Consider the following 115,343-nt stretch of genomic DNA (forward strand, 5'->3'; position numbering starts at 1 on the left):
CGTACCTCGCTGTTCAGGATGACGGATGTTGGAAGATACATTGCTCGCCACAACCCTAGGTATTGGATCTGCTCCAAGAGAGGGTCATTCCAGCGAGTCTAGACGAGACTAGGAATCTGATTACAGCTCGCTAGGAAATGACGATAACTTTCGCACTTCAAAGCACTCGGTGGGTAGCTCCTGAATCACGTTCGTCCCTCGCTGTTCAGGATGATGGATGTTGGAAGATACATCGCTCGCCACAAAACCGATATTTGAGCAGCTCCAAGATAGGGTCATTCCAGCGAGTCTAGACGAGACTAGGAATCTGATTACAGCTCGCTAGGAAATGACGATAACTTTCGCACTTCAAAGCACTCGGTGGGTAGCTCCTGAATCACCTCGTCCCTCGTTGTTCAGGATGACGGATATTGGAAGATATATTGCTCGCCACAACCCTAGTTATTAGAGCAGTTTCAAGATAGCGTCATTCCAGCGAGTTTAAACGAGACTAGGAATCTGATAACAGCTCGCTGGTAAATGACGAGAACTTTCGCACTTCAAAGCACGTGATTAGTAGATTCTGAATCACTTCGTCCCTCGCTGTTCAGGATGACGGATGTTGGAAGATACGTTACTCACATACCCAACTATTTGGCTTGTATTCAAATTTTGGTCATTCCAGCGAGTCTAGACGAGACTAGGAATCTACTAACAACTCACTGGAAAATGGCGATAACCTTAGAACTTTACAGCACTCGGTGAGTAGATCCTGAACCACGCTCGTTCCTCAATGTTCAGGATGACCGTTTTAAATAAAAATGCCGATCACAGTAAAGTGAGCGGCATACATTTCCCGTTTCCAGCCTCGGCCAGGTTTAATTCAACTCTACGTTCTTAATCTCAGGATGCTTTAGCAACATCACACGAATCCAGTGATGCACCACCCACATCACCATCGCGGTGAGCAGAACCGCAACGAAAATCGAGCTGAAACGGTACAAGATCGAAAAGAACGCGTCTTTTTGTTCTGGCACCAATGAGGTCGTCAGCGGAACCGATAGGGCAGACATGGCAGAAAACGCGATAGCCGCTTTAATTTGCCCCTTGGTGAGCCACAAGCAGAATGGCCCCATTGCAATGGTAAAGGCGAGCCAAAAGAGTAGCCCATGCCCATACCAACTGCCCAATATCAGCTGAACAGCCATCCCTGCGATGCAGCCTAGTGCGGTGCCGATGATGCGAATTTTTGCCATGGCGAGCGAGCCCGCTAAAGTCATTGGGGTTAGGATGATCAAAATGGAAGCTTGTGCGGATAACGAGTCATATAAGTCCGCTACTTGGAATACGATAAACGCCGCCATCGCCACTACCCAACCCATGGCAACTTGGCTGATGTAGTCAATATCGCTTTTTACGGGGGTCGATATCTCAATGTGTTCGGCGGAGGACTTTGGCTCAGGGAACAACCAATACGCGAATGCGCAAACAAAAATATTGCTGAACGCCATCACCCACATGTTGACATTGAACTCTTCAATATCCATGAAGTTATAGCTGGCAAAATTCAACACAATTGAACCCACTAACAGCCCCATGTAACCAAATAAATAGGTTTTCTGGTTCATCATTGCAATACACTTGAACAGCATCATGATTCCGACGGCTACGGTCATTAATGTTGGATGAAACTGCAAGTATTCCAGCAAAAATGTGGCTTGTATGGTTGTCCACACCGCAGAGAAAAACACGATCAATAAAGCCGAAAGATTAAAGTTGTCCATTCTGCCCAATATAAACAGCGGCATCATGATGGCAAAAAATCCGTAAGACCAACCGAAGATCATGCTTAGCGCGAGCCCTAAAGAGCAGCCGAACCAAATTCGTAAGGTTTTCATTGTCGCCGCCTAGTAAATGAAGTGGAACCAGCTTGCGAGGTGAATCTGTGCTTGCGCCATCAACTGCCAGAAAATGCTGTTGTCTGGGTACAAAACAATGGTAGCGCGAGAGCCGACAAACAGTGCTGGTGGTAACTCATCGCTGCTGGTTAGGTTCACTCGTGTACGCTGCGCATCACGTACCCAGCGGTTGTTCACTTCCACTTTGGTTAGTGCGCCATTAGGCGTTTGTTGTGCGGCTGCTACACCGTAATCGCGGCTAGCTAAATCAAAGTCGTACACCGAACCTGGGTTGGCATCAAATGTGACCAAGGCGTGGAAAGTCTTGTCTACGTTCGCGACGGATTTTTCACGAAAATCAGCGGCTACCCAGAGTGATCCTGTTGGTACAAACGTCAGCAATGGCATGTTGGTGTTTGCCATCGTGCCAACTTCTAGTTGCAGGTTGGTCACGACACCATCACTGGGAGCGAGTACCGCGGTATTTGCCAAATCAAGTTGCGCCTTTTCGATGCCGTTTTTGGCAATTCGAACGGCGGTGCTTTGACCTTTTTGGTCGCCTAATTGCGCCTCAATGACTTTTAAGTTTTGTCGTTCCGCTTTAAGCGCTGCACGTGATACCTGATTTTGGGCAAAGGCATTATCGAGTGTCGATTGAGAGATGACTTTCTGCTTCGATAACGTCAGTAAGCGGTTGTATTCGCGGTGTGCATTATCAAATGTTGCTTGTGCGCGGGCAATATTGGCAAGAGCGGCTTCGCGTTGAGAATACAGCGTTGCTTCTTTTTCATAAGCGGATTGCAGAGACAGCTCCGCCTGTTCAAGCGCTATCTTGTATTTACGATCATCAATCGTAAACAACACATCGCCTTTTTGAACGGACTGGTTATTCTCGATGAGAACGTCGGTCACTTTACCAGATACCTCGGGCGCGACTTGGACAACGTATCCTTGCACTCGTCCTTCGGTCGTTAAGGGTGCGTGGCGGTCAGCAATGATAATGTACAAAAATAGTACGATGAACAGGACAATCAAAGTTCGCATCCAGTGTTTGAGTTTTTGGTCAGCCGTCATTACAAGTTCCGTTAAACATATTGGATAGCAGATTATAGAGAAGTCACTCACAATTCAGTAGAATGATAATACGAACATAAATGACCTAAAAATAGGACAATGAACGTTAGTTTTGATGATATTTACCTATTCACTCAGACGGTGGTTCACGGCGGTATAAGTGCAGCGGCAGAGGCGAATCAACTACAACGCTCAAAAGTGAGTCGTCGCCTGCAAGAATTAGAGAAATCACTCGGGGTACAGCTTTTGATTCGCACAACACGCAGCATTGAGTTGACGGAGCACGGGAAACGCTTGTTTGAGTTGGTGGGGCAGCCTATTGACCATATTCAGCAAGGTTTAAATGCCATGCATGAATATCAACAAGAGCTGACGGGCAAGGTGCGTTTAGCCATTCCTTCCGCATTGATGAGCTCTGCCGCGTTTAACGCGATCATCACCGAGTACACAACGCGGTATCCGGATATTTCGGTCGAGGTTGAAAACCATCAAGAGAGTGTCGATCTCAAGCGTCAATCGTTTGATTTGCAGCTTCTTCCGAGCGTGGTCAAAGTCACCGATGACAGCTATGTGCAGTTCAGTCTTTTGCCTTATCGTAGTCACTTTGTTGCGTCAAAAGCCTATCTAGAATCGCATCCGCCAGTAAAAACGGTGGAAGATCTTAAGCAGCATCGCCTTTTAACTAATCGTTACAATGCTGATTTGCTCGATTCAGATCTGCATGTGGCGTTGCGCTCGGACGACCTCAACTTGCTGCGCTCGATGGCGATAGCAGGAAACGGCATCGCGTTTATTCCACAAATTCATTCCAAGCCTGCATTGCGAGATGGTTTGTTGGTCGAGGTGCTGCCTCAATTTGCGCATCCGAAGCAGCATCTTACTCTGATTTATCCCTCGGCCTTATTTCTGCCCAATAAAGTCAAAGCCTTGATTGAACTAATTCGAGAGAAATTTAAATAGTCAGTTCAAACCACTCTTACCTAAGGGCAAATGTGTGAGCGAAGGTCATCTTTCTAGGTTTTATTGCTCTAACATGAAAGGGTTCTGATACATTAACTGTTGCTCAACTTGTTGAGTATGGTTTGTGGTCGCACAAGATAGGAGATGGAAATGTTATCGAAAGGAAACACGGGCCTGATTGTGGTGGATGTTCAGGGCAAACTCGCTACATTAATGCATGAAAGCGACGCACTGATTGAAAATATCACGAAACTGGTAAAGGGCGCCAAAGCACTAGATTTGCCTATTCTGTGGCTAGAACAGAATCCAGAAAGGTTGGGCCCAACCGCGGAGCCGATTCGTGAAGTGCTTGAAAGCACGCATTTACCTATTACCAAGTACACGTTTGATGGTTGCAAAGAGGCGACGTTTAAGGTCGCGGTGGAGAACGCGAAAGTTGATACCTGGTTGGTTTGCGGTATTGAATCCCACATTTGCGTCTATCAAACCGCGGTTTCTCTGCGCCAGTCCGGTTATCGCGTTGAATTAGTCACGGATTGTGTCTCTTCCCGAACCGCTGCCAATAAAGCGCTCGCTCTTGCGAAGTTAACCGCTAACGGTGTGGTGCTCACTGGGTTAGAAATGTGTTTGTATGAAATGGTCGAAGATTGCCGAGCACCTGAATTCAAAGAAATTCTGGCGCTCATCAAATAGTGGAATCACTGTAATCAGCAACAACTTTATTTGAACACGCTATTCAAATTCTCGTTGATATCTTGGCAACATCGACTCGTTGCCAAGTAACCCGCCTTGGTGAATATAAATCACCGTTTTATCTGTGTTCTCTTCCAACCAAGGGGTGAGGCATTGCCACATATACGGGTCGTATAACAGGTCAAATTCGAGGTCGGTTTGCTCAAAGAGTGCTTTCCATGTGATGTAATCTTCTTCGTACAAGCGACCAAAATGGTGTTTGTTGCGCACGGTTAAAATGGTTGGGTGGCTGTTTTCACCGAGCTGGTTGAACTGCTCAGTTAAGTAATCTGCATCGCCTACGCAAGGGCAAGTTAGCACTTCTATGCCGTGTGGGCTTAAATGTTTATGAAGATATAAAGCCGTCGTGCCAGTACCTGATGGCAGGGCGACCGTAAACTGCTCTTTACCTCTCAATCGCGTCCAATCAAGAATTTCTCGTGCTAACTGTTTGATGCCAGCTTCAGCGAGGTGGGAACGTCCACCCTCTGGAATCAGCAATGTCGACTCATCTACTCTTCGTACCTGGTGGATGTATTCACTAGGGTGAAGTTCGCTACCGATGTCTTGCATGGCGGTGATTTTCATACCCAAATCGAGAGCGCCGCGATAGTTTCCGATGGGGGAGCTTTTTAGCCAAGGTGGAATGTGATGAACATAAAACTCAAATGCCCAACCTTTAATCTGGGCGAGAGCCGCTAGCGAGTACATGGCATTAGATTGAGCGGAGCCAAAGCTTATTAACGTGGTGATGTCGGGATTTTGCTCTTCCATTAACGTCATAAACTTACGTGCTTTGTTCCCAGAAAAGTGGGAGTGGAGCATGTCGTCACGTTTAAGGAAAAATTTGTGCCCATTAAAGCTATGTTGGGTGATAGGACTTTCTGAGAGTTTCATGTCGATGCTGACGGAATAAACCGTGTCACCTTTGCCATTTTAAAAGGGCGCGTAGTGTAACGCCATTAAACCCAGATAAAAAGTCTGGGTTTCAGGTCTTCCATTTCGGTTATTCCTGATGTTCTGTTGCGAGGTTAATTTTTGCCTCACAACCACCTTCTGGATGTGTACCAATCTTAAATTGCCAGCCATAGCGTTGGCACAAATCGTCCACAATCATCAAACCTAATCCGTGCCCATCAGAATGTGGAATGGTTGAAAAGCCTTCACCTTCATCGCGCACCGAAATGGTGTTTTCATCCATATTGATATGAATTGATCCCGAAGGTGTTGCGGCGATGCCGTTGCGAATCAGGTTGCCAAGAATAATGGTCAACACGGCATTGGTCGCGCGCGTTCTAGGGTTGCCGTCTATCTGTACATCAAAGCTAAGTGCTTTCTCGTCCGCCTGAGCTTGGCTTTGGAAGATGATTTGGTTGAGTTCTTCTTCGGTGATGCTGCGCACTGGTGAATCATCTGCATTACGCTCGTAACGCACTAAGCCGAGTAGGGCATCCACCATGGTCGACATCTGCTGCGTTGCATCCTGAATTCGGTTCACTTGGCGGGTTTGGAAATCCGTGTTCGCACTTCTCGCCAGTAAGCTGCTTGAGCCTTTCATCACGGTTAACGGTGTACGCAGTTCATGACTCGCGTATCGTGCAAAGGCTTGCTCGCGCTTGATAACTTGGTTGATTTTGTGGCGGTACTCATTCAACTCATCCGCAAGAGTTTGGAACTCTTTGGCCGAACCCTCTGGCACACTAAAAGTTTGCGTGGCATCGCCTTGGTGATGATCGAGTTGAGTTTTGAGCGCATTGACGGGTTCAATCAAGCGCTGTGATAAACGCAGCAGCAGACTACCAAACAGAAACACCAGCACGGCGACAATGGACAGCACCATAGCGACGACAAGAATGAATTCCTCTGAGGTGATCTCGATTTCATCAATCAAGGAAACCAGAATCACAGGATGTTCAACGCCTTTGTAGGTGTAAGTGCTCATGTAAACCATGCGCGAGTATTCACCGTCTTCTACTTCATCAAGAAAGTGCTTTTGACCAATCAGGTATTTTTGGTAGCGCTCGGCAACCAATGAGATGTCGTTGTAAGCGGTGGTGAGCAGGTCAAGCTGAATACTGCCTTGCTCTGGATGAGACTGGAAATGTTCAATCGCTTCTTTTTTATCGACCATAATACGACGCTCGCCCACGCGGTCTTCAGACCAAAGCAGGGAGCCAGTAATCAACAAAAAGCAGAAGATGCCAATCACGACCGACACAAAAGAGAAAAACAGAGCGAGTCGCCCTGTCATACTTTGTGTGCTTTGCGTGCTAGCAAGTAAGCGATTGATCATGCACCAGTCTCCAAGCGGAAGCCAACTTTCGGTACGGTGATAAGCACATGCTGTTCAAATGGCTTATCAAGTTGGTTGCGAAGTTGGTAAATGTGGCTGCGCAGAACGTCGTTGTTCGGCTCGTTCTCTTGCCAAAGTTGGAAGGCGATTTCTTCACGTGTTACTACGTCTGGCGCGCTTTTCACAAGCATTTCCAGAATGGTGTAAGTGGTGGGGTTTAGCGCCAGCAGTTTATCTTGGCGGTAAGCTTTACGCGTTTTTTGATCGATAGAGACTTCGCCGTATTCCAACTTACTCGATGCGACAGTGCCACGGTAACGGCGGATCAGTGCCATCATACGCGCTTCTAGAATATCCAGATCGAAAGGTTTGGTCAGATAGTCATCCGCACCGTGTTGGAAGCCTTTGAGCATATCGTCACGGCTATCGAGTGCAGTCAGCATAAGTACCGGTGTGTTGTTGCCCGCGTCGCGAAGTTTATTACACATGGTCAGGCCATCCATGCGTGGCAGCATGAGATCGAGCAAGATGATGTCGAAGGTGTTTTCCATCGCCAGTTTCAGGCCGAGCTCGCCGTTGTCTGCATAATCGAGTTCCATACCTGCACACTCAAAATAATCGAACAGCATGCCTGCGATTTCTCGATTATCTTCGACTAAAAGTACGCGTTTCATGTATTTCTCTCCAAGTGGGCAGGTGTTCGAAAATAAGACTTCGTCTTAACCGAACATTATTCACTAAGAACGTGAAAAAGATGTCAACAACATCTCTTTCACATTGATGTTTGTAGACTGGATTCATTCATCGGATTTAGTGGAAGAGTAGCATGTCAACCTTCAACATTCACGCTGCAACCTTTTCAAAGGTGAGCCAACACACTGAGCCTAAAACAGTTTTGTCTGTTGTGGTGCCATTCTTTAACGAGCAAGAAGTCTTGCCTGAATTTCATCGTCGTTTAGCCGCCGTTTTGGATGAAATGCCAGAACGCTGCGAAATCGTCTATGTCGACGACGGTAGCAAAGACGACAGCCTCATGATCGCGCAAAACTTTTCTCAATCTTCTAGCGACGTTCGTTGTATTGCACTAAGCCGTAACTTCGGCAAAGAGTCTGCCATGAGTGCGGGCCTGGAACACTGTCAAGGTGAAGCGGTGATCGTGATTGATGCTGACTTGCAAGACCCGCCTGAGTTGATCCCGCAAATGGTATCAAAATGGCGTGAAGGGTATGACGTGGTGAACATGCAGCGCAGTGAACGCCACGGTGAAACCTGGTTCAAACGCTTCTCGGCCGCTTGCTTTTACAAAGTGCTGAATAGCATGGCGAAATTAGAGGTGCCAGAGAACGTGGGCGATTTCCGTCTACTGAGCGCAAAAGTGGTTAAACACATCAATTCGCTACCAGAGCGTAACCGATACATGAAAGGCATTTTCTCTTGGCCGGGTTTCAAGCAAGTGACGGTTCAGTTTGAGCGTGACGCTCGTTTCTGTGGTGAAACCAAATGGAACTACCTCAAGCTGATTGGCCTTGCAATGGACGGCATTACCTCGTTTTCCATTCGTCCTTTGCGCTTAGCGACACTTGCCGGTGCGTTAGTGGCGTTCAGTGCCTTTATCTATGGCGCATTCATTGTGATGAAAACCGTTGTGTTTGGTGAGCCCGTCACTGGCTACCCATCCATGATGGTCGTCCAACTTGCCTTGGGCGGTGTGCAACTGCTGTCGATTGGCCTTTTGGGTGAATACATTGGCCGCATTTTTGTCGAGACCAAGCAACGTCCTCTATATCTTGTTCAGTCTGTTTACGAGCAGCCTGCAAAACATCAATCCATCCAAACCATGAAGTTTAAATTGGGAGAAACCGCGTAATCATGAGTATTAATAAAACCCATCTGTGGTTGTTGTTGGCGTTTGCTCTTTTACTCCGTCTTATTTCACTTGCCGCTTACCCTTTGATGGACACCACCGAAGCCCGCTACGGCGAAATGGCGCGCTTAATGGTGGAAACCGGCAATTGGCTTACCCCACAGTTTGATTACGGCGTGCCTTTCTGGGGGAAGCCACCCCTGTTCACGTGGATGAGTGCTTACGGCATTGAGCTGTTTGGATTGAATGAATTTGCAGTGCGCGCGCCTCATTGGTTAGCGGGTGTTGCGACGATTGTTTTTGTTGCTTTCATGGCGCATCGCGCTGGCTTTAATGCAGTCATCGCAGCGTTGGTACTGGCGACCTGTGGCATCTTTTCAATTGCGGCGGGTGCGGTGATGACAGACATGGCACTGACGTTGGCAATGACGATGGCGATGGTCGGCTTTTACTACTGCTGGCTTGGCAAAGACAAACACAGCCGATTGTGGGGTTACCTCGGTTTCTTTGGCTTGGCTTGCGGACTGTTAGCGAAAGGTCCAGTGGCGATCGTGATCATGGGCATCGCAGTATTTCCTTGGCTTGTGATTCAGCATGGCTTCTTTGGTGCCTTCAAAGCCTTGTGGCAGCGTTTTCCAATTGTGTCGGGGTTGGCGCTCATGCTGGCGATTGCTCTACCTTGGTACATCATGGCTGAAATGGCGACGCCTGGATTTATTGATTACTTCATTGTTGGCGAGCACTTTAAGCGTTTTGTTGTCAGCGGTTGGGAAGGGGATCTGTATGGTTCTGCTCATGATCAACCACGTGGGATGATCTGGGTATTCTGGCTACAGTCGGCTGCGCCTTGGTCAATTGTATTGCCTATCTTGGCGTGGAAACGTCGTAAGGTACTCAAAGCCATTGAAACCGATCATCAAGGTTTGTTTAGCTTCCTGATGTGTTGGCTGATTTCTCCAATGATCTTGTTCACCATGGCTGGGAATATTTTGCCTGCTTACGTGCTACCGGGTGTGCCTGCGTTGGGTATCTTGATTGCAATGCTGGTGGATAAACACGATTTCAAATGGTTGACCGGAACGGCAGCGGTGTTGCCAGCCCTGCTTATGATTGCTATGTTGGTTTTGAATATGGGCAAAGCAGATAGCCGCAGCGACCGCATAATCTTCGCGCAAATTAATGACAACGCTCCGGTCTTTTATATTGGTAAGCGCCCGTTCTCAGGCCAGTTCTATAGTCATGGTCAGGCGAAAAAGCTTGAAGATAAGAATGACTTAAACAATCTGAAGAAATTCCACCTGATTGGTAAATCGCAGCAAGTGGATAGCATGATTCATGAAAATGCGTTGAGTTGTACCAACGAGTTCACAGCAAAATCGAAACGCTCACTCTACACCTGTGTGGTTGGATAGCGGAATGCGCAAATTACCAAAGTTTGCTTCGTCAGAAAGGTTTGCTTCGTTAACAAGGTTTGCTCTAGTAGGTGGTGTCGGCTTTATGGTCGACACCCTTATCTTTTCTGTGTTGTTGCATTGGTTTGGTCTGGAGCTGATGCTGGCTCGTGGGATAGCATTTTTGTTCGCAGCTACCACGACTTGGCTTGGCAATCGCTGGCTGACTTTCTATCAAGCAGAAAAAACCAACCCTTTCGCTCAATGGCAAAAATTTATGGCGAGTGCCTTTATCAGTGCTTTGCCTAACTTTATTGTGTTCAAAGGCGTAACGCTCGCGCTAGGAACGCAAGGGGTGATGGTCTATTTGGCTTTGATCTTAGGCATATTGGCAGGCATGGTGAGTAACTATTTACTCAGTGCAAAATGGGTGTTTAGTTGAGGATAGAAAGGTTCGGGCTTACTATCCTATCCTCGAGTTAAAAATTCGTTATTTGAACCAATTTTTCTTTTTGTACATCAGAGTAAACCTAAAGCTTTTCATGGGGGATGTAAAAAGGTAAATAAGCCAAGGTTTATACCTTGGCTGCCGTTAGTTCAGATTTTGATTGTTCGATTTCAGATTCCGTTTGCCACTTGCCGTTGTAAAGGTATTCACGCTCAGGAAGTGGGGCATTTGACGCCCTTAAATCAAATACCTCTTCGGTTTGATATTCTCTACTACAAACTGGAATACTAAAGAGCCTTGATTCTGGCTTTGCTTCAAACAGCTTTTTATGATCATCGACCTCTTTACAATCCAGTTTGTAGACCTCTGACAGTTGCGTGACCATGGATTCTAAATCCGCTTCAGTTTTAAAGAAAACATAACAATCTGATCTATCTTGTGAGCGAAAGATAGTCTTATGAGCAGTATCTCGATATCTGCATATGTCATGCTTAAAATAGAACTGGATCACTTTCCTTTTTTTATTGTAGTCCGCAAACAGCCAATCCTCACGCTCTCCGATTCTCACTTCTGTTGGTTCATCTGGTTGGCGTTTAAGCATTTTAAAGGAGACTAATATAAAAGCACCTGCACCTGCTAACGCCATCGGGCCAACCATCGCTACCATCACCACACATACCACTGCACCTATCCAGCCAACGGCTTGCATGGCGGTATTCACCCACTTAGGCATGTTGCGACGTTTCTTCATCACAAAGCCTTTGTCAGAAAAAATATAGTCATAGCGATAGTCGAGGCCAATCGTAAGGTAAAAGGCTCCAGACACCATCACCGATAAAATAAAAGAAAAAATAGTTACGTCAACCGTGTCACTCGTATGTATAAACAAAGTTAATAGGAATGGGGCGATCACAAATGGAAACGCAAAAAGTTTAAAGTAATAGCGAAATGGTTCCTCTACATCATACTTATGCCATGTTCTGACGTTATCGCCTGCGAGTATTTCTTGCTCTTGTGCCTCTTGATAAACTGCCAACTCTTCTGGGGTGATGTAAAATGGTGAATATGCCAAGGGTTACTCCTTGGTTGTATTCAGTTCTGCTTTGCGCTGGTCGATTTCCGCTTCGCTTAGCCATAAGTCACCACGCAAGTATTTTAGTTCGGGTAATGTGGCATTCTTATTTCTCAGGCTATCTACTTCGCTTAGTAGATATTTAGTTCCTCTTACTGGAATATCTTGAAGTTTTTCGTACATTAGGCCTGTATTGAAAAGCTGTTTAATGTTGTTTTCTTCAGAGCATTCGATGTTCCACTTGTTAACTAACAACTTCAACAAGTAATCCACTTCTGATTCAGTTTTGCAAAATATATAACTTCGACCACGAGTTTGGTTTCGACTGACTTCTTTATGCTCAATGTCAAAGAAATAGCAGTCGTCAAATTTGTGATAAATCACAATGAGTTTTCGCTGTTTGTTGTATTGAGCAAACAATGAATCTTTGCGAAGCCCCACTCGTACCTCAGTTTCTTCTTCAGGTTGGCGCTTCAGCATGCGAAATGAAACTAAAATAAATCCACCAGCACCGACTAGAGCCATTGGTCCTACTGCGATTACCATAAATACGCAGACTACTGCTCCAAACCAACCCATCACTTGCGCTGCTGAGTTCACCCAAGTAGGGAGATCACGTCTCTTTCTCAAGACCATGCCTTGCTCGGATATGGTGTAGTCATAACGATTGTCTAAACCAAATGTAAGATAAGAAACACCGGACATGATTATCGTTAAGCCTGATAATATGTAGGTCAAGAGCATCTGACTACTATCGTGCAGAAAGTAGGTAAGGAAAAATAATGGGCTGACTGCGGCTATAGCAATCGATAGGTATAAGTATCGAAAAGGCTCTTCAATATCGTGCTTGTGCCAGGTTGTGAGGTTCATCCCCTTTAGAATTTCTTGCTCTTGTTCTTCTTGATAAGCCGAAAGCTCGTCTGGCGTGATGTAAAAAGGTAAATAAGCCAAGGGTTACTCCTTGGCTGTCGTTAGTTCAGGTTTTGATTGTTCGATTTCAGATTCCGTTTGCCACTTGCCGTTGTAAATACGTCGCCATTCAGGAAGTGGGGCGTTTTTAGCTCTCAGGTCAAAGGTATCGGCTACCGGAAATTCAAGGCTGCGAGAAGGGATATCTTCAATTCGAGGTTCAGGTCTTCCTTCAAAAAACGCTTTATGGTCTGGAAAATCAATACATTCAATGTCGTATTTGTTTGAAAGGGTCTCTAGCATTGCATCTAGGTCTTGAACAGTCCTAAAGAATATGTAGCTATAACCACGAGTTTGAGCTCTGAAGATGGTATGCTTCTCTAGGCTCCATTTAGAACACTCGTCATACTTGTGGTAGAAGCGAATCACTTTACGCTTTTTGTTGTAGTAGGCGAACAGCCAATCTTCTGTCTCTGCTACTCGAACTTCCGTAGGTTCGTCAGGCTGACGATTTAGCATACGAAATGAAACCAGTATAAACCCTCCAGCACCGACAAGAACCATGGGCCCAGCAATACCTACCATTACTACACAAACTATAGCACCAACCCAGCCCATGACCTGCGTTGCTGAGTTTACCCAATTAGGTAAATCACGTCGCTTTTTTATAACTAACCCGCGATCGGACAAGGTGTAATCATAACGATTGTCCAACCCAAATGTCAGATAAGATACACCAGACATGATTATCGTCAGACCCGATAAAATGTAAGTTAAGATCATGTCGCTGTTGTCATGTAGGAAATAGGTAAGGAAAAATAATGGACTGACAGCGGCTATAGCAATCGATAGGTATAAGTATCGAAAAGGCTCTTCAATATCGTGCTTGTGCCAGATTGTTAGATTCATCCCCTTTAGAATTTGTTGCTCTTGTTCTTCTTGGTAGGACGAAAATTCTTCTGGCGTGATGTAAAAAGGTAAATAAGCCAAGGGTTACTCCTTGGTTGTTGTTAGTTCAGATTTAGATTTTTCAATCTCAGATTCCATTTGCCACTTGCCGTTGTAAAGGTATTCACGTTCTGGGAGCGGGGCTTTTGAAGCTCTTAAATCAAATACCTCATCGGTTTGATATTCTTTATAACAAACTGGCGTGCCAAACAGTCTAGCCTCTGGCTTAGCTTCAAATAGCTTTTTGTGGTCGGCGACTTCCGTACAGTCAAGCTTATATTCTGTAGCTAGTTGATTGACCATAGACTCTAAGTCAGACAAGGTTTTGAAAAATACGTAATAGTGGAATCGGTTGTGTAAGCGTGAAATCTTAGTATGTTCTATATTAATATATTCGCATGTGTCATGCTTAAAAAAGAACTTAATTACTTTTCTTTTCTTATTGTAATCAGCAAAGAGCCAGTCTTCACGTTCTCCGACCCTCACTTCTGTTGGTTCATCTGGTTGGCGTTTAAGCATTTTAAAGGAGACTAATATAAAAGCACCAGCGCCTGCTAACGCCATCGGGCCAACCATCGCTACCATCACCACACACACCACTGCACCTATCCAGCCAACGGCTTGCGTGGCGGTATTCACCCACTTAGGCATGTTGCGACGTTTCTTCATCACAAAGCCTTTGTCAGAAAAAATATAGTCATAGCGATAGTCGAGGCCAATCGTAAGGTAAAAGGCTCCAGATACCATCACCGACAAAATAAAAGAAAAAATAGTTACGTCAACCGTGTCACTCGTGTGTATAAACAAAGTTAATAGGAATGGAGCGATCACAAATGGAAGCGCAAAAAGTTTAAAGTAATAGCGAAATGGTTCCTCTACATCATACTTATGCCATGTTCTGACGTTGTCGCCTGCGAGTATTTCTTGCTCTTGTGCCTCTTGATAAACTGCCAACTCTTCTGGGGTGACGTAAAATGGTGAATATGCCAAGGGTTACTCCAGAGCTGTAGTTAGTTTAGACTTTGATTGTTCGATTTCAGACTCGGTTTGCCACTTACCGTTGTATATACGTTGCCATTCAGGAAGCGGGGCGTTTTGAGCTCTCAGGTCAAAGGTATCGACTACTGGAAATTCAAGGCAGCGAGAAGGGATATCTTCAATTCGAGGTTCAGGTCTTCCTTCAAAAAACGCTTTATGGTCAGGAAAATCAATACATTCAATACCGTACTTGTTTGAAAGGGTTTCTAGCATCGCATCTAAGTCTTGAACAGTCCTAAAGAATATGTAGCTATCACCACGAGTTTGAGCTCTGAAGACGGTGTGTTTCTCTAGGTTCCATTTAGAACACTCGTCATACTTGTGGTAGAAGCGAATCACTTTACGCTTTTTATTGTAGTAGGCGAACTGCCAATCCTCACGCTCACCGACTTTAATTTCGGCTACTTCGTCTGGTTGACGTTTAAGCATTTTAAAGGAAACCAATATAAAGGCCCCAGCGCCAGCTAAAGCCATTGGACCAACAAGAATTACCATTAATATACATGTGCTAGCGCCCACCCAGCCTGTTACTTGACTCGCATTGTTCATCCATTTTGGAATGGTACTACTAGACTTTGCAACAAGTCCTTTTTCTGAAAAAACATAATGGTACTGCTGTAAAAGCCCCCATCTCATTAGGAAATAAAAAAGTGCCACGCAAAATGAAAGTACACATGCTAAGAAAATGGTGTCATCGTTTTGGTCAAAGTTTGCTAAGGCAAAAAATATCGCAATACAGACAAACAAGGTTACGAGAGTAAAATAGAGGTGAATGTATCGAGAAGGCATCTCGACGTTTACAACACTCCAACGTAAAACATTGCTACCCGAGCTGATTCTTTGCTCTTGAGCCTCTTGATAAACCGCCAATTCTTTTGGGGTGATGTAAAAAGGTGAATAAGCCAATGTTTATACCTTGGCTGCTGTTGGTTCAGATTTTGATTGTTCGATTTCAGACTCGGTTTGCCACTTGCCGTTGTAAAGGTATTCACGCTCAGGAAGTGGGGCATTTGACGCCCTTAAATCAAATACCTCTTCGGTTTGATATTCTCTACTACAAACTGGAATACTAAAGAGCCTTGATTCTGGCTTCGATTCAAACAGCTTTTTGTGGTCATCTACCTCTGTACAATCCAGCTTATATTCAGTAGCTAACTGATTTACCATCGATTCTAAGTCCGTTTCAGTTTTGAAAAATACGTAGCAATCAGATCTGCTATGTGAACGGACAATAGTGTTGTGTTCCATATCGATATATTCACACTTATCCTGCTTAAAGTAGAACTGGATCACTTTGCGCTTTTTGTTGTAGTCGGCAAACAACCAATCTTCACGCTCTCCAATTCTCACTTCTGTTGGTTCATCGGGCTTGCGTTTTAACATACCAAATGAGAATAAAATAAGAGCGCCCGATCCAGCTAACGCCATCGGGCCAACTACCGCTACCATCAAAACGCAAACTACCGCACCGATCCAGCCAACGGCTTGTGTGGCGGTATTCGCCCACTTAGGCATGTTGCGACGCTTCTTCATCACAAAGCCTTTGTCAGAAAAGATATAGTCATAGCGATAGTCGAGGCCAATCGTAAGATAAAAGATCCCGGCCATCATTACTGACAAGATAAGGCCAAAAAAGGTCACGACAAGCGTATCACTTGAGTGTGTCAAAAATACAATTACAAATAAGAAGCTCATAAATGGCAAAGCCGTTAACTTGTAATGGTAGCGAAATGGCTCTTCTACATCATACTTATGCCATGTTGTTAAATTGTCCCCTTTGAGAATCTCTTGCTCTTGTGCTTCTTGATAAACCGCCAATTCTTCTGGGGTGATATAAAACGGTGAATATGCCAAGGGTTACTCCTGAAAACCTAGTGTGCCAACAGCGGGGGTGAGTGTTTTTTTAATTATGTCTTGTTTGATATTGTCTGAAATAATGCCATAAGTTGCACTCTGTTTTATGCCGTTTTGGAACCAATACTCACGCTTAGCAGGGGCATCATCTTCCACATCGTAAGCTACTTGCATTGTAAGGTAATGATCTGCTTCTTCAATTGGCAAGGTTACTTTGTACACCAGTGATTCTTTGCTCGCTTGATCTTGAGTTTGTAGCGTGACTAAATCTGCGTTTTGATGCCACGAGCCTGACATCAAATCATCTTCTGTTGCCTTGCTGTTAGTTCTCAACGTAATACCATTCGTTGCAGCACGCCTTGGCAGTTGAATATGCACTTCCAAACCGATTAACACACGATGTGTGTAACTTGGGTAAGCTTGTACTTTTTCAATAGGTTGATGGTATACCGTAGGCTGTTGAATAATAGATTGTAAGTCAAACAGCGCTTGCTGAACCAATGCTGAATTATGCTTCTCTCTTTCGGGTAAGCTCGAAGATTGGCTCCACTGAGTGCGAGTCGGGTGATAACCCCAAGGCAGTTTATCTAACCATTTTTGGAAATCATCTTGTTTCAGCTTATTCAACTTATAATTGATGGCTAGGTATGCAATCGTGAGAATAACCAGGCCGGCCGTTATAAGCCCGCCAAAGGATAAGTTTAATGCAAATTGTCCAGTTAACCCTCCGTATACTTGGAATATACCGACAGCTGACATTGCTGTTAATACTAGGGAATTTGCTACATGCAGATATTTTTCTTGACTATAAACTTTGTCAGCACTCTGCCAAGAACGGTAAGCCTCAATACCCGAAGCTAACGCACCTAAAGCCCCTGTGATTGCTAGCCATTTATTGAATACCTTTAGGTCATCAAGGTTTAAGTTTTTAAAGGTATCTTCGTTTCTATTCACTAACTTTTTTAAGACATTATATGAATGTGACCTTAACCTAGGTTCACCCTTCACTTTCTCCCATAACTTACCTGTACGAACACCTGTCCAAGCGTTGACTGTGTAAAATAACTTTTGGTGGATATCCAAAAATTCATCTGAGGACATTAACCCCGTGTCTTGAATACTGCTCATGGCATCACCAAGCGCGATGCAGTTAAATATTAATGCCAGAAAGCCTAGACCACCGGCATTCTCGAACAGTTTATTCAAATCATCGAGTTTATTCATAGCGATCCGCGTTCTAAGCTCGACGGTTCTTTGCGTTAGATCATCAGGTAACTCAATGTACTGCGGGTACTCCAATGTAGCTACAGCGAGAGCCTTCTTAATAGTCTTTCTATTTTCTAAAGCTGTTGTGTATTTAGAGTCAGCTTTGCGGTTATTTTTCTGGAAGTCAGCAATGATGGCATTGTTTTTTTCGAGCTTAATCAGATAATCATTTACGCGTGTTTTCCATTTTTTAAAATCGTGAGCGTAACCTTCTTTTATTGTTACGGGCATATTGTGTGCCATATGTTCTGCAATAACGGCAAATAAATAATAGCTATGACGGTTCAGAGGTTTAGCGAAAACAGGCATCAGCGAAATTGATACTTGTGAGGTCATGCTAACACCAAACTCCACAACGCCTTTTGCAAGCGCACCTATTGCAGATTTAAAAATAATATCCAGCTCTTGGAAACCTTTGGCGATATCTTTGAGAAAAGCTGTTTCCGCAGTGTTTGGGTTGGAAACAAAGTCCATGATCTTAGAGTACATATTCACGCGGTTGCTGGTATCAGATATCTGGTCCATCAACTGATTATCAGGATCAGGATTTTCTGAGACGATCGACTGTTCATCAAGCGCCTCTGTAATATTCTTCTCCATCACTTTAAATAAACTACGACTAAACCCAGAGGCATAGAGTGCGAGTAAACTGGTTGGTTTCTCCCATTGGCTTTCTGCCCATTGGCGGTCTTCTTCTTGCATCACCAAAGTAAATGACTCAACCGCTTGCTTGTGCAGTTGATACAAGCTGTACTGTGTGTCTTCGCTGTATAGGTCGAAGGTTCTTTCAAGATGATGCGGCGTTAAGGACTCCATTACTGCGATAAAGTCGCGTTTGACCGAAACCACTAGGGTTAGCATGTTTTCTTTTTGTTCTGACAGCTCTTGCATCTCGCTCAGCATTTGCTTCCAGTTGAGCTGCTGACGCCAGCGTTCAGTCGCTATCCATTGTTCGTATTTACCAAAACGGCTCGCAGAAATTCGATATTTGTCCTGTATCGCTTTAGCAATGTCACTTTGGGTATGTTGGTGTGATTCAATCGCTCCAGCGGAAAATTTAGCAGGATAGCCGGACTGAACTGAGCTTTTGTTCTGCTCTGCCAAATCAAGTTGGTGAGAGGAGTCATAATAGTCAGCCATGTCGGTATAAAACGACAGCTCTTCGCCGTTACGCTTAACGCTAGCTGGCATGTCTATCTCGTCACTTGCACCAAACATACACAGTTGCATGGCGGTCTGCATCAAGTTCCACTGGTTTGAAAACTGGTCAGTGAAAAGGCGGTAAGGGCTTGCGGCACCAACAAAATGCAGTGACATATCTTGAATGTCTGCGGCGTAATCTTTTATCGCGACGAAGTAGCCTGATTCTTCTTCTGGAATCGCAGAGGTTAAATCGCTTTCGACTGCGACAGGTTTAAAAACAGAACCATCTTCATCTGCTTTGGTGGCGATGCCAGAATCCGCAAAGCGACCATCATCGACGGCAGAAGATTCAATATCAGCGACTTGGGTTAACTTATCTATTGGTGCAATGTTGTGCTGATTCTCGTTTGAGGACAGAACAATGGTTTGCATGCGATCGATATGATTACTCGGATTGTTAAGTACGCGCATGAACGTGTGCCATGTCCAGCGGTGCTCAGAGAAGCAAATCGATAGTACGCTTCCGTTGACGTAAGTAAGGAAGGCCTTTGCATCTTGTGGTGTCCCACGCTGCTCTGATTTTGGGCTTTCTGATTCTCCCAACTTATAGAGCGTGAATTGCGTTCCTTTGATTTCGTATTCGTCTAAGCTTTTGTTGATTGCATCATAGACATACAGCCAACCGTCGCGCAGTTGACGCAGGGTGTAACCAACGGTATTGAGTTTGGCTGGGCCTTGGCCTTTCCATTCTTCAGGCAAACCAAAAGGTTGTGTCTCTTCTGTTTCTAGCTGATCGATGGCATAGCGGACTGGGATAAAGTGCGCAGGTGATGCTTCCGTTGCTTCTTTCTCAGTTTTTAAATTGAGAGGCTCTGGTTCAGACGGCGGTGGCGGATCGATTTTTTTTGTTTCTCCCTCCCAAAACATACTGCGCTCTGGGGGTGAGCCAGCAAGATCATCGGATTCCGTGGTTGGAACGATATTCAGCGATTTCAGTGTACCATCGCTTTCAAATGCCTGAACGGCCTCCTCATAGGTATAGCTGTTGTCATACCAGAACATAGAAGTTTTTGGGGGAAGTGGATTATTCATCGTTAGCCCATGTTTAAGAGTTTTACTCTGTTACGCAAATATCGCACCAAAATAAAGCAATTAAAAATCAATAAGTTATGCTTTTATGGTTTTGCTTCAATCAAATAATTGTTTGTTTTTCCAATAAGTTGGTTGGTGTTTACCATTTTTTGTATTGATTGAATCAAAGTTTGAGTTATTAGTGATGCCTCAATGAGCTGACAAAACAAAAGGGCTCCAGAGTTAACTCTGGAGCCCTTTCTAGTATTTAAGCTCTAAATAATTAGCGACGCTTTGGTTTACGTTGACCAGCTGGTTTGCCTTGTCCTTGTGGGCGACCTTGGCCTTGCGGCTTGCTACCTGCCGGGCGGTTTGCACCGTTGCCGCTAGGACGTTGGCCGTTGCTTGCAGGGCGTTGACCACCTGTAGCTTTGCCAGAACCGTTACGGTTACCAGATGGTTTACCATCTTTTGAACCGCCTTCAGAGCGTTTGTTCAAATGACCACCGAAGCCTGGTTGGTTTTTGGTATGTTTGGTTGCAAAGCGGTTTGCCCCGTGACGACCAGATTTACGACGTTGCGCAGGTGTTTGTGCTTCAATGTCTTCTGCAGGAACGAGACAGCCTTGTTTGTCACCGATCAAATGTTTTTTACCCATACTGACTAGGGCTTCACGGATCATTGGCCAGTTTGCTGGATCGTGATAACGCAACAGCGCTTTATGCAGGCGACGTTGACGTTCACCTTTTGCTACAGGTACATCTTCACGTTTTTTGTACTTCACGCGTTTCAGAGGGTTTGTCTCTGAGTAGTACATCGACGTTGCGTTACACATTGGCGAAGGGTAGAAGTTTTGTACTTGGTCACATTCGAAGTTGTTCTTTTTCAGCCACAGAGCAAGGTTCAGCATGTCTTCGTCTTCTGTGCCTGGGTGCGCAGAGATAAAATAAGGGATTAAGTACTGCTTCTTGCCTGCTTCTGCACTGTATTTCTCGAACATCTCTTTAAAGCGATCGTACGTACCCATGCCTGGCTTCATCATCAGATCAAGAGGACCTTTCTCAGTATGTTCCGGTGCAATCTTTAAGTAACCGCCTACGTGGTGAGTCACGAGCTCTTTCACGTATTCTGGTGATTCAATCGCAAGGTCGTAACGTACGCCAGATGCAACCATCACTTTCTTCACGCCTTCAACTTTACGCGCTTCGCGGTATAAATCGATCGTGTGTTTGTGGTCTGTGTTTAGCTTGTTACAGATGCCCGGGAATACACAAGAAGGACGACGACAGTTCGCTTCCGCTTTTGGATCTTTACAGCCCAGGCGGTACATGTTTGCAGTCGGGCCACCAAGATCGGAAATTGTGCCGGTAAAGCCCGGAACTTTGTCGCGAATTTCTTCAATCTCGTTGATGATAGACTCTTTCGAACGGTTTTGAATGATTCGACCTTCATGCTCGGTAATCGAACAGAAAGAACAGCCACCAAAGCAACCACGCATGATGTTCACAGACGTCTTGATCATGTCGTACGCAGGAATTTTTGCTTTGCCGTACATAGGATGAGGAACACGCGCGTAAGGCAGGCCAAACACAAAGTCCATCTCTTCGGTCGTCAATGGAATTGGAGCTTGGTTTACCCAAAGTTCACGATCACCATGGCTTTGAAGTAACGCTCGACCAGAGTACGGGTTCGTTTCTAAATGCAGTACACGGCTTGCATGCGCATAAAGAATGCGATCGTTTCTTAGCTTTTCAAACGAAGGTAAACGGACCGCAGTCGTCGCAGCATCGTGGCGTGATGGGCGAATTGTGATTGGTTGTGCAACTGGCTCGTCTTTTTTAGTTTCACACTGAGTTTCTACTTCGTATGGGTTCTTTGGTACGAACGCTTCTTTACGAGGTTTTTCAATGCGAGAAGAATCAATAACCGTGTAGCCTTCTGGCGCCGCTGGCAAGTTCACGGCAGTACCACGAATATTGGTCATGGTGCTGATGTCTTCGCCGTTTGCGATGCGATGTGCTACTTCGACAAGTGCGCGCTCTGCGTTACCAAAAAGTAGGATGTCTGCTTTTGCATCAAACAGTACAGAACGGCGAACTTTATCTGACCAGTAATCGTAGTGTGCCACACGGCGTAGGCTAGCTTCGATACCACCTAAAACAATAGGTACTTCTTTGTATGCCTCACGACAACGTTGAGAGTAAACCAACGTTGCTCGGTCTGGGCGTTTACCACCTTCGTTATTCGGTGTGTACGCGTCATCGTGACGAAGCTTTTTATCCGCGGTGTAACGGTTGATCATGGAGTCCATGTTACCCGCAGTGATCCCGAAGAACAGATTTGGCTTACCAAGTTGCATGAACGCATCTTTATTTTGCCATTCTGGTTGAGCAATGATACCGACACGGAAACCTTGTGCTTCTAGCAGGCGGCCAATGATAGCCATACCAAAGCTTGGGTGATCCACATAAGCGTCACCGGTTACAATGATAATGTCACAGCTATCCCATCCTAGGGCATCCATTTCTTTGCGACTGGTCGGCAAGAAAGGTGCCGTACCAAAACACTCTGCCCAGTATTTTTTGTACTCATGAATAGGAGTGATGTTATTGGTCATATTTTGCTCTCTGTTCCAGGGAGCGCGAATTATAGCGATTTGATTATCAGGTATCTATAACAAACTCATCTATTCAAGCTTAGTTCATCGAGTTTTATTTGGTTTGTAAAAATATCAATGCTCTATCGGCGATTTTCTGTCTAATTTCACCTTGAAAGCCTCATGGTTATAGATCGGTTCATGAAAAATGTCGCAATCTTAATACAGAGCATAAGCAATGGTGTGCTTATATGGGGTAAAGCCTATAATCAAATTAGTGCATATTAAATGCAAAAGGCTGAGCTGCTCTGGAAATAGTTCTAAGTCGATAGGCTTATCGTTGACACAATCCATCTATAAAGAGGATCGGCAGGTCCCAACTGGAATGTCGCGAATTGACTGTGAATTTTGAGCCTTGGGCTAATTACAAAAAAAGGGGCTAGGGTATGAGTGAATCTACGACAACAGTGCATCCAAAAATGCAAACGACTTCCAGTCTAACTCCTGTTATAGAGTGGTCTTACGATATTGATACTCGCGAGTTCGAATGTGATCAGCAAGGAATGGCAAAGGCATTTGGGATAAGTACGCCAGTAACCAGCCTAAATAACTTGTTTGATCATATGCTGATGGGGCAACAAGAAACGCTAAAACAACGAATTCTAGAAGTGGAACTCTTTGGCGGACGGGGGCGGTTTTCTTGTTGCATGATGCTAAAAAACGTTAACTTAGTGCACGTTACTATTAGTTTTGAAAGGCTCAATAAGCGCATTATCCAAGGCACTATCATTCCACAATTAACAATCACTGGTTGCGAGGAGTTAGCGAAAATCCTCGAAACGATTTTTGATTTGCCGAATGTAGGCGTTTTAGTTGCCGATGAAGATACGCGCATCTTAGGTTGTAACCGTGCCTTTGAGTTACAAATGGGCTATCAAAACCGAGATCTGGTTGGGCTTAAAACTCATATTTTCAGTACCTCTCACCATAGCCAAGCGTTTTATGATCAGCTGTGGCAGCAAATTAATGATGAAGGATGTTGGTGTGGTAACTTGCTGAGCAAAACAGCAAACGGTAGCAACCAAGCTCATCATCTTTGTATTTACCGACTTACGTTTCACTCTGGACGAATTCTTTATCTGGGATTTTCTACGGATATTTCTGCTTCGTTGTTGTGGATGAAAAATCGTTGTGAACAACAGCATGATTGGGCTGCCTTTTTACCGACGAGGAAAGAATTTGAACTCCAATTAGCTACCTTAGCGAATGAAAGCAGAAATAAAGAACTCAACATTGTTATGACACTCAGACCCAAGTTTTCGGAGAGATACTTGCTTGAACAGCAATTAGGTTTTGCAGATTTTATTATGCGAAGTCGTTACACCAGTATTGCGGGGCAGTTATCTCGGGACGTGTTTGTCGTATGCTTGCAGACCCCTCATTGTCAATGGTTGAGCCCGGTTCGTTTGATCCAAATTGCCATGAAAGGGTTCTTTAATGAGCTAAGAAATGAAATGGGCACAAAAATGCATGCCACTATCGTTAAAGGCCAAACTGGTGTGTCAATCCTTGGCTATGATACGAACCGACCAAGACAAGCGCTAGCACATGCAGCGCAAGCGATGTTGTCCTCTATTTCCGGTGAAGGCAGCTATTTCAACTTTTACGACAGTGAACTTCACTCTGAATTAGTGAAGCGCCAACATCTCGAGGCGTTTTTGGAGGCGCAAATAGAGAGTGGGCTAGTGGACGTTTACTTTCAACCGATTATCGACGTTCAAACCGGAAGAGTGGTTAAGTTCGAGGCTCTCGCACGCTTCTATGATGAAAATGATGCGTATTGTACGCAAAAGATGATCGCTATTATTGAAGATCTAGAACTCATAGCGGCACTTGATGATGTGGTCTGCCAAGCTGCGTTGAAGCACTTTCCGCGCTTACAAGAAATTTATGGCGAGGAAGTGGGCGTGACCATCAATCGCTCCCTCAATACGAAATTGGATTCTCTTCAGATCCTTCAGCGGTCGCATGATTTGATTAAAGCCAGTGGTGTAGACCCTAAGCGAGTAACTATCGAGCTAACAGAAACCGCGTATTTTGAACAAGATGAGGAGCATACTCGAGCTCTAGAGGAAGTGCGGAAAGAGGGCATTGAGATCGCGATTGATGACTTCGGTACTGGGTATTCTTCTTTTTCTTATCTAGAAAAAGGGCAGTTTGATTTACTGAAAATAGACCGAAAATTCGTCAAGAACATTCATAAAGGGAGCACTAGCTATAACATTGTGAAAATGGTCACCGAGCTTGCACAGCAAATGAATGTAAAAGTGGTTGCTGAAGGCGTGGAATCTAAGCAAGAACTTCAAGTATTGGCAGAAATCGGTGTCGATTACATGCAGGGCTTTCTATTTTCTGCTGCCGTGCCTGTCGATTTGATGGATAAAGCGGACAGTTATGAGCATCTGTTCTCTGACATCGCGATTGAGTCTAAGCAAAGTGATGTGTTGCAATCTTTGAGCCATGAACAAGTCAGGTCTATGGACCCTGGAGAACCGCTCTCCTTGGCAGTGGAGTACATGAATTTGAATCCAAGCTCGCCTTTAGTTGTTCTCAATGAAAATCGTTGTGTTGGGTTAATTACGAAAGAGACGGTGAATTTACACCTAACGCCTTCGATGGGAACAGAGCGAGAAACTGAACGAGAAAGCCGAATTTGGAAACGTCCTGTTAATCAGATAATGAGCACCGAATTTGTGTTGGTTGATGAGGATTTACCTGTCTCTGTTATTCGAGAGTTGGTTAAAACCGGGATTCGTTTCCCTTGGGTACTGTGTAATACCAAAGAAGAGTACCGTGGAGTTTTAACGCAGGAAGACGCGTTGAAGTATCTTGCTTCTCTGTGAATAAAATTGTCTTACCGTTTTAGCTCATTTGGGGGCCGACTTTCGGTGGTTTGGCGATAGTTGATTTGATATTATCGCCCCCCAAAATGACTTTTGAGCGTGCATTCAACATGATTCAACAATTGCTGGTTACTTTCCCTCCGATGCTATTTGGCGCACAAGCGCTACTGACTTTGCTTCTAATCAAGGGCGATATTTGTCCTGGTCAGCGAGGACGTCTTCATAAAATGTTGCCTGCAGTAGCTGTATTGTGGCTCGCTGTTGCGTCACTTCGCATTGAAGCATTTATGATCGTGTTTGCTATTTTCTACTTCTATTCTCAGGTTCAAACCAAGAAAACGCGTGAAAAAGGGCCACTATGGGCGATGCATTTAGCGAATGGTTTGGCCTTTGCGTATGTGAGTATTCAAGTATTTGAGCAATCAAGCTGGCCAGCATCGATAGCGATAGCGCTAATGATATTTTTCCTTGGGGCGTCATTTTCTCAATTGCTGCTTACGATAGCTCGCAGCAGATTACAGGCATTTCACCGTATTTTACCAGTTACGGGCATTGTGTCTGGAATGCTATTAGTCATCGCAACGTTGTTTGCTTCTTACCAGTTAAATGAAGCTGCACTGAACGCTGCAACACAGCCAATCTTGCTGTCTTTAGCTATGTTAATTTCTTCAATTATTGTGTGGTGTTGGCATATTTTTACGCATAAGAAACCAGAAAAGGTGCAACTGAGCGTTGCCTTGTTGCTAGCACTCGCGTCGATGACGAGCCTGCAAGGTTTATTCTCTCTCGCGGCTTAACCTCTATTCTAAAGACAAAGCTAGACGGCTTATATCCAAGTGCTTTCTTGGTGCTTGGGTATAAGGTGATCACGTTTTAGATCGCACTCACTTTAAATTCGCGTGATTACTACTACGCTTGTTTATATACCTTGTCGAAGAGGAGAGTCGCGATGGATTTAAGCAATGTAGGTAATCTGGACAGCACTATTTTGCTAGGTATCGTCAACGAAAAGCTACGTTTAGAGTGCGACAGTTTTGACGAGTTAGTATCAGTGTATGAGATGGATGTAGAGTCTGTAGTCGGCAAGCTTGATATGCTCGGTTATCAGTACGATCCATTGACTAACCAATTTAAAGCATATCAACGCTAAGCCTTTCATAATCCAAATCTTTTAAGCCACCTTGATTCCGTCAAGGTGGCTTTTACATTGTAGCCTCGCGGTTGCGAAAAAAGCTTGTAAGTAACGCTTTTCTTTCTCTGAGTGACGCGTTGCAGCAAACAAGCGACGCCATAAGCCTTGGCCGAAAGGTTTACTGGTAATAAGACCTTGGCGAGAAAATTCAGAAATCGCCCAATTGGGTAGTGCCGCCACCCCTAATCCAGCAGAGACCATCTGAACTAACATGAGAGTGTTGTCGGCTTGCTTCCATTTCGCAGGTTCTATTCCTGCTGGCTGAAGAAAGTGTTTTACGACGTCTAGCCTTTGTTTTTGAACCGGATAAGAGAGCATGGTTTGATCTGCGAGATCTTGCGGCTCAATAATTTCTTTTTCCGCCAATGGGTGGTTGGTTGCGGTAATTAAACGCATTTCAAAGTCGAATAGAGGCTCGTAGTGGACTTCGGATCGAGGTTGGATATCGGAAGTAATAACGAGATCGAGTTCGCCTGCCAATAGAGCTGGGAGTGGTTCAAAGCCAAAACCAGAGGAAAAGTCCAATGTTACGCTAGGCCAAGCAAGTTGGTACTCCCTAAGTGCAGGCATTAGCCATTGGAAGCAAGAGTGACATTCAATGGCCATATGTAATCGGCCATTGACGTCTTCTTTCAAGCTCGCTAAATCATTTTCTGCTCTTGCGAGTTTCGGAAGGATATCTTCTGCAAGACGCAATAGGATTTCTCCCTCTGAAGTGAACTTCACCGGACGAGTCTTTCTCAGGAACAGTTGCCCTCCAATTCGCGCCTCCAAATCTTTGATCTGATGAGACAGTGCCGACTGAGTGAGATGTAAAGCGGTCGCTGTTGCCGTTAGAGAGCCAGTGTCTCGAAGCGAAGTGAGTGTCCGCAAATGTTTTAGCTCTATCATGAATTCCTTTCATCCTTTGTTGCTCGCTATGAACAGAATAGCAATCGTGTAAATAACTTAACGACAAAAAATGGATATGTAAACGTCTAGACGTCTATTTGTTGTGTTTATTTGCGAATCATGTCGCCTCATGATGAATTTTTTTAATAAACAAGTTGAATAAATGGACGTTGTTCAAACCGCAGATGAGAGCGATAGTTTAGCCATCCAGACATCTTATTCTTTACCGAAAGATGCTCTGATCCAAACAAATTGAACAAAATTGAGAAAGGAATAGGGACATGGCTACAACAACGCACGTACTAGGTTATCCACGCATCGGTGAAAAACGAGAATTAAAATTCGTTCAGGAAAAATACTGGCGCGGAGAAATTGATCAAGCAGAGCTTAAAAAGGTTGGAGCAGATCTGCGCGCTAAAAACTGGCAAACGCAAACAGATGCTGGCTTGAGTTTTACCACCGCTGGCGATTTTGCTTGGTACGATCATGTACTGACGACCACGTTGTTACTGGGTCACGTGCCAAAACGTCACGCAGACGGTTTCCCTGATTTGGATACGCTATTCAAAGTGGGTCGCGGTCAATCTCAAGCGGGTTGCTGCTGTGCGGGCGCTGCAGCATCGGATATGACTAAATGGTTCAACACAAACTACCACTACATCGTACCTGAATTTAGCAAGGACGATACATTTGAAGTGAGTTGGCCTCAACTGTTTGAAGAAGTCAACGAAGCAACCCAAGCTGGGCATAAAGTGAAGCCAGTTTTGCTTGGTCCAGTCAGTTATCTTTACTTAGGTAAAGAGGTAGAAGAAGGGTTCGATCGCCTGACGCTACTGCCACGATTGCTTACGGCTTACCAAGCTATTTTGGCAAAGCTCGCAAGTCAAGGTGTTGAGTGGGTTCAGATTGATGAGCCAATTTTGTCACTGGAGCTAGAAAGCAAATGGGCTGATGCGTTCAAGCTAGCGTACCAAGTGATTCGAAGCGATGTAAAAGTGCTGCTAACGACGTACTTTGACTCTATAAGCGATACGCTAGACAAAATTGTAAAGCTACCAGTGGATGGTTTACATATCGATTTATCTGCCGCGCCTCAGCAGCTTGACGACGTGGTTGCCAAACTACCGGAGGGGTGGGTGCTGTCTGCTGGCGTGGTCAACGGTCGTAACGTGTGGCGCTCGGATTTGAGTGCGCAACTTGAACGTCTACAGCCAGTAAAAGAAAAACTGGGCGACAACCTTTGGGTTGCGAGCTCATGCTCTTTGCTACATAGCCCGGTTGATCTGGAACAGGAAACAGAACTCAGTGAGGAAGTGAAAAGCTGGTTTGCGTTCGCAAAACAAAAAGTAACAGAAGTCGCCTTGCTTGGCCGCGCACTCGATGGTGATCAAGATGCGATTCTCGCTTGTGATACCTACAGCCAGCCAATCAAAGCACGTAAAACGGCAACGCATGTGAATAAGCCACAAGTTCAAGCACGTTTAAACAGTATTACTGCGTCACTTGCCGAGCGCAGCGCACCTTACGCGGAGCGTGCTGCGCATCAAGCTGAAGTATTGGGCTTGCCTCTGTTGCCAACCACGACAATCGGTTCTTTCCCTCAAACGGGTGAAATTCGTGTTCAGCGCAGTGCTTATCGTACAGGTCAATTATCTGAGTCTGAATATATCCAAGCACTTAAAGGACATATTGCTGACGCAGTAAAACGTCAAGAGGCGCTCGACCTAGATGTGCTAGTTCATGGTGAAGCAGAGCGTAACGACATGGTGGAATACTTCGCTGAGAACTTGGCGGGTTTTCAAACGACCAAATTTGGTTGGGTACAGAGTTATGGTTCTCGCTGTGTGAAACCTGCCATTGTAGTTGCTGACATTGAACGTGAAAAACCGATCACAGTTGAATGGTCGACGTACGCACAATCGCTAACCAGCAAACAGATGAAAGGCATGTTGACTGGACCAGTAACGATTTTATGTTGGACGTTCCCACGTGAAGACATCACACGTCAAGAAATTGCGCAGCAACTTGCTTTGGCACTACGTGATGAGGTGTCTGACCTGCAAGATGCAGGCATCAATATCATTCAAATTGACGAGCCAGCCATTCGAGAAGGTTTACCACTCAAAAAACGCGATCACAAAGCGTACTTAGAATGGGCCGTAAATGCGTTTAAGGTCTCTGCGGCAAGTGCAAAACCAGAAACTCAGATTCACACTCATATGTGTTACAGCGAGTTCAATGAAATCATTGATTCGGTTGCGGCACTCGATGCGGACGTCATTACCATTGAAACATCTCGCTCAAATATGGAGCTGCTGAAAGCATTTGAAGAGTTCAATTACCCGAACGAAATTGGCCCTGGTGTTTATGACATTCACTCACCAAACATTCCTACGGAAGAATGGATTGAAGGTTTAATCAAGAAAGCGGCAGAAAAAATTCCGGCTCAACGTTTGTGGGTAAACCCAGATTGTGGTCTGAAAACACGAAACTGGAAGGAGACAGAAGCCGCATTGGCAAATCTGGTTTCAGCGGCGAAGAAGCTCCGTGCTGAGCTGGCGTAACACATCGTTACAGCAAATAAAAACGGAGACTGTGGTCTCCGTTTTTCTATTCTTAATTGTTAACTTTCGTTTTCAGATTATCCAATAATAGCGAATCATCGTCTCATGCCGAAAGCAACAAAAATTACTGTAGCTACTTCACCTGAGTACAAGTCTGTGCGGAAACCAACTCATCTGCCATCAACTGACCGCGAGAATTACGTACCTTAATACGATACATCAAGCCCATATCAATTTGCTTGCGAACTTCTGGGTTGCTGCAGTAGGTATAGATACTGGTATTCAGTACTTGATTTAACGGCTTTGCACCGAGTGCGCCATCGTTATAAATCATCATCATCTCTACAACATTTTTGTTGGATGAGACACGCATTATTTGCAGTGGACCGTACTCTAAAGGGAGGCCCGCAGACAAGACTCCTGCTCGGTTTGATGCCATAAGCTCAAGTTGGCGCTGCTTATCATCGGTTGATGAGCAGCCAGCCAGAGCACCAAATACCAAGAAAAGACACAGTAATTTTTTCATAAATTAAAACACTTTTTTGAACGGTTTCACGATTACATGATCGTAAACACCAGCCGCTACGTAAGGATCGGCTTCTGCCCACGCTTTAGCATCCTCTAGAGAGGCGAATTCAGCGATGACAGTTGAGCCCGTAAATCCAGCTTCACCAGGATTGTCAGAATCTATCGCAGGCATCGGACCAGCTGTAAGAAGGCGACCTTCGTCTTGTAGCTTTTGTAAGCGCTCCAAGTGTTGTGGGCGAACGCTCATGCGTTTTTCCAACGAGTTCTCAACGTCCTGTGAAAAGATGACATACCACATAGCATAGTTCCTTAATTGGTAGGGTAAAGTGTTAATTTAACGCCTTTTTTGTGTCTCTCACAAGTGAACAACAGAAAATGTGAGATCCTTTCTAACTGTTAGCGTTGTAGGTTGACTAATTCTGAACCGGACGTGGTTTACCTTCACTGTCAATGGCTACGTAGTTGAAGGTCGCATCACAAACCATGAAGCGTTCGCCAACACCGTGAGCTTTGACGGGTTTGACCCATACTTCCAAATCGACACTCATGGATGTGCGGCCGATCTTAGTGCATTCGCCGTAGCAGCATACGACATCGCCCACACCAACAGGTTTTTTGAACGTAATGCTTGATACCGAAACGGTGACAACGCGACCACAAGAGATCTCTTTTGCCAGAATCGCGCCCGCTAAGTCGAGCTGAGACATTATCCAACCGCCAAAAATATCGCCATTGGCGTTTGTATCTGCAGGCATTGCAAGGGTACGAAGCAGCATTTGACCTTTCGGAGAGCTAATTTCTTGACTCATTGTGACATCCTAAATCTTAAAGGCGCTCAAACTAAGCGCCAACATAGTAAATACCTAGAACCAAAGGCCCTTAAAAAACCGCAGATACCGGACCAGAGAAAGTTGGTTTACAGCAGCAAGAATGGTCTGAAAACGGTACGTTGTTTGAGCGGTTTACTGATACATGGAGCAAAACAGCGACCCTAAGGTCGCTGTGAAGTCGCGGATTATAGCAAAACTGAGTTTTTAATCATCAGTGGACACATCGGATGAGTTATTTTTTTGTTCTTTTGGCATGTGTTTATAAATGTAAAAGCCAGTCGCAATCATGTAGGCAAATGTCGCGATCAACATTCCAAATACTTTGAAGTTAACCCAAACATCCAACGGCAATTCGTAAGCAATATAAATGTTTAGGCCAGCGAAGAATGAGAAGAAGCCAACCCAAGCCCAGTTAATCTTTGCCCAAACAGCGTCAGGTAACGTAATTTCCTTGCCTAGCATACCTTTGATGGCTGATTTTCCCAATGCGTGGCTCACTGCTAAGCCAATCGCCAGAATCGCGTAAATGATGGTGACTTTCCACTTTATAAAATTGTCGTCGTGGAAGAAAAGGGTCATGCCGCCGAAGATAGTGACGATAACAAATGTTATTAGCTGTATCTTTTCGACTTTCTTATACAGCGCATAGGTGACGACAAGTTGAATGGCTGTTGCTACGATCAGTGCACCTGTCGCCACGTAGATGTCGTACAGCTTGTATAAAGCGAAGAAAACGATGAGTGGTATAAAGTCTAGGATCTGCTTCATGATGGCAAAATCTACCTAATTATTGAATTGAAGACAGTCTAACGGAATCTGACAAGATGTGAATACTGAGGAAGTTAAGGTAAGAATAGTAACGCTTAGTATATCGTACAGCCCGCAAGCTTCTTCCACGTCGAAACAGCAAATGGAAGGAATAAAAATTGCCGCGTGAAGCGGCAATAGAGTTGAGAGTTTTAAACCTTAAGCCACACGTTGATATTGGGAAATAAGCGTTTTTACATCTTCTAAATAGCCTTCCCGCAGTAAGTTATCGACCGTTGCTTCTAGCTCTTCGAGGGACATCGTGAAGCAAGTGGATTTACCAGTCATCAGGGTCAGATATTGATGATACTCTTCTTCTGTATAGTGGCCTAAGCGATCAAGTAACAGTGTTTTGATTCCATGATGAATCAAGCCGTAGTATGTATGTCGATGAAGTAACATGGCGATCTCCTTATCAAGCTCATACGCTACTCATTTGCAGCCTGCTTGACCTTCTGGATAATTCGATTTACTCCAATAATGCACATCTAGTGCCAATTCTATATTTGCAAATTAAAAAGTGCTGGAAGGTGCAAAATTCTCGTTCTGTAACCATCTTTGGATGACGACTTGAAGTGCATTTAACGTGGTGGGCTTTTCGAGCCTGTCATCCATGAGTGTCGAAATTAGCTCCAACTCTCTAGCTCCAGACTCACCAGATAAGGCAATGATTGGAACGGAGGATGTGATTTGCTTAATCCGCTGGCTGGCGTCAAATCCATTCATTACCGGCATTTGGACATCCATAAGAACGAGATCAATCTTGTGAGAGTGGAATAGTTCTACCGCAGAGGCTCCATTATTTGCTTGTAAGCTGTTGACTCCCAATCTTTTTAAATACATCTGTACCAAGGTGCGTTGCACCTCTTTGTCATCTACAATGAGCACTGTTGGTGCATCTTTACATACTTGTACGTGTTGAGCTGAATGATTTTCAGAATGTGATGCAGTTGCTTTCCAGCTATCAAAGTCCGGTGCTCTTAATGTCTCTGGTTTTGGTGCGTTTGGTACGACTGGGAAATACAAGTAGAATTCTGTGAACTCGTTCAATTCAGACTGGCACTCTATTCGTCCTCCGAAGGAGCGCATAACACGTTGGCAATAGCCCAAACCTAAGCCACTGCCTCCGCTTTTTTGATACGAGAAAAAGTCATCAAATATCTTGTGTAAGATACTGCTATCTATACCTGGCCCACTATCTCGGAAGATCAGAATGTTTTCGTAAGCCCCCGTCTGGGTACGAATCTCAATTTGACTGTCGGGATAAGAATCAAAATAGTAGATAGCGTTACGAATCAAATTGAAAATGACAAAGTTAAACAGGGTCTCATTTAACTTCGCGACAAAATCGTGTGCCTGTGGCAGGTTAATTCTCTCTATTATTTGATCGTTTTCAAAACCATAACGGCTTACTGCTTGGTCGATGGCTTTATGTATGGAAGTGAGAGCTAAAGGCTCATGCTCTGGTGAACTGTCGCTAACTTCTCGTAAAATAATATCGATAAGTTGTCTACCGCGTTGTATAGCGGCTTCACCTTTATCAATTTCTCTTTTTAGCGTATCCAGTGAGGCGTTTGACTCTATATGCTGTTTTAAAGCTTCAAATTGTAATTGTACTTGAGCGAGAGGGTTACGCATTTCATGTGCAATGGAGTTAGCCAGCGCACGGCTTTGGCGTACCTTTCTATCGGCTTCAATGGTGCTCTGGATGCGAACTAATAACGTTTGCAGAGCTGAGATTTCTTCATTAGAAAACAGCTTATTATCTATTTTATGTGAAGAAATTAGTAAGTGAGTAACAGACTTTCCACGACCGAAGAGAGGCATAACGAGCGCAGTATTGCTTGAGCGCATGCGCTCGTAGAGCTTTCTCATCGACCCTTTAGAAGAGGAGGCATAATCAATTTCTTCAGACAACTCATCTAGCACGAGAACTGACTTGCTTGACGGCAGGTACTCTTCGTAAAACGTTTCTGTGTAATTGCTAGTGACTAGCTGTAGCTTGTTGTTTGGTATGTTAAGTAACGATGCCAACTGACGCATAGCATCATCTATTGAGCGTTTAAACTCTTCCTCTAACCCAAGGATTTGCTGAACGGGAGTGTGTCGTTTCCCATAAATAAAATACGAAGCGAAACGACTGACTCGCTTAAAAAGCAAGTGCCAAGTGATACCGATAAGCGCACATAAAGGTACCGCAACAAGCCATTGGTTATCTTCAGAGATAGGAATAAATATCGCCCCTAGCGGCAGAACAAAAATGGCGCAGACTAAGAGCGCGCTTACCGTTAAGTACGTGAGATATTTAGCGCTGTAGAAGCGAGAGGTAAGTAGGGCATAGCCCACAAACAACATTTCGCTGATTGAAAGTGCTGGTGGTAACCAAGTTAGGGAGAAGTCGCCAAGGAAATACGTCATTCCAAGGTGTATCACTGCCGTAGATAACATGAATACCAAAATGCCAGCGATCATATAGTTGCTTTTTGCTAGCGTGAGCTTGCTGCTGTTAGCGCGCATGGCAATCAAGTTAAGCAGCGTTAGTACCACGAAAGCTAGCAAACTAATGAAAAAATATGAGGTATGTGGGCCAAATTCAATGACGAACTGGCTTGGACCACTAATGGTGACATTTTCGACAGTAAGATTCGGCACTAAGTTGATGTACAGTGAATACGTTGCTAGTGCGACAAAGACGACTTTTTGCCAGACTTTGACCGCTGTTTTTTTAACATCTGCGGTTAACTGGCAAGAAAAATAGAATGCAAACGCAAAGGCGAAAAAAGACGCTAAGTTCGCTAACTTAGCCATAAAAATGCCACCAACAGAGCCTAATTCTGGCAATAAATCGGTATGGAAATAGGCGTTACTGCTTATCCAAACAATGATACAGCTGGAATAAGCGATGTAAGGCGCGTGATGCGAGCCTAAGATTGATTCACTCTTCTGTTTTAGGCGATAGCAGTAATACAGTAGCCAAGCGAATACTATTAGTACAGTCGCGTACAATGCCATTGCTTTTGGGTAAAAGAGACCGTGCAAATGAACATCAAGCATGCTCATTCACCTTTTTATCCATTCTTTTTGTTCGTACGCAATGTTTGTAGTCGCGAAATTGTATGTCTTGAAATGCTTCAACCATCATACCTAAATTCCAGAAACCGCGGTATGTCTTGGTACCGTCACCGTTAATGTCGCGGTATCCTGAGTGAAAGTAGGCACTTAAATCAATAGATTGATAGAAATTTAACATAAATACTTGCTCAATAATGGTAAAGCCGAGCTTATAGCCTGCTTTATAGAGCTCGCTCATCATAGTTTTTTGCGCCAGATACAAAAAATACAGCTTTTGTTGGATGTTGCCTCCCACCGTAAGGCGCAGCACTTCGCAAACCGCTTCAGTGTTCTTTACATGAGATTGAAACTGAGCATCAAACCCAATAAGAGTGTGCTCATGAGTTAGAGCACGACACTCCAAAATACCCAGTTGATTGAGAACACTGTACCCATGATTAGGAAAGCAAAACTGCCATTGTTCGTTACTAAACTGTGGTGAGTAACTGAGCCAGTTATTTCGCTGATGCCAGCCTTGCACTAAAGCGGAGGAGACCATGATTGGTGAAGATGACGATTTGAGCAAGAGCGCAAAGTGCTGCCCTTTTTGCGAGAGTGATAAAAGAGGCAAGATTTCAAACCATTGTTCAGTTTGGACGAAAAGCTCAAGATTACTCAGTGTGATCGCTTTGGAAATCGGCATTAACGCTGCATGATTTGGCAGCATTACCTCAAGATCGCAATCTGCGATATCTTCAATTAACACGCTAGTATAGCTGTGGTCGTCAAACGGAAGCGGAGTAGGAATCGCAGCTTCGTTTGAAGGATATTTTTGCTTGATTGCTTCGATCTCGCATTGACACCAGAAAACCATCCAATGCGGGTAACAATCTGCGGCAAGTTGTTCAAGTAAACGAATCTCTTTGGAGAAACCTGTCGGATACTGTTGCACTAAATCTCGATAATCCATTAACTCAAATAGTGCAGAAAGACTTTTTGATGCGTGTTTAGGAAAGAGAGATTTAAGCAGTTTTATTCGATACAGAGCAACCTGTTGAAAAAGAGCATCTCGTTTTTGTTTCGTTAGGGTAAGAATAACTGAGTCAACCAGTGCCTGCTGCTTTGATTCGATCGGCAAATTTGTTTTGGTGAGATATTCCAAAGATTGCTCAAGACTCATGATATAACCTAGTTCTAACGTTTTGTTATATTTTGTAATGGTTTATATCATTTTGAAAAATTTATGCCATCGGTTTCTATTTGTATAGTTACGTAATGCAAGAAAAGACAAAAAAACCGCTCATTATGAGCGGTTTTTGGTCTATTCAAGAAAGGGTTAGGCTTCTTGCTTTTTTAGCTCAGCTTCTGCCGTTTCTTCTTCAATTAGCGCATCAACGATAACTGCACATGCAGCATCACCTGTGATGTTCAGTGCTGTACGAATCATATCGAAAATACGGTCAAGAGCGAATAGCAGCGGTAGACCTTCAATTGGAATGCCAGCGGCAAGAAGCACGGCAACCACTAGGAAAGAAGGGCCAGGAACACCCGCTTGACCAACAGCACCCAATGTAGACGTTACGATAATTGCAATGTAAGCGCCCATGCCTAGATCGATATTGAACAGTTGAGCAAAGAAGATAGCAACCAAGCCATAGTAAATCGCATTACCTGACATGTTGATCGTTGCGCCTAGAGGCAGAACAAATGATGCAGTTGAATTTTTTACGCCAAGCTCTTTTTCACAGGTGTCCATTGTGACAGGCAGTGTTGCCATAGAAGACGCTGTTGAAAGCGCAACTGCTTGCGGTTTCTTCATTGAAGACAGGAATTTCTTCGCAGATGTCTTCGTGAAAACATGCACCATTGCTGGGTAAACAACGAAACCGAAGATTAGGATGGCGGCAACGTAAACAACGAACAGTTTAAACACCACCATTAGCGCACCAAAACCAAACGTACCGACGGCTTCTGCCATCAGACCAAATACACCGATAGGTGCAATGATCATTACTTTGTTGATCATCCAAACCATTGCGTCAACGATGCAGTTAACACCATTGATGATTGGTTCACGACGCTCTTTTGCTTGCTTAGAAATCGCAATACCAAAGAACATACAGAAAACGAGGATCTGTAGGATGTTTGCTTCATTTAGTGATTGGAAAACGTTGGTTGGGATCATACCAGTGATGGTTGCCCAGAAAGTAGGTAGTTCACCTTTTGAAGCGTATTCTGCTGAGAACATGCCTTCAACGCCAGAGACGTCGATACCCATGCCTGGTTGGAATACTTCACCCATAAATAGTGCAAGCGCAACGGCTAGGGCGGATGTTAAACCAAAATAACCTAGAGTGACGATACCAACTTTACCTGCTGACTGGCTGTTCCCAAGACCAGCGGCGCCAGAAATCAAGGCTACAGCGACCAAAGGAATAACCAACATTTTGATTAAGTTGATAAAGATAGCACCTAAAGGAGCGAACACTGTCGCATCATGACCCATCATGGCACCAACGGCTGTGCCCACGATCATGGCGATTACGACTTGTACGCCAATGTTGTTTAGCAAACTCTTTTCTTTTAACACTTCCATAACCTCTGTGCTAATAAAATGTAAAATCCTAAAATTACCCACTAACCATAAATGGATTTACGGATAATTATCTCGCCTTGCTTTTTACACTTATCGTTTACAATTGGCAATATGCAGCAAGGTATTATTGATGGATTAATCGATATTTTATTGACGAACGATAAAGTTTTGTTCAATAGCAAACGTTTGCTATTGATTTTTCTTATAAGGGTTACGCTTGGGATTGTTCAAGTTTATTTTTCTTTATTTGTTTTCTTTTTGTTAATTTTAACCGCTTTTGTATTTGCTATTGCAGTCAGAGTTTTTAGTGACTTGGGGTGATATTTATAACAATTCATCTCTTTCAAGCTCACACTTTTATTAATTTGCCTTCTGAAATGTTAATTGCTTTACATTCTTAGTCCTGATTGCGTTGTAAACATAATGTTAAATGGTAATGACTGGTGAGAATCAAATGCTGACGATTCAGTGTTAAGGATAACTTGCTTAGTTAATGCTCCTGAGCTGATTAGACGAGAAAGACAAGGTAAGAGGTGAAGAGACTATGATGAATCTTGCTGCTGCGTTACAAAGAAATGCTGCGAGTAAACCAGATAAAACGGCGTTGATATGTGGCGCTGAAAAGATAAATTATGCGCAGTTTAATGCGATCGCCGGCAAGATCGCAGCGTCTTTAATCAATAAAGGCGTAAAGCCAGGTGACCGCGTTGCGATTTCATGCCCAAACATTCCTTTTTTCGCGTTTGTTTATTATGCAATACAAAAAGCTGGCGCGGTTGCAGTCCCATTAAATGTGCTTTTGAAAGCGCGAGAAATTAAGTATCACTTAGAAGATTCAAAAGCGAAGTTTTATTTCTGCTTTGAAGGGACGAAAGAACTGCCAATGGCAAAAGAGGGCGTCAAAGCCTTTGAACAAGTCGATACATGCGAAGGCATAGTCGTACTGACTCAATCTCAAGATCAAAGCTATTGGAATGGTGTAATAACTCTCAATGCGTTTATAGCCGATGTCCAACCGTTGCCGGATTATATACCGCGTAATGCGGATGATACTTGTGTGATTTTGTATACATCAGGGACGACAGGCTTACCAAAAGGCGCTGAGCTGACTCAGCAGAACATCATAATGAACGCTCTGGTGGCACAAAACATTATGGGCAGCCAGGCCGATGATATTCACTTAGTAACTTTGCCTTTATTTCATACATTTGGTCAAACCGTCCACTTAAATGCTAGTGTTTTGGGCGGGGCAACATTGGTGTTAGTGCCTAGGTTTGAGCCTAAACATGTTCTTGAGCTGGTGGAAAAACATAGGGTGACGATATTTGCTGGTGTGCCAACGATGTACATCGGTCTGCTTCACGTGCAGCATCAATTTGATACCTCGTCATTGCGTGTTGCAGTAAGCGGTGGTGCGCCATTGCCAACCGAAATCTTTCGAACCTTTGAAGAAACATTTAATGTGCCGATCTTAGAAGGATACGGGTTATCGGAGACAAGTCCTATTGCATGTTTTAATCATTTGGATCAGGAGCGTATACCAGGCTCGGTAGGTCAACCGGTTCAAGGCGTCGAAGTAAGAGTTATCGACATTGAAGGCAATGCACTACCGATAGGCGAAGAAGGTGAGATTGTTGTGCGTGGTCATAATGTTATGAAGGGATATCTTGACCGTCCAGAAGTTACTGAATCTGCGCTACAAAATGGTTGGTTCCATACTGGTGATGTGGGCCGCTTTGACAGTTCAGGTAATTTATTTATTGTCGATAGAATGAAAGATCTGATCATTCGAGGTGGATTTAATGTTTATCCCAGAGAAATTGAAGAAGTTTTCATGACTCATCCTGCAGTTTCAATGGTCGCGGTGATAGGGATTCCAAATGAAGAGTATGGCGAAGAGATAAAAGCTTACGTTGTACTTAAACCAAAAGAATACATTGACGCCGATTCATTACAAAAGTGGGGTAAAGAGCAATTAGCCTCGTTTAAATATCCTCGTTATGTCGAAATTCGTGAACACCTCCCGATGAGTGCGACAGGAAAGATTTTGAAACGTGAGTTGAAATCTGAATTGAATATAGCTTAGTCAATTCAATGGTCTTTGTGTCACAGCGCCACTTGCCTAAGCGCAAATGGTGTTGTGCTCTTGACCAATTAGATGCATAAGGTTTTTAGCTATCGTTAGACAATACTTAGCGTTTGTTGAATGGATCTATTGCTCGAGTTTTTTAAAGTATTCTTCTAAGCGCTTCGGATTGGTAATGGTTACTGAGCCATAGTTTAGCTCTAGCATCCCAATACTTTCTAATCGTTTTAGTATCTTGTGTACGCTCTGACGAGTTAGCCCCATCATGTTAGCGATATGTTCTCTTGTTACCCTGACAACGCATGGTCGAGTATCGATCGCTTGATTAAGTTGGTATTCAGCAAGTAGCAGCAACCTTTTGGCGACTCGTTCTTCAATTCCTCTAATCGCGTCATCTTCGATAACAGAAATAGCAGACCACAAGCGGCGGCTAAGTAAGTCGAGTATAGTGGGGTAACTTTGAGGGTATTTGGCGAGTAATTGGCGAAATTTATCTCCAGGAAGCTCCATTACAGTCACGTCCGAATGCGCGGTCGCACCAAAAATACGAGGCATGCCGGGAGAAAAAACATTGTCTCCAAACCAGCCACCAGCTTCGAAAATCATCAGTGTGACTTCTTTGCCTTTTGAACTAATTGAGTTCACTCTCACTGCACCTTGAGCTATGACCATAAGAGAAGATTGAAGCGCACCTTTATTGCAAATCAGTGCTTTTTCGTCGAAGCAGCGAACCTTAGTCATTTGCGCTGCTTCACTAAGCCCTTTATCTGGCAGCCCTGATAGTATAGGACATTTGGCTAGCAGTGTTTTGACTTCTTCCATGTAGCAACCTTACTGCACATTGCTTTATTGAGTTAGTTAAGTTACCCAAGCTTAACACTCTTTGAGTGCTCTGCTTGAGATAGATTTGGAAAGTGCGGGCGTTGAACAAAAAATGACGTGGTATAAACGCGATAGTAAGAAAACGCCCACTAAACATAATGTTAAGCGGGCGTTGTTATGTCATATCAAACTGAAATTATTTTTGAGTGGCAGCTTTCATTGCAGAAACGAATTCACCTAGCTTGTCGAGCATAATTTGTGGCTGATCAACGTTCGCTTCAATGATTTTGACCACGGCTGAACCAGAAATTGCACCAGCGGCGCCAGATTCTAGTGCTTGTTTCACCTGTGCAGGCTCTGAGATGCCAAAACCAAGTAGCGCTGGTGGCGCATCAAATTGGTTCAGTCTATCGAGCATATGACCTACAGGCATGTTTGCTTTGGTTTCTGCGCCAGTAACACCTGCACGAGAGAGTAGGTAAGTGTAGCCGCCACCTAACTCTGATACTTGCTTCAGTGTTTCATCACTTGCCGTTGGTGGTGCGATGAAGATTGGGTGAATACCAAACTTCTCTGCAGCCGCAACGAACTCAGTACTTTCATTAGTTGGTACGTCTGCAATCAAAACAGAATCGATGCCTGCTTTTGCACAACGCTCATAGAAGTTTTCGATACCACGAGAGTAAACAAGGTTCGCGTACATCAGAAGGCCAATAGGTAGCTCTGGGTACTTAGCTCGGATCTTACCAATTTGCTCAAAGCAGATATCTGGTGTTGCGCCTGAGTCTAACGCGCGAATGTTAGCGCCTTGGATGGTTGGGCCATCCGCTAGCGGATCTGAGAATGGAATACCAAGTTCAAGGGCATCAGCACCAGACTCAACCAGTGTTTCCATGATTTTGTAAGACTGCTCTGCGTTTGGATCGCAAACCGTTACGAACGGTACAAATGCGCCTTGGTTCTTTTCGTTTAGGCGCTCAAACATCTTTTCATAACGGCTCATTAGATTGCTCCTTTTTCTTCTAAGATGGCGTGTACGGTGAAGATGTCTTTGTCACCACGACCTGATAGGTTAACGACCAATAATTGCTCTTTTTCTGGATTCTCACGAGCCATACGCAGTGCATGAGCCAGTGCGTGAGAAGATTCTAGAGCAGGGATGATACCTTCGTGACGCGCAATTTCTTGGAATGCTTCTAGTGCTTCATCATCCGTCACGTTGTCATATTCAGCACGGCCAATTGCGTTTAGGTGTGCGTGTTGTGGGCCAACTGAAGGGAAATCAAGGCCAGCAGATACCGAGTAAGACTCTTCTACTTGACCGTTTGGATCTTGCATCAATGGCGCTTTCATACCAAAGAAGATACCCGTTTTACCATGTTTAAGTGGTGCACCGTGCTGGTCAGTATCGATACCTTTACCTGCTGGCTCAACACCAATTAGGCGAACGCTTTCTTCTTCGATGAAGTCAGCAAACATGCCAATCGCGTTTGAACCACCGCCCACACATGCGATAACCGCATCAGGAAGACGACCTTCACGTGCCAAAATCTGATTCTTCGTTTCTTCACCAATCATGCGTTGGAAGTCACGCACGATTGTTGGGAATGGGTGAGGACCTGCCGCTGTACCTAATAGGTAGTGTGCATCTTCATAAGTTGCAGACCAGTCACGCAGCGCTTCGTTACATGCGTCTTTAAGTGTTGCTGAACCAGAGTGAACAGGAATGACTTCTGCACCCATTAGCTTCATACGGAATACGTTCGGGCTTTGACGCTCAACGTCTTTTGCACCCATGTAAACGCGACACTTAAGGCCAAGTAGTGCACACGCTAGTGCGGTTGCAACACCGTGTTGGCCTGCGCCAGTTTCAGCGATGATTTCGTTTTTACCCATGCGTTTCGCAAGCAGAGCTTGACCTAACACTTGGTTGGTCTTGTGCGCGCCACCGTGAAGTAGGTCTTCACGTTTTAGGTACAGTTTGGTTTTCGTACCTTTGGTTAGGTTACGAGTTAGAGTCAAAGCCGTTGGACGGCCCGCATACTCTTGAAGAAGCGTCATGAACTCACTGCGGAATTCTGGATCTTCTTGCGCGTCTATAAACGCTTGCTCTAGTTGCTCCAGTGCTGGAACTAGAATTTGCGGAACGTACTGACCGCCGTATTCGCCAAAGTAGGCATTCAGTTTTGCCATCGTTATATTCCTTCTCGTATTTTTCGCTACGAATAGCTTTAAATTTTTTAGCTGATATCCAGCTTTAGTAGTTGCGAATAGCGGTGAATGCCGCGAGCAACTTCTGTGAATCTTTTTTGCCTGGTGCGCTTTCTACACCAGAGTTTAAATCTAATCCCAAGCAACCTAGTGTCGCTGCTTGTTGAGCATTTTCTGGCGACAGTCCGCCCGCTAGCATAATTTGACTTGGGTCGCCGATCAGTGACCAGTTGAACACTTGACCGGTTCCGCCAGTTTGAGTGCCAACTTGCGCATCTAACAGATGGCGATCAATGTTGTCTGCTAGTAGTTCTGGCTTGGCATCAGTCACGCCGTAAGCTTTCCAAATTTCTACCGCTGCTGGCAGTTCGGCTTTGAGTTGGTTTACGTAAGCTTGGTCTTCTTGACCGTGCAGCTGCACTGCTTTTAAACCCAAAGAGGTCACGACAGAAGCAACAAAATCGATATCGTGATTTTGGAAAACGCCTACGTAGTTAAGTGGAGCACCGCTCATGGTTAAGCGAGCACCTTCAAGGTCAACCGCACGCTTCGACTTCTCGACAAAAATCAGACCACCAAATACCGCGCCGGCTTGATATGCTTTTGCTGCGTCATCTTGATGCGTTAAGCCACACACTTTGTTTTCGCCTAAGGTCACTTTACGTACAGCAAGTTCTAAGTTGTCTTCCGCCATCAGTGAACTACCAATCAAGAAGCCGTCTGCGTATTCCGCTAAATCACGAACTTGTTGATGTGTATAAATGCCAGATTCTGAGATTACTGTTGCGTTAGGAGCCAGTTCGCGAATTGTCGGTGCCAGTTCTTTCGTACGATTCAAATCAGTACTTAGGTCGCGAAGGTTACGGTTATTGATGCCGATAACGCGTGCACCTAGCTTAACGGCACGATGAAGCTCTTCTTCGTTGCTGACTTCGGTCAAGATACCCATGTTCAGGCTGTGTGCTGCCTCCTCTAGCGCTTTGTACTCTTCGTCATTCAGGACAGAAAGCATCAGTAGCACGGCATCAGCACTGTAATGACGTGCTAGGTAAACTTGGTAGGTGTCTACCATGAAGTCTTTGCACAGAACGGGTTGTCTGACTTGACCACGCACTTGAGGAAGAAAGTCAAAGTTACCTTGGAAGTACTTTTCGTCTGTTAGGACTGAAATTGCATCTGCGTGGTTGTTGTAAACCGATGCAATGTAATCCAAGTCGAAGTGATCACGAATCAAACCTTTAGAAGGAGATGCCTTCTTACATTCGGTGATGAATGCCGTCTTTTCGCCACTCAGAGCATCGTAGAAGCTGCGGTCCGATGGCAGCAAATCAGACTGAAATGTGCTTAGCGGTTGAGACACCTTACGGTCTGCTACCCACTGATATTTGTCGCGGACAATTTTCGCCAGTACTTCTGCCATTTCTGCTTCTTTCTTAGAAACGTGTTCAGACAGGTTGTCAGCTTGCTGAGTGTTGAAGTCAGTCATCTTCTTCAATTCCTTAAGCGTGTGCGGCAAGTTGTTGTACCAAATGGTACGCCTTGCCTGAATTCATTGCCTCAATCGCTTGTTGCGTGTTGGCTTTTAAATCTTCGTGGCCGAATAGACGCATTAGCAGAGCAACGTTCACTGCCACTGCGCCCAATTGTGCGTCTGTACCTTTACCCGTCAGAATGTTGGTAATGATCGCTTTGTTTTCTTCAGGATCGCCACCTTTGATTGCTTCTAGTGGGTGCGCGTCTAGACCGAAGTCTGCAGGCGTTAATTTGTATTCTGTGATCTCACCGTCTTTGATTTCGGCAACGGTTGTTTCACCGTGAATTGCTACTTCGTCCAAGCCACTGCCGTGTACTACAGCGGCGCGCTTCATACCCATTTGTAGCATGGTTTCTGCGATAGGACGAACCAGTTCTTTACTGTAAACGCCCATCAATTCGATGTTAGGACGAGCAGGGTTAATCAGTGGGCCAAGAATGTTAAAGATGGTGCGTGTTTTCATGGTTTGACGCACTGGCATCGCATGGCGTACACCACCGTGGTACTGAGGTGCAAATAGGAAAGCAACACCGATATCGTCGACCGCTTTGCGCGTATCTTCTGCGCTCATAGCTAGGTTGATACCAAATGAATCAAGAAGGTCAGAAGAACCAGATTTGCTTGAAACGCTGCGGTTACCGTGTTTCGCTACTTTTAGACCACATGCTGCAGCAACAAACGCCGCAGTGGTTGAAATGTTGATGGTGTTGTGACCGTCGCCGCCAGTACCTACGATATCTGCGAAATCGTAATCTGGGCGAGGGAATGGGTTTGCATTTGCCAGCAGTGCTTTTGCCGCACCTGCTATTTCATCCGGCGTTTCGCCTTTGATTTTTAGTGCAGTTAGTGCTGACGCCATCAAAATTGGGTCTAGTTCCCCACGGATAATGATGTCGAATAGCTGTTGGCTCTCTTCCTGAGTAAGCGATTCTTGCTCGTACAGTTTGGTAATAATAGGGTTGATGATTGCTTCCATATTTCCTCTCCTAAATTTCTTATGTGCCAAGTGCTTTTTAAGCAGTGAGTGGGTTCGCTGAAGTTTGTTCTTCAAGTGCCCATTCGATGGCATTGGCCAACAGTGTTGCTCCGTAGGTCGTCATAATAGATTCCGGGTGGAACTGGAACCCGCAAACTTTATCTTCTTCATGTACAACAGACATTACCAAGTTATCCACTTCTGCTGTGATGGTTAGGCTCTCAGGAACCTTGGTCGCAACCAGCGAGTGGTAACGTGCAATTGCAAGTGGTGATGGCAGGTTTTGGTAAATCGCATGGTTTTGGTGCTCCATCATAGAGACCTTACCGTGAATGATTTCGCCCGCGCCAGCAACGGTGCCGCCGTATGCTTCAACAATCGCTTGGTGACCAAGACAAATACCAATCATTGGCACTTTGCCTTTCATACGTTGGATAAGCTCTGGCATTGAGCCTGCCTCTGACGGTGCGCCAGGACCTGGTGATAGCAGAACCACTGGGTTTTCAAGCTCGTTTACCGCTTGTTCGATGGTTTCTGCTGGGATGTTGTTTCGGTAAATCTTGACTGAGTAACCTAGCGAGCGGAACTGATCCACAAGGTTGTAGGTGAACGAGTCAAAGTTATCGATAAAAATGATATTAGCCATCTCTGAACCCTATTCCTTATTGTGACTTATGCGCTGCTTGGATAGCAGAGATTACCGCTTGTGCTTTGCCGCGCGTTTCGTCTGCTTCCGCTTGTGGATCAGAGTCGAACACCACGCCAGCACCAGCTTGAACTTGAGCAATGCCGTTCTCAACGTACGCTGAGCGGATCACGATACAGGTGTCGAGTGTGCCTTCACCAGTGAGGTAGCCAACAGCGCCGCCGTAGCTACCGCGTCGTGCGCCTTCTACATCGCGAATCAACTGCATGGCACGAATCTTAGGTGCGCCGGTGAGCGTACCCATGTTCATACATGCTTGGTATGCGTGCAGGGCGTCTAGGTCTTCACGCAGTTGACCAACCACACGAGACACCAAGTGCATTACGTGGCTGTAGCGGTCGACTTTTAGAAGGTCTGCTACGTGGCGAGTACCAGCTTGAGCAATACGAGCGACGTCGTTACGTGCCAAGTCAACCAACATCATGTGTTCTGCGTTTTCTTTCATGTCTGTGCGCAGTTCAAGTTCGATGCGGCTATCTAGGTCGAAATCAATCTCGCCGTTAGGGCGCTTACCGCGGCGACGAGTGCCTGCGATTGGGTAGATTTCAATTTGGTTGGTATCGGTTTCATACTTAAGCGCGCTTTCTGGTGATGCGCCAAACAGAGTGAACAGCTCATCTTGCATGTAGAACATGTAAGGGCTTGGGTTACTTTGTTTCAGTTCTTTATAAGCCGCCAGTGGAGAAGGACAAGGTAGAGTGAATCTACGAGACGGTACAACTTGGAATACATCGCCTTTCACTACGAACTCTTTTAAGTCGCGAACGGTTTGGCAGAAGTCTGCATCAGACACGCTAGGTTCTACCGTTACATCTGTTATTTGCTCTGCACTCGGCAACAGTTTTGGCGCTGCACACTGGGCGCTAATTTCTGCAATACGAGTCTCTAACGCTGTTTTCTCTGAACCATCAACAAACAACGTCGCTTGAAGCTGGCAAGATTCCGTTTGATGGTCGACAACAAGTAGTGTTTCCGCGACGTAGAAAACGTAATCTGGACACTGATTTGTTGCTTCGGCATTACCAAGCGGCTCGAAGTTTGCGACTAAGTCGTAGGCAAACAGACCACCAAGGAAAATCGCGTGTTTGTCTTGCTGTGAAATATCAAAACTATGCTGAACTAAACGCAGCGCATCGAAAGAAGAAGCTTCACGTAGTCGAGAGTCTTCATCTAACGTGTCGCATGGCTGGTTAAACTCCAAAGTTAGCGTTTCGCCATCGAACTTGCTCTCAACGTCACCGCGGATGTTCTGGTTTAGGTGAGACAGTAGGTTTTTACCGTTATTGGTCAAGGCGTGCATGCTAACGGTATGGCCGAAGCAAACAATGCGAACCGCTGAATCTACGATCAGCAGGGATTTTAAATTTTGCTTTGAATCGATCTCAGCAGATTCCAGCAATAGGCTGTCAGTTTTGTTCTCACATAGTGTGTGGAACAAGCGAGTCGGGTCTTGAGTATAAGGGACGGAAGCCGTTAGCACTTCAAGCTGTCCAAGTTTCTTAATTTCAATGGCCTTGTTCACAAGACCTCCTTGTAGCTGTTTAAATCTTCCTGCCGTACATAGTCGCATAAAGCAAACGTTCTCCCAATCTAGAGTTGGCTATATTCGATTAATGTTTAGGCAGTTGAATGTGAAATGAGCAACAAAACAAAAAAGCCCGCTTAAGTAGCGGGCTTTACAACGTTTGGTTCTATAAACTAGAAGTATACGTTTGCCCACCAAGAACTAGTCCAAGTGCGCCACCAAGCAAGATCTGATGAGTTTGCCTTATTAAGACAAACCGCAACTTTCGCTTTTTGGTTTTGGTTAAATTCTTGTAACATGGTGAACCTTAAATTACGTACTTTGTATTTGTGTACTAGTTAACTAGTGCGAGAGTAAAAAGTCAACCCCAAAACGGCATTAAAACGATAAAAATATGAGAATTGATTTACATAGTCACACCACTGCATCGGACGGTCGGTTAGAACCTAAAGATTTAGTGGAAAGGGCGCTGAGTTTTGATATCGAGGTTTTGGCGATCACTGATCACGATACGGTTGACGGTTTGGCGTTAGCTAAGCAATACGTTCAAGATAATAATTTGCCGATAAAAATCATCAATGGCATTGAGATATCGACCGTCTGGCAAAACAAAGACATTCATATTGTCGGCCTGAATATTGATCCGGAAAATGAACAATTATCTGCCCTCATAGAACAGCAGAAGCAGCATCGCATAACACGATCTGAGTTAATTGCAGAGCGACTACAAAAAGCAACTCGAGTAGGTGTGCTTGAAGAGGTAAGGCAAATCGCCGGTGATGCTCCAGTGACAAGAGCGCATTTCGCGAAATGGTTGGTAGATAATGGTTACGCAAAAACCATGCAAATGGTGTTTAAAAAATACCTAACGCGTAATAACCCAGGTTATGTACCACCGAATTGGTGTTCGATGAAGGATGCGGTTGATGCTATCCATGCGGCTGGTGGAATGGCGGTATTAGCGCATCCTGGTAGATATAAGTTGACAGCGAAGTGGATTAAGCGTCTTCTAGCAGCGTTTGTCGAAGCGGGTGGTGATGCGATGGAAGTTGCACAGCCACAGCAAGCGCAACAAGAAAGGCGCAACTTGGCTGATTATGCTATACAATACAAACTATTAGCCTCTCAAGGCAGTGATTTTCACTACCCATCACCGTGGATGGAGCTAGGAAGGAACCTATGGTTGCCTGCTGGCGTCGAACCAGTTTGGAAAGATTGGGGAATAGATCCTTCGTTGAATAATACTCAGTAATACGAAGTCGAGAACCCATAAAAATATAGAGCCGAGAGGCTCGATAATGAGGAATTACAATGAGCCAGTTTTTTTACGTTCACCCAGAAAACCCACAGGCTCGCTTGATTAATCAAGCAGTAGCAATCATTCGTAACGGCGGCGTTGTGGTTTACCCTACTGATTCAGGGTACGCACTTGGCTGTCAGTTGGAGAACAAACAGGCACTGGAACGAATCTGTCAGATTCGTCGTCTGGATGATAAGCATAACTTTACTTTACTGTGTCGTGATTTGTCGGAGCTTTCTCTCTATGCGCGAGTGGATAACTCTGCATTCCGACTGCTGAAAAATAACACACCAGGTCCTTACACCTTCATCTTCAAAGGTACTAAAGAAGTACCGCGTCGTTTGATGAATGCAAAACGTAAGACCATCGGTATCCGTGTCCCAGACAATCAAATTGCCTTGGACTTGTTGGAAGCATTAGGTGAGCCGATGATGTCTACGTCGTTGATTCTACCTGGCAGTGACGTAACAGAATCTGATCCAGAGGATATTCGCGATAAACTAGAACATGCGGTTGATGTGATTCTTAATGGCGGTTACCTAGGTGAACAACCTACGACTGTAATTGACTTTAGCGAAGGTGAACCTGTTGTAGTTCGTTTGGGATCAGGTGACCCTGCACCATTCGAATAGTAGACGCACACCACCGCCAAACAAAATAGGAGGCATCGCGCCTCCTATTTTAGTTGTCATATCGAATATCTCATTGAACTTAACTGATTGAGGTTAAGCGAAATCGAAAATGTCGATACCATTTTGTTCTGCATAGTTGATGTATGCAGAGCTCACACCGTTTAGTGTCACTTCAACATTGTATTCATCACTTGAGAATACTGCCCAGCCACATTCATTGTAAGATAAAGTCAGATCATCCGCTGAATCCAAGAACGTATCTCGAATGCCATCGTTATCAGTGTCTCGGCCCATATCAAAGACAAGTTTGTCATGGAAGATATTAAAATCGACAATGTCGGCTTTGACATCAATATCGTTGGAAGATACTGGCTGATCAGGTACACCAATAGCCAGGCGGTTTGTAAGCACGAAGGTGTCGTCTCCACAGCCACCGCTCAGTACTGATTCACCATCACCAACAACGAGTGTGTCGTTACCCCAGCCACCACTCAAGTAGTTGTTGCCTGAATAATCAAAAATTGTGTCGTCGCCACAGCCACCAAAGAGTTTGTCGTTTCCTAATCCGCCGGATAGGAAATCGTTTCCAAAGCCGCCAGAAACAAAGTCGTTACCTCGGCCACCAAGCAAGGTATCGTCTCCCCAGCCACCGAAGACAATATCATTACCTCCGTATCCTACAAACTTATCATCACCACAGAAGCCGAAGAAAATATCGGTTGTTTCAGAGCCTTTTGTGCCTGTCATATCGTCATCTTGAGATGTCCCAAAAATCCAATTTAGGTCGAGATTTAGCATAGACATTGTTCTATTCCTTTTTGTCTGATTTATGCCAATCACCGAGAGTGCAGAGCGAACCTAGTGAGTCAGAGTACACGATAGCATTAGTGTTATTTTTGATGTGAACTAATGACTTAAAGACAATTTTTGTCTTGTTACCCACGACCTTGCTTTGCTATGAGCGCTCATTGTCTGCGGTGATTGGTATTACTTAGCAGCAAACAGGGACGGCTTATTCTTCGTTGCTTTCTAGCAATACGAACAGTAAACACACCCCAAGTGGTTATTGTTGTAACCCTGACAATTTTATCAGGTACCGCGTGGTTAAAGTGGTTCAGGAAGACCGATATTAGTGGGATTCTCGTTGAGCAATGCCTGCTTTAAGTAGTAAAAAAGTTGCAGAATAGGACAAATATTTCGGTCATTTTTGAAGTGAATTTTGGTGTGGAGAATGGCGCCGATTTAGCTTACATTAACTAAGAAAGTTACGTATAATGTCTGACCGAAAAATCCCACTGAAATGGGTAAATAGCAAAATACAGACCAATCCTGGTCTAGACGTCTGTGAAGACGACACATAGGTAGATAAATGAGCGAAAAGTTACAAAAAGTATTAGCACGTGCTGGTCACGGTTCTCGTCGTGAGATTGAATCGTTAATTAAATCTGGTCGCGTTAGCGTGAACGGTGTAGTCGCTAAGCTTGGTGAAAGACTTGAAGACGAGAGCAGCGTAGTTCGTATCGATGGTCACATTGTCTCTGCAAAGATTCAAGAAGAAGTGATTTGTCGTGTACTTGCGTACTACAAACCTGAGGGTGAACTGTGTACTCGTCACGATCCAGAAGGTCGTCGTACTGTTTTTGATCGTCTGCCAAAAATTCGTGGCTCTCGTTGGATTTCAGTTGGTCGTCTGGATGCGAACACTTCTGGTCTTCTACTTTTCACAACGGATGGTGAACTGGCGAACCGCTTAATGCACCCAAGCCGCCAAGTTGAACGTGAATACCTAGTACGTGTGTTCGGTGAAGTAACTGAACAGAAAGTTCGTAATCTAGTAAAAGGTGTTGAACTGGAAGACGGTTTAGCTCGCTTTGAAGATGTTGTTTACGCGGGTGGTGAAGGCATGAACCACACGTTTTACGTTGTTATCAACGAAGGTCGTAACCGCGAAGTTCGTCGACTATGGGAATCGCAAGAGTGTACCGTTAGCCGTCTGAAACGTGTTCGTTACGGCGACATCTTCTTAGACAAGAAACTGCCTCGTGGCGGTTGGATGGAGCTTGACCTGAAAGAAGTAAACTACTTGCGTGAGCTTGTAGAGCTTCGTCCAGAGAAAGAAACCATGCTTGATCTGAACAAAGACAATACGTCACGCAAACGAGAGCGTGCACGCAGCCAAAAAATTCGTCGCGCAGTTAAGCGCCATGAAGAGCGTGTTAACACGCCAAAAGGCCGCAGCAACAACCCTTCTCGTCGTAAGCCGAAGAAGGCTGCTGGTGACCAAGGCGCACGTAACAAGCATCGTTAATCGATAGCAAAACATCAGAAAGGCTTGCCAATTCGGCAAGCCTTTTTCTTATCTGTTACATAACAAAAGGATCTAAAGCCGATATAGAGCAGGGTGCTTTGTATAAACATATATCTCAGCTAGACGAAAACAACAGATAAAAAAATACCAGCACTAGGCTGGTATCTTTGTTCATGATGAAGAAACGTTAATCGCGTTTCCAAAGCATATGGCAGAACTTATGTTCAGGGTCTCGGCTGATTAGCATACGAGCAAATACGTCATCAAGAACGTCATTTTCCTCATTTACTAGGCCGATACGAACCTCTGCATATACTTCTTTGTCGATCTCGAAGCCAACATGTTCAACCCAGTCATCACCGGTTTCAACAAGTTCTGCGGCACCACGATCTTCAAATTGCGCAGTAAACAGAATCACGTCAGCTGGCTCTAGGTTATCTGGAGCCATCTCAAGGAAAATGTCGTACGCTGCGTCGATGACGTCGTCGTAAGAAATCAAATCAGACATGCTTATGCTCGGCTCATGTATTTACGTTCAGCTGTGTTAATGATAACACGGTCACCAGTTGCAATGTACTCAGGAACCTGGATGACAAGACCTGAAGCGAAGCGTGCTGGTTTAGTACGAGCAGATGCAGAAGCACCTTTGATTGAAGGGTCAGTTTCTTCAATCACTAGCTCAACAGAAGATGGTAGTTCAATACCCACTGCAGCACCGTTAACAAGGATAATGTGGATACCTTGTGTATCTTCGTTGATGAACAGCATGTCGTCTTCAACTTCATTGTGCTTGAATGTGTATTGTGAGTAGTCTTCGTTATCCATGAAGATGTGCTCATCGCCGTCAGCGTATGAGTACACAACTGCACGTTTGTTCATTTCTACCGTTTCAACAACGTCATCAGACTTGTAACGCTCATCTACACGTGCGCCCGTGTTTAGATCTGTACAACGCATTTTGTAGATTTTAGCGCCGCCACGACCGCCAGGAGTCGTTACTTCGATGTCTTTAACTAGAAGAGTTTTACCATTAGACTCGATTGCGAAGCCTTTTTTGATTTCACTTGCCTTTGGCATTGTATATTCCTATTCATACTTATTAAGCAAAACTCGGTGATTATAGCGCTAAGTTAGCCGCCTAGCATTAAAATTCATTGCAGAAATTTGTTGTTACTCCCATGACTAAACACCTGAATGGACTTGATTCGGTGAGTTGGCTAAGAGAACATATAGCCCAACTTCTTGAACCATCTGAGAACACGTTTTAAGTCATGTCTCTGCCTGTTATCGATCCTAAACAACCATTTCAACCAGAGTTTGCGCCTTTAATTAGGGAAGTCACCGCTTGTCTCAAAGGTGGACTGGGGCAAAACTTACACAGCGTTTATGTATACGGTAGTGTTGCTCGCAAAACAGCGATCGTTGGGAAGTCGAACTTAGACTTGGTTATCGTTACTCAATCATCCTTTGAGCACAATCGCGCGACTTTGCTCAACACAATTAAGTGGCGTGCGCAGCAGAGTTACTCTCAAGTTAATGGTGTATCGGTCCGTACAGCCTTAGTGAGCGAAGTGGCTAATTTAGATAGTATTTTTACTTGGGGCTTTATGCTTAAGCATTGCTGTGTCTGTGTTTATGGTCATGATCTAGCAGACTGTTTTGGTGATTACGTCCCAAGTTGGGAAATTGCTAAGCACTGGAATATGGATGTGGCAGATTGGATTACGGTGTATCGCAAAAAAATCGTACAAGCGAAGACGATAGAAGAGCAGGTGGCCGCCCAGCGCGTGATTGCTAAAAAGTTACTAAGAGCGTCATACTCTTTGGTGATGTATCGAGATAAACGTTGGTTTGATGACCCCGTAGAGTGTGGCAAGGTATTCTTAACTTATCATCCTGAAAAGCAGCTTGAGATCGAGCGGCTAGAAATTTTACTTTCTGGCCGGGGGATTCCCAAGCGTTCTGTTATCGGGCTAATTGATGCGTTTGGTGATTGGTTAGTCAAACAGTACCAGAAAACAGAGTTTCGTATCGGCTAAAACAACCCCATTTGTGGCGCTGAAAGCCTGTCAAAGTCCGTCCCAATGAAAGGGAGAATCGCATCCGCAACGGGTTTGAGTTGTTTATCAATGTAATGTTGATAATCAATCGGGCTATTGAGGTACTCATAAGGTTCAGGGCCGTTCACGGTAATAATGTATTCAATTCGCCCTTTGTTTTGATACTGTAATGGGCGGCCAAGCTTGGCATTTATCTCATCGGCTAAACGAGCTGCACGCACTTGTGGCGGGACGTTCTTCTGATACTCATGCAGTTTTCTTCGCAGTCGCTTTTGATACACCAACTGTTCATCAAATTCACCGTTGTTAGTTTTCTCAACCATCTCTCGGACATAGTCGCTTGGATCTTCACCATGGAAAATCATGCTATAGAGTGTATTTTGAAATTTCTGTGCTAACGAGGTCCAGTCAGTACGGGCACTTTCTAACCCTTTAAATACAATCCTTTCTTGCTCTCCTTCACCGATTAAACCCGCATAGCGCTTTTTCGAGCCAGTTTCTGCGCCACGAATCGTTGGCATAAGGAATCTGCGATAATGGGTTTCATACTCGATTTCCAACATAGATGTTAGGTTGTACTCAGAACGCAGGTGTTCTTTCCACCAAGAGTTGATGTAATCAACTAATTGATTTCCAACAGCGTCAGCTTCTACTTGACTGTATGGTCGATTCAACGACACGAATGTGGAATCCGTATCGCCGTAAATCACTTGATATCCTTGCTCCTCAATCAGCACCTTAGTTTGCTTCATGATTTCATGTCCGCGCATGGTAATACTAGAAGCTAACCGAGTATCAAAGAAACGACATCCCGATGAGCCCAGTACGCCATAAAAGGAGTTCATGATGATTTTGATTGCCTGAGAAAAAGCTTTTTCATTGTTCTTCTTTGCAACATCACGTGCTGCCCAAAGCTTTTCAATCATTTCTGGTAAAAAGTGTTTCGTACGATGGAACTGCCCACCGCGAAAGCCAGGAACAGCCTCATTATCTTCTTTTCCAATATCGAGTAATAGCCCCTCAACCAAACCCATAGGATCAATCAAGAAAGAGCGAATAATCGATGGATATAGACTCTTAAAATCCAATACTAAAACAGAATCATATAGGTTAGGGATGGAATCCATCACGTAACCTCCGGGGCTGGCAATCCAATTTTCAGGGTGTAGGTTCGGAGCAACGTAGCCTGCTCGGTGTATCTGAGGCATGTATAGGTTTGTGAATGCTGCAACCGAACCGCCGACACGATCCAGTTCGACACCAGTGAGACGAGAGCGCTCTATTGCAAAGTCAAGCAGGTGAGTGTGATTGAAAATCTTATTCACTAACACGCAGTCTTGTAAATTATATTTAGCCAGTGATGGTTTGTCGGAGCGGTACATACGATTGATCTCATCCATGCGGTCATGCACGTTGTGGATTTCTTTACCTTCCCCCAAGAGTTCTTGAGATACAGACTCTAATGACCAAGACCGAAAGTGGTAAGTCGCCGTTTTTAGCGTATCGATACCATCCATCACAACTCGCCCGGGAATGGAGATAAACCCTTGTTGGCTTTGAGATGAACTTCTAAAAAAGCTGGCTTGGTCTGCTCTGCCAAGCATTAGCTTCATGTTGTGCCATTCTGCTCGTTTGTGTAGCAGACGAAAGTCAAAATCAATGACATTCCAACCGACAATGACATCGGGGTCGAATTTTTTAAACCAATCGATGAGTGCTTCTAGAAGCGCCTTTTCATCCTGGACCCATTGTATCGGTGTCTCCGAAGGTTCTGGTTCTCCGATCATGATAACGCGGGAATCCATGACGCTGTCTAATCCGATTGAGTAAAGAATGCCTTTCTCAGAGCATTCTAGATCTAACGAGACAACGTTTAACTTCGGCTCATATTGCCCCGCACGGCATTTTGCGCTCTGGACGCGTTGGTAGCCATTGGTGCGAGTCACATTGCCTGTAAACTCGATACTGCCTTTGATAAAACGCTCCATTAGGTAGCGATCGGCGAGGCGAATATCACTTTCATACGTAGTGATATCTTTTTGAGCGAATGTGTCTTTGAGTGCGAGAGCGTCTCTGGTTACATTGGTATAGCAGGCAGCAAGAGGCGTATGTTCAAACGTTTTGAGATCCAAAAGGCGGATGTCGACGAATATGTTTTTTTCTCGTGCGAGTGTCTTTGCTTGCTCTGAGTGTTTCTGAGCGATGAAAAATACTGGCTTCTCACCATTAATAAGTAACTGAGTAGGACCTGCTTCTGTCGAAAGCCACAGCTCGATTTGAGTTTGACCTTTGATGTCTCGTGCCTGTCGAGTTAGCAGGAAGCCTTGTTGAATATTCAAATGTGAGAAACCTTAGAAAACTTGAAGAACGTTAGTTTAACACTAAGAACTGTAAAAATAACCAGTAAAGAAAGCGTCTCAAATTTTTGCTGGAATTAGTGATTACAAGTTAGTCTTTGGTGCAAGAGGGACAGTGTCATTTTAAGTTATAGCGTGTTTCTCTGGGCAATATGAAACCTAGTTACTTGATTTATTGTACTTAATGTTGTTAATTGTCTTTTCTTAGATTTCGGTTCTGCTCATCACGCTCTAAAATAATAGAGTGGTTTATGAATAAGTTCTTGCTAAAGTTTGCGTTTCAGCACATATTCATAGAAAGCAATTTTTTGTCGATTACGTTAGTATATAGGCAGTCATACTGATATCCACATTTAACAAATAATGGTTATGTGGGTGCAGAACCAATACAAAGTGTGGAGATACAAGTTTGATAAATGTTTTCCTTGTAGATGATCACGAGCTGGTTCGCACAGGGATACGACGTATTATTGAAGACGTCCGTGGAATGAACGTAGCAGGAGAAGCTGACAGCGGTGAAGATGCAGTAAAATGGTGTCGCAGTAATCATGCTGACGTCGTTTTAATGGACATGAACATGCCAGGAATTGGTGGCTTGGAAGCCACTAAAAAAATTCTTCGCGTGAATCCTGATGTGAAAATCATCGTACTTACCGTTCATACAGAAAACCCGTTTCCAACCAAGGTGATGCAGGCAGGTGCGTCTGGTTATTTAACCAAAGGTGCTGGCCCTGACGAAATGGTGAATGCGATTCGTGTAGTTAATAGTGGGCAGCGTTACATCTCGCCAGAGATTGCGCAGCAGATGGCATTGAGTCAATTTTCTCCAGCCTCTGAGAACCCTTTTAAAGACTTATCCGAACGTGAATTGCAGATCATGCTTATGATCACCAAAGGCCAAAAGGTAACGGATATTTCTGAGCAACTTAATTTAAGTCCAAAGACAGTCAACAGCTATCGCTACCGACTCTTTAGTAAATTGGACATTAATGGTGACGTTGAGTTAACTCACTTAGCGATTCGCCACGGAATGCTGGACACCGAGACCCTTTAGCGTGAATCCTCCCTTCGATTCGGCTTCCTTTCTCAAGACAGTAACTCATCAGCCCGGCGTTTACAGAATGTACAACGCCGAAGCTGTTGTAATCTACGTAGGTAAAGCCAAAGACCTTAAAAAGCGCCTTTCAAGCTACTTTCGGAAAAAAGTAGACAGTGAGAAAACTCGCGCGCTTGTCAGTAATATCGCCAAAATAGACGTCACGGTGACTCACACTGAGACAGAAGCGCTGATCTTAGAGCATAACTACATCAAGCAGTATTTGCCGAAATACAATGTGTTGCTGCGAGATGATAAGTCTTACCCTTATATCTTTATTAGCGGTCATAAGCACCCACGGCTTTCTATCCACCGTGGCGCCAAGAAGCGCAAAGGTGAATATTTTGGCCCCTACCCAGATTCTGGTGCAGTAAGAGAAACATTGCATTTGCTGCAAAAGATATTTCCTGTGCGCCAGTGTGAAGACACTGTCTATTCCAACCGAACGCGCCCATGTTTGATGTACCAAATTGGTCGTTGTGCAGGACCATGCGTTAATACCATCATTTCTGATGAAGAATATGCAGAGTTGGTTGGCTTTGTGCGCATGTTTTTGCAAGGCAAAGATCAGCAAGTACTCAAACAACTGATCGAGAAAATGGAAGTTGCCAGTCAGCAATTGCGCTTTGAAGATGCCGCTAAATTTCGCGATCAAATCCAAGCGATTAGGCGTGTTCAAGAGCAGCAGTACGTCTCAGAAGACAGCATGGATGATATGGATGTACTCGGGTTTGCTCAGGAGAATGGTATCGCGTGTATCCATATCCTGATGATACGTCAAGGCAAAGTGCTTGGTAGCCGTAGTCATTTTCCGAAAATCCCACAAAATACAAGCCAGCAGGAAGTGTTCGATAGTTTTCTGACTCAATACTATTTGAGCCATAACGAAGCACGTACAATTCCTTCTCGTATTATTTTGAATCAAGAGTTGGCAGAAGATATTGCGCCAATACAGAAAGCGTTAAGTGAAGTGGCAGGCCGTAAGGTTCATTTTCATACGTCGCCAACTGGCTCTCGAGCAAGGTATCTCAAGCTTTCGAACACGAATGCACTAACGGCGATTACCACCAAAATCAATCACAAAATGACGATTAATCAGCGTTTTCATGCGCTTCGCGAAACATTGAATTTGGAGTCTATAGCTCGAATGGAATGTTTTGATATCTCCCATACGATGGGGGAAAGCACGATTGCGTCATGTGTGGTGTTCAACAACGAAGGCCCCGTAAAGCAAGAGTATCGTCGCTACAACATTACTGGGATTACCGGTGGTGATGATTACGCAGCAATGGGACAAGCGTTGGAGCGCCGTTATTCGAAGCAATTGGACGTAGAGAAAATTCCCGACATCATCTTTATCGATGGCGGTAAAGGTCAGTTAAATCGTGCGCATGACATCATTTCGCAATATTGGGGGGATTGGCCAAAGCGTCCCATCATGATTGGTATTGCAAAAGGCGTTACTCGCAAACCAGGTTTAGAAACGCTGATTACAGTCGATGGGGAGGAGTTTCATTTACCAAGCGATGCTCCTGCGCTGCACCTTATCCAACATATTCGTGATGAAAGCCATAACCATGCTATAGCGGGGCACCGTGCTAAGCGAGGTAAAACCAGACGTACGAGTGCACTCGAAGGGATTGAGGGAATCGGCCCTAAACGACGTCAGGCGTTACTCAAGTACATGGGTGGGTTACAAGAACTTAAACGTGCAAGTGTCGAAGAAATCGCCAAAGTACCGGGAATAAGTCACTCTTTAGCAGAAATTATTTTCCAAGCATTGAAACAATAAGGAAAATCGCGCAACATTAAGCCGCAATGTGTAAGAGAATAATAAAATGCGTTTGAATATCCCGAACATTCTGTCTCTTCTTAGACTGTTCCTAATCCCTGTTTTTGTGGTTGTCTTTTATCTACCTTATTCATGGGCACCGTTTGCAGCAGCAATGGTGTTTTGGGTAGCGGGTTTTACCGACTGGCTTGACGGCATGTTGGCCCGTAAACTTGGCCAAACTTCTCGTTTTGGCGCGTTTATTGATCCTGTCGCTGATAAAGTGCTAGTGGCAACGGCATTGATTCTAATCACGGAACATTATCATTCAATTTGGGTGACCATTCCTGCGGTAACGATGATTGCGCGAGAAATCATTATCTCAGCATTGCGAGAATGGATGGCTGAAATCGGTAAGCGAGCGAGTGTTGCGGTATCTTGGGTTGGCAAAGTAAAAACTGTTTCGCAAATGTTCGCCTTATGGGTGTTGATATGGCGTTACGATGAATGGATGGTTTGGCTAGGCTTTGCGGCCTTGTATGTGGCAACTTTCTTGACATATTGGTCAATGATTCAATATTTGGCTGCTGCGAAAGACGATCTGTTGAATGAAGAGCACCATTAAATTCTGATGTTAGAAAGCAGGCTTAATAGCCTGCTTTTTTGTACTAAGACAATCTACAGCATTTTTTGGCTTCTCTCGCTTTTCAATGCTTGCTAACGGCCATGTTTGCAATTTGTATCTGGGGCTTTTGCTTCGATAGAGTTCTATTTGTGATCTAAGTCTTGTTTTTGTCCTTGGAGAGTCTTAGAGAGGCGAGTCTTCTGATTATTAATACTTCAATGCACGCAACGCACGGCCAGCAGTGTAAGGCGTAGCCAAAGTTTTATGATAAACAAGTGTATTTAAGCGATTTTTAGTATTAAAACTAAGCAATCCATCGCCTTTCGCACAAATTCTAGTCAAACGATTTAAAAAAATAAAAATAGTGTTGACTCGATCGCTCGAATCCGTAGAATGCATCCCGTACCCAAGAGAGCACGGCTCGAAAGGGTGGTGAAAAAGCTTAGCTTTATTCACAAATGAGGCGCCTTGGCAGAGTGGCTATGCAGCGGATTGCAAATCCGTGGACCTCGGTTCGACTCCGGGAGGCGCCTCCATTATTCTTTTGAGAGTGAATGGCTTTCGAGAATAAATGCGACACTAGCTCAGTTGGTAGAGCGCAACCTTGCCAAGGTTGAGGTCACGAGTTCGAACCTCGTGTGTCGCTCCAAATTTTATTGATATGGCATTGGCGATATCAGATGGTGTTTTACTTTTCTGTAAAGGCATCACAAAGAATATTTGTGTGCCCTGGTGGTGGAATTGGTAGACACAAGGGATTTAAAATCCCTCGACGTTCGCGTTGTGCCGGTTCAAGTCCGGCCCGGGGCACCATCTCATATTAAATGCGACACTAGCTCAGTTGGTAGAGCGCAACCTTGCCAAGGTTGAGGTCACGAGTTCGAACCTCGTGTGTCGCTCCAGATTTAAGGCCTAACATGAAAATGTTAGGCCTTTTTCGTATTTTTTGAAAATCTCAAACTTCTTTTCTGTCACAGACTTCGTTAAGTAACGAACCCTTTGTCTCATTGACTCAAGTGATTGTTCATTCTGCCATTGCAATGCATCTTAGCCATTCCTACTAGTCTATGTTTAAACCATCACTTGTGGAGAATAACCACTCTTGCTCCAGGCAAAGCTGTGACGAGAATGCTATCTTTTTAAATGTTCCGGATATAGAAAGGAATGTTTTACGATTAAGCAGCACAACCTTAAACCTCTGTTGGATGAGGTGATGATATCTCAAGAATATTTGTTTAAATAACAGCTGTTTGAGAGAAGCAGAAAAGCATAGCTCATGAATATGAACATGTGAGTTGCAATGGGGTATGTTTTGTTGTGATTTACATCACTGTTACTAATATGAAAAATCGTTGCCAGAAGATTTTATTTTGTGATAAATTCGCGCGCAATCTCGGAGCGTAATTAACAACGTTTGATCTCTGGGGGATACGCGTAGTGACCATTCAAGCTGATTGTGACACTGCGTAGGGTAGGTATCGGCAAAGCCTTTTGTCGATAGACGGGATACTAATGCTGTAAACGCGGCATATTAATGGGAAACCCAACATTGAAACCTTTGAATAAACACACACTAATCAGCTTCATACTGCCGAAATGTCCTGTTTTACAAAACGGGTGCATTACAGAACCTTGATTAATCCCTTTTACATATAAAGTCGCGAGTATCGTGGCGGATGATCTGTATTTGTCATTTATGCACTGACAAATGCGGAGGGGTATTCACACCTCCTGTAATTTCATTCTAATGATTATTAATACAGGATACAGAATTATTATAATTCAAGGGATTATGTAGTATGAGCACTGCCTTTGAAGTCGATAGCAATATCGCAAACATTTTTTCGTCTCAGGTTCCTATCGTTGAGGGAACGTATGACTTAACGCCAGATCAAGTATTGATTGATCAGGCTGAGCATGAATCTGAAGTACGTTCTTATCCACGTCGTTTGCCGATCGCAATTAAACAAGCCTTTGGGTGCTTGGTTGAAGATACGCGTGGACAGATCTTTCTAGACTGCCTTGCGGGGGCTGGCACTCTAGCTTTGGGGTATAACCATCCTGAAATAAACCAAGCTCTGAAAGAGCAATTAGATTCAGGACTGCCATATCAGACGCTAGATATTGCAACATCAGCAAAAACGACGTTTATTCAATCTGTTAAGTCTTTTCTTCCTCAAGAGTTAAGCGAGAACAGCGTTATCCAATTTTGTGGCCCGTCTGGAGCTGATGCGGTTGAAGCTGCTATCAAGCTCGCGAAACAGACTACCGGTCGCAACACTATGTTTGCCTTCCGTGGCGCATACCATGGTATGACTAATGGTACGATGGGGATGATGGGTAACTTAGGCACCAAAGCTCGTCGAACTGGTTTGATGTCGGATGTGCACTTTATGCCTTTCCCATACAACCTGCGTTGTCCTTTTGGGCTTGGCGGTGATGAAGGTGCAAAAGCAAGTATTCGCTATATCGATCGTCTTTTAAACGATGATGAGTCAGGCATTATGAAGCCTGCCGCGATTATCGTGGAGCCAGTGCAAGGTGAGGGTGGTGTTGTTCCTGCGCCAGCATTCTGGCTACGAGAGTTACGTCGTATTTGTGATGAACACGGTATCTTACTGATCTTCGATGAGATCCAGTGTGGTGTTGGTAAAACTGGCTACAATTTCGCGTTCGAAGAGTCGGGCATTGTTCCAGATATTCTGTGTTTATCAAAAGCAATTGGTGGTGGCTTACCAATGTCGCTATTGGTTATCAACAAGCAACATGATACATGGAAGCCGGGCGAGCACACAGGTACATTTCGTGGTAACCAGCTAGCCATGGTCTCTGGTGCGAAAGCATTAGAAATTATCCAGCGTGATAATCTTGTTGAGCATGCCAATATTGCGGGTCAGTACTTGCGCTACGGCCTTGAAAGTATTCAAAAGCGTGTGAACTGTATCGCAGAGGTTCGTGGCAAAGGTTTGATGCTAGGCGTGGAGATTAAAACTCCAAACGGTGAGCTCAATAAATTTGGTGAACCTCAAGCGGATAGTGAACTCACACTTTCTATTCAACGCGCAGCACTCGAGCGTGGCTTGATCGTTGAGAAAGGTGGACGCGAAGGCGCAGTAATTCGTTTCCTTCCTCCTCTTATCATCTCGTTTGAGCAAATCGACTTTGCTTTACGTGTATTTGAAGACGCGATTTTAGCCGCTGGCGGTAGTCACATCGAAACTCAGCCACAAGATGAATGGAAGAAGCATTTCATCCACACTGGAGAGATGGGCAGCAATGAATTTGCTTCGGTGATGAATCACACTACTACGGCAATGAAGTCAGTGTTTGAACAAGTGACTGCACCGTATTCAGGTGTGGATCCAAAAGCATTGGAAGCAGCGATTCACGACGTTGATCTTGATAATGGAAATGCGCCTCTTAAATCCGTTATCGACGATGCTGCTGATCTGGTCGCGAAAAACGCAATTTTTACTCAACATCCAGATTGTATTGCTCACCTGCATACTCCACCGTTGATGCCAGCGATTGCGGCAGAGGCAATGATTGCGGCTTTGAACCAGTCGATGGACTCATGGGATCAAGCTTCATCAGCGACTTATGTTGAACAGAAAGTTGTGAACTGGCTATGCGATAAATATGAGTTAGGTGAAAAAGCGGACGGTATCTTCACGAGCGGCGGCACGCAAAGTAACCAAATGGGTTTGATGCTTGCGCGAGATTGGATTGCTGACAAACTCAGTGCACACTCAATTCAAAAGCTTGGCCTTCCTGAATACGCAGACAAGCTACGTATTGTATGTTCGAAAAAATCCCACTTCACGGTTCAAAAATCAGCGTCTTGGATGGGATTGGGTGAAAAAGCGGTCATGACCGTCGATGCTAATGCCGATGGAACGATGGATGTCACTAAGTTAGACGAAGTTCTCAATCAGGCCAAAGCAGAAGGTTTAATCCCATTTGCCATTGTTGGCACAGCGGGTACAACGGATCACGGTGCTATTGATGACTTAGACTTTATCGCCGATATGGCAGCGAAACATGACATGTGGATGCACGTCGACGGTGCATACGGTGGAGCTCTGATTCTAAGTAGCCAAAAAACACGTCTGAAAGGTTGTGAGCGTGCACATTCCATCAGCGTAGACTTCCATAAGCTGTTTTACCAAACCATCAGTTGTGGTGCGCTATTGGTAAACGACAAGTCTAACTTTAAATTCCTGCTTCACCATGCAGACTACTTGAACCGCGAACACGACGAACTACCGAACTTGGTGGATAAGTCTATTGCGACAACTAAGCGTTTTGATGCGCTCAAAGTGTTTATGACGATGCAAAGCGTAGGGCCAAAAGCACTAGGCGATATGTATGATCATTTGCTTGAACAGACGCTTGAAGTGGCGGACATGATTCGAGATAACAAACACTTTGAGTTGTTGGCTGAACCATCACTATCTACGGTTCTGTTCCGAGCGACACATGAATCAGCGGATCTTGATGAACTGAACAAAACGTTGCGCTTAGAAGCGTTAACACGCGGTATCGCGGTATTGGGTGAAACCATTGTCGACGATAAAACTGCATTGAAATTTACGATTTTGAACCCGTGTCTGACGACGGCGGACTTTGAATCTTTGCTCTCAAAAATCAATACGCTAGCGGCAGAGCTAGTTTAACAAAGGTAACGGAAAACTATGGCAATTCTACAGATTGGTGCAGGCGGCGTTGGCTGGGTAGTTGCACATAAAGCAGCACAAAACAACGACGTTCTGGGTGATATCACAATCGCATCACGTACCGTAGGTAAGTGTGAGAAAATCATCGAATCGATTCAGAAGAAAAACAATCTGAAAGATTCAACTAAGAAATTAGAAGCGCGAGCGGTAAACGCGGACGACGTAGATTCTTTAGTTGCTTTAATTAAAGAAGTACAACCTGACTTAGTGATCAACGCAGGTCCTCCTTGGGTGAACATGTCTATTATGGAAGCATGTTACCAAGCTAAAGTGTCATACCTTGATACATCTGTTGCGGTTGATTTGTGCTCTGAAGGCCAACAAGTACCTCAAGCTTACGATTGGCAGTGGGGTTACCGTGAGAAGTTTGAAGAAGCGGGCATTACAGGTATTCTTGGTGCTGGTTTCGATCCGGGCGTAGTATCGGTGTTTGCCGCATACGCAGTGAAGCATCTGTTCGATGAAATCGATACTATCGACGTAATGGATGTAAACGCAGGCGACCACGGTAAGAAGTTCGCAACTAACTTTGATCCAGAAACGAACATGCTTGAGATTCAAGGCGATTCGTTCTACTGGGAAAACGGCGAGTGGAAACAAGTACCTTGTCACTCACGTATGCTTGAGTTTGAATTCCCGAATTGTGGTTCACACAAAGTGTACTCAATGGCGCACGACGAAGTTCGATCTATGCAAGAGTTCATCCCGGCGAAACGCATCGAATTCTGGATGGGCTTTGGTGACCGTTACCTAAACTACTTCAATGTTATGCGCGACATCGGTCTACTCAGCCCAGATCCACTAACGCTTCACGACGGTACGGTTGTTCAACCTTTGCACGTGCTAAAAGCACTACTACCAGATCCAACATCACTCGCACCAGGCTACACTGGCCTAACGTGTATCGGTACTTGGGTTCAAGGTAAGAAAGATGGTAAAGAGCGCAGTGTATTTATTTACAACAACGCTGATCACGAAGTCGCATACGAAGATGTTGAACACCAAGCTATCTCATACACCACTGGCGTACCAGCGATCACTGCGGCTTTGCAGTTCTTCCGTGGCAAGTGGGCAGACAAAGGCGTGTTCAACATGGAACAACTAGATCCAGACCCATTCCTAGAAACCATGCCATCTATTGGTCTAGATTGGCATGTTCAAGAACTGGAGCCAGGACAACCTGTTATCCATAAATTGAAGTAAGAATTTAGCGACTCTTATTTGTACGTTTAAGCCGATGCACTTGCGTCGGCTTTGTTCGATTTTATAGTGCCTTTGCTAAGGCGAAGGGACGTAAGGTATCAAAATGCAACAAAACGAACTAAAAACGCCATACTTCATGATCAATGAAGACAAGCTGATTGAGAACCTAGAGAAAGCAAAACAGCTAAAAGACATCTCTGGTGTGAAGCTTGTATTAGCACTGAAGTGCTTCTCAACATGGGGTGTATTCGACATCATCAAGCCTTACCTAGACGGAACAACAAGTTCTGGCCCGTTTGAAGTGAAGCTTGGCTACGAAACGTTTGGTGGTGAGACACACGCATACAGCGTGGGTTACAGCGAAGATGACGTTCGCGATGTGGCGGACATCTCTGACAAGATGATCTTTAACTCTCAGTCACAGCTAGCGGCTTATCGTCATATTGTCGAAGGTAAAGCATCGATTGGCTTGCGCCTGAACCCTGGTGTGAGCTATGCAGGGCAAGACTTAGCAAACCCAGCGCGTCAATTCTCTCGTCTTGGTGTTCAGGCTGATCACATCAAACCGGAAATTTTTGATGGTATTGATGGCGTAATGTTCCACATGAACTGTGAGAACAAAGACGTGGATGCGTTTATCGGTTTACTCGATGCTATTTCAGCTCAGTTTGGCGAGTACCTAGATAAGCTGGACTGGGTAAGCATGGGTGGCGGCGTGTTCTTCACATGGCCGGGTTATGACATCGAAAAGCTTGGCCTAGCGCTGAAAGCGTTTGCTGAAAAACACGGCGTGCAAATGTACCTAGAACCGGGCGAAGCGATCATTACCAAGACGACTGACCTAGTGGTCACTGTGGTTGATATCGTTGAGAACGTAAAGAAGACGGCGATTGTCGATTCAGCCACAGAAGCTCACCGCTTAGATACGTTGATCTACAATGAGCCAGCGTCAATTCTTGAAGCATCTGAAAATGGTGAACACGAGTATGTGATCGGCTCGTGCTCTTGTTTGGCTGGAGACCAGTTCTGCGTGGCGAACTTCGAACAGCCTCTAGAGATAGGACAGCGTCTGCATATTCTAGATAGTGCCGGCTACACCATGGTGAAACTGAACTGGTTTAACGGTCTACGTATGCCGTCGGTCTACTGTGAACGCTCGAATGGTGACATTCAAAAACTGAATGAATTTGACTACTCTGATTTCAAACGTTCACTGTCTCAGTGGTCAGTGAAATAAAACGTATTGAGTATTAGAACGACAAAGAGCAGCTGAATTGCTGCTCTTTTTATTGGGGAAGCGTTAAAGGTATGCAGTTAGCTTTCTACAATTACACGAGTGTCTTCACTCAGAGATTCTAACTCATTGGCTATGTCTTCAATTTCTAGCTCGCTAGGTAGTTTTATCGCCATTTTAGCGCTGAATAAGCTAGAGCTTACCCCTCCGCCTCCTGCAATGAATACACGCTGACAATCCATATCTAAAATTGAGATACCTTGATTATCGAGAACGTGAGTAATTTCATTCACAATACCCGCTCTATCGTTGGCATCTAAACGAAGTTGGAAGATAGTGTCTTCACGATATGAGTGAGGCTCAGAGTCGACGAACCTAACAACAAGAGTCTGACAAGAAGAGAACGCTTGTTTAACGATGTCGGCATTTTCTCTTGGAAGCTCTACTTTGATGACACCTGCAACTTGGTCTTCGATAAAGTTTACTTTGCTGATCAGCCATTTCCCGCCGTTTTCGTGTGTGATTGCAGCGAGCTCTTTAATCGTGGCGGGTGACGCTTGTCCGACAAAATTAACAATAAATACGGTGTTCATAATGTCCCCTCCTGGAATCAAGGTTTGGACGCAGTACGAATAAACGTGCTACTTAAGTTATTGGAATAAATCCTTTTATTTAGTGTAGGTGCTAAGGGCGGGTAATGTTTGATGAAAGTCAATTTTTAACACTAATTCGTGATGGAAATAATTAAAACAATGTTCAGAGCACAAAAAAGCAGCCATCGTAAGGCTGCTTTTTACCGAGTATCAACTTAGGATTAGAAGGTTACTTTTAACTCGACACCATAAAATTGACTGTCGTAGTTTGCGCCTGCGTCCATGGCGAATTTTGCAATATCTTGGTTTCCAAACCAAGGTGATGAATTGAATTGTAGTTCTGCACTACCGCCCCATGCATCAGTTACCCAATAATGAATATGTCCAACAGGGTTTAAGAAGAAGAGCGAAACATCACCTGCGGTTTCAGAGCCCATAACTTCGCCACCGTTGGCAATAATGTCTTGCTCAGCCGTTAACATCATTTCACCAACAACAGCACCAAAGAACGGTGTGATAAAAATATCCTGCCAAGATGGTACTTCTGCGAACGCCTCTACGCCATACTCCCAAAAGAACGTCGACATAGTTGCGGAGTACAAAAACGACTGAAATTCATTATAGCCAGCGTGACGTGCTGCCGTGTAGTAAACGCCGCCAAAATATGGGTGCATGATGTAGTTGAGGACATGTTCATCGCGATCCCAAACGGGGCCGTCAGAGACATTATCTTTCCACTTTTGCCCCAACTTACTCATGTCCCGGTCTTCTTCGTCCCATTTGGTGATACTTTCTGGAAGAAAAGTCATCATGCCTACGGTCGCGATACTGAGACCTAGAATGGTGTAGGTTTGACCCATCAGATAATCCCAGTCTTTATCTTGAGGGATGATGAGATGTTTAGGCTGAAGCCCTGCGTCAAGGTTTAGCGAATCATCATTATTCTGTTCATACATAACACCGCGATTTTGAGCCTCGAAGGTGTACAGAGTCGTCGTTTCGCAGTAACCTGACAAACAATCAGGTGTGTAAGAAAACTCTGTATGACGGCTTAGGTCATAGTGACTTGCGTGCGCAAGCGCTGACGAAGCCAAGAAAAGGCCTGTTAGAGTCGTCTTGAACATGGATGATTTTGACACAAAGGTCTCCGAGTTAATGGTGTATGTTCGGGCTCGTAATTATCCCTCAAAACATCAATCATTTAAACACTTGACCCTTATTTAGTCCCAACAAACCTCGGCGAGATTTGTCCAAATAAAAAGAAAAATAAGCGCTATAACGAAAATAGGATTGTGCTTACGTTCAGGAGTCAGTTGTGAAAATAGCAATGCTTAGTACTGGTGAGGAAGTCCTCCACGGTGATATTGTTGATACTAATGCGGCATGGTTGTCTAGCCTGTTTTATCAACATGGATTTGGCTTAACAAAGCGCTCAACGGTTGGCGATAGCCTATCGAGTTTGGTTGAAGAGTTTTTAATGCTCAGCTTTAACAACGATGTGGTTATTGTTAATGGTGGTTTAGGCCCTACAACGGATGACATGAGTGCCGCCGCCGCCGCGAGAGCCGCCGATTGTAAACTGGTGCTATTCAAAGAGTGGTTGCAGCATCTAGAAAGTTTGTATGCTCGACGTGGCATCCCTATGCCGGACAGTAATTTAAAGCAAGCAATGCTGCCAGAAACGGCAGGGATATTGGACAACCCGATAGGCACTGCTTGCGGTTTCAAAATGCTGATTAATGATGCCATTTTTTATTTCACACCGGGTGTACCAAGTGAATTTAAGCTCATGGCAGAGACGCAAATTCTTCCCGATCTGAGAAGAGTGTTTCCCGATGTTCAAGGTTCATGTTGTAGTCGAATCTACACGTTTGGTCTGTCTGAATCCGGTATTTCAGATAAGCTAGATCAGCTAAAACTTCCTCAAGGCTATGAGCTAGGGTATCGCTCTTACTTGCCTTTTATTGAAGTGAAACTTTTTGGTCCTTCAGATCAGCTTGAACAGCGTTTGAAACTCGTACAGATAATTAATAAACACCTTGAGAGTAATACCGTTAGTATTGATTTACCTATGGTTGAAAATGTCGGCCAGTTGTTGGTCGATAAAGGACTAACAGTGTCGACCTCCGAAAAAAGTAGCGGAGGATACTTAACGTACTGGCTAAACGGTGATGAAAACGCTGAAAAGCAACTAGGGCATGGTTGGATACTACCGAGCCTGACTCAAGCGATGGCCAACAGCGGAGATCCATTAGCAGAGACGTTTGCTCTGGCTGGCGCTACGCGAGAGAAGTGTGGGACGGATTTATCACTCGTTACTGGCCATATTGAAGAGGGTGTTTTTTCCGTCGCTTTATCGACACCGTCAGGCGAGTGGGGAGCATTATATAAACTCTCGAAAAAGTATCAGCGCAATGATCAAGTTAAAGTGATCAGCACGGCAGCACTAGACTTGTTGCGTCGCTACCTAGAACGTAAACCGATGTTTGCGCATTATGCATTTTTAGAGAAAGTTAAAGAGATGCACCTCCCGAGCAGTGCTTTATAACCAAAGCTCTATACAGTAGTCTGAGAGACAAAACACAGAGACAAAAAAGCCAAGGTGATTACCTTGGCTTTTGCATTTTATACCGTCGAGTCAACGTTATGCGCGCTGCTTTTCTTTCATCGCGTAGTTAACGCCGCTAAGTGACAAATCTGATTTTGCTTTACAGATACAAGGTAATATTTCATCACTTTGTGTGTAAGCCATGGCAAAACCAACATACTCCACTTCACCAGACTCCAATTTGCAGCGACAGGCGCCGCAGTGCCCATCACGGCAGTTGTATTCTGGTAATAGGCCAGCTTGCTCCATTGTTTCCAAAATCGTATTGGAAGGGTTGGATTCAATGCTGATCAGTTTGTTGATTTTGAGTGTTGCCATTACAGCTCGAATCCTTCGAAGTCATCTGCGCGAACTTCATTGTCAATTTGACCCACAAGGTAAGAAGAGATTTCTGCTTCTTGAGGCGCAACTTGAACGTTATCTGAAGACAACCAAGCGTTAATCCATGGAATTGGGTTAGTTGTTGCTTCTGGATACGCTGCTGGTAGACCTACCGCTTGCATACGAATATTTGTGATGTATTCAACGTATTGGCTTAGGATGTCTTTGTTTAGACCGATCATAGAGCCATCTTTGAATAGATACTCTGCCCACTCTTTTTCTTGCTCAGCCGCTTCTTTGAATAGGTCAAAACAGTCCTGTTTTGCCTCTTCTGCGATTTGCATGAAAGTGAAGTCATCTTGACCGTTACGTAGCAGGTTGATCATGTGCTGCGTGCCGTTTAAGTGAAGTGCTTCGTCACGAGCGATCAGCTTGATGATTTTCGCGTTACCTTCCATTAGTTCGCGTTCTGCGAAAGCGAAAGAGCATGCGAAACTTACGTAAAAACGAATAGCTTCTAATGCGTTAACAGACATCAGACAGATGTACAGCTTCTTCTTAAGATCGTACAGACTAACCTTAACCGTTTCACCGTTAAGGACATGCTCACCTTCACCGTAGCGATGGTAATCATTCGTCGCTTGAATCAAATCGTCGTAGTAGTGCGCGATGTCTTTTGCACGCTTCAGAATGTGCTCGTTCTCAACGATATCATCAAACACCACCGCAGGGTCGTTCACGATGTTACGAATAATGTGTGTGTAAGAACGAGAGTGAATCGTTTCAGAGAAAGACCAAGTCTCAATCCAAGTCTCTAGTTCTGGCAGAGACACAAGCGGCAGCAGTGCCACGTTAGGGCTGCGGCCTTGGATAGAGTCAAGAAGCGTTTGGTACTTCAAGTTAGAGATGAAGATGTGCTTCTCGTGATCTGGCAGTTTGTTGTAATCGATACGGTCGCTAGATACGTCTACTTCTTCTGGACGCCAGAAGAAAGAAAGTTGTTTCTCGATAAGTTTTTCGAAAATCTCAAACTTTTGTTGGTCGTAACGTGCAACGTTTACTGATTGACCTAGGAACATTGGTTCCTTCAATTGGTCATTCTTTTTTTGGTTAAAAGTACTGTAAGCCATAATGCCTCAATTCCTTTTAAACCTCCCCGTAAGGGGGAGGTTATCGATAGTCTGTCTTTACGGGTTCGCTAGGTACGGGAAGATTAAATCTTACAACCGCCGCCAGCACAATCGTCATCTTGTGGTTGAACAGCGTCTTTCTGTTCATCTTTCGCACCATCACGAGTGTTGTGGTAGTAAAGCGTTTTCACACCAAACTTATACGCTGTTAGCAGGTCTTGAAGTAGTTTCTTCATTGGAACCTTGCCAGTCTCGTAACGTGACGGGTCGTAGTTAGTATTAGCAGAGATAGCTTGGTCAACAAACTTCTGCATAATACCCACAAGGTGTAGATAACCGTCGTTCGAACCGATATTCCAAAGCAGTTCATAGCTGTCTTTAAGTTCTGTGAACTCTGGTACAACTTGCTTCAGGATACCGTCTTTCGAAGCTTTTACTGAAACGTAACCACGTGGTGGCTCAATACCGTTAGTTGCGTTTGAAATCTGAGAAGAAGTCTCAGAAGGCATTAGCGCAGTCAGTGTTGAGTTACGTAGGCCGTGCTCCATAATTTCTTTACGTAGGCTGTCCCAGTCGTAGTGCAGCGCTTCGTCACAAATTAGGTCGATATCTTTCTTATACGTATCAATCGGCAGTAAGCCTTTCGCGTAGTTCGTCTCGTCGAATGAAGGACACTTACCTTGTTCTTTCGCCAGTGCTACAGATGCTTTCAATAGGTAGTACTGCATTGCTTCGAACGTACGGTGAGTTAGGCCGTTCGCGCTACCGTCAGAGTATTTCACGCCATTCTTCGCTAAGTAGTAAGCAAAGTTAATCACACCAACACCTAGCGTACGACGGTTCATAGTCGATTTGTATGCCGCTGGTAGAGGGTAATCTTGGTAATCAAGCAGTGCATCTAACGCACGAACAACAAGATCGGATAGCTCTTCGAAATCATCTAGAGACTTGATAGCACCTAAGTTGAATGCAGAAAGCGTACACAGTGCGATCTCGCCTGAGTCATCTTCAACGTTAGTTAATGGTTTCGTTGGCAGTGCGATTTCTAAACATAGGTTCGACTGACGAACTGGAGCGACTTCAGAATCAAATGGGCTGTGAGTATTACAGTGGTCCACGTTCTGGATGTAGATACGACCCGTTGATGCACGCTCTTGCATTAGCAGAGTGAACATTTCAATCGCTTTAACCGTTTCTTTCTTGATTGAAGGATCGTTCTCGTACTTCACGTATAGACGCTCAAACTCTTCTTGGTTTTCGAAGAATGCGTCGTACAGACCAGGTACATCAGATGGTGAGAATAGCGTAATATTGCCGCCTTCAACTAAACGTTGGTACATCAGTTTGTTTAACTGAACACCGTAGTCCATGTGACGAACACGGTTTTCTTCAACACCACGGTTGTTCTTAAGTACCATTAGTGAGCGTGCTTCACCGTGCCACATTGGGTAGAACACAGTAGCTGCGCCACCACGTACACCACCTTGTGAACAACATTTTACTGCTGTTTGGAAGTACTTGTAGAACGGAATACAACCAGTGTGGAATGCTTCACCACCGCGAATCTCTGAGCCTAATGCACGGATACGACCTGCGTTGATACCAATACCAGCGCGCTGAGATACATAACGAACAATTGAGCTTGCTGTTGCGTTAATAGAATCAAGACTGTCTCCACACTCGATCAGAACACATGAGCTGAACTGGCGAGTAGGGGTACGCACGCCAGACATAATTGGCGTAGGTAGAGAAATCTTAAATGTCGATGTCGCATCGTAGAAACGTTTGATGTAATCAAGACGTGTCGCTTTTGGATATTTCGCAAATAAGCACGCTGCTACAAGGATGTACAAGAACTGAGCACTTTCGTAAATTTGGCCCGTAACACGGTTCTGTACGAAGTACTTACCCTCTAGCTGCTTAACTGCCGCGTATGAGAAGTTTAGGTCGCGTTTATGGTCGAGGTACGCATCAAGTTCGTCGAGTTCTGCTTTTGTGTAGTCTTCTAGAATATGTTGATCGTACTTACCCATATCGACGAGGCGAGACACGTGATCATAAAGCGTTGGTGGCTCGTATTGGCCATACGCTTTTTTACGCAGATGGAATACCGCTAGGCGAGCAGCTAGGTATTGATAATCCGGAGTCTCTTCAGAGATCAGGTCTGCCGCAGACTTGATGATTGTCTCGTGAATATCTGTCGTTGTGATGCCGTCGTAAAACTGGATGTGAGCGCGAAGTTCTACTTGAGAAACCGAAACATTATCTAGACCTTCTGCAGCCCAAGTGATAACGCGGTGGATTTTATCCAGATCGATACTTTCTTTACGGCCATCACGCTTGGTGACGGTAAGTTGTTGGTTCATTCTGCTTTATTTCCCTAAGAAAACTGATAAAAGCCGTATTTTTGTTTGTTTATGTGCAATATGAGTAAAGCTTGCGGCGGCTTTGTGATCAAAGTCTATCTATATATTGTCGCTTAAACACAACATATAGGGGTTCATTTGTTTGCGGGTTACAAGATAGTGCTATTACACTGATTTATCAAGGTACAGATCGGGGATGACTTGTGGATAACTGACAAAATGAAAAAAATCAGTAAGTGAACACTAACCGATGAGAAAAGGGCAGACTTGAATGGTTAAAAGTACGGTTTCGAGATCGGTTTAGAAATAACCGCATGCAAAAATATTTTCCTTGATCTTTGGCCGTTTTTATCTACGAAAAATAGCTTGGTCAAAATGGAATCTAGAGCACGAATTTTAGCCATAAAAAGACAAAAAAAGCGGCAACTATGTGCTACCGCTTCCGATTCATTTTCTTTAAAAAATGTCAATCACAAAACTCATTTTTTAACTTAATAGCGTTCAGTATTTTTTAGTATGAACGATGTAGTTTACATCTACATTACGACCGAGTTTGTAGCTGTCATTTAGAGGGTTGTAATGAAGCCCAGTAATGCCCATTTCCGTCAGGTCAGTTTGGTCTATCATCTTCATCATTTCGGCTGGCTTGATAAACTTATCGTGCTCATGAGTGCCTTCAGGAACAATCTTAAGAAGCTTCTCAGCACCGACAATAGCAAATAAGTACGACTTAATGTTTCGGTTCAAAGTTGAGAAAAACACGTGACCACCGGGTTTGACTAGTGCAGCACAAGAGCGGATAACGGAGAGAGGATCTGGAACGTGTTCAAGCATCTCCATACAAGTCACGACATCGTAAGTTCCTGCGTTTTCTATAGCGTGGTCTTCTATTGTGCTCTGAATGTAGGTCAGTTGAGTACCTGTTTCTAATGCATGTAGTCGCGCGACTTCTAATGGTTCTTTACCCATATCAAGCCCCGTCACAATAGCGCCTTCTTTTGCCATGCTTTCAGCAAGAATGCCACCACCACAGCCGACATCAAGTGCGCGCTTGCCAAACAAGCCATTTGCTTTTTCAAGTACATAGTTCAAACGAAGTGGGTTAATTTGATGAAGCGGCTTAAACTCGCCTTCTAAATCCCACCATCGAGAAGCCATGTCCTCGAATTTCTTAATTTCACTTGGGTCGACGTTTTGTGCTTTAGTCATAATTGGTTTTATTGCATTCAATCTGAGTCCTTTAGAGGGCGCCAGTATACTCCAACGTTTTACACCCAAACAACCTCGATGTGCTTAGTTAAGGGACAATGACAGAGTTCACTGGCGCGGCAATCGAGACAGGTGCCTGTAATTTGTAAAGCGCTAACTATTGTTTTTGGTTCATCCTTGAACTGGTGCCAGTGACAATAACTCTAAAACCTGCATTTTCGCGTTGTGTAGTTAAAGGAATTTACATCGCTTTTCCGCGTAAAGAGTCCGATTTTGCTCAATATTGACCGAAATATAACCACTAATCAGAAAGATATGGGATGAGTGTGCAAATTCTCGACATTTGATTCATAACCAAGCTCACAACCTGATAAAAGGAGAGGGAAAGTGATGCCGAAGTGATGAATTGTGTGTTATATTTTTGCACCTTACACGTATCGTAATTACGATCAGATAATAGAGGGATAATGGCTCTATGAGCGATTTAGCTAAAGAGATCACGCCCGTAAACATTGAAGATGAGCTTAGAGGTTCATATCTAGACTATGCGATGTCAGTCATCGTGGGTCGTGCTCTTCCAGATGTGCGTGATGGCCTAAAACCAGTACACCGCCGCGTTTTATTCGCGATGAACGTACTAGGCAACGATTGGAACAAACCATATAAAAAATCAGCCCGTGTTGTCGGCGACGTAATCGGTAAATATCACCCACATGGTGATAGTGCTGTGTACGACACAATCGTACGTATGGCTCAGCCGTTCTCGCTTCGTTACATGCTGGTCGATGGTCAAGGTAACTTTGGCTCGATCGATGGCGACTCTGCTGCGGCAATGCGTTACACCGAAGTTCGAATGGCCAAAATTGCCCATGAACTATTGGCTGACCTAGACAAAGAAACCGTAGACTACGTACCAAACTACGACGGTACTGAGCAGATCCCAGCGGTTCTTCCAACTAAAATTCCAAACCTATTGGTTAACGGTGCTTCTGGTATCGCAGTAGGTATGGCAACCAACATCCCGCCTCATAACCTTGGCGAAGTGATTGATGGCTGTCTTGCATACATCAATAATGAAGAAATCACTATTGATGAACTAATGGATTACATTCCTGGTCCTGATTTCCCAACGGCGGCGCTTATCAGCGGTCGTAAAGGCATTGTAGACGCGTACAAAACAGGTCGTGGCAAAATCTACATGCGTTCGAAAGCGGACATCGAAGTGGAGAAGAATGGTAAAGAGACCATTATCGTCACTGAAATTCCTTACCAGGTGAACAAAGCTCGCTTGATCGAAAAGATCGCTGAGCTAGTTAAAGATAAGAAAGTAGAAGGCATCAGTGCACTGCGCGACGAGTCAGATAAAGACGGTATGCGCATTGTTATTGAGTGTAAGCGCGATGCTGTGGGCGAAGTAGTTCTAAACAACCTTTACGCTCAGACTCAGCTGCAAACCACTTTCGGTATCAACATGGTGGCCCTAAACAATGGCCAGCCACAGCTATTCAACCTAAAAGATATGCTGAAGTGCTTCGTTGATCACCGTCGTGAAGTTGTGACACGTCGTACTATCTTCGAACTGCGTAAAGCGCGTGAACGTGCTCATATCCTTGAAGGTTTAGCTCTAGCGCTTGCTAACATTGATGAAATCATTGAGCTTATCCGTAAGGCACCTACACCGGCTGAAGCAAAAGCGGGTCTTATCGCTCGTGGTTGGGATTTAGGCAACGTTTCAGCAATGCTAGAGCGTGCTGGTACAGATGCTGCGCGCCCTGAATGGCTAGAGCCTGAATATGGTATTCGTGATGGTCAGTACTTCCTGACTGAGCAACAAGCACAAGCTATCCTAGATCTACGTTTACATAAACTAACAGGTCTAGAACACGAGAAGATTCTTGGCGAATACAAAACACTTCTAGAAGAAATCGCTGAACTCATGCATATCCTTGCGAGCACTGAGCGTTTGATGGAAGTGATCCGTGAAGAACTTGAAGCGGTTCGTGACGGCTTTGGTGACGCTCGTCGTACAGAAATCACAGCTGCGAGCCATGATATTGACATGGAAGAGCTGATCGCACGTGAAGACGTTGTGGTTACTCTATCTCACGGTGGTTACGTTAAGTACCAAGTACTGAGCGACTACGAGTCACAGCGCCGTGGTGGTAAAGGTAAGAGTGCGACTAAGATGAAAGATGAAGACCATATCGAGCGTCTTCTAGTGGCGAATACCCACGATAACATCTTGTGTTTCTCTACTCGTGGTAAGACATACCGCCTGAAAGTTTACCAATTGCCTCTAGCGAGCCGTACTGCGCGTGGTAAGCCAATTGTGAACATCCTTCCATTAGAAGAAGGTGAGCGCATTACCGCGATTCTACGTGTTGATGAATTCTCTGAAGACAAATTCATCTTCATGGCAACAGGTGACGGTACGGTTAAGAAAACGCCGTTGAACCAGTTTGCAAACGTACGTTCAAACGGCCTAATCGCTGTGAACCTACGTGAAGACGATTCGTTAATCGGTGTGGATATCACTAACGGCGAAAACGAAATCATGCTGTTGTCTAAAGCGGGTAAAGTGGTTCGCTTTAAAGAAGCAGAAGAGATTCCAGTACTTGATGAAAATGGTAAACCAGTTCTTGATGAGAATGGTCAGCCAGAGATCAAGTTTAAAGGTGTTCGTCCTATGGGTCGTACCGCCTCTGGTGTTCGTGGTATGAAACTGGCTGAAAATGACCAAGTTGTATCACTTATTGTTCCTTCGCACGAAGGCGATATCCTAACGGTTACAGAAAACGGTTATGGTAAACGTACAGCACTTAGCGAGTACCCGACAAAAGGTCGTGGCACTCAAGGTGTAGTTTCTATCAAAGTTTCTGAGCGAAATGGCCCGGTAGTTGGTGCTATCCAGGTTGTTGAAGGTGATGAAATGATGATGATCACCGACGCTGGCACGTTAGTACGTACTCGTGTGGGTGAAGTTAGCCAGGTTGGTCGTAACACACAAGGTGTAACGCTTATCCGTACTGCGGAAGATGAATCAGTTGTTGGTTTGCAACGTATTGAAGAAGTTGATGATGAAGAGCTGCCTGCTGATGAAGATGCAGAAGCGTTAGAGTCAACAGGCGAAAATACGCAGCAAGACGCTTCAGAAGCTCCAGCTGCTGATGATGCAGAGGAAGGTAACGAAGAGTAATCTTACATCGTTATCCTGATATGAAAAGCCGAGCCCTTAGTTGCTCGGCTTTTTTGTATCTGTATCAACGCATTTAAAGTAAGAAATGCGTACACTGACGTTATCTTTGTTTACAGGACGTGTTATGTCTGTTTGGTTTTTCGCTGCCATCACTCTGATGGGGTTGTTTATCGTACTCTTATCACTGAGTGCATCAAAAGTTAAACCTGCTCAATGGTTTGGCTTTTGCCTGTTAGTACTTGTCGTGACGAGTGCCAGTTTCTTATTGCTGCATCAAACACCGCCTAAACCAATACAAGCGGAAATGTCACGAATGATGACTGCTCGTGACATCATGAAAGAGATTCAAGACCAGTTGCGTGAAGATCCGAACAACGCTGAATTGTGGTTCCAACTCGGGCAGGGCTACCTGCTAGAGGGGGAATTTGATGGCGCGCTGATTTGTTTTGATTACGCGATCCAACTGACTGAGCCAGTCAGTGCCACGCAACTTGCTGCAAAGGCGACGACCTTGTACTACATTCACCAGCAATCAATGACGCAAGAAGTTAGCTTGCTTTTGGAGCAAGCTTTGCAGATAGAACCGCACAATGAAGCCGCTTTGTCTTTGATCGCAAATGATCATTTTCTGTCATTCCGATTTCAGGAAGCGATTGATGCCTGGGTAATATTATTAGATTCTAATGATCCAAATTTAGATAGGGTGCAAATCATTAACTCTATTAACAAAGCAAAAGAGCTATTGTAAGCGTACAATTTAACAAGCAATAGAGAGAAAGGTGGGCAACGAATGAAAAATAAAGCACTAAGCATATTGGTTTTGCTGTGCGGCTCTGTGCTGGCGGGTTGTAGCTCTTCCGATCATTCTGGCTCTTCCTCTACGGTTTATTATTCATCGGGTTACTACGACCCGTGGTGGTACGATCATGACGACTACTGGATTTATTACTATCCGGGCTGTTGCGATAACGACGATGAATACAAAGAGAAACTGGAAGAGTGGTGGAATGGTTTAGATGAAGACCAACAGCAATCCATCAAAGACAAAGTCGAAGATTGGAAAGACGACGATATGTCCGCCAATATCGATAACATGAAACGCCAACTTGACGATCATTGGCAATCACTGCCTGACGAGCAAAAGCAAGAGATTCGAACCCAATGGGAGAATCGTCCGGAGCATATTGAACCAGCGACTTTACAAGGCAAGGCGGTGAAAGAAAAGGTTCAACAAAGAAAAGCATTACCGGAAACGAAGATCCAGCGTCCAGTTGCTCGTCCAAATGTGCAGATACCTAAAGCACGTCCAAATATTCAACCTAGACCTAGGCTTCCTCGTCGCTAGTACATTCGATTTTTGTCTCTCGATAGAATCAGGATGAAGAGATAAAGATAATAAAGAAAGAAAAGGGGCGTTCAGTACGCCCCTTGTTGTATCTATAAACTAACCTCTGCAAGTTAGACTAATATGTGGCTTCGCGTTCAGCTGCTGCTTTATCCCATTCTGGTGCCACCGTTTCTAGGAAGTGTTTCTTGTCTGCGTTCATCTTATCCATATCCATGCCCAGTGCTTGCTGTGCTTTCGCTTTGGTCGAGATATCTGGAATTTGAACAGGGTCAGTAATGCCTTTGGTTGCCAGTAAGCGAACCAACTTGGTACGGGCGTCAGCAGCGCGGTCAACTGCAGTACCAAGTACTTCTAGTGCTACCTCAGGAGCATGCATGTGGACACCGTGAGAAGCAATCGCGTAGTCCCAACGCCATTGTGCATGGCGAATATCTTGTAGGATAGGTTCCATCTCTGCTTCTGTTGCACCTGCTTTCCACGCTGCGCCTGCTTCAAAGTGTGCCGCTACGATTTGCTTCTCGGCGGTTAGCTTCATGTTCAGTACTTGCGCTTTGCGAGTCGAGACGATGCCTTGTAGCTGCTCTTTAGTTTGGGTATGGCATTGCGCACAGGTGTCTTCAAAACGATCAAATGGGTTACCCACTTTGTGGTCTGTGTACACCGTACCGTCTTCTTTGGTCACTTTAGGCATGTGGCAGTCCACACACACCACTTTGTTTTTACCATGAATACCCGCTCTCCAAGTTTCGAAACCCGGGTGTTGTGCTTTTAGCATCGGCGCGTTAGATACGGCATGCGTCCAATCTTTGAAATTCAACGCGTCGTAGTATTTCTCCATGTCATTAACGGTGGTGCCCATATCCCATGGGAATTTAACCGCTTTAGTTGGGCCGGTGAAGTAGTATTCAACGTGACATTGAGCGCAGACCGATGCTTGCTTATCTAGGCGAGACTGTTCATCAAAGTTTTTACCAATAGTATCAAAAGCACGCTCGACGTATGGGCGAGTCAGTGCCAGCGCGGGTTCGCCTTTCTTGAAGGCTTCAGAGCCCGTGTTGTGGCAATCGGAACAACCGATAGGGTTGACGATTTCTGAGCCTAAGCGTGCCCATTTACCTTCGAAATAACCGTCTTCACCACGTTCATCAATCACGCGAGCAACGTCTGGGCTTTTACAGCTCCAGCACGCCATCGGCATAGGCCCGGACTTCTCGTCGGTTGGTGCGCCAGTACGTAAGGTTTGGCGAACATCATCAAGTGCGTAAAAGTGACCGCGCGCTTTGTTGTAGTCTTTCGCGAAGCCATAACCTGCCCACAGGATAACCATGTTTGGGTCTTCACTTAGAGCATCTTCTATGTGCTCACTTTCGGATGTTGCTTTCCAAGAGTGGTATTGGTCGGGATGGTTCTGTTCAAAGGCGTCATTTCGAGGATCGATAAAATCCTTCTCTTCTGCCGCTAACGGAGCGCCAACCAAAAATAATTGGCTGGCGAATAAGGTCGCAACCGCAATAGGTGCGCTCATCCAGTGTTTTATGCTCACAGTGTTATCTCCATATTCGTTTTTATTAGCAGCGTTGTGAGGAGCTATTCCAAATAAGAACTGGAGATCTACGATTAATAATATTGCTTAATTGGATAGATGAAATAGTGAGTGAATCTTGTCTTGTTTTAGATCAATTTACACCAGTGATCTCAGTCATGTTTGAATTTATATACCTCTAAAGTGGTAGTTGTTAAGTCATTGTTCTACAATGCTTTGGGGTTTTAACCTTTTTAAAAATAGGGTGATTTAGTTCGCTTTTTGAGCAGGTGTTTCTACCCCTTATGAATAATAGAGGTATTATAAATATAGGTTTAGCGTTGTGGCTTTCCGAAATAAGAATTGATGTCATTTGAAGATCTAAAAAATATCTTCAGAGGAAATTAATTGTCGCTCAAATAAATAATTGAGAATAGTTATCAATTATTGTCGAGCTAAGGAAAGAACAATATGGGCAATATAAAATTGACCATAGAGACAATGCTGAAACTTCTCTTCGTCTTTGCCATCTATGGTTTCTCCATCGCCGCCCATGCGACTTCTTCAGAGCCGATTGAAGGTGCTCAAGCTGAGCGTCATCAAGTCGAGTTGATCCGTGACCGAGACTACAAGTGTCTTCAATGTCATAAGGACGCCAAAGAGACTCTGAATCTATCGCATGATTCGCAAGCGTTATTGAGTCAAGGTAAGCAGCTCAATTGCACTAACTGCCATAGCAACATCGGCCCTGATCACCGTGAAGGCGCGCCTGATGTGATTAAGTTTTCTGCCGCGCAATCGAAAGAGGTACACGACAAAGTGTTCCTTGATCCAAGCATGATTCTTAAAGCCAACAGCCGATGTGTGGATTGCCATGCACCGACACAACTGAGAGAAAGCCACTGGACGCACGATGTGCACGCCAAAAACCTCACTTGTTCAAATTGCCACGATGTACACACAGCGAAAACCAAAGCGTTGTCGTACGACAGAAAACAACTGATCAAGCAGTGTGTGGATTGTCACTCTGAATTTGCCGTCGAACCTGAACTTGCCAAAGAAGAGGAGAGATAGCATGAAATGTTCGAGAAGAAACTTTTTAGCCGGCAGCGGCGCGTTGATTTTAACTACAGGCGTTGCAGGCACTTCCGTTGTTAGCTCCTCTCTTTATACCAGCAACCGTGAACAAGCGAAACGCATGGGTATGGTTCATGATGAAAATGCCTGCATTGGCTGTACCGCTTGTACCGATGCTTGTCGCGAAGTAAATAAAGTCCCTGAAGGCGTAACGCGACTTAAAATTCATCGCAGTGAACCGATTGGCGAGTTCCCAGATGTGAAATACCAGTTTACTCGTGAATCCTGTCAGCACTGTGATAACCCACCATGTGTATACGTTTGTCCAACAGGCGCTGCATACAAAGATGAAGCGACCGGCATCGTGGATGTACACAAAGAGAAATGTGTCGGATGTGGTTATTGCCTTGCTGCTTGCCCTTACCAAGTGCGCTTCTTTAATCCAGTCGATCACTCTGCGGATAAATGTAACTTCTGCCGTGATACCAACCTAGCGCAAGGTAAGCAGCCAGCTTGCGTGGAATCTTGCCCAACAAAAGCACTCATCTTTGGTGATTTAAATGACCCAACTAGCGAGGTGAGCAAAGCTATCGAAAGCCATGTTGTCTATCGCGATAAATCGCATTTAGGTACGCAACCTAAACTGTACAAAATTCCGCATAGCAAAGGGGAGGTGTCATCATGAACGGCTTCGAAAGTGCATTCCACTTTGACTCGTTAGTCTGGGATTGGATCATCGCGATTTACTTATTCTTTGCTGGGATGTCAGCGGGTGCGGTGATTATTTCTATCTATTTAAAACGCAAAGTGATTGAAGGTGATCCCGCAAACAACGGCATCATGAAAGCGATGGCTTGGCTCGCACCATTTGGCATCATTGCTGGGTTGGTAATTTTGATTTTCCATTTAACCAAGCCTTTAGAGTTTTGGAAGATCATGATCTACTACAACCCAACGTCTGTGATGTCGATGGGCGTGATCTTGTTCCAAGTGTACATGCTAGTGCTGTTTGTTTGGATTGGCGTTATCTTCCGCCATCAAATCATCAGCTTCTGTGAAGGGAAGTTACCAAGCAAACTGCTGGATTTTGCCGATGGCATTTTGATTAAGGCGGGGAAAGCCAACAACGCAATTGAATTATTCTTGGGCTTCTTAGCCATCGTACTTGCAGCGTACACTGGCTTTCTATTGTCTGCGTTGAAGACTTACCCAATGCTAAACAATCCAGTACTGCCAATCTTGTTCCTGTTCTCTAGTTTGTCCTCGGGTGCAGCAGCATGCTTGATGTTCGGTATCTTGGTATTTAAAGAGTCGACCAGCAGCCCAAGTGTGTCTTGGGTACACGGATTTGAACGCCCAGTAGTATTGTTTGAGCTGTTTGTCTTAGTGACCTTCTTTACCGGACTGATCTTCAGCGGTGGTCAGAACGAAGTCGCGGCTTGGAATGCTATTTCGAGTGGATTCTGGGCTCAATGGTTCTGGGTTGGCGTAGTGTTCATCGGCATGATAACGCCTTTGACTCTCAATTGGTTAACGCCTTCAGAAGTGCGCCACAGAGGCAGTTACGTTTTTGTGGTCACGACGTTGAGCTTGGTTGGCGTACTTATGCTGCGTACTTTCATTCTATATGCCGGTCAAATGACCATAGTGTAAGGGGGATAAATGGAAGCTGAGCTAGGGTTCTTCTTACTGATATTGGTGGCTGTAACATCGACTTGTGCATCGTTGCTGCATTGGCTACGTCGTGCTATGAGTAAGAAGGCGACATTGCCGCATCAAGTCGCGATGTCCCACATCATTAGCTTAGCTTCCTTCATTTGTTTAGCACTTCTGATCGTCTGCTTCGTGCAAGACAACTTCGCGTTGGAATATGTTGTTACGCATTCCAACAGTCAACTTCCCGTAGCATTCAAGATTGCTGCCGCTTGGGGCGGGCACCAAGGCTCCATGTTGTTTTGGGTCGTCACCTTGAGTTTATGGGCGTCGTTTATTGCATTTAAGTCACCGCTCAACGCCCAATATACTTGTGACTGTTTTGGAATCATGAACCTTCTTATTGCGACATTTGCTTGGTTCACGTTAATGACCTCTAACCCGTTCGAGTATGCCCAAGTATTGGCGTCGGAAGGACGAGATCTAAACCCAATGTTGCAAGATGTTGGGCTTATCATTCATCCACCATTGCTTTATCTCGGTTATGTCGGTTACGCAGCAATATTAGCTTTTGCATTAGCAGCGCTATTGGGTAAACAACCGATGAGCGATTGGTATGTGGTTGCTCGAAGCGCAGCGTTTTTTGCATGGGGAACGCTCACGTTGGGTATCTTGGTGGGATCATGGTGGGCGTACAATGAGCTAGGGTGGGGCGGCTGGTGGTTTTGGGACCCTGTGGAGAACGCTTCTCTACTCCCTTGGCTTACTGGTACTGCTTTGTTGCACAGCGGTGTTGTCGCAACACGTAACAGAGGCGCAATTTGGAGCACCTATGCACTGGCGTTTGCTACGTTCAGCCTAAGCATTTTAGGGACATTTGTGGTGCGCTCTGGCGTGCTGACTTCAGTGCACGCTTTTGCGGTGGACCCAACTAAAGGTTTGGTGCTGATTGGTGTATTGAGCTTGCTTGTCATTATCACTTTTGGCGTACTGATTTTGCGAGGAGAACAACTCCCTCGCTTCAAACTTCAATCTCTAGCGAGCCGAGCTTACACTGCTTATATCGCCAAAGGGCTGCTGGTTATTGCGACTGCCATCGTTTTTCTTGGCACTTTTTATCCGATGGTTTATCAACTGCTCGGTTTAGGAAACATTTCAGTTGGCGCACCTTATTTTAATAGTCTGATCTTCCCATTAAGCATACTGGCTCTGATTGCCTTAGCTTTCATGCCGCTGCTGAAATGGACAAAAGGCACAGTGCCGAGTGTAAGCGCTGATATTGCGATCAGTATTGCGTTATCTCTTGTCTCTGGGATCGGGTTTATCTTCTTAGTGCACGCACTGCATTTCGAAGTATTGCTAACCATAATATTGGCTACTTGGGTGATTGTGGCGCATCTCGTTATGCTGTTTCGTTGTTCCAATAAGCGCAAACTCATGCCAATCGTGATGGCACATATCGGTTTTGCGCTGGCGGTGAGTGGAGCTGTATTCAACAGTCACTACTCATATGAACACAATTTACGTGTCGAATCCGGCAGTTCTCAGCAAAGGGCGGGGATCACTATCGATTATCATGGTATCGAATGGCTGGTGGGGCCAAACTACACTGCGGAACAAGGACAGATCACCTTACACTTGGAAGATGGCCGCATGCTCAATTTCAACCCGCAAAAGCGTCATTACCCTGTGCGAGTGATGAATATGACCGAGCCTGCGATTCGTTCACTATGGCATGGCGATTATTACGTGACATTGGGTGATAAAGTCGACACTCATGCTTATGCGATTAAAGTTCAGTACCGCGCAGTTATTTGGTGGATATGGTCTGGCGGGCTACTAGCTGTGTTTGGTGCGCTATTAACAGGCCTAAAGAAAAGGAGAGAGGCTATCAATGCGATCGAGAAATACGCTTAAACTCGCTGGTCTCGTTGTGGCTGTTGCCGTGTTTGCAGTAGTAACTGCGGTGGCTTTGTCTGAGCGACCGCATGTTGAATTGTCCCCACAACGAAATTTAGAGACACCTAATTTTCGCTCTACTTCTCTGATCTCTGATGACATGGTTTCTGAGCAGTTGTTCAAAAGCGACGGATATAAATTATTGAATGTTTGGGCATCTTGGTGCGGAGTATGCAAACGAGAGCATGAAGAATTATTGCAGTTAGCAGAACTCGGTGTGCCTATTATTGGGCTGAATTATAGAGATCAAAAACAAGCCGCTCGTGAATATTTGAGCTCTAAACGAAACCCATATATTGAAGTAATAAGTGACCCTAATGGAAAGCTCGCTGTGGAGCTAGGCGTTATAGGAACACCAGAAACTTACTTGATTGATCAAAATGGTCGTATATTGATCAAATATCGTGGAGAGTTAACGGCAGATAAATGGAACGATATATTTTCAGGATATTTGAATGTTTCGATTTAATAATCTTCTCCTCACATTAATCCTATTTACACTATTTTCCCCTTTCACGAGAAGTGCGGATTTAGAGCAGAATGTTGATCTGTTTGAGTTTCATTCTGTTGAAGTGCAACAGCGCGCAACCTCGTTAGCCAAGACATTACGCTGCCCGCAGTGTCAAAACCAAAACCTTGTCGAGTCTAATGCACAAGCGGCTAAAGACCTGAGGTTGAAAGTGTATACGATGGCCAATGAAGGCAGCTCAGATCAAGAAATAAAGGACTATCTAGTTGCTCGTTATGGGAATATTGTTCTGTATCAACCACCATTAAATTATTCCACGGCGCTGTTGTGGATCTTTCCTGTGCTATTTTTGATCTTTTTTGTCTTATATTCGATCCGAATGGTGAAGCGTAATTAATGTGACCGTTATTCCACTATTAAAAATAAATTGTGCACTTAACAAGCAGAATGTTATCATTTTTCCGAATTTATGAAGTTTCCAGTATAAAGAAAATAAAAATTTTGAGCTGGATAAGTAATAAAGAACGACATAGGTGCACGCAGTGGATTCAGTTATATTACAACTTAAAAAAGACTTCTATTCGCAGATTCGTGCATTGCAATCACCGAACCTGCCTCAAGTTACTTCAACGCTCGCCGTGTTGACCGACGAGGAAATCCAAGAACTCGAAGCAGTTTGGATTGAACTCGCCGTTTGGAAGCGCAGTCAGACCCATTAAAAGATAGACCAAACGACCTTCTTGAAACCCCAGACAAAATTTGTCTGGGGTTTTTTATTGTAGTTTTTTTAAATTGTTATAATATAACAATTGTTCAGTTGGAGAGTGGTTCTCTTTTGCTGTCTTGAGTGGATAACTGCCCTCAATTGTGATCTCTATATTGCAAAATGCGGTATCAGTCCCCATAGTTGAAGAGCAACGAGTAAATCCCATGAATGCAATAACGAAAACGCATCAAGCGCATCAAGCAATAAATCGAGTGAGTATAGATATGGCGGAAGTACGTGCCAGAGTAGATTTTAAAGTCGGGGCAAAAAGTAACATTGATGCCGAAATTCTGTCTTTCCATGGTCTGAAGACAGACAAAGAGCATGTTGCTATTATCTTTAAACAAGCGGACCAAACTCAGGACATGCCTTTAGTTCGTATGCACTCTGAGTGTTTGACAGGCGATGTGTTCCACTCTTCACGCTGTGACTGTGGTGAGCAACTAGAAGAGACGATCAATCGCATGGGCGAGTCCGGTGGTATCATCTTGTATCTCCGTCAGGAAGGTCGTGGTATTGGTTTGTACAATAAGATCGATGCATACCGCTTACAAAGCCAGGGCATGAACACGTACGAAGCTAACAACCATTTGGGCTTTGATGATGACCTGCGTGATTTCACAGAAGCAGCACAAATGCTAGAAGCTTTAGGCGTGAATAAGATCCGCCTTGTGACGAACAACCCTAAGAAAATCCGTGAGTTATCTGAGTACGGAATTGAAATTGGCGAGGTTGTCAATACCTCTGCACATATCAAAGATGGCAACGAAAATTATCTGAAGGCAAAAGTCTCTCACGGAAAACATGACCTAAAGGTTTAATCCTAAAGATAAAACTGACAATAAAGTCTGTGAAAAACCTCATTTTTATGAGGTTTTTTTGTATCTGGAGTTGCAAATAAATTGTAAATTTGTATTATCTCGAGACTAAAGTGCAAATAAGAATAATTAGCACTACCAATACGATAATTGAAAAGCTCAACAAGGATGCTTCAGATGAATGCAAAAAAAGTTTTAGTCCAATCTATTGCTGCATCACTCCTCATTGCCAGTGGTTCTACCGTTGCTGCCACAGTAACTAAACAACAAGTAGTCGAACATTACGCAGACGTTGCCCATGCTGTGTTTGCTGATTCAGTAACAACAGCGAAGGCGCTTGACGTAAAAATCGACGAATTTCTAAAATCACCATCAGCGAAAAAGCTTGAAGAAGTAAAACAAGCTTGGCTAGATTCTCGCGTGCCTTACCAACAGTCTGAAGTTTTCCGTTTTGGTAACGCGATTGTTGATGATTGGGAAGGTCAGCTGAACGCATGGCCACTTGATGAAGGTCTGATTGACTACGTAGCAGCGGACTACCAATACGAATTGGGTAACGAAGGTGCGGCTGCCAACATCATCGCGAACACTAGCCTACAGATCGGTGCTTCTAAACTGGACGTTTCAAAAATCACCCCAGAATTGCTAGCGGATCTAAACGAAGTAGGCGGTTCTGAGGCAAACGTTGCATCAGGTTACCACGCGATTGAATTCTTGCTTTGGGGTCAAGACCTAAACGGCACTAACGCGGGTGCAGGTCAACGTGCTTACACTGATTTCGTTGTGGGTTCTGAGTGTACGAATGGCCATTGTGAGCGTCGTGGAGAGTACCTAAAAGCAGCCGCTGATCTACTGGTTCAAGACCTTGAGTGGATGGAAAAGCAGTGGTCTGCTGAAGTAAAAGGTAACTACCGTGAAGAGCTACTGAACGACTCAGCGGACAATGGTCTACGTAAGATGCTATTCGGCATGGGTTCTCTTTCTCTAGGTGAGCTAGCGGGTGAGCGCATGAAAGTGGCACTAGAAGCGAACTCAACTGAAGACGAGCACGATTGTTTCTCAGACAACACGCATAATTCTCACTACTACAACGAGCAAGGCATCTACAACGTTTACACAGGTACATACAAAGGTGTAAACGGCAAAGAGCTATCTGGTCCAAGTATTGCTGATCTTGTTGCTCAAAAAGATAAGAAAGCCGCGACCGACATTCAAAAGCAGTTTGATACAACACTTAGCCAAGTTGGTGAGCTAGTGACTTCTGCAGAGAAGAATAACCAGCATTTTGACCAACTTATTGCGGCGGGTAACGCACAAGGCAACGCGCTGGTAAACGACACCATCATGTCGTTGGTAGCGCAAACTGGTGCGATTGAGCGAGCGGCAAACATTGTCGGCATCGACAGCCTAAGCCCTGATACTGCTGACCACGAGTTTTAATAAGAAAACCATAATAAATAAGGGCTCTTTGTGAGCCCTTTTGCCGTTTGAGCTCGTTGTTATCACCCTTGTTGTCTATGTAGAGCAATGATATGAAGCCATACCTAATTTCTGCGCTAGCCGCGATCCTTTCTTCTTCTGCCATGGCTTACGATGTTAAGTCTGGTGGCAAAACCAGTGTTAAAAAAGATGGCGCGAATGCCTATTCTCTTCCTGCTGCCAACCTGCCGATGAGCAAACGCCTAGATTTTAGTGTGGGTAACAGCTTTTTCCGCAACCCTTGGGTACAAGCGCCAGCGTCAACAGACGCTCGTGATGGCCTAGGTCCGCTTTTTAACACCAATGGTTGTCAGAACTGTCACATCAAAGACGGTCGTGGTCATCCGCCAGAGAAAGATGATTTACATGCCGTGTCTATGTTAGTGCGCTTAAGCATTCCTGCGATGACGCCAGAACAAAAGAAAGCCTACATCAAAGACGGTGGCATACCTGAGCCGACTTATGGTGGTCAGCTTCAAGATTTCGCCCTGCAGGATCAAACGCCAGAAGGCAAAATCGAAATCACTTACACCGATGTCCCAGTGAAATTTAAAGACGGTACGACGGTGACGCTAAGAAAACCTCATTTGAACATTACCGATCTGGGTTACGGCGATATGCACCCTGATACCGAGTTCTCAGCACGCGTGGCACCGCCAATGATCGGCCTTGGTTTGTTAGAGAGTATTCCCGACGAAACGCTACTTGCTTGGGTTGATGAACAAGATGCCGACAAAGACGGTATCTCAGGCAAAGTCAATAAGGTGTGGGATATTGAGAAGGACGACTTCTCGATTGGTCGTTTTGGCTGGAAAGCAGGACAACCGACGCTAATGCAGCAAAATGCAGCAGCATTTAATGGTGATGTGGGTCTTACGAGCCATTTATTCCCAAATGAAAACTGTACCTCGAAACAAAGCATTTGTGACGACATGCCAAATGGCGGCAAACCAGAAGTGAGTGAAAATATTCTCGACTTCGTAGAGTTTTACAGCCAGCACTTAGCTGTACCTATTCGCCGTAATGTCAATGACCCTAACGTGAAACTTGGTCAGCAAATCTTTGCTGCGTCTGGCTGTGAAAGCTGCCACAAGACCAGTGTTAAAACGGCGAAACGACCAGAGTTACCAGCGCTTTCTGAGCAGCTTATCCACCCATACACCGACATGCTTTTGCATGACATGGGTGAAGGCTTAGCCGATAACCGTCCGGAATATCAAGCAAACGGCCGCGAGTGGCGAACAGCACCGCTATGGGGCATTGGTTATACCGAAGAAGTAAACGGACACACTTACTTTCTACATGATGGCCGCGCTCGTAACCTGATGGAAGCGGTGTTGTGGCACGGCGGCGAAGCTGAAACGGCGAAACAAAACGTCTTAGCACTGAACAAAAAAGAACGTGACGCATTGATTGCGTTTCTGAATTCTCTATAAGGAAGCAACCATGAAAAAAACACTATTAGTGAGTGCGATTGCCGCAACGTTAAGTTTGGTTGGTTGCCAATCGACCATCGGTTCGAGCTCTGCCAAGCCTGAGAGTACAAGTCATATTTCTCAAAGCGTGTACGAGGTCGAGTTTCAATCAGCTCAGACGTTTTTAGCGCAAACCACAGAACTTGAACAGCGCTTCGCGGATTACTGCGCATCAGAGTCGAAAGATGATGCACAAGTAAAACAGCAGTGGCATCAAACTATGCTTGCGTGGATGGCATTACAAGGTCAAGAACGTGGCCCTGCTACGGCATTGGAGCAAAGCTGGAATGTTCAGTTTTGGCCAGATAAAAAGAACACTACTGGTCGTAAAATGTCTATATTGACGAAATCTGACCAAGCTTGGAGTGCAGAAGATATCTCCACCCAAAGTGTCACCGTGCAAGGTTTAGGGGCTCTGGAATGGCTGCTTTACGATAAAGCGTCGACCTTATCTAGCAACAGCAATACTTGTGTGACAGGCGTAGCGATTGCAGAAAACCTCGATAACAAAGCGCAGATCATCGCGGATTCTTGGGCAGAGAACCCTTGGACATCGCTAGAGATGACGGAATGGGAGTCTGAGTACATTTCACTGCTCTCGAATCAGCTTGAATACAGCATGAAGAAGTTGAGCCGACCGCTAGCGAAGATTGGTAAGCCTCGCCCGTATTTCTCAGAATCGTGGCGTTCAGAGACCTCGCTTTCAAACTTAAAAGCCAACCTTCAAGGGATGGAAGCGTTGTACTTTGCTAACGGGAATGGTCTAGATGCGCTACTTAGAGAGCAAGGCCATGCAGATCTCGCAGACCGTGTCGTTCATCAGTTTGAAATGGCGTTAGAAACTTGGCCAGAGGATAAGAGCTTGTTTGCTGCACTACAAACAAAAGAAGGCTATCGCATGGTGCTCGCTCAATACAACAAGCTAGAGCAATTGAAGTACCTGATTCACGAAGAAGTGGCGATCGAGCTTGGCGTAGTTATAGGATTTAATGCAACCGATGGTGACTGATCAAACCCGCCGAACTTTGCTGAAAGCCGCTCTATTCGGGGCGGCTACACCTATGATGCCATTTGGTTGTTCTTCAACAAGCTCACGTGAGCCTGCGTTGATCGGCTGCTCTATCATTGGCCGAGATAAATATGCAGCGGTGGTGGCGGATGAGCATGGTATGCCGCTATCTTCATTGCCGATTCCTGAACGTGGTCATGGTGTAGCAACGAACCAACAAGGCCACGCCGTAGTCTTTGGTCGACGACCTGGTACTTTCTTCATGGTATTTGATTTTCGCTCAGGGCAGATGATCAAACTGCAACTAGCAAAGTCAAATTGTCATTTCTATGGGCATGGCGTTTACTCCCATGACGGCACATTACTATTTGCCACAGAAGGTGAGAGGGGGACAAGCCGTGGGATCATTGGTGTTTATGATGTACAGAAGCAATATCAAAAGGTCGATGAGTTAACGGGTTTTGGTCTTGGTCCTCATGAAGTGATCATGATGCCTGATGGTGTATTGGCGATTGGCGTCGGTGGCGTACACACTAACGGTCGTGAACCTCTCAATCTTGATAGCATGAAACCCAGCCTGAGTTACCTTTCACAGAAGGGTGAGCTACTGGATCAAGTGTCTTTACCGGATCATAAGTTGAGTATTCGCCATTTAGCTCATGATGGTGCGGAAACCGTGCTTTGTGGTCAGCAATATCGTGGTGAGCCGGACGAGTATCCAGCCTTGATCGCCATGCACACGCGTGGTGGTGAAATGCAAGATCTTCAAGCTGAGCCTGAAGAGTGGGCGCGTTTCAATCACTACGTTGCGAGTATTGCAGCAACCGATGAATGGATCTTAGCCACTTCGCCTCCGGGCAGTTGCTATGGTATATGGTCTAAATCTACGGGCAAATTGGTCGAGCTAAGTGCGTTACCAGATGCCTCCGGTGTTGTGGTCTATGGCGATGAGTTCCGAGTCAGCTCTGGGGCGGGAAAAGTGGTAGAGCAAAGGCCTGAAGAGTCAAAAAGTACCTTCGCAAGCGGAGTGCAATGGGACAACCATTGGTCGAGAATTATCTAGAAAGATCATTGAGTAATTACTTATAGAGAGTTTTGTTGTCGTTTTCGGCATCAGATTCTTAATTTTAAACCTGCAAGCTGTGAGATATTTGCCATACTTTTTATTATGGCAAGTAGCGCAAGGATCATTTCAGTGTTTGCTAGGGTTTTAATCATGACGGCACTTCTGGTGCCGTTTTGCAGCTTTTCCACCGTCGTTTCTCTCGAAGCTTCAGCGCAAGTCGAGCAAGAGGGAGCGGTACAAAAGCTGTCTGTAGAAAAAATGATCCATTATCCAGAGGTGATTGATCAACTGTATCAAAGCACCAATTACCGTTTGAACTGGGAAAATGAAAGTGATATTGAGCAGTTTCTTTTTCAAGTAAACCTGGTTGCACTTGCGGATGTCACCGATGAATTCGAAAATCAACTTCACCGGATAAACCAAGTAAGGTGGCAGGGAGATAATCTCGACTTCGATTTAGTGATGACAGATTCACTCTTGATGTACCTTAGTTATCTTGAGCAACTCCCCGAAGAAGGGATTAATTGGCTATTTACAGACAAAGCCCATGTTACGTTACCCGCTCCTAGCATCGATACTTTATCGGTTCTGAGTAATGAGATTACGGTTGGCAAACTTGGTCAGTTTTTGGCAAGTCTCCGGTCTCCATTACAAACAGATGATGCTTTCTACTCCGCCTATTCTTCGCTATCGGAACATTCTCAGTACCAATATCCTGCCTATCAACAAACTGGGCTAGCACGTGTTGGCGATATATTAGAAAACAGACCCCTATTGATTGAGCGAATGGAGATCGTAGGCGTAGATGTTTCTTACTTGGATTTAGTCACTGAAGAATATGACGAACAATTAGAGCTTGCGATAAAAGAGTTCCAGCGTATTCATGGTTTGAAAGAAGATGGCGTTATCGGCCCGAATACCATTCGATGGATCAACTTTTCTCCTCAAGAGCGATTGCATCTGCTGGCGTTGAATTCTGAGCGTTCAAGAATTTGGTCGAAAGAAAGGGATAATGTTGTCTTTGTTAACGTGCCTGGATACGAAGTCACGTATTGGCATGATGGTCAACCCTTGTTTGAGTCTAAAGTTGTGGTAGGGAGAGCATCAAGAAAAACGCCCATCATGTCGGTAGCACTGGATTCAGTTATTCTCAACCCAACTTGGAACGTGCCTTGGACTATCATGGTTAAAGACATTATTCCTAAAGTAAAACGTAATCCGATGTATTTGATTAACCATAACATTCAAATCATTCGGTCTTGGACTTCGAACGAAATTATTGACCCTACAACCATCAATTGGGCAACGGTGAATCCGAGAACATTTCCTTATCGTATGCGACAGGCGTCGGGCTTACAAAATGCACTGGGATTGTACAAGTTCAATATGCCTAACCCACAAGCTATTTATTTGCATGACACGCCAAGTAAGAACTTGTTTGAACAGGACAGACGCGCATTCAGCTCAGGATGTGTTCGTGTAGAACATGCAGACCAGTTAGCAGAACTTCTGTTCAAAACTCAGGGGTTGGAAGAACGTTTAGCGAAAAAGCGAGAAAGTTCTCGTCGGTCTAACACGTCAGTTCCTTTGGGAGAGCGCATTCAAGTACACATCATTTATCAAACAGCATGGTTGGAAGAGGGAACGCTTTACTACCGTGATGATATCTATAAGTACGATCACCGCAGTTGAAATCTTTAAGGAAAATTTACAAAACGAAGAATTCTCTTTTCGTTCAATAATTAAGCAATAATTACTGCATCTGAAAATCAAGATGGAGCGTTTTATGCATTTGACGTGACAAATGTGTTTGGTTAATGTCCACGACTTGTCTAGTTGTTGAGCACTGTATTTTGAAATGGTAAGTCGTAACTTTTCCCGCCGAGATTTCCTTAAAATGACCGCTGGTGGTGTGGTGTTGGCGTCTGCCCTGCCATCATTTTCTTGGGCTTCACTCCCTGACGAGCCACGTGCGCTGGCGATGAACAATCTTAATACTGGAGAGATCCTCGAAACATGCTATTTCGATGGAAAACGATACATTAATGATGAACTTCAAAGGCTGAATGAGTTTTGTCGAGACCATCGACGGAATGAGGTTCATCCGATGGATCGACGCTTGTTCGATCAAATAAGCCAAATTCAAAAGTTAATTGGTACAGAAGCAGAGGTGATCGTCATTTCAGGTTACCGTTCTCCTGCCACTAACGCCTCGCTGCGCAACGGGTCTTCTCGTGTAGCGAAAAAGAGCATGCACATGGAAGGAAAGGCCATTGATTTTCGTTTAGACGGCGTGAAGCTTTCAACGGTTCGTGATGCTGCATTAAGCCTAAAAGCCGGTGGCGTGGGTTATTATCCAGGTAGTAACTTTGTTCATATCGATACGGGAGCTGTTCGTTCCTGGTAGTGCTAGTTGAGACAAGGTTTCTAGTCTCAGAACGTCGTCGATTACCCACAGTTCAAAGCTTGAAGTCGCTAGGCCTTAGTGTCATAGTTGCGGCAGTTTTCATGCAAATTTATTCGGTATAGGTTATCTATGGCTCTGAAATACCAAGTTGTTCCAGTAACATCTTTCTCTCAAAACTGTTCTATTGTCTGGTGTGACGAAACCATGAAAGGTATTGTGGTTGACCCAGGCGGCGATGAAAAGCAGCTCGCTATGCTTATCGAAGAGCTGGGTGTTGACGTGGTAAACCTAGTGCTAACACACGGTCACTTGGACCACGTAGGTGGCACGGAACCGCTGTCTGCACTGCTTGGCGGTACAGAGATTGTTGGTCCTCACAAGGCAGATAACTTCTGGTTGCAAGGTTTGGAAGGTCAGAGCCAAATGTTTGGTTTCCCGCTGACAGAAGCGTTTGAACCGCACCAATGGCTAAATGAAGGTGACACTGTCACTTTTGGTAATCAAGTGCTGAACGTATTCCACACACCTGGTCATACACCTGGTCACGTTGTGCTTTACAGTGAAGAAGCGCGTTTAGCGTTTGTGGGTGACGTTTTGTTTAACGGTAGCATTGGTCGAACTGACTTCCCACAAGGTGATTTCAATACGTTGATTAGTTCTATCAAAGAGAAATTGTGGCCTTTAGGCAATGATGTCACGTTTGTCCCTGGTCACGGCCCTCAATCGACTTTCGGTCATGAGCGTAAAACTAACCCGTTCGTTGCTGACGAGATGCCGCTTTACTAAAAGTGCGTGTACTAAGCATTATTCTGGCTCGGCGGCAGCTAAGTATCGCCGAGTCAGTCCCACAAAATCCTCAGCCTCACGATCTAGATCACTTGCTGATATAAATAGATCGTAGCCATAAAAGCCTCTCTGATACTTCATCCGGTTGGCGAGCATCGCTAACAAACCTTTGTACTCAATCCCATCTCTGTTTATATACGGTTTAGGGTCAAGCACTATATCCTCAAACTTATCTTCACACTGATTTTGTTTCGCGCCTAAGTAAAGCAGTGCTCGCTGGCTGAGGAGAATTTCTGTCGCTATACGAGGGCAGATTGAATTTAAGTAGGGCGAGTAGTGTTTTAGACGAATACCGATCCAAGGTAGCGGTTGGTGCCACCCTTCCTGTTGGTAGCTACAAATACCGATTGACTCAATATTTCGCCATCGGACGACCCAACCTCCTTTAAAAAGGTGTTGCTGAAAGTGAGAAGCTGTCAGCGTAAAAGTGACTTGGCTTTTCTTAATCATCAAGATGGCGAAACCAACGATTGCAGACATCAAAATGACCGACAACATGGCTTGCTTCCATCCCGGAGAAATGGCAACCAAAAACAAAGTGATGAGTGCAACAAGCAACAAAAGTATTCTGTTGATAGGGGAGTCGGGTTTGAAATGTGAATTTGTTAGGTGCAGCGTTTCCATGCTTATAACCTCATCGAATACTTGTCCAAAAATAAGTGGGTAGCTTTATGTGCATTGATTTGCATTTAAAATAAAACAAACCTCTGTTTTTATACCCAGTATTCAATAAATCCGTTCATAAAATATCTGATTAAATAGTAGACGTTCTATGCTTTGAGCGCATTTTTCATCGCGTTTCGCCGCTAAAACCTACAAATTGCTTGTGAATTTTGGTATAAAACGCGCTTCAAATTTTCATCCCTGCTGAGATGCAGTGAACTGGAGAAATATTCAATGAGACTTGCTCATAAGCGTAAAGTGCAGATGAAACTGCAAAAACGCATTAAAGCGACAGTAGCAAACTTAGCTGCAGCACCTAAAGCAGTGAAGCCTGTTGCGGAAAAAGCAGTAGCACCTTCTGTTGCTGAAAAAGCTGTTGCGGAGAAAGTAGTAGCTGATAAAAAAGTAGCTGCAGTGAAAACAGTTGATGTTGCCCTTACTCCTAAGCAACAACAAGTATTAGACATCGTTATGGCGAATGCTGAAGGTATTAACCCTAAAGGCATCGGTCTAGCTGCAGGTCAAGAAGATACTAAAGCGGCATCATGGGCTACTGGCGCACTAAAGAAGCTTCTTGAAGAAAACCTAGTTCAAAAAGAGCAGTTAGCAGGTAACAAAGTTATCTACAAAGCAGTTTAATTACCGCTACCGTTCTAGATTGAATACCTCGGCCGATGCCGAGGTATTTTTTTATCTTGGTATTGGAAATAATGCATTAAGTACTGACTTTAACACTGCCAATAAGTGGTTTGTCACATTTTCTTAAATACTATGTAAATTTTTTGGCAGAAAAATACGTACGTATTGTCTTTTATTTTTATTCATAGATAAAAATATAATTTATTGATTTTGCTATTAACAGTCTTTTGTCATGACGGTTGTCCTACGTACTTGTACGTAATACCTTAGGCTAATGCCTTATTGATGAATTACTCGCTTCCGTGTTCATGCCCATTTCGCATTAGACAACATTGTTACATCTTTTATACCGAATACAGCCAATCCTAATGAAATGGATGACAACAATAACCTTGGTGATAAAGGACGTGAACGATGAGTCTAATCCAAAAATCTTTAAAACGAGTGCTCAAAACAACCGCTGTCGCTGCCGCGATGGCACTCGCAGCGACTTCTGTAAACGCTGCTGAAAAAGTCTATCGTTTAAAGCTTGCTGAAACTTGGGGGCCTAATTTCCCAATTTTTGGTGATACCACAAAAAACATGGCCAAAATGGCGGAAGAGATGTCCAACGGACGTTTGCAAATCCGCATTGATTCCGCAAACAAGCATAAAGCGCCTTTTGGGGTGTTTGATATGGTTAAGTCGGGTCAGTATGACATGGGGCACTCAGCGTCTTATTACTGGAAGGGTAAGGTTCCAAACACACTTTACTTCACTTCTATGCCCTTCGGTATGTTGCCAACTGAGCAGTATGCATGGTTTTACTACGGCGGTGGTATGGAGCTGATGGAAAAAGTGTACTCTCCACATAACTTGATGTCTTTCCCTGGCGGTAATACCGATACTCAGATGGGCGGGTGGTTCCAAAAAGAGATCAAGTCCGTCGAGGACTTACAGGGTTTGAAAATGCGTATCCCAGGGTTTGCTGGTGAGATTTTGGCTGAGTTAGGTGCCAAGCCAACGAATATCGCCCCTGGTGAGCTATATACTTCTCTAGAGCGTCGCACAATTGATGCCTTGGAATGGGTTGGTCCATCGCTGGATCTACGTATGGGCTTCCACAAAATCGCGCCTTACTACTACACAGGTTGGCATGAGCCAGCGACTGAGCTTCAGTTCCTCGTTAACAAGCGTACCTGGAATCGTCTACCTGATGACCTAAAAGCGATTTTGCAAGTAGCCATGAAAACGGCCGCTTACGATATGTACACGCAATCGAAACACGAAAGTGGCAAAAACTGGGCATCTATTAAGTCTGAATACCCAAATGTTGAAGTAAAAGATTTCCCACCTGAAGTAGTAGCTGCGTTGCGAGAAGCAAACGATCGTTTGTTGAAAGAACATGCAGAAAAAGATGCTTTGGCGAAAGAGATTCAAGAGTCGCAAGCGAACTATATGAATCAAGTTCGACCATGGTCAGATATTTCGCACCGAGCGTACTTAAACAGTCAAGCTCAACAATAACGTTATGAAGCAGGCGATGCCGAGAGGTTTAGCCTGCTATCGAAGCCCAAGAAAACTTCATAATGAATGCTCCGCACCATAGCGGAGCGCATCTAAACGTTCCACGGAGTTCGGAATGAGAAGTCTTATTTATATTGAGCGATTATTTAACCGCTTTAGCGATTTTCTCGGATGGTTATCCAGCATCCTGTTTATTTTGTTGTTAGCAAACGTTGTGTACGACGTTGTCATGCGTTACGTGTTTAATGATGTGTCTATCGCATTCCAAGAAATGGAATGGCATCTATTCTCTGCCGTGTTCTTGCTTGGTGTGCCTTACGCAATTAAGTCCGGTGGCCATGTTCGCGTCGACATTTTTTATGAACGCTTATCTTACAAAGCACAATCCATCATCGACATCATAGGCACACTATTTTTCTTATTCCCTTTTTGCCTACTGGTAGCTTGGTTTGGTATTGATTTCGCCAAGGAAAGTTACGCGTTAGGCGAGACGTCTGGTGACCCAGGTGGCTTACCATATCGTTGGATTATCAAAGCGATGATTCCGCTGTCATTTTTCTTTATGGCGGTGAGTGGTATTGGATTGTTACTTCATTCAATCAACAAAATTGTCAACCCTCATCTCATCTATGCCGGTAATAACGGTAAGTCGTAAAAGGAAGTCATTATGATCGGTATAGTGATGTTTTTTGTTGCGCTCTTTGCGCTTCTATTGGGATTTCCCGTTGCCTTTACTTTTGGTGGTATCGCGCTGATTTTTGGTGTTTGGGCTGAAGGCATCGAGATGTTTGCTTTTATGCCATATCGAATTCAGTCCATTATGGAAAATACGGTGCTAATGGCCGTACCGCTGTTCGTTTTTATGGGGCTAGTGCTACAGAAAACGAAGCTTGCTGAACAGCTACTAGAATCAATGGGGCGTTTGTTCGGTGGCGTTCGCGGTGGTATCGCTATTTCTACCGTGTTAGTTGGCGCATTGCTTGCAGCTTCAACGGGTGTGGTAGGCGCATCAGTTGTTGCGATGGGCTTAATATCTCTTCCTGTGATGCTCAAGTACAATTACGACAAAGGTTTAGCGTGTGGGACTATTTGTGCGTCTGGCACGTTGGGCCAAATTATCCCACCTTCTATCGTGTTGATCTTGTTGGGTGATGTACTTGGCGTACCGGTAGGGGACCTATTTCAAGCTGCGATCTGGCCCGGTATTACACTTGTTGGCGCCTATGTGATCTACATTCTCATCTACGCGAAGTTGAACCCTCAAGCCGCACAGGCGATAGAGCGCGATGAGTCGATCAGTCGTAAACAAGAAGTGCTCACCGCACTGAAAGCTGTATTGCCACCTTTAGCATTGATCATCGTGGTATTGGGCTCCATCTTTGCAGGGATTGCAACACCAACAGAGTCAGCGGCACTGGGTGGTGCAGGTGCGATTATTTTATCGCTATTGTATAAGCAGTTTAGTTGGTCGATGATTTATGATGCATCAAAAGAGACAGTTAAAGTAACCGCAATGGTCTTTGCGATCTTACTTGGTGCGACCGCCTTCTCAATGGCATTTACCTACACTGGTGGTGATTATTTAGTTGAAGAGTGGATGTTAGAACTGCCGGGTGAAAAGTGGGGATTCCTTATTATTACCATGGTGGTGATTCTGATTTTAGGTTTCTTTATCGACTTCGTTGAAATCTGTTTTATCATCGTGCCAATTATTGCGCCAGTCGCTGAATTGATGGGCATTAATATGACGTGGTTTGCGATTCTTATTGCGATGAACTTGCAGACGTCGTTCCTCACACCGCCATTTGGCTTTAGTTTGTTTTATCTAAAAGGTGTCGCTCCAGCAGGGGTTACTACGCGTGATATCTACAAAGGTGTGATGCCATTCATCGCGATTCAGATTGTTGTGTTGGCGTCTTTGCTGTTTTTCCCAGCTTTTTACGGTATGAGTTAATCACTCGATAATAAAGAGATTTTGTGAACTGAGAGTTTTTACCTTTTGAGACAAGTTGTTAAGCTGTTAATTATGTCTATGCAGACACAATCGATTAGTTTGTACTGCTAAGATAGTAAGCTGTAAAGGCAGCGTTTCATGGAGGGAAGGGATGCCTCTCAAAGCAAAGTTAATTCTGCTGACACTGATACCCGTGGTATTGGTGTCAGCGAGTATCAGCTGGATCTCTATCTATCAAACCAAGACCCTTGGCAAAAGGGAGGTAGAGATCTTTCATCAAAACCTGATCCAATCAAAAGAAGCGGCGCTGAAAGATACGGTCGACGTCGCTTTTGACTCCATTTCTTACATCTACAACGATCCGACTTTAGAAGAGAGTGTTGCCAAAACGCGTGTGAAAGCGATTTTAAATCGTTTGAGTTATGGGTCGGACGGCTATTTTTTTGCTTATGATAAATATGGTACCAACCTTGTACACCCAGTTCTTCCGGAGCTTGTCGGGGAAAACTTACTCTATCTTGAAGACGAAAATGGCGATCGCTTAATCGAAGCTTTATTGTATCAAGCGCAATCAGGTGGTGGATTTCATCAGTACCTATGGCAAAAGCCATCTACAGGTGAAGTCGTCCCTAAGCTTAGTTACGCTGCATGGCTCGATAAGTGGGAATGGATGATAGGGACTGGGCTGTATATTGAGGATGTCAGCCGAGAAGTCGCCAATATGCGCGCGGCAGTGAACAAAAATATCGAAACGACATTTTTCTCAGTCGTCGTGATCTTAGCGGTGACCGTTGCTGTAATCATTGTTCTCACTTTGGCGATCAATCTGCACGAGCATCGCCTCGCTGATAAGAACCTGAAAGAATTGGCACATAAAACCGTGATGTTCCAAGAAGATGAGAAAAAGCATTTAGCGCGAGAACTGCACGATGGAATCAATCAGTTGTTAGTCTCCAGTAAATGTCATTTAGACTTAATGAGTCATAGACTTGAAGACGAAAAACTCAAATCCCACTTAGATAAATCACAACGATCGCTCGTCACCGCGATAAATGAGGTGCGGCATATTTCTCATCAGCTCCGTCCAAGCGCCCTCGATGATATCGGTTTAGAAGCAGCACTGACGACCTTGCTACAGGACTTTCATTCCCATTCCGGGATTGATATCGAGAGCAATTTCGATACTCAGCAGCACAAACTGACTTCGGAAGTCGCAACGACGCTATATCGCGTCGCTCAGGAGTCTTTGAATAACATTGAAAAACATGCGCGAGCGAAAAAAGTAACGGTTACTTTGCAAAAAATGGGCAATATGCTGCAATTACTCATACGTGATGATGGCGTTGGATTTGTGGTTAACCAAGCAGTGCACCAACAAGGGATTGGGTTAAGGAACATGCAAGAGCGTGTAGAGTTCATCGGTGGTGAATTTGAGCTAATGAGTGAGCTTGGCTTGGGAACAGAGATTACTGTGCTGCTTAATTTGGATGAAATAGTTTATGGATAAACCGATTAGTGTAGTGATTGTCGATGATCATCAAGTGGTATTGGATGGCTTCATGGCTCGTTTGGAGTTAGAGCCTGACATCGAAGTGGTGGGTACAGCAAGCAATGGCTTGGAAGCGATAGAGGTCGCAAAGCACTTGCAACCGGACGTCATATTGATGGATATCAGCATGCCAATAATGAACGGTATTGAAGCGACTGGTGTGATTAAAGAAGCTCGCCCAGAGAGCAAAATACTTATGTTGACCATGCACGATAATCGCGAGTACATCATGAAGGTCATGCAAGCTGGTGCCGTAGGATATATGCTCAAGGAAATCTCGGCCGAGAAAATGGTGCAAGCAATAAAAACGGTTAACCAAGGCTCGACGTATTTCTGTGAATCCGTCACACAAACACTCTTTACCCAAGAAGTGGTGCCTGCCACGCAAAAAACGAATCCTCTCAGCCGCAGGGAAGAAGCGGTACTTAAATTAGTTGCTCAAGGAAACAGCAGCAAGAAAATCGCCACTTTACTCAATATTAGTTATCGAACGGTAGAGACGCATCGCCATAACATTAAGCACAAGTTGGACTTACATTCGACGGCAGAGTTAGCAAAATATGCGTTTGAAACTGGGTTGACTGAGTAGGAGAGTAGTGCCCGCAAAAAGCGAGCACGTGGGAGCGAAACTAATCGGCTTTGGTAATGCTACCAAGCTCTAGCATTGGAGCAACATCGATGTCCTCTGCATTCATCATCGTCGAGATGCGTTGAACGGAAGATAGTAGAAGGGATTGCTCCCATTCTTCCAATTTTTGGAATCGATTAATGAAGTGCTCTTGCAGCGGCGTTGGTGCTTGTTTTAAGGCTTCTTGGCCCTTGCTCGTAAGTACAGCATGCACTTTACGCTTGTCTTGAACACTGCGCTGACGCTCAACAAACTGGCCTCGTTCTAGTCTATCTAGAATGGTCGTTGCGGTCGCTTGGCTCATGTTAGTGTGGCTAGACAACTGTTTAATCGTCACGTTATCTAAGTCATTGATAGCGCGCATCAAAATCAACTGTGGAGCAGTCAATCCAGACTCTTTGCTCAGCTTTTTAGAATGTAAATCAATAGCGCGGATGATCTGACGAATCGAGACCAATACTTCTTCGTACTTTTCCAATTTATTCATCCAGTCTGTAGGGAACATTTATCGAGGCGACACTAACTTAAATGCGCCCTTATTTAAAGGGGGGAAATCAAAAATTACCTCTACAATTTTACGCCGTGTCCTCAATACCATTTTGTCGCGCCTTTTCGACAAAATAAGAAGAGCTAAAATTATTATAGCAATAAATGTTTGTGGTCTAACTATTGTAGTAGTGATTTGTTCTATCAAAGGCCGTAACCACACAGTGAAAAGTAAGTTATTGGATTTTTTAATAGCAAAAAGATAGACAAAAACGTGTCAAATGATAGGATCTTGCGCCTTCACGGAATGCAAAACGTATCGTGTTCGAAAGATTTTTTTGTTTGGTACGTAAAAACACTACAAAAATAGAGAGGAACGATGACAAAGGGTATAGATAAGTACAGTATCGATAGTACCGACTATACGGTAGGTCAGGACAACGTTCAAAAATGGGGTTTTGATGTTCATAACCCAGTTTTTGGTATTAGTGCAGGTTTAATTGCGCTGTTTCTTGTCGCTGCATTAGTTCTAGATGCACATACCGCAAAGACGGCACTTGATGGGCTGAAGTGGAAAATTATTGGTTCATTCGATTGGTTGTTCATTATTGCAGGTAACATTTTCGTTATTTTCTGTTTGGCACTTATCGTCTCACCAATGGGTAAGATTCGACTAGGTGGTAAAGACGCTGTTGCCGATTACTCGTTTATGTCATGGCTTGCAATGCTATTTGCAGCTGGTATGGGTATCGGTTTAATGTTCTGGAGTGTTGCAGAACCTGTCGCTTACTTCACCGGTTGGTATGAAACGCCACTTGGTGTTGAGGCAAATACACCAGAAGCCGCGAGATTGGCACTGGGTGCAACGATGTTCCACTGGGGCCTTCACCCATGGGCAATTTACGGTGTTGTAGCACTTTCTTTAGCATTCTTTGCCTACAACAAAGGTTTACCGCTATCTATGCGTTCGATCTTCTACCCACTTCTGGGTGATCGTGCATGGGGTTGGGCTGGCCACATTGTGGACATTCTGGCTGTGCTTGCGACTTTATTTGGTCTTGCTACATCCCTAGGTCTAGGTGCGCAGCAAGCAGCAAGTGGTATTCATCACGTATTTGGTGTTGAGCCAGGCCTGGGCCTACAAATCGTCGTTATTACCGTGGTGACTTTACTTGCTGTTGTTTCCGTCGTACGCGGCATCGATGGTGGTGTTAAAGTCATTAGTAACATCAACATGGTTGTGGCGTTCTTGCTACTTCTCCTTGTTGGTCTTATCGGTTGGGCGGCGAGCCTAGGTTCGATTCCAACCACACTTATGGCATATGTAGAGAATATCATCCCACTAAGTAACCCGTTTGGTCGTACGGACGAAGCTTGGTTCCAAGGCTGGACAGTGTTCTACTGGGCTTGGTGGATTTCATGGTCGCCATTCGTAGGCATGTTCATCGCGCGTGTTTCTCGTGGCCGTACCGTTCGCGAGTTCATCACAGCAGTTCTGCTGGTTCCAACTGCGGTTACCGTTGTTTGGATGTCTGTATTTGGTGGCCTGGCGATCGAGCAAGTTGTTGATAAAGTAGGTGTGCTGGGCACAAATGGCTTGACTGACGTATCACTTGCTATGTTCCAAATGTTTGATGTTCTTCCATTTGGTAGCATGCTTTCTATCATCGCTGTTGTGTTGGTACTTGTGTTCTTCATTACGTCTTCTGACTCTGGTTCACTTGTTATCGACAGTATCACGGCAGGTGGTAAAGTCGATGCACCTGTACTTCAACGTGTCTTCTGGGCATTCATGGAAGGTGCAATTGCGGTTGCTCTGCTATGGATTGGTGGCTCCGAGGCGGTTCAAGCTCTTCAGGCTGGTGCCATTTCTACAGCACTGCCATTTACCTTCATTCTGCTTGCAATGTGTGTGAGCTTATTGATGGGTATGCGAACTGAGCGTCAGTAATTCGGCATTTTATAAAACCGTTTACTAACAATTAATCAAAAGGCCAGCAATTTGCTGGCTTTTTTTGTGCGGTTTTTATGACGATCGAGACAAAAAAATGACACATGAAAGTTCATATTTTACAAAGAGTTAATGTGCTATTTTGTTTTTTAAAAATTAGTGAATAGTCGTAAAAAAGTGTGTAATATTCATGCACCTTAACTGTTCTCCCAACTCAAAAAACTATAAATATGAAATTATCATTAAAACAAAAGCTTATAGGCGCAAGCCTTTCTGCTGTTGTTGTGATGGCAACAGCACTTACTTGGTTGTCGGCTGGTCAATTATTTGATCAGACTCGTTCAGGTGTCTATTCACGTGCGCAAAGTCTTAGTACTACTGCGTCAGAGGGAATTTCTGATTGGGTCAATATCCGTAAAGATATTGCCACTGCGTTCAACGACTACTCGACCGAGCAAGACGTTGTTCCTTTCCTACAACAAGCTCGCAAGGCTGGTGGCTTCGATGACATCTTCCTTGGTACACCAAACGGTGATATGTACCGCTCTCATCCGGAGCGTAACCGTGCTGATTATGACCCTCGCACACGTCCTTGGTACAAGGATGCTGATGCCGCGGGTAAGCAAATCATCACAGCCGCATATCAAGACGCAATCACGAATGCACTACTTGTGACCATTGCTGAGCCAGTAATGAAAAATGGTCAGTTTGTTGGTGTTGTTGGTGCGGACGTACTGATCGATCAGCTTATCAGCGATGTGATTAACTTAGATGCAGGTGAAAACGCGCATGCGATGCTAATCGACATGAATGAAGGCACCTTCTTAGCGCATCCAGATAAAAGCTTGACGCTTAAGCCTATCACCAGTGTTCTAAAAGATTTTTCAGAAGAGGCAATTGAGCGCGCCGCCGATGAAGGTCGTATCGAAGATACGGTAATCAAAGGAAAAGAGAAGCTTTACTACTTCAATAAAGTTCCTGGTACGCATTGGATGTTTGCGATTGAAATGGATCGCGCAACAGAAGAAGCAGGTCATGCGGTATTGCTACGAGATCTATTGTTTACTGCTGTGGCGATCACGATTGTGGTTATTCTTGCAGTTTCTTGGCTAGTTGGTTTCTTGTTCCGTGACTTGAACCGCGTATCAAATGCACTGGAAGAAATTGCATCTGGTGAAGGTGACTTAACGCAACGCCTAGAACCACGCAGTGATGATGAAGTAGGTAAACTGGCGGAAAACTTCAACCGTTTTGTTGGCAACATGCACACAATGGTTACTAAGCTTAGCCACGTATCTTCTGCGCTTTCAGAACAAGCACGCACGACAGCACAGCAAGCTGAGGAGCGTAGTCAGCGTATCTCTTACCAGCAAGATGAAATCAACATGGTGGCGACGGCTGTGAACGAAATGGCAGCAGCGACACAAGAAATTGCAGGTAATGCTGATAGCACGGCAAGTAACTCAGAAGAAGCGGTTCAAGCTTGTTCACATGGTTCTAGCCAAGTAACTCAAACGCAAGGCTCTATTCAGAACTTAGCGCAAGAAGTTCAAGTTGCTACTGATGTGATTCAAGAGCTAGAAGCACACGGAAATAGCATCAATACGATTCTATCAACGATTCAAGGCATTGCAGAGCAAACGAACCTACTTGCACTTAACGCGGCGATCGAAGCGGCACGTGCAGGTGAGCAAGGCCGTGGTTTTGCTGTGGTTGCAGATGAAGTCCGCGTATTGAGCCAACGTACTCATGCTTCAACGCAAGAGATTCAAGAAACTATCGAGATGCTACAAGGCACAACAGCCAAAGCGGTCGGTATTATGGGTGACAGTCGTCGTCTAGCTGATACCAGTGTTGATGATGCCAATGCGGCTGCAGCGAGCTTGACGCAAATCCACACTGCTGTTGAGCGTATCAGTGATATGGCAACGCAGATTGCTTCAGCAGCAGAAGAGCAAGCATCGGTAACCACTGAGATCACTCGTAACACTGAAGGTATTCGTGACGTGTCTAACGAGTTGTCAGTCGAAGCTCATCAAGCAGCAGAACAAGCTGCTCACCTGTCTGAGCTATCACACGAACTTGAACAAGAGATTCAACGCTTTAAGCTGTAATCTTGTCTCAACCTAAGTAAAAAGGAGCCATCTGGCTCCTTTTTTGATCGCTATTAAGCGTGAAATACATTACAGCCAGAACTCACTGATGGGTTGCTCTTCACTGTAATGATGGGCGATTTGCGCTTGCAGCAGCTCTGCGGTAGCAATTGCGTCGGTTAATGCATGGTGAGGCGTATAGTCTGGCAGCCCATAACGGCGTCGAGATTGCGCTAGCCTAACCGATTCTGGTTTTTTCCCTTTTAGACGCTCCCAGAGAGAGCCTGAACGTTTCTGTTGAATCGTTTCTTCAAGGTGCAGCGTATCTAAAACAGGAAACTCAATACCTTCCCCTAAACGGCTTTTGAGCGCTTTATCCAGAAACTCTCTCTCGATACGACGGTAATGAACAACAATGATTTTCCCGCTTAAGCATGGTAGCAGCTCGCTTAAGATATCGCCTAAGTCAGGCGCATCGATCAATTCGCTGTGAGTAATACCGTGTATAATGACTGAGTCTTCATCGAGTGCACGCTGTGGACGTACCTTCCAATGACGCGAGTTACGTAGGAAAATTCGCTTCAGGTTAAACGGCACCAAACCAATAGTAATGATGTCATGTTTTTCAGGATTCAAACCCGTCGTTTCGAAATCTAACGCCACGAACTCCACCTCAGATAACGGTGTTTCTGGAGCAGGCGGCTTGTTGCTATAGAACGCAATTAAATTCTCATCCTTCGCCATCTCCAGCTTTTGTTCAAACTTCGTTGGCCACTGAATGGTTGGCTTCTGAAAGAGCTTTTTAATCATGCTAAACCTCACTTAAAGCTCTTGTTCGCTTGGTAGCGGAACTTAAGGAAATTTTGACCATTGCTTAGGATCTGGAATGCATCCTTTAGGTTGCGACGTTCAAACTCAGAGAGGTTTTCTGGTTCGATATTGTTATCAGGATCAATGCCTAGTTCCACATCCGTCGCTTGGTGACGAATACGCACCATGGAAATAAACTCTAACGCGTCTTTTAAGTCTTGTGCTCGACCTTTTGGCAAAATGCCAGCGTCAATGATGTCGTCGAGACGCTCAAACGAGTTCTGTGCACGTGAGCCAACTGCCAGAGAGTGAACACGAATTAAGTCGACCAGAGGAGCAGTACCGCGACGTTTGAGGTTGATGGAGTTGTTGTGTCTGCCATCTTTTTCCATCACGAAGTCTTTAAAGAAGCCTAGAGGTGGTGTTCTGTTTAGTGCGTTACGAGCCAAACACGCTAAGAAGCGGTTGTTCTTTCGAGCGCGACGAACAATAAAGCTAGTTAACTGTTCTGCCCATTTTAAGCGGCCATAGACACCATCCAAGTCGAAAAAGATGGAGGCGTTGAGTAGTGCTTTCGGGTTCGGGTTATCAATCCAGTCAGCAAAACACTCTTCCCACTCTGAACGAGTCATGCGCCATAGTGGGTTGGTTGCCATAATATCACCTGTGCAATATTTGTAGCCACAGGCATCTAACCCATCGCTGACGTATTTTGCTAGGGCTTCGAAGTATTTACCATGTTTCTCTTCTTGATAGGTCTCATCTAGAATGATGGCGTTATCTTGGTCAGTCACCAACAGTTGCTCATCTCGCCCCATTGAGCCAAGTGCAAGGAAACAATAAGGAATTGGCGGTGGGCCAAGCTCTTCTTCTGCCATTTCTAGCAGACGCTGTTTGAAGCTTCGGCCAATGACCGACATCGCGCTACCCACCATGTGAGAGTTGGCATCTTCATTGACCAGACGCACGAAGCTGCTTTTCACTTCTTCGGCAACAACGGCTAAATCTTCGATAGTCTGTTGTTGGAAAATACTACTCACCAACAACAACGAATTCTGAGATTCATAACGAACAATGTCGGTTGTTTCGATAATACCGATTGGTAATTGGTTTTTTACCACTGGTAGGTGATGTACGTTGTAACGCAGCATCGTTAACATTGCTTCATAGATGTAAGCGTTGTGGTCAAGAGACATGACCTCCGTGGTCATCACACTGGACACATCGTCCTGTGGGGACAAACCTTCAGCTAACACACGGGTACACAAGTCACGGTCAGTAATGATACCAAGTACTGGGGACTGTGGATCGTCTTCGTCACGAACGAAATCTGGGTCGACGATAAGTAAAGCCGATACGTTGTCATTCGCCATTTGCTGCGCGGCTTGCTGGATTGTCTGACCACTATCAATCGTATGAGCATCGCCAGTCAGCAAGGTTTTCACTTTCGACGTCGTCAGGTCATTGGCGTCTTTGTTTTCTGAAATGGCTTGGCGTAAACGAGCGCTATTTTCAACTTCAACAAAATCCGCAAAGGAATCAAAGTTATCGTAAATTTCTTGGAAAATGTCACCAGGAATACAGTAGAGCAGGGTATCCTCAATGGCTTTTACCGGAAAGCGGACTTTGTTATTGGTGAGCATGCCCATCTGGCCAAATAGGTCACCTTCGTCAAGGCGGTTATACAGCTCACCTTTGCGTCGATAAACTTCAACAACACCGCTTCGCACCACGTATAAATCTTGGATATAGTCTCCAAAATGGATGATGGGGGTATCTTCTCGGTAGTACGAGATTTCGACACTCTCTGTCACCTTGTTTAGTGTTTCTTCAGGGAGTTCATTGAACGGGGGATACTTGGCGAGAAAGTTGTAAATCTCGAGAAGTTCTGCATCCATCGAAGGCGCCTTTTAGTTCGCAAATAATAAAGTAATCTTAACTTAGTTTTAAAACAGAGTCTTATCTGAACCGCGATTTTCGTGCTCAGTCATAAGATTCTGACATATCGCACGATAAGGGAGCTTCATTTTTACTACTATATGGTCACCTCAATTGAAAAAGACGTCGTCGATATGTTTTCTTCGTGATGACTGATTAGCTCTTTGGCTGTTTCAGATCGTTATCACGTCTTTAGATTAAGCTATTCTTCTTGAGCCAAGTAGCTCAGGCGATGGAATACAGTGTTTAGATAATTCTCATGAAAGGAAGTCGAATGGTGAGAAATTTATTGCTTGTTTCTTTAGCTGCTTTGCCGGCGATATCAAGCGCAGCGGTCATGGACCAAGCAGAAAAATTTGGGTACGAACACATTCATTTGGATGTTGGTGCCGGAACGACAAACGAAGAATGGTTAGATAACTCTAATGCGACCACAGTTGGACTCGGTGGTAACTATTTGTTTACTGAGAACTGGTTGTTTAATGTTGATTACTCAGCGCAGTTTTTCCATCCGGATGATTTTACTCTTCGCATTGACCGCCTTTTGTTTGGTGGTGGTTACCGTTATGGAGTTACAGAGCAATTCGATATCTACGGGCTATATGGAATAGGCGCAATCAAAGCGAAAGCGACGGACGACAAAACGGATAATACGTTGTCTTCCGATAGCGAATTGATTCAAGCTGTAACTGTTGGGGTGAATTACTTGCTCAGTGAAAAGCTTATTGCGACAGCTGAAGTGGAGTTGAACAGTAGTGATATCGTTGATGAGAACAATTTTAAGATCGGTCTTAACTACCAATGGCATAAAGTCATCGGCACTGGTCTTTTTTATCAGTTTAGAGATACTGATTACAGCGGTGAAAGCTCAGATTACGTCAATGAAGTTGGGCTGAGTTTGAAGTTTGTCTACTAGATCGGACGGGTTCGTTTTTGGCGTTAAGTTAAAACAAAAAAGGTCAGCTTATGCTGACCTTTCCTTTTAATAAAGTATGCGACAGTCGATTATAAAACCGCTGCAATGCCTTTACACAGAGGGCCCATATTTGACTTCGTCATACCAGCAACACTGATTCGGCCAGAACCGACAATGTAAATACCGAACTCTTCTTTAAGGCGGTTAACTTGCTCTTTAGAAAGACCAGAGAAAGAGAACATACCATTTTGACGTTCGATGAAACTAAAGTCTGCGTCCACACCCTCTGCTTTTAGTGTCGCTACAAATAGTTCACGCATTTCTTGAATGCGGTCACGCATTTCTGCTACTTCAGCTTCCCATTCCGCACGCATTTCGGCGTTGCCAAGAATGTGAGTCACGACAGCGCTGCCGTGTGCAGGTGGGTTAGAGTAGATAGAGCGAATAATGGCTTTAACTTGAGAAAAAGCGGTTGTTGCGACTTCTTCTGACTCAGCTACTAACGTGAAGGCACCTACGCGTTCATTGTATAGGCCAAAGTTTTTCGAGAAAGAGCTCGCGACTAGGATTTCTTTGTTGTATTTAGCAAAAGTACGAAGACCTGCAGCATCTTCTTCCACACCTTTAGCAAAGCCTTGGTAGGCGAAGTCGAACAGAGGAAGCAATTTCTTCTCTGCGACAAGTTTCGCCAATGTTTCCCATTCTTCAGCCGTAGGATCGATCCCTGTAGGGTTGTGACAGCAGCCGTGTAGAAGCACGATGTCGCCTTCAGATGCAGATTGAAGATCATTTAGCATCGCATCGAAGTCTTTGTCTTTTGTTTCAGCATTGTAGTAGCTGTATTGTGCCGTTTCGATACCAGCAGCAGTAAATACGCCGTTGTGGTTTGCCCATGTAGGGTTGCTGATCCAGATCTTTACATCGCCTAGTTGACGTTTAATGAACTCGCCGGCAACACGTAGTGCACCAGTACCACCCGGAGCTTGCGCTGTTTTAGCGCGTTTTTCGTTTACAATTTCTGCATCAGAGCCGAAAAGCAGTTTTTGCACTGCAATGCCGTACTCTGCTGTGCCTTCGATGGTTAGGTAAGATTTGGTTTTTTCAGTTTCAACAAGTGCTGCTTCAGCTTTCTTTACTGTCGCAAGAACGGGAGTTTCGCCTTGCTCGTTTTTGTAAATACCTACGCCAAGGTTAATTTTGTCTGCGCGAGCATCTTTTTTAAACTCTTCAGTAAGGCCAAGAATAGGGTCAGCCGGAGCGGCAACTACTTTTTCAAACATAATCTTCATCCATGTTAATCGAAGGGGTGTGCTAACATTTATACCTTTCAGCAATATTGGTTACAACCGTTACTGAAAAGAAAACCTAAAAAAGTTGCGATTTGAAACAGAATTCTAACATAACTAAAGTTTTTGCCATGAAAACGTTTGGTAGGCACAGAGTTTGAAGGGCATTTATGCCATGGTTGGAGAAGTTTTGCACACATCCCAATCGTTTCAATTCAGTGCTTTGCGTTAACGCGTTTATAGTTGTCTAGTGAGGATTTGTTGAGACAAAAACGCCCCACCAAAGGTGGAGCGTTTACTGTTAGAAGTATGGATATCGGTTGGGGTTATTTCTTCAGATTGATTTCCGACTCAACCGCATTGGTTTCGATGTCAGGGTTAGAAGAAAGTTTTTCAGTCGCCCAGTCGTTCATATGCTTTAAGATCGCTTTTAATGCGTGTTTTTCGGTTGGTACTTCTGTCTTTTCAACTTCAAGTTTTTGCTTCGGATGCGTACCCGTCGCATCTTCTGCAACGTGTAACCAATCTGGATGCCAGTAATAAGGTTGGCCGGAAGGAGAGCTCCAAGAATGTACGCCGTTGGATTCACCTTTGTATTTAATATCTTCTTCGTTGTATTTCGCCATTATTGTTTTCTCTCATAATCCATGAGTTGAGGTGTGCATCACCATTACTATTTAAATGTAACAGATGTAATGAAAATTAATGTGATAACAATCGACTTATTTTGCCCTTTGAACGCGATAGAAGATGCGTACTTCTCATTCAGAAGAATTTACTATTTGGCAGGTTTTAGCTTTATTTGTGTTTAAAGCATACGACGATGGATTCGCCTACCTAATGCTATTCTTGAACGGTGATAGAGCCTAAACTACTCATCATTCAAGTGTTTGAGAATCGCCGCTTTTGCATGCTCTTCTGTCGCTGTTTCTCCATCAGGGACTTCAAGGTCAGCCTTTTTGTGTTCACCCAAAGCATCTTCAGCGATATGCAGCCAATCAGGATGCCAATAATAAGGGGTGGTACTGCCAGGATGGTCCCAACTATGTACACCTTTATGTTTTCCGCGATACAAGAGATCGTCCATTGTAAAAACTTTCATCGCTTCCTCCTGATTTAAAGACCGTAGCTCGAAGTGAGTTTAACGCACTCAGTCCAACGTAAAACCTTGGCTTTTAGGTATTGCAAAGATGTGAGGCAATATGTGTGTAACAGTCAAAGTATGGGATATAAACGCTCACTTCGTGGCTGAAATATCTATTGATAAGCTTGATAAATTACGTTGCTAAATTGAATACTCCCATATCAGAATGCTGGCGCGAAGTATGCTATGGTGCGGCTGTAAGTGAAATGAGGGAAACATGAACCGATACCGTCAACTGGCTGAGCTGTTCAAAACGCAGATTCAGCAAAATACATGGAGAGCAGGGGAAAAGCTGCCATCAGTGCGTGTAACAAGCCGAAACCATTCTGTCAGCGCAGGTACGGTATTACAAGCTTATCAGCTGCTCGAAGCACAAGGTTGGGTCGCAGCGAAACCTCAGTCTGGATACTTTGTGACTGCGGAGTTGGACCGCTTCGAACCGAGTTCTCCAGCTACTTCCGTTTATCGCTCTAGCATCAACGATGAACTTTACGACTACCTCAAAAATCAGGCCTCACCGAATGCGGTGAAGTTTGGCTCCGCGTTTCCAGACCCTGCATTGTTCCCATTAGAAGCGCTAAACCGCAATCTAGCCAGCTCAGGTAGGAAGATGGGGGCAGAGACGTTATTGGATAACTTGCCGCCGGGTTGTGAGTCTCTACGCCGTTTGATTGCTCAACGGTACATCCAACAAGGTATGGTGTTTACCCATGATGATGTTGTCGTTACTTCTGGCGCATTAGAAGCGTTGAATTTGAGCCTTCAGGCCGTGACCCAGCCTGGAGATACTGTTGTAGTTGAATCACCGACGTTTTATGGCGCACTTCAAGCGATTGAACGTTTAGGTCTAAAGGCGATAGAAATAACGGTGGATCCGTTAACTGGACATTCAGTGGATCAAATTGAAGCGACTTTTGCCGACAATGATGTTCGCGCATGTTGGTTAATGACTAACTTTCACAATCCAACAGGAACCTTATTAAGTGACGGGCAGAAGCAACGTATCGTCGAACTGGCTGATAAATACGATGTGTACTTGATCGAAGATGATGTGTATTCAGAGCTTTATTTTTCTGAAAAAAAGCCAAGCTCACTTAAAGCTTTTGATACACAAGAACGCGTGTTGCATTGTGGATCATTTTCAAAAAGCCTTTGCCCTGGCTATAGGCTGGGCTGGGTGGTAAACAAACGCTTCAATGAGCAACTTCAAAAGCTGCAACTTATCTCGACGTTGTCAGGCAGTGCACCAATCCAGCAGGGTATCGCGCATTACTTACAAAACGATAGTTATGATAGCCATCTTAGAAAACTGCGAAAGAATCTTGAGCAGCGGCAATTGGCGTTTATTGAACTGGTTGATAAGTACTTTCCCCAATCAATTCG

At 44.6% G+C, this 115,343-nt stretch carries 97 protein-coding genes, 4 tRNA genes and 1 other annotated feature (1 of these 102 only partly in view); of the genes, 53 read left to right on the forward strand and 48 right to left on the reverse strand.

What is annotated here, in order from left to right:
* Positions 1 to 857: 857 nt before the first annotated feature.
* Positions 858 to 1,877, reverse strand: a complete 1,020-nt coding sequence (locus R7M72_RS03810) for a DUF2955 domain-containing protein (protein WP_005389391.1) — start codon at positions 1,875 to 1,877, stop codon at positions 858 to 860.
* Between the two features lie 9 nt (positions 1,878 to 1,886).
* Entirely contained in the window at positions 1,887 to 2,951 is a 1,065-nt protein-coding gene (locus R7M72_RS03815) for an HlyD family secretion protein (protein ID WP_318056039.1), read from the reverse strand.
* Between the two features lie 99 nt (positions 2,952 to 3,050).
* Between R7M72_RS03815 and R7M72_RS03820 the strand changes: the two genes are divergently transcribed.
* Both R7M72_RS03820 and R7M72_RS03825 read left to right on the forward strand, forming a co-directional pair.
* On the forward strand, positions 3,051 to 3,911 hold the full coding sequence (locus R7M72_RS03820; RefSeq protein WP_258473909.1) for a LysR family transcriptional regulator: 861 nt from the start codon (positions 3,051 to 3,053) through the stop codon (positions 3,909 to 3,911).
* A 150-nt stretch (positions 3,912 to 4,061) separates the two neighbouring features.
* Positions 4,062 to 4,604 (forward strand): hydrolase, encoded by a 543-nt coding sequence (locus R7M72_RS03825; RefSeq protein WP_005457944.1) that lies wholly within the window; start codon positions 4,062 to 4,064, stop codon positions 4,602 to 4,604.
* A gap of 39 nt (positions 4,605 to 4,643) precedes the next feature.
* Here the strand turns inward: R7M72_RS03825 and R7M72_RS03830 are convergent, their stop codons facing one another.
* From R7M72_RS03830 to R7M72_RS03840, 3 genes are all read right to left on the reverse strand, one after another.
* Complete coding sequence (locus tag R7M72_RS03830; RefSeq protein WP_170897345.1) at positions 4,644 to 5,540, reverse strand: 1-aminocyclopropane-1-carboxylate deaminase/D-cysteine desulfhydrase; 897 nt, start codon at positions 5,538 to 5,540, stop codon at positions 4,644 to 4,646.
* Positions 5,541 to 5,649: 109 nt separating this feature from the next.
* Complete coding sequence (locus R7M72_RS03835) at positions 5,650 to 6,936, reverse strand: sensor histidine kinase (RefSeq protein ID WP_047103340.1); 1,287 nt, start codon at positions 6,934 to 6,936, stop codon at positions 5,650 to 5,652.
* Complete coding sequence (locus tag R7M72_RS03840) at positions 6,933 to 7,610, reverse strand: response regulator transcription factor (protein WP_005389368.1); 678 nt, start codon at positions 7,608 to 7,610, stop codon at positions 6,933 to 6,935. The genes R7M72_RS03835 and R7M72_RS03840 overlap by 4 nt, the downstream gene beginning before the upstream one ends.
* A 152-nt stretch (positions 7,611 to 7,762) precedes the next feature.
* Between R7M72_RS03840 and R7M72_RS03845 the strand changes: the two genes are divergently transcribed.
* From R7M72_RS03845 to R7M72_RS03855, 3 genes are read left to right on the forward strand one after another with little or no spacing between them, the layout of a single operon-like run.
* Positions 7,763 to 8,803: a glycosyltransferase family 2 protein gene (locus tag R7M72_RS03845; protein WP_080996144.1), complete on the forward strand. Its 1,041-nt coding sequence runs from the start codon at positions 7,763 to 7,765 to the stop codon at positions 8,801 to 8,803.
* Between the two features lie 2 nt (positions 8,804 to 8,805).
* Positions 8,806 to 10,212 (forward strand): ArnT family glycosyltransferase, encoded by a 1,407-nt coding sequence (locus R7M72_RS03850; protein WP_045412049.1) that lies wholly within the window; start codon positions 8,806 to 8,808, stop codon positions 10,210 to 10,212.
* 4 nt (positions 10,213 to 10,216) lie between these two features.
* Positions 10,217 to 10,633 carry a GtrA family protein gene (locus tag R7M72_RS03855; protein ID WP_258473906.1) on the forward strand — a complete coding sequence of 139 codons (417 nt, stop codon included), beginning with the start codon at positions 10,217 to 10,219 and terminating at the stop codon, positions 10,631 to 10,633.
* Between the two features lie 133 nt (positions 10,634 to 10,766).
* Here the strand turns inward: R7M72_RS03855 and R7M72_RS03860 are convergent, their stop codons facing one another.
* The 8 genes from R7M72_RS03860 to R7M72_RS03895 all read right to left on the reverse strand — a co-directional run bounded on the left by R7M72_RS03860 (position 10,767) and on the right by R7M72_RS03895 (position 22,557).
* Positions 10,767 to 11,711 carry a hypothetical protein gene (locus R7M72_RS03860; protein WP_258473905.1) on the reverse strand — a complete coding sequence of 315 codons (945 nt, stop codon included), beginning with the start codon at positions 11,709 to 11,711 and terminating at the stop codon, positions 10,767 to 10,769.
* 3 nt (positions 11,712 to 11,714) lie between these two features.
* Positions 11,715 to 12,662: a hypothetical protein gene (locus R7M72_RS03865; protein WP_318056040.1), complete on the reverse strand. Its 948-nt coding sequence runs from the start codon at positions 12,660 to 12,662 to the stop codon at positions 11,715 to 11,717.
* Positions 12,663 to 12,665: 3 nt separating this feature from the next.
* On the reverse strand, positions 12,666 to 13,610 hold the full coding sequence (locus R7M72_RS03870) for a hypothetical protein (RefSeq protein WP_017634701.1): 945 nt from the start codon (positions 13,608 to 13,610) through the stop codon (positions 12,666 to 12,668).
* 3 nt (positions 13,611 to 13,613) lie between these two features.
* Positions 13,614 to 14,558, reverse strand: a complete 945-nt coding sequence (locus R7M72_RS03875; RefSeq protein WP_017634700.1) for a hypothetical protein — start codon at positions 14,556 to 14,558, stop codon at positions 13,614 to 13,616.
* A 3-nt stretch (positions 14,559 to 14,561) separates the two neighbouring features.
* Positions 14,562 to 15,512 (reverse strand): hypothetical protein, encoded by a 951-nt coding sequence (locus R7M72_RS03880; RefSeq protein ID WP_318056041.1) that lies wholly within the window; start codon positions 15,510 to 15,512, stop codon positions 14,562 to 14,564.
* Between the two features lie 3 nt (positions 15,513 to 15,515).
* On the reverse strand, positions 15,516 to 16,460 hold the full coding sequence (locus tag R7M72_RS03885; RefSeq protein ID WP_017634698.1) for a hypothetical protein: 945 nt from the start codon (positions 16,458 to 16,460) through the stop codon (positions 15,516 to 15,518).
* Positions 16,461 to 16,463: 3 nt separating this feature from the next.
* Positions 16,464 to 19,961: a T6SS effector BTH_I2691 family protein gene (locus R7M72_RS03890; protein WP_318056042.1), complete on the reverse strand. Its 3,498-nt coding sequence runs from the start codon at positions 19,959 to 19,961 to the stop codon at positions 16,464 to 16,466.
* Between the two features lie 262 nt (positions 19,962 to 20,223).
* A complete protein-coding gene (locus R7M72_RS03895; RefSeq protein WP_064368606.1) occupies positions 20,224 to 22,557 on the reverse strand; it encodes a YgiQ family radical SAM protein in 2,334 nt (777 codons plus the stop codon).
* A 425-nt stretch (positions 22,558 to 22,982) separates the two neighbouring features.
* Between R7M72_RS03895 and R7M72_RS03900 the strand changes: the two genes are divergently transcribed.
* The 3 genes from R7M72_RS03900 (at position 22,983) to R7M72_RS03910 (ending at position 26,589) form a co-directional block, all read left to right on the forward strand.
* Entirely contained in the window at positions 22,983 to 25,439 is a 2,457-nt protein-coding gene (locus R7M72_RS03900) for an EAL domain-containing protein (protein WP_158159707.1), read from the forward strand.
* Between the two features lie 86 nt (positions 25,440 to 25,525).
* Entirely contained in the window at positions 25,526 to 26,236 is a 711-nt protein-coding gene (locus tag R7M72_RS03905) for a hypothetical protein (protein WP_054574763.1), read from the forward strand.
* A 152-nt stretch (positions 26,237 to 26,388) separates the two neighbouring features.
* On the forward strand, positions 26,389 to 26,589 hold the full coding sequence (locus R7M72_RS03910; RefSeq protein ID WP_005376762.1) for a DUF4250 domain-containing protein: 201 nt from the start codon (positions 26,389 to 26,391) through the stop codon (positions 26,587 to 26,589).
* Positions 26,590 to 26,610: 21 nt separating this feature from the next.
* Here the strand turns inward: R7M72_RS03910 and metR are convergent, their stop codons facing one another.
* Positions 26,611 to 27,522: an HTH-type transcriptional regulator MetR gene (gene metR / locus R7M72_RS03915; RefSeq protein ID WP_005386724.1), complete on the reverse strand. Its 912-nt coding sequence runs from the start codon at positions 27,520 to 27,522 to the stop codon at positions 26,611 to 26,613.
* Between the two features lie 281 nt (positions 27,523 to 27,803).
* Here metR and metE point away from each other — a divergent pair, with 281 nt between their 5' ends.
* Complete coding sequence (gene metE, locus R7M72_RS03920) at positions 27,804 to 30,086, forward strand: 5-methyltetrahydropteroyltriglutamate--homocysteine S-methyltransferase (protein WP_171344313.1); 2,283 nt, start codon at positions 27,804 to 27,806, stop codon at positions 30,084 to 30,086.
* A gap of 133 nt (positions 30,087 to 30,219) precedes the next feature.
* Here the strand turns inward: metE and R7M72_RS03925 are convergent, their stop codons facing one another.
* From R7M72_RS03925 to R7M72_RS03960, 8 genes are all read right to left on the reverse strand, one after another.
* Positions 30,220 to 30,612 carry a GspS/AspS pilotin family protein gene (locus R7M72_RS03925; protein WP_005376765.1) on the reverse strand — a complete coding sequence of 131 codons (393 nt, stop codon included), beginning with the start codon at positions 30,610 to 30,612 and terminating at the stop codon, positions 30,220 to 30,222.
* A gap of 3 nt (positions 30,613 to 30,615) precedes the next feature.
* Positions 30,616 to 30,912: a YciI family protein gene (locus R7M72_RS03930; protein ID WP_262591782.1), complete on the reverse strand. Its 297-nt coding sequence runs from the start codon at positions 30,910 to 30,912 to the stop codon at positions 30,616 to 30,618.
* Positions 30,913 to 31,027: 115 nt separating this feature from the next.
* Positions 31,028 to 31,423 (reverse strand): acyl-CoA thioester hydrolase YciA, encoded by a 396-nt coding sequence (yciA, locus tag R7M72_RS03935; RefSeq protein WP_005376768.1) that lies wholly within the window; start codon positions 31,421 to 31,423, stop codon positions 31,028 to 31,030.
* Positions 31,424 to 31,648: 225 nt separating this feature from the next.
* On the reverse strand, positions 31,649 to 32,212 hold the full coding sequence (locus R7M72_RS03940; RefSeq protein WP_005386728.1) for a septation protein A: 564 nt from the start codon (positions 32,210 to 32,212) through the stop codon (positions 31,649 to 31,651).
* A 198-nt stretch (positions 32,213 to 32,410) separates the two neighbouring features.
* A complete protein-coding gene (locus tag R7M72_RS03945) occupies positions 32,411 to 32,653 on the reverse strand; it encodes a hypothetical protein (RefSeq protein WP_017634694.1) in 243 nt (80 codons plus the stop codon).
* Between the two features lie 111 nt (positions 32,654 to 32,764).
* Positions 32,765 to 35,305 carry a hybrid sensor histidine kinase/response regulator gene (locus R7M72_RS03950; protein ID WP_054577047.1) on the reverse strand — a complete coding sequence of 847 codons (2,541 nt, stop codon included), beginning with the start codon at positions 35,303 to 35,305 and terminating at the stop codon, positions 32,765 to 32,767.
* Positions 35,298 to 36,482, reverse strand: a complete 1,185-nt coding sequence (locus R7M72_RS03955; protein WP_042522825.1) for an acyl-homoserine-lactone synthase — start codon at positions 36,480 to 36,482, stop codon at positions 35,298 to 35,300. The genes R7M72_RS03950 and R7M72_RS03955 overlap by 8 nt, the downstream gene beginning before the upstream one ends.
* 156 nt (positions 36,483 to 36,638) lie before the next feature.
* Positions 36,639 to 37,898 (reverse strand): dicarboxylate/amino acid:cation symporter, encoded by a 1,260-nt coding sequence (locus tag R7M72_RS03960; RefSeq protein ID WP_005376774.1) that lies wholly within the window; start codon positions 37,896 to 37,898, stop codon positions 36,639 to 36,641.
* Positions 37,899 to 38,442: 544 nt separating this feature from the next.
* Between R7M72_RS03960 and R7M72_RS03965 the strand changes: the two genes are divergently transcribed.
* Positions 38,443 to 39,984: a long-chain-fatty-acid--CoA ligase gene (locus R7M72_RS03965; protein WP_170893473.1), complete on the forward strand. Its 1,542-nt coding sequence runs from the start codon at positions 38,443 to 38,445 to the stop codon at positions 39,982 to 39,984.
* A gap of 126 nt (positions 39,985 to 40,110) precedes the next feature.
* Here R7M72_RS03965 and R7M72_RS03970 read toward each other — a convergent pair whose 3' ends face one another.
* From R7M72_RS03970 to R7M72_RS04005, 8 genes are all read right to left on the reverse strand, one after another.
* Positions 40,111 to 40,806 carry a Crp/Fnr family transcriptional regulator gene (locus R7M72_RS03970; protein WP_315956426.1) on the reverse strand — a complete coding sequence of 232 codons (696 nt, stop codon included), beginning with the start codon at positions 40,804 to 40,806 and terminating at the stop codon, positions 40,111 to 40,113.
* Between the two features lie 196 nt (positions 40,807 to 41,002).
* The gene (gene trpA / locus R7M72_RS03975) at positions 41,003 to 41,809 is read right to left on the reverse strand and encodes a tryptophan synthase subunit alpha (protein WP_318056043.1); all 807 of its coding nucleotides are present in this window, start codon (positions 41,807 to 41,809) and stop codon (positions 41,003 to 41,005) included.
* Positions 41,809 to 42,999, reverse strand: a complete 1,191-nt coding sequence (trpB, locus tag R7M72_RS03980; protein ID WP_005445041.1) for a tryptophan synthase subunit beta — start codon at positions 42,997 to 42,999, stop codon at positions 41,809 to 41,811. The genes trpA and trpB overlap by 1 nt, the downstream gene beginning before the upstream one ends.
* Before the next feature lie 64 nt (positions 43,000 to 43,063).
* Positions 43,064 to 44,503, reverse strand: coding sequence for a bifunctional indole-3-glycerol-phosphate synthase TrpC/phosphoribosylanthranilate isomerase TrpF (trpCF, locus tag R7M72_RS03985; protein ID WP_315956424.1), 1,440 nt, complete (start codon positions 44,501 to 44,503; stop codon positions 43,064 to 43,066).
* 13 nt (positions 44,504 to 44,516) lie between these two features.
* Positions 44,517 to 45,527 (reverse strand): anthranilate phosphoribosyltransferase, encoded by a 1,011-nt coding sequence (gene trpD / locus R7M72_RS03990; protein WP_206953364.1) that lies wholly within the window; start codon positions 45,525 to 45,527, stop codon positions 44,517 to 44,519.
* A gap of 37 nt (positions 45,528 to 45,564) precedes the next feature.
* Complete coding sequence (locus R7M72_RS03995) at positions 45,565 to 46,173, reverse strand: aminodeoxychorismate/anthranilate synthase component II (RefSeq protein ID WP_005376785.1); 609 nt, start codon at positions 46,171 to 46,173, stop codon at positions 45,565 to 45,567.
* Positions 46,174 to 46,189: 16 nt separating this feature from the next.
* The gene (locus R7M72_RS04000; RefSeq protein ID WP_025767265.1) at positions 46,190 to 47,755 is read right to left on the reverse strand and encodes an anthranilate synthase component 1; all 1,566 of its coding nucleotides are present in this window, start codon (positions 47,753 to 47,755) and stop codon (positions 46,190 to 46,192) included.
* Between the two features lie 126 nt (positions 47,756 to 47,881).
* Positions 47,882 to 47,985: a sequence feature (Trp leader region), on the reverse strand.
* Positions 47,932 to 48,057 (reverse strand): trp operon leader peptide, encoded by a 126-nt coding sequence (locus R7M72_RS04005; RefSeq protein ID WP_005376787.1) that lies wholly within the window; start codon positions 48,055 to 48,057, stop codon positions 47,932 to 47,934. (Overlaps the previous feature by 54 nt.)
* A 95-nt stretch (positions 48,058 to 48,152) precedes the next feature.
* Here R7M72_RS04005 and rnm point away from each other — a divergent pair, with 95 nt between their 5' ends.
* Together rnm and R7M72_RS04015 are read left to right on the forward strand one after the other, a co-directional pair.
* Positions 48,153 to 49,010 carry an RNase RNM gene (gene rnm, locus R7M72_RS04010; RefSeq protein WP_005386777.1) on the forward strand — a complete coding sequence of 286 codons (858 nt, stop codon included), beginning with the start codon at positions 48,153 to 48,155 and terminating at the stop codon, positions 49,008 to 49,010.
* Between the two features lie 59 nt (positions 49,011 to 49,069).
* The gene (locus R7M72_RS04015; RefSeq protein ID WP_005376791.1) at positions 49,070 to 49,690 is read left to right on the forward strand and encodes an L-threonylcarbamoyladenylate synthase; all 621 of its coding nucleotides are present in this window, start codon (positions 49,070 to 49,072) and stop codon (positions 49,688 to 49,690) included.
* A gap of 93 nt (positions 49,691 to 49,783) precedes the next feature.
* On the opposite strand, the gene R7M72_RS04020 is transcribed toward R7M72_RS04015, so the two are convergent.
* Positions 49,784 to 50,494: a calcium-binding protein gene (locus R7M72_RS04020; protein WP_005376796.1), complete on the reverse strand. Its 711-nt coding sequence runs from the start codon at positions 50,492 to 50,494 to the stop codon at positions 49,784 to 49,786.
* 565 nt (positions 50,495 to 51,059) lie between these two features.
* On the opposite strand from R7M72_RS04020, the gene rluB reads away from it, so the two are divergent.
* Positions 51,060 to 51,998, forward strand: coding sequence for a 23S rRNA pseudouridine(2605) synthase RluB (gene rluB / locus R7M72_RS04025; RefSeq protein ID WP_054701249.1), 939 nt, complete (start codon positions 51,060 to 51,062; stop codon positions 51,996 to 51,998).
* 187 nt (positions 51,999 to 52,185) lie between these two features.
* On the opposite strand, the gene R7M72_RS04030 is transcribed toward rluB, so the two are convergent.
* Positions 52,186 to 52,506 carry an HI1450 family dsDNA-mimic protein gene (locus R7M72_RS04030; protein ID WP_005376800.1) on the reverse strand — a complete coding sequence of 107 codons (321 nt, stop codon included), beginning with the start codon at positions 52,504 to 52,506 and terminating at the stop codon, positions 52,186 to 52,188.
* A 2-nt stretch (positions 52,507 to 52,508) separates the two neighbouring features.
* Positions 52,509 to 53,075 carry an elongation factor P-like protein YeiP gene (gene yeiP, locus R7M72_RS04035; protein WP_005376801.1) on the reverse strand — a complete coding sequence of 189 codons (567 nt, stop codon included), beginning with the start codon at positions 53,073 to 53,075 and terminating at the stop codon, positions 52,509 to 52,511.
* A gap of 194 nt (positions 53,076 to 53,269) precedes the next feature.
* Here yeiP and R7M72_RS04040 point away from each other — a divergent pair, with 194 nt between their 5' ends.
* Complete coding sequence (locus R7M72_RS04040; protein ID WP_213912319.1) at positions 53,270 to 54,037, forward strand: nucleotidyltransferase domain-containing protein; 768 nt, start codon at positions 53,270 to 53,272, stop codon at positions 54,035 to 54,037.
* Here the strand turns inward: R7M72_RS04040 and R7M72_RS04045 are convergent.
* Positions 54,034 to 56,397, reverse strand: a complete 2,364-nt coding sequence (locus R7M72_RS04045; protein WP_025767269.1) for a DNA polymerase II — start codon at positions 56,395 to 56,397, stop codon at positions 54,034 to 54,036. The two genes, R7M72_RS04040 and R7M72_RS04045, sit on opposite strands and share 4 nt — an antisense overlap.
* Positions 56,398 to 56,824: 427 nt before the next feature.
* Here R7M72_RS04045 and uvrY point away from each other — a divergent pair, with 427 nt between their 5' ends.
* From uvrY to nspC, 10 genes are all read left to right on the forward strand, one after another.
* Positions 56,825 to 57,469, forward strand: coding sequence for a UvrY/SirA/GacA family response regulator transcription factor (gene uvrY / locus R7M72_RS04050; protein ID WP_005386783.1), 645 nt, complete (start codon positions 56,825 to 56,827; stop codon positions 57,467 to 57,469).
* Position 57,470: 1 nt separating this feature from the next.
* Entirely contained in the window at positions 57,471 to 59,303 is a 1,833-nt protein-coding gene (gene uvrC / locus R7M72_RS04055; protein WP_082240156.1) for an excinuclease ABC subunit UvrC, read from the forward strand.
* Positions 59,304 to 59,349: 46 nt separating this feature from the next.
* Complete coding sequence (gene pgsA, locus R7M72_RS04060) at positions 59,350 to 59,907, forward strand: CDP-diacylglycerol--glycerol-3-phosphate 3-phosphatidyltransferase (RefSeq protein WP_005394805.1); 558 nt, start codon at positions 59,350 to 59,352, stop codon at positions 59,905 to 59,907.
* Between the two features lie 462 nt (positions 59,908 to 60,369).
* Positions 60,370 to 60,443 (forward strand) — tRNA-Cys (locus tag R7M72_RS04065).
* Positions 60,444 to 60,480: 37 nt separating this feature from the next.
* Positions 60,481 to 60,556: transfer RNA gene (locus tag R7M72_RS04070), tRNA-Gly, on the forward strand.
* A gap of 77 nt (positions 60,557 to 60,633) precedes the next feature.
* Positions 60,634 to 60,720 (forward strand) — tRNA-Leu (locus R7M72_RS04075).
* Positions 60,721 to 60,733: 13 nt separating this feature from the next.
* A tRNA-Gly gene (locus R7M72_RS04080) sits at positions 60,734 to 60,809 on the forward strand.
* An 897-nt stretch (positions 60,810 to 61,706) separates the two neighbouring features.
* Positions 61,707 to 64,583, forward strand: coding sequence for a pyridoxal phosphate-dependent class III aminotransferase (locus R7M72_RS04085; RefSeq protein WP_065274670.1), 2,877 nt, complete (start codon positions 61,707 to 61,709; stop codon positions 64,581 to 64,583).
* Between the two features lie 18 nt (positions 64,584 to 64,601).
* Positions 64,602 to 65,846, forward strand: a complete 1,245-nt coding sequence (locus R7M72_RS04090) for a carboxynorspermidine synthase (protein WP_012841628.1) — start codon at positions 64,602 to 64,604, stop codon at positions 65,844 to 65,846.
* 103 nt (positions 65,847 to 65,949) lie between these two features.
* Entirely contained in the window at positions 65,950 to 67,083 is a 1,134-nt protein-coding gene (nspC, locus tag R7M72_RS04095) for a carboxynorspermidine decarboxylase (protein WP_053306579.1), read from the forward strand.
* 77 nt (positions 67,084 to 67,160) lie between these two features.
* On the opposite strand, the gene R7M72_RS04100 is transcribed toward nspC, so the two are convergent.
* On the reverse strand, positions 67,161 to 67,673 hold the full coding sequence (locus R7M72_RS04100) for a glycine cleavage system protein R (RefSeq protein WP_005376814.1): 513 nt from the start codon (positions 67,671 to 67,673) through the stop codon (positions 67,161 to 67,163).
* A gap of 221 nt (positions 67,674 to 67,894) precedes the next feature.
* Positions 67,895 to 68,797 carry a DUF3943 domain-containing protein gene (locus R7M72_RS04105; RefSeq protein WP_318056074.1) on the reverse strand — a complete coding sequence of 301 codons (903 nt, stop codon included), beginning with the start codon at positions 68,795 to 68,797 and terminating at the stop codon, positions 67,895 to 67,897.
* 191 nt (positions 68,798 to 68,988) lie between these two features.
* Here R7M72_RS04105 and R7M72_RS04110 point away from each other — a divergent pair, with 191 nt between their 5' ends.
* The gene (locus R7M72_RS04110) at positions 68,989 to 70,221 is read left to right on the forward strand and encodes a CinA family nicotinamide mononucleotide deamidase-related protein (RefSeq protein WP_315956419.1); all 1,233 of its coding nucleotides are present in this window, start codon (positions 68,989 to 68,991) and stop codon (positions 70,219 to 70,221) included.
* A 96-nt stretch (positions 70,222 to 70,317) separates the two neighbouring features.
* Here R7M72_RS04110 and yfaE read toward each other — a convergent pair whose 3' ends face one another.
* The 4 genes from yfaE to ubiG form a co-directional block, all read right to left on the reverse strand.
* A complete protein-coding gene (gene yfaE / locus R7M72_RS04115; protein ID WP_005376817.1) occupies positions 70,318 to 70,599 on the reverse strand; it encodes a class I ribonucleotide reductase maintenance protein YfaE in 282 nt (93 codons plus the stop codon).
* Positions 70,599 to 71,732 carry a class Ia ribonucleoside-diphosphate reductase subunit beta gene (nrdB, locus tag R7M72_RS04120; protein ID WP_005376818.1) on the reverse strand — a complete coding sequence of 378 codons (1,134 nt, stop codon included), beginning with the start codon at positions 71,730 to 71,732 and terminating at the stop codon, positions 70,599 to 70,601. Before nrdB ends, yfaE begins: the two co-directional genes overlap by 1 nt.
* Before the next feature lie 83 nt (positions 71,733 to 71,815).
* A complete protein-coding gene (gene nrdA, locus R7M72_RS04125) occupies positions 71,816 to 74,098 on the reverse strand; it encodes a class 1a ribonucleoside-diphosphate reductase subunit alpha (RefSeq protein WP_005376819.1) in 2,283 nt (760 codons plus the stop codon).
* A 501-nt stretch (positions 74,099 to 74,599) separates the two neighbouring features.
* Positions 74,600 to 75,307, reverse strand: coding sequence for a bifunctional 2-polyprenyl-6-hydroxyphenol methylase/3-demethylubiquinol 3-O-methyltransferase UbiG (ubiG, locus tag R7M72_RS04130; protein ID WP_005376820.1), 708 nt, complete (start codon positions 75,305 to 75,307; stop codon positions 74,600 to 74,602).
* Between the two features lie 475 nt (positions 75,308 to 75,782).
* On the opposite strand from ubiG, the gene gyrA reads away from it, so the two are divergent.
* The 3 genes from gyrA (at position 75,783) to R7M72_RS04145 (ending at position 79,848) form a co-directional block, all read left to right on the forward strand.
* Positions 75,783 to 78,503, forward strand: coding sequence for a DNA topoisomerase (ATP-hydrolyzing) subunit A (gyrA, locus tag R7M72_RS04135; RefSeq protein WP_318056044.1), 2,721 nt, complete (start codon positions 75,783 to 75,785; stop codon positions 78,501 to 78,503).
* Positions 78,504 to 78,627: 124 nt separating this feature from the next.
* Entirely contained in the window at positions 78,628 to 79,251 is a 624-nt protein-coding gene (locus R7M72_RS04140) for a tetratricopeptide repeat protein (protein WP_031778934.1), read from the forward strand.
* A gap of 42 nt (positions 79,252 to 79,293) precedes the next feature.
* Complete coding sequence (locus tag R7M72_RS04145; RefSeq protein ID WP_005376825.1) at positions 79,294 to 79,848, forward strand: hypothetical protein; 555 nt, start codon at positions 79,294 to 79,296, stop codon at positions 79,846 to 79,848.
* Positions 79,849 to 79,966: 118 nt separating this feature from the next.
* Here the strand turns inward: R7M72_RS04145 and nrfA are convergent, their stop codons facing one another.
* Entirely contained in the window at positions 79,967 to 81,394 is a 1,428-nt protein-coding gene (nrfA, locus tag R7M72_RS04150) for an ammonia-forming nitrite reductase cytochrome c552 subunit (protein ID WP_031778935.1), read from the reverse strand.
* Between the two features lie 450 nt (positions 81,395 to 81,844).
* Here nrfA and nrfB point away from each other — a divergent pair, with 450 nt between their 5' ends.
* The 15 genes from nrfB (at position 81,845) to R7M72_RS04225 (ending at position 96,337) form a co-directional block, all read left to right on the forward strand.
* Positions 81,845 to 82,447: a cytochrome c nitrite reductase pentaheme subunit gene (gene nrfB, locus R7M72_RS04155; protein WP_005376830.1), complete on the forward strand. Its 603-nt coding sequence runs from the start codon at positions 81,845 to 81,847 to the stop codon at positions 82,445 to 82,447.
* A gap of 1 nt (position 82,448) precedes the next feature.
* Positions 82,449 to 83,135, forward strand: a complete 687-nt coding sequence (gene nrfC / locus R7M72_RS04160; RefSeq protein WP_005376833.1) for a cytochrome c nitrite reductase Fe-S protein — start codon at positions 82,449 to 82,451, stop codon at positions 83,133 to 83,135.
* Positions 83,132 to 84,103: a cytochrome c nitrite reductase subunit NrfD gene (gene nrfD / locus R7M72_RS04165; protein ID WP_005376835.1), complete on the forward strand. Its 972-nt coding sequence runs from the start codon at positions 83,132 to 83,134 to the stop codon at positions 84,101 to 84,103. The genes nrfC and nrfD overlap by 4 nt, the downstream gene beginning before the upstream one ends.
* Positions 84,104 to 84,112: 9 nt before the next feature.
* Positions 84,113 to 86,020 (forward strand): heme lyase NrfEFG subunit NrfE, encoded by a 1,908-nt coding sequence (locus R7M72_RS04170; protein ID WP_318056045.1) that lies wholly within the window; start codon positions 84,113 to 84,115, stop codon positions 86,018 to 86,020.
* A complete protein-coding gene (locus R7M72_RS04175; RefSeq protein WP_009706895.1) occupies positions 85,998 to 86,531 on the forward strand; it encodes a DsbE family thiol:disulfide interchange protein in 534 nt (177 codons plus the stop codon). Before R7M72_RS04170 ends, R7M72_RS04175 begins: the two co-directional genes overlap by 23 nt.
* Positions 86,518 to 86,928: a heme lyase NrfEFG subunit NrfF gene (nrfF, locus tag R7M72_RS04180; protein ID WP_033905650.1), complete on the forward strand. Its 411-nt coding sequence runs from the start codon at positions 86,518 to 86,520 to the stop codon at positions 86,926 to 86,928. Before R7M72_RS04175 ends, nrfF begins: the two co-directional genes overlap by 14 nt.
* A gap of 145 nt (positions 86,929 to 87,073) precedes the next feature.
* Positions 87,074 to 87,250 carry a hypothetical protein gene (locus tag R7M72_RS04185; protein ID WP_020480909.1) on the forward strand — a complete coding sequence of 59 codons (177 nt, stop codon included), beginning with the start codon at positions 87,074 to 87,076 and terminating at the stop codon, positions 87,248 to 87,250.
* A 271-nt stretch (positions 87,251 to 87,521) separates the two neighbouring features.
* Positions 87,522 to 88,118 carry a GTP cyclohydrolase II gene (locus R7M72_RS04190; protein ID WP_025767283.1) on the forward strand — a complete coding sequence of 199 codons (597 nt, stop codon included), beginning with the start codon at positions 87,522 to 87,524 and terminating at the stop codon, positions 88,116 to 88,118.
* A gap of 174 nt (positions 88,119 to 88,292) precedes the next feature.
* Positions 88,293 to 89,555: an imelysin family protein gene (locus R7M72_RS04195; RefSeq protein ID WP_199266795.1), complete on the forward strand. Its 1,263-nt coding sequence runs from the start codon at positions 88,293 to 88,295 to the stop codon at positions 89,553 to 89,555.
* Positions 89,556 to 89,647: 92 nt separating this feature from the next.
* Complete coding sequence (locus tag R7M72_RS04200; protein WP_054577694.1) at positions 89,648 to 91,030, forward strand: di-heme oxidoredictase family protein; 1,383 nt, start codon at positions 89,648 to 89,650, stop codon at positions 91,028 to 91,030.
* 10 nt (positions 91,031 to 91,040) lie between these two features.
* On the forward strand, positions 91,041 to 92,078 hold the full coding sequence (locus R7M72_RS04205) for an imelysin family protein (protein WP_025767286.1): 1,038 nt from the start codon (positions 91,041 to 91,043) through the stop codon (positions 92,076 to 92,078).
* The gene (locus R7M72_RS04210) at positions 92,059 to 93,141 is read left to right on the forward strand and encodes a DUF1513 domain-containing protein (RefSeq protein WP_318056046.1); all 1,083 of its coding nucleotides are present in this window, start codon (positions 92,059 to 92,061) and stop codon (positions 93,139 to 93,141) included. Before R7M72_RS04205 ends, R7M72_RS04210 begins: the two co-directional genes overlap by 20 nt.
* A gap of 153 nt (positions 93,142 to 93,294) precedes the next feature.
* Positions 93,295 to 94,836: a murein L,D-transpeptidase gene (locus tag R7M72_RS04215; RefSeq protein ID WP_005376852.1), complete on the forward strand. Its 1,542-nt coding sequence runs from the start codon at positions 93,295 to 93,297 to the stop codon at positions 94,834 to 94,836.
* Positions 94,837 to 95,002: 166 nt separating this feature from the next.
* Entirely contained in the window at positions 95,003 to 95,551 is a 549-nt protein-coding gene (locus tag R7M72_RS04220; protein WP_031778936.1) for a DUF882 domain-containing protein, read from the forward strand.
* 129 nt (positions 95,552 to 95,680) lie between these two features.
* Positions 95,681 to 96,337, forward strand: a complete 657-nt coding sequence (locus tag R7M72_RS04225) for an MBL fold metallo-hydrolase (protein ID WP_318056047.1) — start codon at positions 95,681 to 95,683, stop codon at positions 96,335 to 96,337.
* Between the two features lie 18 nt (positions 96,338 to 96,355).
* On the opposite strand, the gene R7M72_RS04230 is transcribed toward R7M72_RS04225, so the two are convergent.
* Positions 96,356 to 97,021 (reverse strand): DUF2982 domain-containing protein, encoded by a 666-nt coding sequence (locus tag R7M72_RS04230; protein WP_005386825.1) that lies wholly within the window; start codon positions 97,019 to 97,021, stop codon positions 96,356 to 96,358.
* Between the two features lie 273 nt (positions 97,022 to 97,294).
* On the opposite strand from R7M72_RS04230, the gene R7M72_RS04235 reads away from it, so the two are divergent.
* From R7M72_RS04235 to R7M72_RS04260, 6 genes are all read left to right on the forward strand, one after another.
* Positions 97,295 to 97,699 carry a hypothetical protein gene (locus R7M72_RS04235; protein ID WP_005376863.1) on the forward strand — a complete coding sequence of 135 codons (405 nt, stop codon included), beginning with the start codon at positions 97,295 to 97,297 and terminating at the stop codon, positions 97,697 to 97,699.
* Positions 97,700 to 98,113: 414 nt separating this feature from the next.
* Positions 98,114 to 99,205 carry a TRAP transporter substrate-binding protein gene (locus R7M72_RS04240; RefSeq protein WP_017636112.1) on the forward strand — a complete coding sequence of 364 codons (1,092 nt, stop codon included), beginning with the start codon at positions 98,114 to 98,116 and terminating at the stop codon, positions 99,203 to 99,205.
* A gap of 115 nt (positions 99,206 to 99,320) precedes the next feature.
* A complete protein-coding gene (locus R7M72_RS04245) occupies positions 99,321 to 99,860 on the forward strand; it encodes a TRAP transporter small permease subunit (protein WP_005376869.1) in 540 nt (179 codons plus the stop codon).
* Between the two features lie 12 nt (positions 99,861 to 99,872).
* The gene (locus tag R7M72_RS04250; RefSeq protein WP_318056048.1) at positions 99,873 to 101,159 is read left to right on the forward strand and encodes a TRAP transporter large permease subunit; all 1,287 of its coding nucleotides are present in this window, start codon (positions 99,873 to 99,875) and stop codon (positions 101,157 to 101,159) included.
* A 151-nt stretch (positions 101,160 to 101,310) separates the two neighbouring features.
* Positions 101,311 to 102,666: a cache domain-containing protein gene (locus R7M72_RS04255; protein ID WP_005386831.1), complete on the forward strand. Its 1,356-nt coding sequence runs from the start codon at positions 101,311 to 101,313 to the stop codon at positions 102,664 to 102,666.
* Entirely contained in the window at positions 102,659 to 103,297 is a 639-nt protein-coding gene (locus tag R7M72_RS04260) for a response regulator (RefSeq protein ID WP_005376875.1), read from the forward strand. Before R7M72_RS04255 ends, R7M72_RS04260 begins: the two co-directional genes overlap by 8 nt.
* Positions 103,298 to 103,337: 40 nt before the next feature.
* Here the strand turns inward: R7M72_RS04260 and R7M72_RS04265 are convergent, their stop codons facing one another.
* A complete protein-coding gene (locus R7M72_RS04265) occupies positions 103,338 to 103,814 on the reverse strand; it encodes a MarR family winged helix-turn-helix transcriptional regulator (protein WP_005376877.1) in 477 nt (158 codons plus the stop codon).
* Positions 103,815 to 104,201: 387 nt separating this feature from the next.
* Here R7M72_RS04265 and R7M72_RS04270 point away from each other — a divergent pair, with 387 nt between their 5' ends.
* Both R7M72_RS04270 and R7M72_RS04275 read left to right on the forward strand, forming a co-directional pair.
* Entirely contained in the window at positions 104,202 to 105,773 is a 1,572-nt protein-coding gene (locus R7M72_RS04270) for a BCCT family transporter (RefSeq protein ID WP_318056049.1), read from the forward strand.
* Positions 105,774 to 106,003: 230 nt separating this feature from the next.
* Positions 106,004 to 107,887 (forward strand): methyl-accepting chemotaxis protein, encoded by a 1,884-nt coding sequence (locus R7M72_RS04275; protein ID WP_005376880.1) that lies wholly within the window; start codon positions 106,004 to 106,006, stop codon positions 107,885 to 107,887.
* 69 nt (positions 107,888 to 107,956) lie between these two features.
* On the opposite strand, the gene R7M72_RS04280 is transcribed toward R7M72_RS04275, so the two are convergent.
* Both R7M72_RS04280 and R7M72_RS04285 read right to left on the reverse strand, forming a co-directional pair.
* The gene (locus R7M72_RS04280) at positions 107,957 to 108,676 is read right to left on the reverse strand and encodes a 3'-5' exonuclease (protein ID WP_005376881.1); all 720 of its coding nucleotides are present in this window, start codon (positions 108,674 to 108,676) and stop codon (positions 107,957 to 107,959) included.
* Between the two features lie 8 nt (positions 108,677 to 108,684).
* Entirely contained in the window at positions 108,685 to 110,574 is a 1,890-nt protein-coding gene (locus R7M72_RS04285) for a DUF294 nucleotidyltransferase-like domain-containing protein (RefSeq protein WP_318056050.1), read from the reverse strand.
* A 314-nt stretch (positions 110,575 to 110,888) separates the two neighbouring features.
* Between R7M72_RS04285 and R7M72_RS04290 the strand changes: the two genes are divergently transcribed.
* Positions 110,889 to 111,530: an outer membrane beta-barrel protein gene (locus R7M72_RS04290; protein ID WP_064368581.1), complete on the forward strand. Its 642-nt coding sequence runs from the start codon at positions 110,889 to 110,891 to the stop codon at positions 111,528 to 111,530.
* An 89-nt stretch (positions 111,531 to 111,619) separates the two neighbouring features.
* Here the strand turns inward: R7M72_RS04290 and R7M72_RS04295 are convergent, their stop codons facing one another.
* From R7M72_RS04295 to R7M72_RS04305, 3 genes are all read right to left on the reverse strand, one after another.
* Complete coding sequence (locus R7M72_RS04295; RefSeq protein WP_017636105.1) at positions 111,620 to 112,810, reverse strand: amino acid aminotransferase; 1,191 nt, start codon at positions 112,808 to 112,810, stop codon at positions 111,620 to 111,622.
* A gap of 332 nt (positions 112,811 to 113,142) precedes the next feature.
* The gene (locus R7M72_RS04300; RefSeq protein ID WP_005376885.1) at positions 113,143 to 113,442 is read right to left on the reverse strand and encodes a hypothetical protein; all 300 of its coding nucleotides are present in this window, start codon (positions 113,440 to 113,442) and stop codon (positions 113,143 to 113,145) included.
* A gap of 245 nt (positions 113,443 to 113,687) precedes the next feature.
* On the reverse strand, positions 113,688 to 113,918 hold the full coding sequence (locus tag R7M72_RS04305; protein WP_065274663.1) for a hypothetical protein: 231 nt from the start codon (positions 113,916 to 113,918) through the stop codon (positions 113,688 to 113,690).
* 259 nt (positions 113,919 to 114,177) lie between these two features.
* Here R7M72_RS04305 and R7M72_RS04310 point away from each other — a divergent pair, with 259 nt between their 5' ends.
* Positions 114,178 to 115,343 carry the 5' portion of a PLP-dependent aminotransferase family protein gene (locus tag R7M72_RS04310; RefSeq protein ID WP_005376887.1) on the forward strand. Its footprint extends 226 nt past the window's final position, so only the first 1,166 of its 1,392 coding nucleotides appear in the window; it begins with the start codon at positions 114,178 to 114,180; the stop codon falls past the right edge of the window.

The organism is Vibrio sp. YT-18 (assembly GCF_033337345.1).
Taxonomy (GTDB): Bacteria; Pseudomonadota; Gammaproteobacteria; order Enterobacterales; family Vibrionaceae; genus Vibrio; species Vibrio alginolyticus.

Bases quoted from the DNA above. Each gene is read 5' to 3' on its own strand.
- R7M72_RS03910 (WP_005376762.1), top strand. From the start codon at position 26,389: ATGGATTTAAGCAATGTAGGTAATCTGGACAGCACTATTTTGCTAGGT.
- R7M72_RS04225 (WP_318056047.1), top strand. From the start codon at position 95,681: ATGGCTCTGAAATACCAAGTTGTTCCAGTAACATCTTTCTCTCAAAAC.
- R7M72_RS04195 (WP_199266795.1), top strand. From the start codon at position 88,293: ATGAATGCAAAAAAAGTTTTAGTCCAATCTATTGCTGCATCACTCCTC.
- R7M72_RS04100 (WP_005376814.1), bottom strand. From the start codon at position 67,673: ATGAACACCGTATTTATTGTTAATTTTGTCGGACAAGCGTCACCCGCC.
- R7M72_RS04085 (WP_065274670.1), top strand. From the start codon at position 61,707: ATGAGCACTGCCTTTGAAGTCGATAGCAATATCGCAAACATTTTTTCG.
- trpCF (WP_315956424.1), bottom strand. From the start codon at position 44,503: ATGACTGACTTCAACACTCAGCAAGCTGACAACCTGTCTGAACACGTT.
- R7M72_RS03930 (WP_262591782.1), bottom strand. From the start codon at position 30,912: ATGTGGTATGTCATCTTTTCACAGGACGTTGAGAACTCGTTGGAAAAA.
- nrfD (WP_005376835.1), top strand. From the start codon at position 83,132: ATGAACGGCTTCGAAAGTGCATTCCACTTTGACTCGTTAGTCTGGGAT.
- pgsA (WP_005394805.1), top strand. From the start codon at position 59,350: ATGCGTTTGAATATCCCGAACATTCTGTCTCTTCTTAGACTGTTCCTA.
- R7M72_RS04020 (WP_005376796.1), bottom strand. From the start codon at position 50,494: ATGTCTATGCTAAATCTCGACCTAAATTGGATTTTTGGGACATCTCAA.
- R7M72_RS03855 (WP_258473906.1), top strand. From the start codon at position 10,217: ATGCGCAAATTACCAAAGTTTGCTTCGTCAGAAAGGTTTGCTTCGTTA.
- R7M72_RS03820 (WP_258473909.1), top strand. From the start codon at position 3,051: ATGAACGTTAGTTTTGATGATATTTACCTATTCACTCAGACGGTGGTT.
- R7M72_RS03895 (WP_064368606.1), bottom strand. From the start codon at position 22,557: ATGACCAATAACATCACTCCTATTCATGAGTACAAAAAATACTGGGCA.
- metR (WP_005386724.1), bottom strand. From the start codon at position 27,522: ATGATAGAGCTAAAACATTTGCGGACACTCACTTCGCTTCGAGACACT.
- R7M72_RS04220 (WP_031778936.1), top strand. From the start codon at position 95,003: ATGGTAAGTCGTAACTTTTCCCGCCGAGATTTCCTTAAAATGACCGCT.
- R7M72_RS03810 (WP_005389391.1), bottom strand. From the start codon at position 1,877: ATGAAAACCTTACGAATTTGGTTCGGCTGCTCTTTAGGGCTCGCGCTA.
- R7M72_RS04145 (WP_005376825.1), top strand. From the start codon at position 79,294: ATGAAAAATAAAGCACTAAGCATATTGGTTTTGCTGTGCGGCTCTGTG.
- R7M72_RS03945 (WP_017634694.1), bottom strand. From the start codon at position 32,653: ATGTTACTTCATCGACATACATACTACGGCTTGATTCATCATGGAATC.
- R7M72_RS03950 (WP_054577047.1), bottom strand. From the start codon at position 35,305: ATGCTTGATGTTCATTTGCACGGTCTCTTTTACCCAAAAGCAATGGCA.
- R7M72_RS04140 (WP_031778934.1), top strand. From the start codon at position 78,628: ATGTCTGTTTGGTTTTTCGCTGCCATCACTCTGATGGGGTTGTTTATC.
- R7M72_RS04040 (WP_213912319.1), top strand. From the start codon at position 53,270: ATGTCTCTGCCTGTTATCGATCCTAAACAACCATTTCAACCAGAGTTT.
- R7M72_RS04105 (WP_318056074.1), bottom strand. From the start codon at position 68,797: ATGTTCAAGACGACTCTAACAGGCCTTTTCTTGGCTTCGTCAGCGCTT.
- R7M72_RS03835 (WP_047103340.1), bottom strand. From the start codon at position 6,936: ATGATCAATCGCTTACTTGCTAGCACGCAAAGCACACAAAGTATGACA.
- R7M72_RS03900 (WP_158159707.1), top strand. From the start codon at position 22,983: ATGAGTGAATCTACGACAACAGTGCATCCAAAAATGCAAACGACTTCC.
- R7M72_RS04215 (WP_005376852.1), top strand. From the start codon at position 93,295: ATGACGGCACTTCTGGTGCCGTTTTGCAGCTTTTCCACCGTCGTTTCT.
- R7M72_RS04250 (WP_318056048.1), top strand. From the start codon at position 99,873: ATGATCGGTATAGTGATGTTTTTTGTTGCGCTCTTTGCGCTTCTATTG.
- R7M72_RS04305 (WP_065274663.1), bottom strand. From the start codon at position 113,918: ATGAAAGTTTTTACAATGGACGATCTCTTGTATCGCGGAAAACATAAA.
- rnm (WP_005386777.1), top strand. From the start codon at position 48,153: ATGAGAATTGATTTACATAGTCACACCACTGCATCGGACGGTCGGTTA.
- nrdB (WP_005376818.1), bottom strand. From the start codon at position 71,732: ATGGCTTACAGTACTTTTAACCAAAAAAAGAATGACCAATTGAAGGAA.
- R7M72_RS04170 (WP_318056045.1), top strand. From the start codon at position 84,113: ATGGAAGCTGAGCTAGGGTTCTTCTTACTGATATTGGTGGCTGTAACA.
- nrfF (WP_033905650.1), top strand. From the start codon at position 86,518: ATGTTTCGATTTAATAATCTTCTCCTCACATTAATCCTATTTACACTA.
- R7M72_RS03995 (WP_005376785.1), bottom strand. From the start codon at position 46,173: ATGGCTAATATCATTTTTATCGATAACTTTGACTCGTTCACCTACAAC.
- R7M72_RS03830 (WP_170897345.1), bottom strand. From the start codon at position 5,540: ATGAAACTCTCAGAAAGTCCTATCACCCAACATAGCTTTAATGGGCAC.
- nrfC (WP_005376833.1), top strand. From the start codon at position 82,449: ATGAAATGTTCGAGAAGAAACTTTTTAGCCGGCAGCGGCGCGTTGATT.
- R7M72_RS04245 (WP_005376869.1), top strand. From the start codon at position 99,321: ATGAGAAGTCTTATTTATATTGAGCGATTATTTAACCGCTTTAGCGAT.
- R7M72_RS04285 (WP_318056050.1), bottom strand. From the start codon at position 110,574: ATGGATGCAGAACTTCTCGAGATTTACAACTTTCTCGCCAAGTATCCC.
- rluB (WP_054701249.1), top strand. From the start codon at position 51,060: ATGAGCGAAAAGTTACAAAAAGTATTAGCACGTGCTGGTCACGGTTCT.
- R7M72_RS03965 (WP_170893473.1), top strand. From the start codon at position 38,443: ATGATGAATCTTGCTGCTGCGTTACAAAGAAATGCTGCGAGTAAACCA.
- R7M72_RS04030 (WP_005376800.1), bottom strand. From the start codon at position 52,506: ATGTCTGATTTGATTTCTTACGACGACGTCATCGACGCAGCGTACGAC.
- R7M72_RS04300 (WP_005376885.1), bottom strand. From the start codon at position 113,442: ATGGCGAAATACAACGAAGAAGATATTAAATACAAAGGTGAATCCAAC.
- R7M72_RS04090 (WP_012841628.1), top strand. From the start codon at position 64,602: ATGGCAATTCTACAGATTGGTGCAGGCGGCGTTGGCTGGGTAGTTGCA.
- R7M72_RS04210 (WP_318056046.1), top strand. From the start codon at position 92,059: ATGCAACCGATGGTGACTGATCAAACCCGCCGAACTTTGCTGAAAGCC.
- R7M72_RS04275 (WP_005376880.1), top strand. From the start codon at position 106,004: ATGAAATTATCATTAAAACAAAAGCTTATAGGCGCAAGCCTTTCTGCT.
- R7M72_RS04280 (WP_005376881.1), bottom strand. From the start codon at position 108,676: ATGATTAAAAAGCTCTTTCAGAAGCCAACCATTCAGTGGCCAACGAAG.
- R7M72_RS04190 (WP_025767283.1), top strand. From the start codon at position 87,522: ATGGCGGAAGTACGTGCCAGAGTAGATTTTAAAGTCGGGGCAAAAAGT.
- R7M72_RS04205 (WP_025767286.1), top strand. From the start codon at position 91,041: ATGAAAAAAACACTATTAGTGAGTGCGATTGCCGCAACGTTAAGTTTG.
- ubiG (WP_005376820.1), bottom strand. From the start codon at position 75,307: ATGACTAAAGCACAAAACGTCGACCCAAGTGAAATTAAGAAATTCGAG.
- R7M72_RS04260 (WP_005376875.1), top strand. From the start codon at position 102,659: ATGGATAAACCGATTAGTGTAGTGATTGTCGATGATCATCAAGTGGTA.
- R7M72_RS04230 (WP_005386825.1), bottom strand. From the start codon at position 97,021: ATGGAAACGCTGCACCTAACAAATTCACATTTCAAACCCGACTCCCCT.
- R7M72_RS03840 (WP_005389368.1), bottom strand. From the start codon at position 7,610: ATGAAACGCGTACTTTTAGTCGAAGATAATCGAGAAATCGCAGGCATG.
- R7M72_RS03925 (WP_005376765.1), bottom strand. From the start codon at position 30,612: ATGAAAAAATTACTGTGTCTTTTCTTGGTATTTGGTGCTCTGGCTGGC.
- R7M72_RS03890 (WP_318056042.1), bottom strand. From the start codon at position 19,961: ATGAATAATCCACTTCCCCCAAAAACTTCTATGTTCTGGTATGACAAC.
- metE (WP_171344313.1), top strand. From the start codon at position 27,804: ATGGCTACAACAACGCACGTACTAGGTTATCCACGCATCGGTGAAAAA.
- R7M72_RS04015 (WP_005376791.1), top strand. From the start codon at position 49,070: ATGAGCCAGTTTTTTTACGTTCACCCAGAAAACCCACAGGCTCGCTTG.
- R7M72_RS03815 (WP_318056039.1), bottom strand. From the start codon at position 2,951: ATGACGGCTGACCAAAAACTCAAACACTGGATGCGAACTTTGATTGTC.
- R7M72_RS03845 (WP_080996144.1), top strand. From the start codon at position 7,763: ATGTCAACCTTCAACATTCACGCTGCAACCTTTTCAAAGGTGAGCCAA.
- yciA (WP_005376768.1), bottom strand. From the start codon at position 31,423: ATGAGTCAAGAAATTAGCTCTCCGAAAGGTCAAATGCTGCTTCGTACC.
- R7M72_RS03905 (WP_054574763.1), top strand. From the start codon at position 25,526: ATGACTTTTGAGCGTGCATTCAACATGATTCAACAATTGCTGGTTACT.
- trpB (WP_005445041.1), bottom strand. From the start codon at position 42,999: ATGGCAAAACTGAATGCCTACTTTGGCGAATACGGCGGTCAGTACGTT.
- trpD (WP_206953364.1), bottom strand. From the start codon at position 45,527: ATGGAAGCAATCATCAACCCTATTATTACCAAACTGTACGAGCAAGAA.
- R7M72_RS04175 (WP_009706895.1), top strand. From the start codon at position 85,998: ATGCGATCGAGAAATACGCTTAAACTCGCTGGTCTCGTTGTGGCTGTT.
- R7M72_RS04255 (WP_005386831.1), top strand. From the start codon at position 101,311: ATGCCTCTCAAAGCAAAGTTAATTCTGCTGACACTGATACCCGTGGTA.
- nrfB (WP_005376830.1), top strand. From the start codon at position 81,845: ATGGGCAATATAAAATTGACCATAGAGACAATGCTGAAACTTCTCTTC.
- R7M72_RS04235 (WP_005376863.1), top strand. From the start codon at position 97,295: ATGAGACTTGCTCATAAGCGTAAAGTGCAGATGAAACTGCAAAAACGC.
- R7M72_RS03850 (WP_045412049.1), top strand. From the start codon at position 8,806: ATGAGTATTAATAAAACCCATCTGTGGTTGTTGTTGGCGTTTGCTCTT.
- R7M72_RS03970 (WP_315956426.1), bottom strand. From the start codon at position 40,806: ATGGAAGAAGTCAAAACACTGCTAGCCAAATGTCCTATACTATCAGGG.
- R7M72_RS04200 (WP_054577694.1), top strand. From the start codon at position 89,648: ATGAAGCCATACCTAATTTCTGCGCTAGCCGCGATCCTTTCTTCTTCT.
- R7M72_RS03955 (WP_042522825.1), bottom strand. From the start codon at position 36,482: ATGAGTCTTGAGCAATCTTTGGAATATCTCACCAAAACAAATTTGCCG.
- R7M72_RS03960 (WP_005376774.1), bottom strand. From the start codon at position 37,898: ATGGAAGTGTTAAAAGAAAAGAGTTTGCTAAACAACATTGGCGTACAA.
- trpA (WP_318056043.1), bottom strand. From the start codon at position 41,809: ATGAGCCGTTATGAAAAGATGTTTGAGCGCCTAAACGAAAAGAACCAA.
- R7M72_RS03825 (WP_005457944.1), top strand. From the start codon at position 4,062: ATGTTATCGAAAGGAAACACGGGCCTGATTGTGGTGGATGTTCAGGGC.
- R7M72_RS04295 (WP_017636105.1), bottom strand. From the start codon at position 112,810: ATGTTTGAAAAAGTAGTTGCCGCTCCGGCTGACCCTATTCTTGGCCTT.
- yeiP (WP_005376801.1), bottom strand. From the start codon at position 53,075: ATGCCAAAGGCAAGTGAAATCAAAAAAGGCTTCGCAATCGAGTCTAAT.
- yfaE (WP_005376817.1), bottom strand. From the start codon at position 70,599: ATGGCAACACTCAAAATCAACAAACTGATCAGCATTGAATCCAACCCT.
- R7M72_RS04005 (WP_005376787.1), bottom strand. From the start codon at position 48,057: ATGTTACAAGAATTTAACCAAAACCAAAAAGCGAAAGTTGCGGTTTGT.
- R7M72_RS04290 (WP_064368581.1), top strand. From the start codon at position 110,889: ATGGTGAGAAATTTATTGCTTGTTTCTTTAGCTGCTTTGCCGGCGATA.
- R7M72_RS04240 (WP_017636112.1), top strand. From the start codon at position 98,114: ATGAGTCTAATCCAAAAATCTTTAAAACGAGTGCTCAAAACAACCGCT.
- R7M72_RS03940 (WP_005386728.1), bottom strand. From the start codon at position 32,212: ATGAAGCAGATCCTAGACTTTATACCACTCATCGTTTTCTTCGCTTTA.
- nrdA (WP_005376819.1), bottom strand. From the start codon at position 74,098: ATGAACCAACAACTTACCGTCACCAAGCGTGATGGCCGTAAAGAAAGT.
- nspC (WP_053306579.1), top strand. From the start codon at position 65,950: ATGCAACAAAACGAACTAAAAACGCCATACTTCATGATCAATGAAGAC.
- R7M72_RS04270 (WP_318056049.1), top strand. From the start codon at position 104,202: ATGACAAAGGGTATAGATAAGTACAGTATCGATAGTACCGACTATACG.
- gyrA (WP_318056044.1), top strand. From the start codon at position 75,783: ATGAGCGATTTAGCTAAAGAGATCACGCCCGTAAACATTGAAGATGAG.